This is a genomic window from Polaribacter gochangensis, assembly GCF_046224025.1.
Taxonomy (GTDB): domain Bacteria; phylum Bacteroidota; class Bacteroidia; order Flavobacteriales; family Flavobacteriaceae; genus Polaribacter; species Polaribacter gochangensis.
Map to the genome: position 1 here is coordinate 57,672 of NZ_JBJXRF010000003.1, position 115,343 is coordinate 173,014.

The following is a 115,343-nucleotide window of genomic DNA, read 5'->3' on the forward strand; positions in this document are numbered from 1 at the left end:
CATATACTTTAAACGAACGCACATTTAAGCGATCTGTTTTAATAATTCCTTTTGGTAAATAGTAATCTAAATTTTTCTGACTTACAGAAACCATTGCATAAATACGCATTTTTAAATCTCCTGTTTTTTGTAAACTATCCATTAAATCGATCGTAGATTTTCCAACTCCAGCATCATTTACGGTGGTTAACCCATAACTAAAAGTTACTTTCTGTGCATCTAATAATCCTTGAATAGATTCTTTTTTTGTTGTGTTCGGAGTTTTGATATATCCCATTGCAGCATCAATTAAAACACCAGTAAGTTTCCCGTTTTCTTGGATAAATTCTCCTCCAGATATTTTTTTAGGAAATTTTGTACTAGACAAACCTGAATATTTTAAAGCCGCTTCATTTACCAATAAAGCATGACCGTCAACTCTACGAATTGCAACTGGTGTATCAGGAAATAACTTGTCTAATTTTTCTTTTGTTGGGAATTCTTTTACTTCCCAATCGTTTTGATCCCAACCGCGACCCGTAATGTAATCTGCATTTTTTTCTTTTTTAAAGGCTGCTAATTTTTCTAAAATTTCATCATAACTACCAGTTCCTCTTAAATCTACTTTTTGTAGACTTAATCCTAATCCGAAGAAATGACAATGTGCATCAATTAATCCTGGAACAATAGTTTGGTTTTTGGCATCGATAGTTTTTAGAGTTGCAAAGTTTTTTTGGATTTCGTCATTGGTTCCAACTCCAATAAATTTTCCGTCTTTAACCGCAAAACTTTCTGCTTTGTCAAAATTGTTATTTACTGTGTATGCATTTGCATTGATGACAATAAAATCTGCTTTTTCTTGTTGTTTGCACGATGCTAAAAGCATCAAGAAACTAAGTGATAAGATTATTTTTTTCATTGTATTATTGTTTGATTGGTGTGTTGTTGTATAAATATTTATCCATTAAATAAATCATGCTTGCCATAGAAGCACTTCCTAATTCAAGTTCACGTTTGTTCACTTTATCAAAAGTATCTGTTGCAGCATGATGATAATCAAAGTAACGTTGTGGATCTGGACGATAACCAACCAAGGTGGTTCCTTCAGATTTTAGCGGACTAATATCTGCACCACTTCCACCTTTTTTAATGTCGTGTAATCCATACGGAGCTAATAACTTTTTCCAGCTTTTTAATAAATTGGTGTTTGCTGAATTAGCATCAATTGTAAAACCTCTTGGCGTATGTCCGCCAGCATCAGATTCTAATCCTCCGATATGAATTTCTTTGGTTGTTTTTACAGCATCTGCATACGCAGTTGCTCCGCCACCACCTTGCTCTTCATCCATAAAGAAAACCACACGAATGGTGTTTTTTGGTTTGATATTATTTTCTTTAAAAATATGTAAAACTTCTAAAGATTGTACAATCCCTGTTCCGTCATCATGAGCGCCATCACCTAAATCCCAAGAATCTAAATGTCCGCCAACAACAATAATTTTTTCAGGATTTTCTGATCCTCTTATTTCACCAATTACATTGAAAGATTTTTCTTTTGGTAAATTTTTAGAAGTTTGTCTTAAGTATACTTTTAATTTTGGATCTTTTTTTAATTGCTTGCTCAGCGTTTCAGCTGCTAATGTGCTAATTGCTGCACCAGGAATATATTCGTTTTCTGGAATATCACCATAACGCATTGTGCCAGTATGTGGATAATCGTCAATATTGTTTGTCATAGAACGAACAATAACCGCCAACGCACCAAACTTACCAACGGTTGCTGCTCCGCTTCCTCTTTGATCTACACAACCGCCATACGCACTAAATGTATTGATGATAGAATTATCAAAAGGTCTGTTGTAAAAGATTATTTTACCTTTCGCTTTTTCTCCTAATGCTTCAGCTTCTTTTAGACTAAACACTTCGATAACTTCAGCAAAAACACCTTTATTTGGTGTTCCGATTGAGCTACCTAAAGCACAAACAGCCATGTCTACTTTTTTACCGTTTGAAACAAAATAAGAAATTTCTTTTTCTCCTCTAACCCAGTGAGGAACTAGTGCAGGTTGTAGCCAAACGGTGTCTAAGCCAGCTTCTTTCATTACGCGTTCTCCCCATTTTACAGCTAATGTTGCTTCTGGAGAACCAGATAATCTTCCGCCAACATTTGATGTTAAATCTCGAAGCCATTCGTAAGATTTACCGTTTAATAACGCGGTATCAAATATTTTTTTGATGCTTGCTGCATCCACTTTTTCTTCAGCAGTTAATTCGTTTGAAGTTGTTTTTGTTTCTTTCTTTTCGGTACATGCAATTACTAAAATTGCAAAAAGAAAAAGAATGGATAGTTTTTTCATTGGTTGTAGTTTTATAAAAGTGTATAAATCTACATAAAATCAATGAATTATAAAGTCTAAAGATTAGAAATCAAACTTATAACTAATTCCTGCTAACACTTGAAAACCTTGCACGTCAAAATTACTGAACTGTTGATATTCTGAATTTAAGACATTATTCATTTTTAAGAAAGCGGTAAACTTGTCGTTAAAATGATATCCTCCGTTAATGTTTACATCAACAAAAGATTTTAAGGTTTGCACGCCGTTTATTGCCGATGGATATGTTCCGCTATATGTAACATCTTTTCTGTCTGAAACAAAGAAAATATTTACGTCTGTGTACCATTTTGTGGCTTTGAAATTTCCGAAAATTTGGGCATTCATCCTTGGTAAATTCCAAGCTTCAGTTTGATTTGTAATTGTGTACGAATTAAACTCTCCATTTGTTCCAATGACTAAATTTCTATTGACATCAACGGTAAATTCACCGAAGAAAGAAAGCGTTTTAACGTCATCATAAATTATCGAAAAAGAGTTTCCGTATTCATAACCCAACAACCCAGCAGTGTTTGTTCCGTCTGATTTAGAATTGTTTCTTAGAAACATTGCTTTGTCATCTTCATCGCTATAACTTGCTTTTAAATCATAGCTCATATTTGGAGATAATTTTCCGTTTAATCCACCGAAAAATTCATATTTTTTATTGGTTTGCGTAATAAATTGTGTCGGCGAAATATATGGATTTTCATCACTAAAACTTTTAAATGTATTGGTGTTTAAATTTCCGCCAGCACCAACATAAATAGTTACATAATTTGCTACTAAAGGATAATTGATGTTGATATCTGGATACACAAAAACTTGACTTATTTTATTTTCTAGATCAGATGTGAAATACAATTTTGTTCCGATTCTAAACGTAAAATCATTGTATTCAAAATTGTATTTCGGAGCAACACCAACTGTGAAAAAGCTGTGCTCTAATCTTGTTGCTGCGCTATACGATTGCGCAAATTCTCCGTTTACATAATCAAAAGTAGTGTCTAAAATTAAATCGTTTAATTTTCTGCCAATGTTTTTTAATGAGATTTTAAATTGTGGTTCAAAAGTAAATCGCAATTCTTTACTCAACAATTCATCAGAGAAAAAAGATAAACTTACTTTACTGGAATTGATAAAGAAATCTTCAAAAACTACTTCTGCTGCTGTTTCAAAATTTGTATAGGTTTGTTGCTCATCAATTGCAGAAATTGTTGCAGGTAAATAGGTAATTGAACTTGGTAAACCATACCAATTGTAGTTGTTTTGTTCGTAATTTGCTCCAATTTTCCAAGTAAAATAATGTTCTTCTTGTTTGTAAAATGCACCAAATTTCATGTTTGAAAAATTGCTGTTTAACGGAGTTGTATCAATACTATTATCTGATGAAATGTATTTTGCATACAAACCAAAATCATTTTTAAATCGTGTTGTATGATGCAAAAAAGCTTCTACAAATGGCGTTGAATTATTTCCAAAACCAGCAGCTAAATAATTGTTGTACAAACGTTCTTTAACGCCCATATTGATTCCTTTTGCAACACCACTTTTAGGAATAAAAGTGGATGCAACAGGTGCAGAAAAAATCTGATATTTTAATTGCTTCTTTTGGTTTTTTGCGCCCAACTGAATTTTCGGATTCCTCTTAATTTTAAAAGCATCAGAAATCGTTGGAGTATAAGAAGTAATTACATTGATTACCTCAGTTTTTATAGTGTCTTTTGCCTTTGTTTGAGCAATTACAAGTGTGCTTAAAGTACAAAAGCAAAGTGTTAATACAATTTTTCGCATTGTTTTAATCTCTTTTATTGTTGTTAGGGGTTACCGATTCGTTTGTTTTTGCTTCGTTGGTTTTTATAGTAGAAAGCTCTCTTTGAGCATCTAAAATAACATCATCAAACTGTGTAAAATTTTTAATAATGTTTTCTAAAATGTACGTTGCTTGATAGGCATCTTTTAGACCATAATAGTTTTTAGCCATTATAATATAACTTTTAACGCCCCAATATTTATAGGTAGAATAATCTGCAATTAAGGTTTGAACTACTTTATTAGATTCGGCATATTTTTTATTCTGATTCTTAAAATACGCATTAAAATACAATGCTTCTGCTTTTAATTCGCCACTTGCATTGCGCTCAACTTCGTTGTAAAATTCTTCGGCAGTTATTAAATCGTCTGTTTTAAAGGCGGCACGCGCAATAATTGTTTTGGCATCAAACTCAACATTTTCTTCTAATTTGTCTTTCTGCAATACTTTTTCTGCGTATTCTACTGCTTCTTTAAATTCATTCGCTTCGTAGTAACTTTTCATTAAATTACTTTGAGCAAATAAAATATTCTGCGGATAATTAGCTTCTTGTTCTAAACGAATTAAAAGCGGAGTTGCATGTACCCAATCTGCTTTTTCTAAATAAATTTGAGATAATTTATTTAAAGATTCTTCGCTAAATTCACTTTGATTTTGATCAACAACATATTGATAATACTGAGTAGCTTTTTCTGTTTGATTTGTTTTTGATAAAGATTGCGCCAAATAAAAATTAGCTTTTAAAGCGTGTAATCCGTTCGGAAAAGCTGCAATGTATTTTGTAAATCCTTCAATTGCTTTTTCAGCATTGTTTTCTAAAAATTTATTTTCTGCAGATTCATAGGTTGTATTGTCTAAATCGGCATCAGTAACATTTACAAAAGAAATATTTTTTACCCAAGTTGCATATACATCAACCTGGCCTAGATCTACATATACGTTTCTGGCATTTGTAACAGCTTCTCTTGCTTCGCTTGAGTTTGGATATTCGCTTACAATCTTTTTAAATCTATCTAAAGCTTGTGCATTGTCATTGTCATTATAATACAACAAACCTTGACGCAATAATGCTTTTGGAACATAAGAACTTTTGGTGTGTTGAGATAAGAGCCTGTTAAACGTTTCGTGTGCTTTTGCATTATTTTTTACAGTTACGTACGTGTTTGCTAGTTGAAACAAAGCATCATCTTGCAAACTTGTTAGTTCGTAATTAGTCACTAAATTATTTAGATTGTTAATTTTTTTAGTGTTATCTCCTAAAAATCCAAAACTAATTGCTTTTTGATAAGTTGCGTAATCAGATCCAACACCTAAATTATTTATTACTTTATCATAAGCAGAAATAGCATTCGAATATTTCTTAGTTACAAAATAACAATCAGCTAAACGGATATTTGCATCGTCTAATAATGGGTTGCCTTCTTTTGCTTTTCTGATAAAACTATTGAATGAACTTGCTGCTTTTGTATACTCTTTTAACTTAAAATGACTGTAAGCAATATTGTAGTCGATGGTTTTAAAAACATCAATTTGTGATGCGCCAGAAGTTTTTTTAAAGGTTGTAAATCCGTCTAAAGATTTTTTGAAATTTGACAACTGATAATCGGTTTCTGCTTTCCAATACAAAGCCGAAACTTTTATTTTAGTATCAGTAGAAGTTGTGGCAGCTATAAAATATGGATACGCTTCTTGTAATTTTTTAAGATTGAATAATTGAACGCCTCTGTAATAAGATACGTCTTTGGTAAATTCTTTATTCTCGTTGCTTTTCTTTTTTGCTAAATAATTTAACGCTCCTTCATAATCTTGTTGATACAAATAAGAAGTTACCACCAACTGATTTATTTCTTGATAAAAAGGCGATTTCGGATACGCAGTTAAAAAATCTTGCAATACATCTGCGACACTTTTGTACGGATTTCCTTGTTCGTAACTTAATTTGGCATAATTTAAAAAAGCGTCTTCTTTAATTTTTGCATCAAAATCCATTTCGCTAGCGCTTTTAAAAGCATTTAACGCTTCTGGTTTTCGCTCTAAATACAAATAACATTCTGCTAAATGATAATAGGCATTTTGAGAAACACTGTTTTTATCACCAATAATTTTATTAAAGTTTTTTACAGCATTTTCAAAATCGTTTTGTTTGTAATATGCATATCCTAATTGATAATAATCTGTATTATTCCATTTGCCACGTTTGCCTTTATAAGCACTTAAATATGGCAACGCTTCTTTGTATTTTTTTAAATTGAAATAACTTTCACCAACAATTTTAGAAATGTCAGAAATTTCTTTTTGCTTTGGATCTTTTAATAGTTTTTCTCCAATTTCAATACTTTTTTCAAAGCGACCATCTTTAAAACTGATGTCTAACAAATAATAGGTTACTTCACTTGTGTAAGAAGCTTGTTTTGCAATTTCTTGTAAATGGATTTCTGCCGTTTCGTAATCTGCTTGTTTATAGGCGATGAATCCGTAGTAATATCTAGAATCGTTTCCGTAGCGAGCATCATTAATTAAAGGGAAGAATTTTTTTCTTGCTAGCTTTAAGTTTCCTGTGGTTAGCATTGCATAACCCATTTTAAAATCGAGCTCTTTTTTATTTTCGGTTGATAAAACTTCTCTATTTACTTTAGAGTACCATTTTAAAGCATACGACGCTTTTTTATTAGCAAAATAGTAATTACCAACATTTAAAAAGGCTTTCTCTTTTTTGTTGCTGTTTGGGTTGTTTTCTACAAAAGCTAAAACCATCTTATCGGCTTCAACCTGATTTAGCTTTATAGCGCACATTGCAGTATAATATTCAGAATCTGACTTTAACGCAGCAGTACTTCTATTTTTTAAAGCAACTTCTTTGAATGTTTTTTGAGCAGCAGCATACGCTTTATTATTGTACAATTTAATGGCGTTGTTATAATCAGCCAAACTATTTGTTTCCATTTCTGTTTGCTGAGCAGAAATAACGCTAGAACTTACAGTGATTACAACTAAAAAAGCGAATGTTTTAAAAAAGCGAATGTTCATTTTTCTTAAAGGGTTTTTTGGCTATTTGAAAACTATAACGTAGTTTTTTTTATTTTGTTTGATAAACATCCAAAAAAACAAACGTTGGTTTAAAAAATCAAAGATAAAAATTGTTAAAGATTAATTCTCTTAATATTTCTTTAAACTGACAAGAAAATTATAAGTTTGTAGAAACTACTTTTTTATGGCTGATGCAATTTTACATTTAGAAGACGCAGATATTTACCAAAGAGATAATTTGGTGCTCTCTAAAGTCAATTTAAAAATTGAAAAAGGTGAATTTTATTACTTGATTGGGAAAACTGGAAGCGGTAAAAGTAGCCTGATGAAAACCTTGTATGGCGATTTAAATTTAAAACGCGGAAATGGAACCATTGTAGATTTTGATTTAAGAAAATTAAAAGAAAAAGACATTCCTTTTTTAAGAAGAAAAATCGGAATTGTATTTCAAGATTTTAAATTGTTAAATGACAGAACCGTTTTTGATAATTTATTATTCGTTTTAAGAGCAACTGGCTGGAAAGACAAAGAAAAAATGACCGTTAAAATTCATGAAGTTTTAGAAAAGGTGGATATGAAAACCAAATACTACAAAAAACCTTTCGAGCTTTCTGGCGGAGAACAACAACGCATTGCAATTGCAAGAGCTTTGTTAAACGATCCTGATTTAATTTTAGCCGATGAGCCAACAGGAAACTTAGACCCAAAAACTTCGTTAGAAGTAATGGAATTGCTAAACGGAATTCATCAAAGCGGAAAATCGATTTTAATGGCAACACATGATTATGCGTTGATTGTAAAGTTTAAACAAAAAACAATTAAATGCGAAGGGGGCGAATTGTTTGAGGTTGTGCAGCAAGCAATTATTTAAAGATAGTTTCTATTATTTTCTTTGCTGAATTATTTGGGTTGAAAACTTTTAGTTTTTCTTGACGTTTTATGAAATTCTCAGAAGAGAATTCTTGAGAAAATAAGAGCGCTGTTTTTTGTAGAATTTGTTCTTTTGTGTTTGCTAACTCACACAAATTTTCTAAACCAGTATCAGCAATCATATTAGAGTTTCCAATTATAAATTTACCTTGATAAAGAGCATTTAATAACTTTAGTTTTATTCCAGTTTTCTGAAATGTTATTAGTGTATTTATATGAGCTTTTTTAAACAAGACTTCTAATTCTTCTTGATTTTTTATAGATTCAAAAGCAATATTTTGATGTTTTTCTATTTCTTTATTAACAGAAGATTTATCGCTACTTGCAATTACCAATTTATATGAACTGTCTTTATAAACATCTATTAAAAACAGTGCAGCTTTAATATTATCTGAAATTCTTAAATCTCCATGATACAAAATAAAATTTCCTTTTGTAGAATGATTTTCTATACGTTTTGCTTCATGAAAAGCAGTAATATAAACACATTTTTCTCCATACTTTAATGAGAAATATTCTTGTTCAAAAGGAGAAATAGTGAAAATACCAGTTACTTTTTGTATGATTTTTTCGTACTTCTTAAGTTTATAAGATTCAAGTTTGTAGAACAATTTTTTTAAAATAGTAGCTTCGCTTTTCGCCAATCCTTTAAAATAAGTATGCTCAATATTGTGTGTTCTTATGTAGGTTTTTGAATTAAAATTTGTTTTGGTAAGTGGAAAAGTGGTGTGTAATCCTTCAAACAAAATAGGTGCATTTATTTCTTTTAAACGATTAATTAAGAAACTATTTTCTCTGTTTTTAGTGATAAACGGAATTGTTGAAAGTACACTTTTAATAGCAGGTGCTCTTTTGTAATAAAAAACATTTTTACAGTATTTTTCTAATTCTTTTTGCTGAGGTCTGTCATACTCAAAACAATGCAAATAAATTTCAATATTTAATTGATGTAGTTCTTTTATTTTATAAAAAACATCAATTACTCCTCCGTAATTTGGCGGATATGGAATATTAAACGAAACAATATGTAACTTTTTACTATTTGGCATTTTGATAGATTGAAATTATTTTTTGCTCCTCATTTTCCCAATTCAATATGTTTTTAGCATTAATAATTTCTTCTGAATGTTTTCTAAAATCAAACTCTTCAATTTGCTTTGCTAATAATTTAGGATTTCTATTCTGAATAATTTCTCCAAATTTATACGTGTCAATAATTTTTTTCATCTCTGGTAAATTAGAAACTAAAACAGGAACTTCTGCGTGTAAATAATCAAACAACTTATTAGGTAATGCGTATCTATAATTCAACCCTAAATCTTCTTCTAAAGAAATGCCAATATCAGCGAGTGGAGTTAGTGCGTTCATTTCTGGCGGAGTCAGTTTTCCTAAAAAATAAACCTTTTTATCAGCAATTAATTTTACAGCGCTTTTTTTTAAGTCATTTATAATATCACCAGAACCAATCACTACAAAAATATGATTTTCGAGATGCTTCATTGTATCAAGCATAAGTTCCAAACCTCTGCCTATATTTACTGCTCCTTGATATAAAATAATTGTTTTTCCATTTGTGTCAAAAGGAAAAACACCAATCGTGTTCTTTTTAGTTTTTGGTAAATTTCTTATGGTTTCAAAATGAGTTTTGTATTTGTTTTTATAATATTCGGCAATTGAGTCACTAACGGTGTAACAGTTTTTTAAATTTGGGATAATTCTCCTCTCAATGCTTTCCCAGATTTTTTTCACTCTTGGTCTATCAACAAGTTCAGGAATCTCTGTAAACAACTCATGACTATCATAAATAATTGTTTTTGATTGCAATTTACTCACCAAATAATTTGGTAAAAGTGTATCTAAATCATTTGCAACCAAGATGTCTTTTTTTAGAAATAGCAATTTAAAGAAAAGACGAATGTTGTACTCTGCATAAAATAAAAATCCGTTGTTAAAAAATAAACGCATCCTAATCGTTTTGTATTTTCTTGTAATCGGAATACTGTTTTTTAATTTTCTTCCAATAAGAGTGATATTGTAATTATTAGAAAACAGCGTATCACAAATTTTCGCAACTCTTTGGTCAGTTGTTAAATCGTTAGTAGTAGAAATTATAATATTTTTCAAGAAGAATACTTTTAACGCAAGATATAAAAAAACCCGCTCCAAATAAATGAAGCGGGAAAATTGCTATGAAAAAGAATGATAAGAAACTCTTATCAGTTACTTAGACTCTAATTTTGTTAAAAGTTTACAGGCAATTATTGCTTTTAACAAAATTTTAAGAATTTACTTTAATTTATCGGCGTGTAATCTTCTCAAGGTATTCAGTTTTGGAGTAATTACATAACTGCAATAACCTTGTTCTTTATTTTCTCTATAATAGTTTTGATGCTCAGAATCGGCTTCGTAAAAAATAGAAAACGGACTAATTTCTGTAACGATGTTGTTTTCGTAAACCTCAGATAATTGTGTTAAAACTTCGTATGCAACCTCTTTTTGAGTTTCATTCTGATAAAAAATTACAGAACGATATTGAGTTCCTCGATCTGCTCCTTGTTGATTTAAAGTTGTAGGATCGTGTGTTGTCATAAAAATGATGAGAATCTCTGCAAATGAAATGATAGTTGCATTAAAAGTAATTTCAATCACTTCTGCATGTCCAGTTAATCCAGAACAGATTTCTCTATAGGTTGGTTTTCCAGGAACTGTTCCGCCAGAATACCCAGAAACTACTTTTTCTACACCTTTTACTTCTTGAAAAACTGCTTCTGTACACCAAAAACAGCCGCCACCAAGAATGGCAGTTTCTAAATTATTTTTCATTTTTTTAATTGAATTGAAATAGAATTTACACAAAAACGCAATCTGCTTGGTGCTGGTCCATCAGGAAATACATGACCTAAATGTGCATCGCAAGTATTACACAAAACTTCAACACGAATCATTCCGTGTGTGGTGTCTTTAAAATATTTTATTGCATTTTCTTTGATTGGTTCTGTAAAACTTGGCCAACCACTGCTAGAATCAAACTTTATATTTGAATCAAATAATTCTGTATCGCAACAAGTACACGTATATTTTCCTGTTTCGTAGGTAGAACAATGTTCACCTGTATAAGCACGTTCAGTTCCTTTTAAACGTGTAATTTGATATTGTTCTGGAGTTAATTGTGCTTTCCATTCATCCTTTGTTTTGGTAACAATTTTGTCTGGTGTTGGATTTCCTTTTGTAGCATAATTGATTACATCTTTCCAAGTCATTCTTTAAATTTTAAATTCAATTATTGGTCGTAAAATATGGGTTTAAATTACAATAATTGTTGAACTAAAAACCCTGTAAATTATTACAGGGTTTTTTATTTCTGTGGAGACGCCGAGAATCGAACTCGGGTCCAAACAAGCGGCCAAAAGGCTTTCTACATACTTAGTTTTTAATTAATTTTCGTCTAGTAGCTGATTAAAAACAATCCACTAAAAGCTTATCTTCTTTAGTTTCAAAATGATGTCGAAGCTCCAACATTTCTATGTTTACATTTACGATGCCCAAAAGTGAAACGCCGCAAACCAAGGCTTTTCGTGGACATAAAGCTTGCACACCTAGTGTGCCGAGGCCAATCCTACTGTAATTCGGATTAAGCAGCTAAAGCGTAGTTATCTTCGCCGTTTAAAAAAGTTGAAATAAGTTTAACGAGTCTTGATTTCATTCCTCGGTATGCTTACATTCTAACGCGTCTTGCTGTCAAAACCAGTCGTCCCCGTTTATTCTGAACTTGTTTCAGAATCTCTTCAAAAGATATTCCAAAGAAGAGTTTGCAAATTTAATAATAAAAATGACAAAAATAGCGTTTGTACATCTTTATAAAATCAATATCTTCGAGCAAAATAAATACTTAATTAGATTATGAAGTTTGGAATTATAAAAGAGCGTAAAGATCCGCCAGATAGAAGAGTGGTTTTTTCTCCAGAAAAATTACAAGAGTTTCAAAAAACATATCCAAAAGCTACTATAAAAATTGAGCGTTCTGATATTAGAGTGTTTTCTGATGCAGATTATGAAAAAGCAGGGTTTGAAGTTGTAAAAGATATTTCTGATTGTGATGTGTTGTTGGGCGTGAAGGAAGTACCGATTGAATTTTTAATTCCGAATAAAAAGTATTTTTTCTTTTCTCATACCATAAAAAAACAACCGTATAATAGAGATTTATTACTCGCAATTTTAGAGAAAAATATCGAATTATACGATCATGAAACCATCGTAAAAGAAAACGGAGCTCGCTTAATTGGTTTCGGGCGTTATGCCGGAATTGTTGGTGCATATAATGGTTTTAGAGCATTTGGTTTAAAAAAAGAGACATTTAATTTACCAAAGGCAGAAGCTTTGGTTGATCAAAAAAATTTGATTGAAGAACTTAATAAAATTAAGTTACCAAATCTTAAAGTCTTATTAACAGGAAGCGGAAAAGTTGCACACGGAGCAAAAGAAATGTTAGATGCAATGCGCATTAAAAAAATTTCTGTTGAATCGTATTTAAACGACACTTTTAATGAGCCAGTTTATTGTCTAATTGATGTGTTAGATTATAATAAACGTAAAGACGGAAAAGTTTTAAATAGAAAAGATTTTTACAAACATCCAGAAAATTACGAATCTAATTTTATGCGTTTTGCAAAAGTGACGGATTATTTTATTGCTGGACACTTTTTTGGCGATGGTTCTCCGTATTTATTTACTAGAGAAGATGCAAAATCCAACGATTTTAATATCAAATTAGTAGCAGACATTTCTTGTGATATTGATGGCCCAGTTGCATCAACATTAAGAGCATCAACAATTGCAGATCCAATTTATGGTTACAATCCTCAAACAGAATCAGAAGTTGATTATAAAGATGAAAACGCTATTGTAGTAATGGCTGTTGATAATTTACCCTGCGAATTACCAAATGATGCAAGTGTTGGTTTTGGTGAATTATTTCTTAAGAATGTAATTCCGGCTTTTTATAATGATGATAAAAACGGAATTTTAGCAAGAGCAAAAATGACAGAAAACGGAAAGTTGACAGCACGTTTTTCGTATTTGCAAGATTATGTTGACGGTAATGAATAGTTTTATTAGAACTGTCTCCTTTTGCAGAGTCGAAAGGTTTATTTATCATTAAAATTAAATGGAACAAAATCAGCAATTTTTAATTGATACTTCAAAAATGAAAATGCCGTACGGAAAATACAAAGGTACTTTTCTAATCGATTTGCCAGAACATTATGTGGTTTGGTACAACAACAAAGGGTTTCCGAAAGGAAAACTTGGGCAAATGTTGGGTTTGGTGTATGAATTAAAACTAAATGGTTTAGAGGATATTATTCGAAAAATAAGACGTCAATATTAAAAAAGTTGATATAAATTTTATTATTTATTGTACAGCTTTTCTTGTAAAGAATCCATAAAATATATGAGCAACTCCAAGGCTCATTAAAAGGTGAAAGTTCATTCCGTTTGTATTCAAAGTGATAATTCCTAATAAAAAACAAAACATAGAGAAGTAATACAATACTATTGATTTACTGAAATTCAAAATCATTAAAATACATCCATAACCAATTAAAAAAGCAGGAATTAAAAATTGCTCTTCTCCAATTCTTAAGAAGTAAAACTCAATAAAGTAGAGTAGTGTAATTAGTATTATTAAGAATAAAATAGATGTTTTTGAATTCTGATTCCAGATTTTATTACCAATTTTCCGTTGTAATCTTCTGTTTCCAAAAAATAATGCAAGCATAGAAAATAATACAACCAATACCGTAATAATGACGATAAGCCCTTCTAAAAAATTAACGGTTAAGAATCCAAATGGAGAAGAATCGGTACTAAAACCTTCAATGGTTGTCTTTATCAATAAGGCACCGATTAGAATATAAATTCCAATAAAAATACTGGGTCTTCCTCTTAATGTAAAGTTGAAGCTTGTGTTCTTAATTAAATTCTTATTTTTAGCCATCATTGTAAAGCTAATATACGAAAAATGAAACCAGCTGAAGAATATATTCTTAGTAGACCAGAACCTTTTAAATCGATATTAGTACACTTGCAATTGTTGATTGAAGGAAGTTATTCTAATGTAGAATTGAGATATAAATGGAAAATTCCGGTGTATTATATTGATGATAATCCGTTTTGTTATTTAAACGCTTCTATTAAAAAAGGATATGTTGATGTTTGTTTTTGGGCTTCTGCTCATTTAAAATACAACGAACATTTAATTACTGAAGGAAGGAAAATAGTAAAGTCTTTACGTTATTTTAAGCTAGAAGACATCAATGAAAACGTATTGCTTTCGGTTTTAGAAGAAGCGTATCATTCTAAAGAAAAAGGCTTTTACAAGAAAAAATAATTATCGAATTTTATATTGCAATGCAATTTCATTATTGATAAAAATATACAATTCGGTTTTCCGTTTCTTTTCTAAATTGATGGTAAAACTTCCGTTGGAATTATCAAAAGTAACATTTGCTTTTTTACCGTAGCGTTGCCCTTTAAATAGATAGCCAACAACATCAGTAGAAGTTAAGTTTTTGATTTTAATTTCAATTACTTTTTTACCAGAAATAATACCGTTTTTTGGAGAGATTAATGTTAGGTTTTTATAAAAAAAACCTTGACCAATTATTGGTTGATTTGCATAGGTTTTTCCGTTCATTGGTTTTTGTACCAATTGCCAAGCATCACTTTCTGGTAAATGAGTTCTTAATAATTCAGCCGGATTTGGATAAAAATAATATTCTGTAAAATTCTTTTCCCATTGATTATTAACCGCGTAACCAGCAGCCCAAGTTGCGTCAATTAATTGCCATTTGTTATTTAGTTTTACGGCATTCCAAGCATGATTTGAAGTTGTTGGAATGACACCAATTTCATTTGAAGAGTTTCGAGCGTAACCTTTTATGATTACAGCTTCGATTTGTAATAAATCACACACTTTCTTAAACGACTGCGCATAACCTTCGCAAACAGATTTTCTTTTTTTAAAAGTTTCGTTTACAATATCGTCTTTTATCTGTTGTAATTTTGCTTGTTTTTCTGCTTCATTTTTATAACTAAATCCAACTTGTTTGGTTGTTGGATTGTAGAATTCCTCTAAATCATATTTAATATTTTCTGTCAGCCAGATAAATGTTGCTCTAATTTTATCGGCTTCAGACGTGAAATCTGCATCAATTTTTGCTGCTAATTTTTGAGCAGAATTAAATGTAGGGTAGCGTTTTACTTTCGCATCAACATCCGTATAATTTTGAGATTGAACGCCAATACTTATAAAAAGAAATAAAAGGAATAGTTGCTTCATAAAACAATAACAACTTATCAGATTATAAATTGTTTACCGTTTTTCTAATAGCAACTAAATTGCTGAGTAAATTTTCTAAATGATCTAAATGCAACATATTTGCACCATCACTTTTTGCATTTGCAGGATCAAAATGGGTTTCTAAAAACAAACCATCAACATTATTTACAACACCGGCTCTTGCAATTGTTTCTATCATATCTGGTCTTCCTCCAGTTACTCCAGAATCTTGATTAGGTTGTTGTAATGAATGTGTAATATCTAAAACGGTTGGCGCAAATTTACGCATTTCAGGAATTCCTCTAAAGTCAACAATCATGTCTTGATAACCAAACATGGTTCCTCTATCGGTAATCATTACTTGCGTATTTCCAGAATCAATTACTTTTTGAACTGCATGTTTCATGGCAGTCGGACTCATAAATTGTCCTTTTTTTAAGTTGACAACTTTACCTGTTTTTGCCGCAGCAACCACCAAATCCGTTTGACGAACTAAAAAAGCTGGAATTTGCAATACATCTACATATTGTGCAGCTCTTTCTGCATCTGACGCTTCATGAATATCAGTTACAGTTGGTACGTTAAAGGTTTCTGAAACTTTGCGTAAAATTTTCAATGCTTTTTCATCACCAATTCCAGTAAAACTATCCACTCTACTTCGGTTTGCTTTTTTAAAACTTCCTTTAAAAACAAACGGAATTTCTAGTTTGTCAGTTACTTGCAACACTTTTTCTGCAATTCGCATCGCCATATCTTCACCTTCAATAGAACAAGGTCCGGCAAGTAAAAAAAAGTTGTTAGAATTGGTGTGTTTGATGTTGGGAATTAATGTAAGATCCATTGAAAAATAATTTTAGCAAAAATACAAAATAATTATTGCTTTTGAATTCATATCTTTAGCACTTAAATTTATAACCATGAAAAAAATACTTACACTTCTTTTTGCTTTTGTATTGATGTATTCTTGCAAAACAAATAAAGAAAACACCAATCAAGAAATTACAGTAGAAAGTATCGATACAACTACAGTTAGAAAACATTTATATACGCTAGCCTCCGATAAAATGGAAGGTAGACGTACTGGAACACCAGGAATTGAAAAAGCGGCTCAATATATTGAGGGTGAGTTTAAAAGAATAGGCTTACAGACTTATGATACCTTAACAGATTTTAGACAAAGATTTAGTTTTGAGGACAGAAGAACTAAAAAGAAAATAGCAGCTTTTAATGTTATAGGGATTTTAGAAGGGAAAAGTAAAAAAGACGAATATGTAGTTGTTTCAGGACATTATGATCACCTAGGAATTAGAAAAAGAGAAGGCCAGTTAGACAGTATTTATAATGGAGCAGATGATGATGCTTCTGGTACAACTGCTGTTTTAGCGTTGGCAGAATATTTTAAGAAAAAAGGAAATAACGAGCGTACTATTGTGTTTGTTGCTTTTACAGGAGAAGAAATGGGCTTATTAGGTTCAAGGCATTTTGGAAAAGATGTTGAGGCAAGTAAATTTGTTGCAGGAATCAATATTGAAATGATTGGAAAAGATTCTGAATTTGGTCCAAAAACAGCTTGGTTAACAGGATTTGATCGTTCTGATTTCGGAAAAATAATTCAAAAGAACTTAGAAGGAACAGGATATGTTTTACATCCAGATCCGTATGATAAGCAAAATTTGTTTTTTAGATCAGACAATGCATCTTTAGCAAGATTAGGAATCCCTTCTCATACATTTTCAACAGTTCCTTTGCCAACAGATAAGCACTATCACAAAGCTTCAGATGAAGCAACTACACTAAAAGTATCTGTTGTAACTGAAACCATTAGAGCCATAGCTTTAGGAACAGAAAGTATTATCAACGGGAAAGATACTCCAACAAGAGTTCAGTTAACTGAAAAGGAAATGGGTGGAAGACGTTAGTAGAAGTTTTCTATATTATATAAAAAAAATCCTCTAAATTAATTTAGAGGATTTTTTTTATGTATTGTAAAAAAGTTTAGAACTGATATCTAATACTTAAAGCAATGTCAGAATTTAATCCTTCATAAACTGTAGTAAAACCAAACTCAGGTCTGTAATCTAAAGAGATTAAAATAGGCGCTTCAAAATTGTACTCAATTCCTAAATTCCCTGTTCCAAAGAAGAAAGTCTCTGAAATTCCTCCGGCTTTAATACTTCCAACTCCACCACCAACTCCAGCGAACCAATTAAATCTGTTTTCTAAATGCCAAACCCATTGATAAATTCCTGCTGCTTTAAAAGAATCTGAATCTTTCCCGTTACGAATTCCTAAATCGATTTCTAAACGGTTGTTTTCATTTAATTTACGTTGATAAGAAATCTCTCCACCTAAACCACTATTATCTCCAAAACGAATACCAATTGCATTCTCAGAAACCTCTTGCGCATTCATTGTAAAAAATGATGCAAATACTAAACCAATAATTAAAAATGTTTTCTTCATAATCGTATAAAAATTTTTAAAGTTATTATTATGCAAAGGTATGTAAAATAGCACAAACTTATTTCTTTTAAAGTAAAGAAAGATAACAATTGTATTCGTTTTATAGTTTTGTATTTTTGCAAAAATATATTTACAAGGTTTATGAAGGCTCATTTTATTTCTATTGGAGGAAGCGCAATGCACAATCTTGCAATTGCTTTATTGCAAAAAGGCTTTACAATTACTGGTAGCGATGATACCATTCATGAGCCATCAAAATCTAGATTAAAAAAACATCATTTGCTGCCAAAAGAATTTGGTTGGTTTCCAGAGAAAATCAATTCAAATTTAGAGATGGTTATTCTTGGAATGCATGCGAATAAAGACAACCCCGAATTGATAAAAGCACAAGAGTTAGGGTTGAAAATATATTCGTATCCAGAATTTCTGTTTGAGCAATCTAAGGATAAAACTAGAGTTGTCATTGGAGGTTCTCATGGGAAAACTACAATAACTTCTATGGTTCTGCATGTAATGCATTATCATGAAAAAGAAGTTGACTTTATGATTGGAGCACAATTAGATGGATTTGAAACCATGGTTCATCTAACAAAGGAAAATGATTTTATATTGTTGGAAGGTGATGAATATTTAAGTTCTCCTATCGATTTGAGGCCAAAATTTCATTTATACAGACCAAATATTGCATTGTTGAGCGGAATTGCCTGGGATCATATGAACGTTTTTCCAACGTTTGCAAATTATGTAGAACAGTTTAAAATATTTGTAAATTCTATTACAAATGGCGGAATATTAGTTTACAATGAAGAAGATGAGATTGTAAAACAATTAGTAGAAACATCTACATCAGCAATTAAAAAGTATCCATATAAAACTCCAGATTATTTTATTGAAAACGGAACTACCTATTTAAAAACTCAAGAAGGAGATTTGCCTTTAGAGATTTTTGGTAAACACAATTTGCAAAATTTAGCTGGTGCAAAATGGATTTGTCAACATATGGGAATTGATGAAGATGATTTTTATGAGGCTATTGCTTCTTTTAAAGGGGCAAGTAAACGTTTAGAAAAAATTGCAGAAAGTTCATCAACTGTAGTATTTAAAGATTTTGCGCATAGTCCGAGTAAAGTTGCTGCAACAACAAAAGCAGTGAAAGAGCAATATTCAGGAAAAAAAGTGTTGGTTTGTTTAGAACTGCATACATATTCTAGTTTGAATGCAAATTTTTTATCAGAATACAAAGGAGTGTTAGATGACGCAGATAAAGCAGTAGTATTTTATTCGCCTAATGCAGTTGCAATTAAAAAATTAGATGCAGTTTCTAAAGAACAAATAGCAGCCGCCTTTGAGCGAGAAGATTTGATTATTTTTACAAATCCAGCAGAGTTTAAAACATTTTTATGGAACCAAAACTTAGAAAATACCGCCTTATTATTGATGAGTTCTGGCAATTATGGCGGATTAGATTTTGAGGAGGTTAAGTATAATATTGAAAATTTGTAAATCAGATAATCCCTATAACTCTTTTTGTAGATTGACTTAAAAATTGTTATTGCTCTGTTTTTATTTTTCATTAAAAAATTAATAAATAGGATTTTTGTTTTTTGTAAGCTAGGGTGATTTAAAAAAAATATAATTGCTTTTTGGTGAATAGACACTGCTTTATTTTTTTCAAAAGATAATAAATTACTATTCAAAATAAACTTACTAATAGCAATGTATTTGTTAAAAGATTTAAAAAATAATTTATGAGGTTGAATAATCTCTAAAGTGTTTTCTTTTATTGATAAAAGGTGTAAATCATATGAGTTTCTTAAAGAAATTAAATTATAATATCGACCATTGTCTCCAAACTGTTTGTTTATGCAGTTGTGTAGTATTTGGGTTTTTACTGAAGGAATAGTAAAATTACCAAAAAGTCTGTTTTTTTTTATAAAGAAGGAGTAATTGTAGCTATTGTAATAGCGTGATAAAATTACTTTTGAATGGATTTCTATAGCGGTAAAACTATTTTTTTTTGTCATTTTAGGATAATGAATAGAAGGGAAAATTATGTGTTCTTCTTTTTCTTTTGTATTATACCCCTCTTTTTTTAAAATATTTATAGTTGTTTTATAACTTTCTTTTGTGACCAAAAAATCAATATCACCTACCATTCTTTCTGCAATATCTTCGAATAAACTTTCTATTAAAAAAGCGGTCCCTTTTAAGAAGATAGGAGTAATGTTATTCGCTAATAGTAACTCGTTAACTTCTTTTGCTTGTTCAATTATTTGTAAGTTACGTTTTCGGTTTAAATCGGTAATACGCTTCATATAATTCACCAGTTCTTCAGGTAAATAAGAAAGTAAATTTGCTCTTTTTAGATTGCAATACAACGCCGGGAAAACATAATGTGCAGTGCTTACTTTTACAATAGTATCCCAATCAACATTGCCTGATTTTATTTCTTGTTCAACAATTTTTCTATTGTGTTCTTCATGTGTTATTGTTAAACATTTTCCGACAAAAAAAAGTGTTTCTTTATAAGTCATCATTAAAGATATTTGCAACAGTTTCAATCATTTTTATATTGTTAGAATAGGTTAATTGATAACAAGGCAATTCTAAAAACCATTCTAAAAAAGTAGCTACATTTTTTTCTAAAGGAGAAATCCACGAATCTGGAATTAATTGTTGAAAAGCATCTACTTTTGAGATGGAGTTTATTTCTAATTCAATTTTAGGATTGTACTTGATAAACACCAAAGCTTTGCATTTTAATTTTAAATTGTAATTGATGTTCTTTGGTGGTAAATAACGAACTGTTTTATGTAGTTTTTTAAAATGATATTCAGCTGTAAATTCTAATTCAGGGTAAAACGGAAGCAATGTTTTTACGCTTTTCTTTTTTATGGATATTGCTGCCGGATATGTATAAATGTTTTTTTTATTATCTATTGGCACAAAATCATCTGCGATACAATCAAATCCGTTTGCATTTAACAATGCTAATGAAGTGCTTTTACCGTTTCCAGAATCACCTAAAAAAAGCATGGATTCTTTACCGTTACTAATTGCTGATGCATGAAAAACGCCCATCCAATCTGTTTCTGGTTTTTTATACATATCTATTAACAATTGCATGGATATTTGTCCTTCGAAAATATGCCCTTCATCCTTAGTCCACTTACCAATAAAAGTATCATTTTTTAAAAACACTATAGCATCTTCAGTGTCAAAAAGGGTGTATTTAAATTGATATTTTGTTGCCTCTATTATTTCTAAATGTGCAAATGTTGGATGAATTTTTGAGAGATGAAATTCTGTTTCAAATTGAATTTTAAAAATGCAATTATATATAGAGTAATATTTTTCTGAACAATATTTTGTTGGGCTTTTAAACGCTGAAGGAGTTGTTTTAATTCTATCATTTAAAGCATTATTTGAAGCATAAAGGGTGAACAAATCTTTAATAAATTTTTGAATGATATTTTTTGGAGCATCAATTTTTTCTAATGCCCAAGTTTCGATTTCTTTATTAGAAATATTTTTATTTATTTTTAATAAAATTTCGGCAGCCATTGGTTCTAAAACCAAATAAGAATTTGAGTTATTAAACCAAATGATTTCTTTGTTTTCAATTTTTTTTATGACTACTTCATGCATAAGAAACTAAAATACACTTTTAAAAAAATAAACCATAAAAAAAACCTCGAAATTTTCGAGGTTTTTTTACATGTATTCTGCGATTAGAATCCTCCGTCAGTTCCAGGAGCTGACGGACTCCTAGCTTGAGCCGTTTTAGGGTTTAATAAAAGGTATGTTCCCATTGCTGTTAATGCCGCATATTTTCCATAGCTACCAATTTTCTTAATAGCTTCTTTTCGAGTAATATTTTCTTCTGTTTTTTTTGCTTGTTTTTTCATCTCAAAAATGTGCTTTATATTAGTTTAAGAATATTTTCTTGTTAATATTTCCTTTTTTAGTTTCAAGTTTTACAATATAAATTCCTTGTTTTATATAATTTGATAAAGCAATATCCATAGTAGAGCTAGATTTTAAATTTTTATGAAATACTCTTTTACCTAAAATATTATAAATTGTAAGTGATGCGCTATCGCTTTTTAAACCTGTTACTCTTAACGTACGATCTGAACTCAAATACATACTTATCTTATCTAAATCAAAATCGTTAACAGCTAATGTTTTTCTTAAATCTGTAGTAGATGTTCTTAAAAAAAATCTTCCAACTCCATTACTATTAGCTTCTAAGATGATTTTATAATTACTGTTGTCTTCATCTAAACGAGTTATTGTTTTCTTTTCCGTATCTTCTAAAAAGACCATCAATCCAGTTGGTAAACGAACATGATTGATAGAGAATGTAATTTCTTTACCAGCATCTGCATTTAAACCTAAAGGAATAATTGTGTTTTCATAATCATTTTTTGGTAAAGATTGCAGCATAAAATCAATTCCTTCGCTATTTGATGCAAGATGAGAGTATAAACTAAAACTAGTAGATTGACCAGTAAATGTTCCTGCATCAAATCCAGGGTCTAACGCTTTTGTGGAATTGTCTTCATATTTGACTTCTGTAAATTTTTGATTATTATCTTGATCATTTACAAATACTATTATGGTTGGATTACTTACTCCTTTGTAAAAAGTAATTCCTGTTTGATGACTTTGTAATGATTCTGATATTGTAAAGTTATTCGCTGTTGAGTTGTCTGCATTTACAAAAAAACCTTGTCCAGGATGAATGTAATCTGTTCCTGCAAGAGTTTTATAGCCGCCAGCTCCTGAATTTAAAGAATTGTCCCAAACATAGACAAACTCATGACTGTCTGTTAGGTTTGCTGCATTAGCAGTAATTAACTCACTTACTTTGATGTATGAAGGAAAAGGATTTCCTACAAAATTCCATTTGTTTACTGCTCCAAAACCTTGTGAAATTGTAAGTAGAGAACCAGTATTAGGAAAAGTTCCAATAAAACCGTAACTACCTGCGCCTGTTCTTTTTAAAGAATACCCTTGTCCTTGATTAAAAGTTGTTGCAGCTCCTCCAGTTTGAAAATAATTCCAACTTCCACTTACTGAAGTTGTATTGTCATACGTACTTACTGCATCATTATTTCCAGCTCCAGAAACATTAATAGAGTTTGTAGTATTCCAGGCATCATCATATTGTTCTCCAACAACAGGAGATGAAATTAAATGCCAATCTGTATCATTAACATTTACATTATAAGTTAAATCACCCGTTGAAGTTCCATTGACAATTAATGAACCTCCTCCGTTTATGGTTAAGTCGCCTGTTATGGTTAACAGACCACTAACAGTTAGTGAGTTTGTAGAGTTAATGGTTAAAATTTCACTCGCATCAATTGTTAAGTTACCAGCTATAGCTGTTGTTCCTGAGCTAATTACAGGAGAAGTAATAAGATTTGGGATTGAAACTAGTGACGAACTAGTAGGGATGCCATTTGTCCAGTTTCCAACCAAATTCCAAGTAGTGCTTAATGCTCCTGTCCAGGTTGTAGTGTTTATTGTAAATGCTTCTTGGGAAAAAGGGAGTAGTGTTTCTCCATCTCCATTAACAATACTTGTCCAGTTATTAGCATCATCAGAAATCAATGAATAATAATTACTATAAACTAATTGGCTTGATCTTGATGCATTATAAACGGCTCCGTCTGGTGTAGCAGAATCATCAAAAATTATGATTGAAGCTCCTTTCACAAGCCCTGTACCGGTTAGGGTAATGCCATCGATATCATAATTACCTAGTTCTGAGGCATCAGTGCCTATTTGAATTGCTGCAATAAAAGTAGTTGGAGTATTCTCGTCTGTTCCAATATATGCGAAAATTCCATCTTTGACTGTTGATGATAATGAAAATGAACCAGATGATCTGCTTAAAGTACCAATTGAAACTCCAAAACCAGCATTAGCTTCATTATCTATATCGTTAAAATTTATGATTGTACCAGCTTTAATGGTATTTATACCTGTTGTCCAAGTTAAAACTCCTTCATTAGTATCAACAAATCCCCCAGTTCCATTAGTTTCATTGTCAGAAAAATAGATAGTTTTATTGGTGAGGTCTGATAATACAACAATAGAAAAATCATCATCTCCATCTGTATTAAAACCAATAAAGGCAATATCACCTGCAGATTGTGCATTAACTTTAAAAAATAAAAAAAGGGTAAAAATAAGACACCAGCATAGCTGATGTAGGTAATTCTTTTTCATAGCGTTGATTTTGAATTATTACAGGTTAAAGTTAAGGAATTATTTTCTAATATTCCAAATGAAATTTATCCATAAGTGTTTTTAGGTTAGTTTTTTCTCCAGAAAAAAGGAGAAAATAAGATAAGTACTGTAAATAATTCTAAACGTCCAATAAGCATTAAAAATGCACAAAACCATTTCGCTGCGTTAGACAAATGCGCAAAATTATCAACCGGACTTACAGAGCCAATTGCGGGTCCGATATTGCCTAAAGAAGAACCAGCGGCACCTAATGCAGAAGTAAAATCTAATCCTAAGAAAGTTAAGATGACAGAGGATACAACAAAAATAAGCATATAAATAATAAAGAAAGAAATAATATTAAACACAATCGTATGACTTACTGGTTTGTTGTCATATCTAACCGGAATAATTGCATTTGGGTGTAATGCTTTTTTAAATTCTAAGAAACTACTTTTTAGCATGATAATATGACGTACAATTTTTACACCACCACTTGTAGAACCTGCAGATCCGCCTACAAAAAACAACGCAAAGAAAATTCCAGTTGCAAAGAAACTCCACATGGTAAAATCTGCACTAACAAATCCGGTTGTTGTAATTACAGAAATTACTTGAAAGAGAGAATGCCTAATTGCACTTTCTACTTCACCAAAAATCTTTGGATGAGCTACAGTGGTTTTAAGTGTAGGATCTTGGTAAAAAATGATGATTACTGCTATTATAGTAGCAATGGTTAAAGTCCCAAAAAAGTAATATTTAAACTCCTCGCTTTGAAAGACTTTACGCACCTTTCCTTTTAAAGCAAAATACGTAAGTACAAAATTTGTTCCCGCAATAAACATAAAAAGAATTATGGTATATTGAACTAAAGGCATTGCGTTATAATGAGCAATGCTTGCATTTTTTGTAGAAAAACCTCCAGTACTCATGGTTGCCATTGAATGATTTATGGCATCAAACCAAGTCATTCCAGCAAATTTTAGTAGGAAAAATTCACTAAAAGTTAAAGCCACATAAATTAACCATAAACGCTTTGCTGTATCAGAAATTCTTGGATGTAATTTATCAGTTGATGGCCCTGGAGCTTCTGCCATAAAAAGCTGCATTCCTCCAATTCCTAATAAAGGTAAAATGGCAATTGTTAGCACAATAATTCCCATTCCTCCTATCCAATGAGTTGCACTTCGCCAGAATAATATACCTTTTGGCATACTTTCTATGTCTGATAAAATAGAAGAACCCGTAGTAGAATAACCAGACAATGTTTCGAAAAAAGCATTTGTAATTTCTGGAATCGCGCCACTGAAAAGATAGGGAAGCATTCCTGTAATAGATAAGGTTAACCAACCTAATGTTACAATTAAATACCCTTCTTTTTTTTGGATATTTGTTGAGATTGGTTTGTTGAAAAAGTACAATAATAAACCTAAAAAAACCGTAACGATTCCTGCGTTTAAAATACCGTACTTTGCATCCTCCTGATGATAAATGCTAAACGGAACAGCGATAAACATAAAAACCCCGTTTAAAATAGCTGTTAAGCCAAGAAAACGGTAAATAATTTTTAAGTTTAGCGATCTCATACTTTAAGATTTGAATAATTCTTCAACAATAGAAATTGCTTCAGGTAAACAAAAAACAATGGCTTTGTCACCAGTCTTTATTTGAAAATCGCCAAAAGACATCAATGCTTCTCCATCTCTTATAATTCCACCAAAAACTGCTTCTCGTGGAAATTTTAATTCTTTGATTGGTTTTTTAGTTACTTTAGAGTTTTGCTTAACTTCAAACTCAAAAATTTCTGCATCTATATTGTGTAAATTAGCAAGGGCAAGTACTTCGCCTTTTCTAATATGTTTAAAAATACTACTTGCTGCTAATAATTTTTTGTTGATTAACGTATCAATTCCAATAGTTTGAGATATGTTCATATAATCCATGTTCTCTACTAAGGCAATTGTTTTTTTAACACCTTTAGATTTTGCAACTAAACAAGACATTATGTTGGTTTCAGAATTGCCAGTTACAGCAATAAAGGCATCCATTTCTCTAATGTTTTCTTCTTCTAAGAGCTCAATATCTCTTCCATCACCATTAATTACTAAAGCATTCGATAATTTATCAGCAATATCAAAAGCTCTATCTTTATTTTTTTCAATTATTTTAACCTTGAAGTTTTCTTTACAAAGATTTCTTGCTGTTTTAAAGCCTATACTACTTCCGCCTAAAATCATAACATTTTTAATTGTCACTTGTTTTTGACCAATTATAGGATATAGCTTTTCAATACTGCTTTTTGGAACAGAAAAATACACTTGATCTTTAATATTGTAAACTGTATCTCCACGAGGAATTATTGTTTGAGCAACGCCCTCACGTTTAATAGCGATGGTGATAAAATCTACTAAAGGAAATTTTTCTTTTGCTTCTTTAACGGTTAAATCTAAAATAGGAGATTTGTACTCTAAGGTTGTCCCCATAATGTTAAATAGCCCTTTTTCAAACTCAACCGTGTCATTAAATGAAGATTGATATAACAACATTTTTATTTCGTTAGCAGCTAATTCTTGCGGAGAAATCATAATATCTACTCCAAATTTCCTAAAATCAACAACATCATTTTTTAAAAGCTCTGGATTGTCTATTCTAGCAATTGTTTTTTTTACACCAAGTGCTTTACCAATAACCGAAACTGTGAAATTGGTGTTCTGAGATTCTGTTACAGCCAATAACAAATCGGCAGAGTCTATTCCTATTTCTTTTAAAAGTTTAATAGAAGTAGCATCTCCTTTTTTGGTAATAACGTCTAAATGATTGTTTATGTATTCTAGTTTATCTCCATCAAAGTCAATAACATAAGTGTCTTGAGCCTCGTAAGATAATAATTTAGCTAAATGGAAACCAACATCTCCAGCACCAGCTATTATAATTTTCATAAAGTCTAAAAATGAAAGATAGTTTACAAAGGTATTGTTCTTTAATCGTATCCACAAAAAAAAGAATCTCTTATTCAATTTAAACCATTTAAATAAATCTTATATTTAGTCTTAAAAATTGTTGAAAATGAAAAAGTTAACCATTAAATCTTGGGCGATTGAAGATCGACCAAGAGAAAAATTAATACTTCAAGGAAAGGCTGTTTTAACAGATGCCGAGCTTATTGCAATTTTAATTGGTTCTGGAACAAAAAAAGAAAGTGCTGTAGAATTGAGTAAAAGAATTTTAAACTCTGTTAATAATAACATTAATAAATTGGCAGCTTTAACTTTTGAGCAATTAAAAGAGTTTAAAGGAATCGGAGAAGCAAGAGCTGTAAGCATTATTACTGCTTTAGAATTAGGAAAAAGAAGACATTTTGAGCAGGTTGAGCTAAAACCAATTATGAAAAGTAGTAAAGACGCTTTTCAAATAATGCAACCAATTATTGGAGAATTAGAGCACGAAGAATTTTGGGTGTTGTATTTAAATAATTCGAACAAAGTAATTGCAAAAAAGCAATTAAGTAAAGGCGGAATTACAGCCACAATGGTAGATGTTAGATTGTTGTTTAAAAAAGCTGTAGCATTAACAGCAGTTGGTGTTATTGTGTGTCACAATCATCCATCAGGAAAATTAACACCAAGTAAATCTGATGAATTGCTGACTCAGAAAATTAAGAAAGCCGGACAAACATTAGATATAAAACTCTTAGACCATTTAATTATCACGCAAAAAGATTATTTTAGCTTTGCAGACAACCAAAAGCTTTAAATTAATACTTATTTATATAATTTGATACTCGTATATACACATAAAATAACCCCAAGATTACGTTATATCTTTAAACATATTTTTACCAGAATTTTGCAAATTCCGGTAGATTTTACAACTACAATAGAAGAGTTTATCGCCTTTAATGGTTTAAAAATGACCTATTCAAAGGCGCCACTTGGAAGCGAGTTTTTTGTAAGAAATAACGATTTGTTATTTGAACAAGGAGTAAACGATTTAGACATTACTGTTTTTCATTGGGAAGAAACTCCGTGTTTTTTTAATGCAGGTTCTAAATCTGTGATTCCGTTTGATATTTTTGCTGCAAGTTTTTATTTATTAAGCAGGTACGAAGAATATTTACCACATGTAAGAGACGTGCATGGCCGTTTTACAGCAGAACAAAGTTTAGCCTTTAAATATCGATTTTTAGAAAAGCCCTTGGTAGATATTTGGGCGTATCAATTTTTAGAAAAACTCAAAGAAAAATTTCCAGATTATGCATATAAAAACAGAAGTTACAATTATATTTCTACCGTAGATATTGACAATGCTTATGCTTATAAGCACAAAAGCTTGGTGCGAACTTTTGGAGCATTTATTAAAGATTTTTTCACCTTAAAACTTCGAAATTTTTGGGATCGATTTGCTGTAATTACAAATATTAAAAAAGATCCATACAATACTTTTAGCGGAATTTTATCACTACAAAAAAAATATAAAGTACCTACTATCTTCTTTTTTTTAGTTGCAGATTATACCACTTTTGACACCAATGTTTCTCCTGCGAAAAACAAATTTAAATTACTGATAAAATCGATGGTAGATTATGCAAAAGTAGGTTTGCATCCTTCTTATTTTTCGATGAAAGACGAAACAATTCTAAAGAAAGAAAAAGAACGATTAGAAGCAATTACAAACATGCCGATGGAAAAATCTAGGCAGCATTTTTTGCGATTTAGTTTGCCAGAAACCTATCAACATTTAATCGATTTAGAAATAAAAGAAGATTATTCTATGGGCTATGCAAGTCATGTTGGATTTAGAGCAAGTACGTGTACTCCTTTTTATTTTTACGATTTAGATTTTGAAATTCAAACACCATTAAAAATTGTTCCTTTTGCATTGATGGATACAACTTTAAACGATTATATGGAATTGACACCACGACAATCATTAGGGAAAATTAGAGAATTAAAAAACGAAGTAAAAGCAGTAAACGGAACATTTGTTACGTTGTTTCATAACGAAAGTTTAAGTGATTATTTGCGATGGAAAGGTTGGAGTAAAGTATACGAATCGATGTTGAAAATTGCAACCGATTAAGATGATTCAATTTTTAAAAAGAAATCAAATTGATGAAGAAAAATACAATAATTGTATTGCTGTTTCTTTGCAAAGTAGAATGTACGCCTATTCTTGGTATTTAGATGTTGTTGCAGATAATTGGTGCGTTTTGGTTTTAGATGATTATGATGCAGTAATGCCTTTGCCTTTTCAGAAAAAATATTTAATTTCATCTATTTCACAACCTTTTTTCACACAGCAATTGGGTGTTTTTTCTAAGCGAGCAATCACTAAAAACAATCACGAAGAATTTTTAAAAAGCATTCCGAGAAAATTTTTAAAAATGGCATTGCAATTCAATTCAGAAAACAATCTTTCTAAAGAAACTATCATTAAAAAAAATAATTATATTTTATCTTTAAATGATGACTATAAAACGCTTTACAAATCTTTTTCTAAGGGACGCAAACATGCAATTCAACAAGGTTTGAAGGAGCAATTTGCCCTAGCGCAAGTTTCTTTCTCTGAAATACTAAAATTGTCTAAAAAACATTATTCTTTTAAAGAAGTTACAGCAAAAGAATTTCAAAAACTCACAAACTTAGTTGAGGTTCTGCAGCATAAAAATTCGGTAAAAATAATTGGAGTAAAGGTTGATGGTGAATTAATTGGCGGATCTGTTTTTGCTTTTGATTCGAAAAGAATTGTTTATTTGTTTTCTGCAGTTTCTGGAATTGGAAAAGAAAAACAAGTGGCAAGTTTGTTGTTGAATCATATCATTAAAGAACATTCAAATTCAGAATTAATTTTAGACTTTGAAGGTTCTCAAATCTCTGGAATTGCAAAATTCTTTAAAAGTTTTGGCGCAAAGCCCGAAACCTATTTTTTACTTAAAAAATGGTTGCTGTAAAGTTTCCAAAATAAAATAGCCGAAACAATTCCTGTACCCCACATTAAAGAAGCTGAAGTGATTGCTGCGCCTTTGATTCCGTATGTAGGAACCAAATAATAATTGCTAAAAACATTGACAACTAATGCAAAAGAAGTGATGTAAAAGTTTACATGTGCTTTGCCTATTGATGACAATAGATTGCCAAATAATCCTCTGAAGATTAAGATGCCGCAAACACCAACAATTAAAATTAAAAAGGAGGTTTTGTATTGTTTGAAACCTGTATCAAACAGGTTCAAAATAACATCTGCAAATAACCAAAAGAAAAGGCAAAAACCTAAACTTAAAATAGTAAACAACAACATGTAGCTTTTGATGTATTTTACAATGTGTTTTTTGTTGTATATGTGTTCTGTAAATGAAACAAAATCTGCATTGATAAACGCTCTTGGTAAAAACAATAAACTCAACGGAATTAGAGAAATGTATTTGTAATTGGTTACCATTTCTGCATCATTTAATAAAAAACCAATTAGCAAGATATCGATGATAAACAGCAATTGAGTTACCACATTAGATAAGCTTGCAAAAATGCCATATTTCCAAAATGTACGATTTATGATGGCTGGTTTTTCTTTGAAAATCAAATTGGATTTAAACGTATTTATAAAAAACAGCACAGAAAGAGTTGGTGTTAAAACCAACGCAATTGCATAGCCTTTTTCTTTAAAATAATAACTTAAAATCAATACAGAAACCGTTAATACAGTTGTAAAAATAATTTCTGTAAATGCAAATAATTTGTTTTTGTGTTGTAATCTAAATTGAATTTTCATCAATTCAAATAAATAAGTTGGAATGATGGTTATTGATAAAAAAGCGAGATAATAGTTGGTGTTTTTAAATTTAAAATCGATAAAAAAACTAGCCAAAATAATTATGAAAATTAAGATAAAAGTGACCCAAATTCCTTTAAAAAAAGTATAGCGAAACAAGCTTTTTTTCTCTTCATCGGTTTTTAATAACGCACCATATCTTAATAAACTTTGGTGCAACCCAAAGCCTCCAATTGGTATGATGAATAGAATAATATTATAAGCAAAAAGTACAACTCCGAGTTCTTTATTCGGAATTAATTGAAGTGCAATCCAAGAGGCAACAAAAGATAAAAGTCGAGAAATTATAGCTGCTGATAAAATATAAGCACCAGCTCTAGAAACAAAATTTTGTATGTAATTTTTTAATAAATTCAAGAGTTTTTAATTGAATGTTTTAAAATACAATTTAGAAAATGTATCAGCAATAACTTCTTTGCTAAATTTAGTTTGTATTAAAGAATGCATTTTTTCTGTATTTAATTTTGTCGGATTTTTGTACTGTTTTACTATTTCTGTTGTCAAAGCATTTTTATCTTTTACAGGAACAATTGAAAAGAAATCTTGCGGTTCTAATTCGTTTAAAATTCCCGTATTTGTAGAAATGACAAACGTTCCACATGCAATTGCTTCTGGCATTACAATTCCAAAAGTTTCGTAATTACTAAAAGAAACACAAAGATTTGCTTCTTGTAAATGTGTGACTACTTCTTTTTGTGAAACATGATTGATAAACTCTACTTTTGCTGTTTTAAAGTTTAAATCAGTAATTAATTTTTCATAATTTTTTGATGTTCCGCCAATAAATTTCCAAGAAAAACTGTCAATTTTGTTTTCTAAAAGTTTGGCAACTTTTAGCATGTCAGTACAATTTTTTTGAGCATCATTCAACCCCGAAACATGAACAATTGTAAATGGGTTGTTTTTTTTATCCGAAGGAATAAAAGTGGCTGTGTCAACAACATTTCCAACTGTAAAATAGTTTCCTTTTAAACCATAACCTTCCATTCCTTTTTTTAGTTCATTACTAACTGGACATACAAAAGTTGCTTTTTGAGTAATCAATGTAGAACACATTTTTTGAAAAAAGGAAATGTTGTTTTTTCTAGACTTTAAATAACCAGTCCAATGTTCAGAAATGATAAAAGGAGTTTTTTGAGTCCATTTTAAATGCAGCGCAAAAATTCCAAACGGATATAAAGTATTAACGTGAATTAAATCAAAACGACCAATCAATTTTAACATATGAATGTACGTTTTGTAAAACCGAATAGCTTTTAAAATTGGATTCTTACTGTGCTTAACATAACCAATATAGGTTGTTAAATTTCCATCAGTATGTTTGTCAATAATTGTTTTTGTAATTTTTTTACTAGAAACAATATGTAAAACAGATACAGTGTGTTTTGTGCAAACAGCTTTTGCATGTCTTTCAATAAAATCTCCATTTGTTGGGAATTCTTTCGAAGGAAACCAGCTGCATAAAAATAGAATATGTAATTTTTTAGTCAAAAAACAGAAACTTTAGTTACAAATATAAAGACTTAAAAGAGTTTTAAGGTTTGGTTTATATTTATATTTTAGCCAAATGGAAATAAAACACATTTTTTTTGATTTAGACCATACGTTGTGGGATTTTGAAAGAAACTCTAATCTCACATTCGAGCAGCTTTTTAAGGCACATGATATTCAATTAGAATTGCAAGATTTTCTAAACGTATACTCTCCGATCAATTTTGAATATTGGAAACTATATAGAGAAGAAAAAGTGAGCAAAGAAACGTTAAGGTACGGTAGATTAAAAAACACTTTTGATCAATTAAATTATACTGCATCTGATGATTTAATTCATTTATTATCAGAAAAATACATCGATTTTTTGCCGTTAAATAATCATTTGTTTGATGGTGCAATAGAATTATTAGACTATTTGCAACCAAAATACGAACTACATATTATTACCAACGGCTTTGAAGAAGTACAGGGATTAAAGCTAGAAAAATCAGGTATTAGAAGCTATTTTAAAGAAATAATTACGTCAGAATCGGTTGGAGTAAAAAAGCCAAACCCCAAAGTATTTGAATACGCTTTAGAAAAAGCAAATGCAATTGCAGACAATAGTGTTATGATTGGAGATAATTTAGAGGCTGATATTATCGGTGCTTTAAATTGCGGAATTTCGAGCATTCACTTTACCGAAGAGAAGCATACATTTGAGAATAAAAAATACACTTCTGTTTCTCAACTTTTACAAATAAAACAATATCTTTAAGCCCCATTCGTTGTTGATAATGAATATTTAAGTAAAATGAAGAATTTTATAAAAACCCCTACATTTTTAATCTTTATTTTTTTGTTTTCTTCATGTATTAAACATGTTGATTTTGAACAGATAGAAGATTTAACTGCCGAACCAGTTTATACTACCTCGTTAGTCCACTTTACATTAAATCAGGTTACTTTTTTTGATAGAATTAATTCTTTAGAAATTGTAGCACCAATAAGCAAGACATCAAAATTTTTATCACTAAACAGCACTTATATAAGAGAAAACTTATCACTATTAAGTTTAGATTTTGAAATTATAAATGAATTTGATAGAGATTTTACAGTAGATTTTCAATTTTTAGATGATAATGATAAAGTAACACATAGTTTTAAAACATTTGTTATTGAGTCAAATAATTTAAATTTTTCTACCACAGAGTCTATTGTTGTCTCAGGAAATCAAAAGTTTCTTTCTTCAACTAAAATTAGAGTCTCTATACAATTATCACCTAGTGCTAATGGAGGCGTTATTAATCCAAATGTAGATAAAAAATTAGTATTTAAAACTGCTGGAACTTTTTTCCTTAAACTATAAATATGAGTTATAAGAAAGTATGTATCGTTTTCGCTGTTTTTATAAGTTGTATAGGTTACAGTCAAAATAAACAATTATTGTTTGGTTTTGCAGAGATGCCAAACACATTAATAGTAAATCCTGGAGCAGAAACTAATTTTAGATATCATGCAGGCATACCCGTTTTATCAGGATTGTCTTTTAATATAGGTTCGTCAGAAGCAAAATTATCAGATTTGTTTTTAGAAGATAAAACAAATTTTACAACAAAATTTAAAAGATTAATAGGAAAACTAACTGAAAGAGATTTTTTAGATTTTAATACAACTGTAGAGATTTTAAACGGCGGTTATCGTTTAAATGAAAAAATGTATTTAAGTTTTGGATTGTATCAAGAAGTTGATTTTGTTGGGTATTTTCCTAACGATATTGTAAATTCATTGTATTACGGAAATGGATTAAATATAGATAAAACGGTCCATTTATCTGAGCTAAAATTTAGAGGAGATGTGTTAGGCGTTATCCATGCAGGACTATCCTACAAAGTAAATAAAAAACTAAATATTGGAGGTAGATTAAAAGTTTATTCTGGAAGCGTTCATATGTCGTCAAATAATAATACAGGAACTTTTAGTACAGTAGAAGGTGAAAATAATGTTTACAGACATTATTTAACCAATATAAATATTGATATAAATACTTCTGGTATTGTTAATGAAGACAATAAAGTTAATATTGGTTTAAAAGATGTAATAGATAACACTTTTTTAAGTAAAAATATTGGTGTTGGTGTAGACCTTGGTTTTACCTATCATTATACGCCACAAATAGAATTTACAGGAAGTATTTTAGATGTAGGTTTTGTAAATTATTCAAAAAATGTAAAAACCTTATCTGTTGAAGGAAGTCATCAATTTGACGGTGTAGAGTTAATGTTCGATGAAACCAATAAAGACTATTGGGAGCCAATTAGTAAAGATTATTTAGCTGAATTATATAGCGAGTTTAAGACTAATGTTTCTAGAGAAATACATGAAAATTCTTTTATTTCTTGGAGACCAATAAAATTAAATGGGGCAGTAAGATATAGTTTTGGTAGAGCAAGATCAAACAAAGAATGTTATGATGAAACCTATAAAGAATATTATAACAATTCTGTAGGGTTGCAGTTGTTTGCAATTACCAGACCTTTAAGTACACAAGTTGCAGCAACTATGTTTTTTGAAAAAAGTATTGGAGAAAAATTTCATGCAAAATTTACGTATACGGCTGATGATTACTCGTTTACAAATGTTGGAGTAGGAGTTTCTACTCAAATAGGAAAATTTCATTTATATGGTTTGTTAAACAATGTATTAAAATTGTCAGATTTGGCAGAAACCAGTAACGCTTCTTTGCAATTTGGATTTAATTTAATATTTGATTAAAATGAAGAAAATATTTTTTTTAGGACTTTTTATTTGCAGTATTTCGTTTTTTGGACAACAAAAATTAAGCAATTACAAATATGTTGTGGTAGCAAATAAGTTTGATTTTTTTAAAAAAGCAGATCAATATCAAACGAGCTCTTTAACCAAATTTCTTTTTAATAAATACGGATATACATCATTCTTAAATACAGAAGATTTGCCGGAAGATATAAAAAGTAATAGGTGCTCTTCTATGTTTGCTTCGGTAAATGATTCTTCTACAATGTTAACAACTAAAGTAAACATCGTATTGAAAGATTGTAACGATAAGATACTTTATTCAAGTATAATTGGAAAAAGTAAAGAGAAAGTATATAAAAAATCGTTTCACGAAGCAATTCGAAATGCGTTTAAAGACCCAATGCTTAAAAACTATTCTTACAAACCACAAAACAGTACTACTAAGACAGTGCTTAAAACCCCAAAAGTAAATAAAAAGGTAATTGTAAAAGCTGCTATCCCAAAAACAGAAATTCCTAATAAAGCTACAAAGCCTAAAAAGATAAAACAAGCTGTGTTGTATGCACAAGTTACCAGCAACGGATTTCAATTGGTAGATACAACGCCTAAAGTAATCTTCAAAGTTTTAAAAACACTGCAGGAGACCGTTTTTATCATTGAAAATAAAAACGGAATTTTATACAAAAACAAAACTATTTGGATTGCAGAGTATTATGAGAACAATGTACTTATTCAAAAAGAATATCAAATAAAATTCTAATACTTATACTTATCTTTCCATCTGTTTTTTAAAACTTCTCTAAATGCGTTTTCTCTTGGGTTATTCCCAGGTTCATACAATTTTGTTGTGCTAATTTCTTCTGGTAAAAACTCTTGATTGGCAAAGTTACTTTCGTAATTGTGCGCATATTTATAGTTTTTTCCGTAATCTAAATCTTTCATCAATTTTGTTGGTGCATTTCTTAGTGCTAAGGGCACAGACAAATCGCCTGTTTTTCTAACCAATTCTTGTGCGTTCCCAATAGCCTCATACGAAGCATTGCTTTTTGCTGAATTTGCTAAATAGATAGCACATTGACTTAAAATAATCCTCGATTCTGGATGTCCGATTACAGAAACAGCTTGAAAAGTGTTATTTGCTAAAATTAAAGCCGTCGGATTTGCATTTCCAATATCTTCTGATGCTAAAATCAATAATCGTCTAGCAATAAACTTTACATCTTCACCACCTTCAATCATTCTTGCCAACCAATACACCGCAGCATTTGGGTCACTTCCTCGAATAGACTTTATAAATGCTGAAATAATATCGTAATGCTGTTCTCCAGTTTTATCGTAATGAACTGTGTTTTTTTGAACTTTCTCTAAAACAAACTTGTCCGTTATTTTTACAGGGTCTTCAGAGGAATTCACTAGCAATTCAAAAACATTTAAAAGTTTTCTTGCATCACCGCCAGAAACACGGATTAATGCATCCGTTTCTAAGAGTTCTATTTTTCGCTTAGAAATAAACTCATCTTTTTTTATAGCTCGATCTATTAAAGCGATTAAATCTTCTTTATCAAACGAATTTAAAATATACACCTGACAACGAGAAAGTAATGCAGGAATCACTTCGAAACTCGGATTTTCTGTAGTTGCTCCAATTAATGTTACCCAGCCCTTTTCTACTGCGCCTAATAAAGAATCTTGTTGAGATTTACTAAAACGATGAATTTCATCAATAAATAAAATAGGGTTTTTACTGGTAAATAAGCCACCGCTATTTTTTGCTTTTTCAATTATTTCTCTAACATCTTTTACGCCAGAACTAATGGCACTTAACGTATAAAAAGGTCTGTCAGATTCTTGAGCAATAATATTTGCGAGTGTTGTTTTTCCAATTCCTGGAGGTCCCCATAAAATTAAAGAAGGGATTATTCCTTGTTTGATATGGTTGGTAAGTATGCCGTTTTTGCCTACTAAGTGTTGCTGACTAATATAATCATCTAAATTTTTTGGTCTTATACGTTCTGCTAATGGCTCGTTCATACTGTAAAAATAAGGAAGTTTTATGACAGATTTTCAGTAAATTTTAAATGGCTGAATTTTTGCTAATTTTATATGGATGAAAACAAGCAATCAATTTAAATTTACAAAAGAAGTTTTAGGAGTTCCACTTACTTTTATTTTTGTAATCTGGTTTGTTTATTGGATTGAAATACATTTTTCATTTAATTTTACGAAAGCAGGAATTTACCCAAGGAGTTTAAGTGGCTTAAAAGGTGTTCTTTTTTCTCCTTTTATTCATAGCGATACAAACCACCTTTTTAATAATTCAATTCCTCTGTTCGTCTTATTATCGTTTTTAATTTACTTTTATAGGTCTGTTTATTTAAAAGTTATTTTTTTAGGCGGACTTTTATCTGGATTACTAACTTGGTTGATTGCTCGCGAAGCATATCACATTGGAGCTAGCGGAATTGTATATTTGCTTTTTAGTTTTGTTTTTTTCTCTGGAATTATAAAAAAGCAATTTCAATTAGTAGCAGTTTCTTTAATAGTCATTTTTTTGTACGGAAGTATGGTTTGGTACGTTTTTCCAATTAAAGAGGGTGTTTCTTGGGAAGGGCATCTGTCAGGTTTTTTAGTAGGATTTATTTTTTCTTTTATCTTTAAACAAAAAGGTATAGTAAAAGAACAATACGAATTTAAAGAAACAGATTTTGATTTACTTTTTGACGATGATGGTAATTTTAATCCTCCACAACAAGAAGTAGAAGCGGAGTCCAACAAAGAAGAAAAGTAACCTAACTACTAATTAACCTCTGTCTAACTGTTTCATATAAAAAAGCACCGCAAGCAACAGAAACATTTAAAGATTCAATCTCTCCTAGAATAGGAAGCTTTGCTTTATAATCTACCATTTTTAAAATAGAAGGATTTACTCCTCTATGTTCAGATCCCATAATAATTGCGATAGGTTGCTTAAAATTGATATCAAAAACAGAAGCGTCGGTTTTTTCTGTAGCAGCAACAGTTTTAATATCAGATGCTTGCAAGATAAACATCGCATCTTTAATATGATCTACTTTGCAAATAGGTACTTTAAAAGCAGCACCGGCAGATGTTTTTATGGTTTCTGCATTTACTGGTGCGCTTCCATTTTTCTGGATGATAATTCCGTTTACACCTGTGCATTCTGCAGTCCTTATAATAGCTCCGAAATTTCTAACATCAGATATTTGGTCTAATAATATAAATAATGGAGTTTTGTTTTTTTCTAGTGTAGTTTGAATCAATTCGTCTAAATCATAAAAATCAATTGGAGAAATTTGTGCGACTGCTCCTTGATGATTGTTGTATTTTGATAAACGATCTAATTTTTCTACAGGAACATTACTTGTAGAGATTCCATTTGCTTTTATCAAACTATTTAATTCAGAAAATAAACTTCCTTTTAATTCTTTTTGTAAATACACTTTACTAATTGTATTCCCACTGTTTATAGCTTCTATAATAGCTCTAATTCCAAAAATTATTTCTGTTTTTATTTCCATACTGCAAATGTAATTATAAAAAAAAAAACCACCTCAATTGAGGTGGTTTCTTTTATAATTCTAATAATTAATTAGTATCCAGTATTTTGAACCATATTTGAATTGGCATCAATTTCCCCTTGAGGAATTGGCCATGCAAATGCGTTATTTGGATACGTAAATGTTGCAGCAAAATTTTGTTGCACTGAAGTTTTAACTAATCCAGCTCCTGTTCTCATTAAATCATCAAAACGGAAACCTTCAAACATTAATTCTTTTCTTCTTTCATTTAAAATATCTGCTTTAGATATAGTTGTATATGCAGCAGCTCCTCTTTTGCTAGTAATAGCATTTAATTGAGCAATAGCAGCAGGATATGAAGCTACACCTTCTTCAAATAATGCTTCTGCATAATTTAAAATCACCTCTTCATATCTGATTACAACAACGTTGTCATATCCTTGATTTTCTGGCCATTTTCCAATATTTCTAAGCATCGTTCCTTCCATACCTAAAATACCTTTTCTTACATCACCAGCATCATAAATACCATCAACACCATCAATAACTTGAACATCACCGTAGCTTCCACCACCAGTTGTTCTATAGATGTATGCTAAACCATTACCACCTAAGTTATCAGTTGGACTAAAAGCTAATTCGAAAATAGAATTTCCATTTCCTTTACCAGCCCATGAAGTTACATAGTTAGCAGCAGACATTACAGAGTATAATTGAGAATCTATTACAACCTTTGCAGCACTCTTAGCTCTAGGGTAATCCCCAAAATAAATTGCAGCTCTAGACTCTAAAGCTTTAGCAGTCATTTTAGACATGTATTCTTTAGAACCATCAAAATAAGCATTGCTCATTTTAGTATAAGCCATTTCTAAATCTGCATAAATATCAGCTTTATTAGCTGCTACAGTTTCACGAGCAGGGAATAAATCAGATCCTTTAAATTCCTTAACATAAGGAACACCTAAAGTACCACCAGCGTGTTGTTGACCATACGTCTTTACTAAATCAAAATGAGCTAATGCTCTCATTGCATATGCTTGTCCTTGAAGGTGAGAACCATAAGCTGCATCTCCTTCTAAAGTAGATAAATCAGTTGCAATAACAATATTTGCAATTGCAATAGCACGATACGCATCATCAAACATAAAACCTGAGTTTGCGTTATAAGCTAAAGAAGCTTGTGTTGTGAAACGTCCAGAGTTACCGTTAGAAAAACAGTTGTCAGAACGAACTTCACCATTTATGATAAAATCTCTACCATAATATCCTGAGCCAGTAATTGCATTATAGGCTCCTTTCATAATACCTTCTACATCCGATACAGTTTTTATACTTCCTTCAACTGATTTACTTTGCTCTAAACTAGGGTCTAGATCAGCAGTATTACATGAAGAAAATATTAACGTAAAGATGAAAAGTGTTGTAAATAATTTATTTATTTTTTTCATGATCTCTAAAATTTAATGTTAATACCAAAAATGATAGACTTAACTGGAGGTGTTGTTAATCCAGCTGTTCCACCAGCATCTACCTCAGGGTCATATTTTAAGTTGTCATCTTTAACCCAAGTAAACAAGTTTGTTCCTCTTACGAAAAATCTTGCAGATGATACACCAATAGATTCTAATACATCAGCATCCATGTTATAACCAAAAGTTAAGTTTTTCAATCTAAAGTAATCTCCGTCATATAAGAACTTAGAGTTACTTTGCCATGGAATAGTTGTAGCTTGCATTCTACCAAATCTTGTTCCTGTGTCTCCAGGTTTTTGCCATCTATCTAAAATAGCATCTACACCAGAGTAGTATAAAGTAGAAAAGAAATCTGTACCATTAGTATATCTGTGCCAGTCTTCATATACTTTATGACCACCTGCATAATATCCATTAAGGTCTAAGAAGAATCCTTTGAAATCTACATGTACATTTAATCCACCTGTTAAAGTAGGAATTGCACTACCACCTTGAAATGCTCTTTCAGCAAGGTTAAAGTTGTTTGTAGTTGCACCGTCTTTACCATTTAGATAGTAAAGCTCATCACCATTAGCAGGATCTACTCCAGCCCATTTTTGCATGTGCCAAGCCCAAACTGGTTGTCCAACTTCTGTTCTAGATCTAGAACCACCACTAATATTGATAACTTCTCCGTTACCATCAACAGCTAATTCTAATACTTCGTTTTGAGTTGTAGCAAAGTTACCACCTACAGAAACGTTGAAGTCTTCAGATCTAATGATATCACCATTAAATTCAACCTCAAATCCTTTATTCTCCATTCTACCAATGTTTCTTGTTTGAGATGAAAAACCAGTAGTTAAAGAAAGAGGAACGTTTAATAATAAGTCTTTAGACTCTCTTCTATAGTACCCAATAGAAGCACTAATTCTATTTTGGAATAATCCAACATCTAAACCTAAATCAAATGTATGAGAAGTTTCCCAAGATAAATCGTTATTTCCAAAAGATGCCGGGTTAATAGCACCACCACCACCATAAGTTCCACCAAAACCAAACAACGCTTGGTAAGAGTTTAACCCAATGTTAGCATTACCAGTTACACCGTAAGAAGTTCTAATTTTTAAATTATTAATATAATCTAAATCTTCCATAAAGCTTTCTTTGTGGATGTTCCACGCTGTACCAACAGACCAGAAGTTACCCCATCTTTTTGCAGGTGCAAATCTTGAGTTCCCTTCACGAGTGTATGTTGCATCAAAAACATAACGTCCTTGAAAACCAGAATAGTGCATTAAACCTAAGTAACGAGCAACTGCCCAGTCAGAGAATGAAGAAGTTGCAGAAGTAGGATTACCAGCCGAAGCTAAGTTTGTCAATCCATCCGTCGCAAAGTTATCTCCATCACCATCTAAGTATAAGCTTCTATTTTTTTGAAACTCTTGTACTAAAGTAAAATCTAATTGATGATCTTCATTAACATTATAAGTATAATCTAAAGTATTTGCAAATACATATGTTACATTGTTTCTGTGTGCAGCCCAAGCATATCCGTTAGAACCTGCTCCGTCACCACTAATTCTGTTTCTATATCTTTTATAATTGTATACTTGATAATCGATATTGATTCTAGAACCTAAACGTAAGTTTTCGATTGGAGTTTCCCACTCAAATAAGTTGTTTGTAATAATTCTTGTAAATTTAGAATCATCAATATCATTTTGAGCAATCCATAATGGATTTGGTAACGTTGTATTTAAGTTAATAGTTCCATCAGGATTATATGGTTGATCAATTCCAGGCATAAAGAACTTAACCGAACGAGGTGAAGAAAAATAAGCACTAGCCTCTAACAAACCATCTTGATAAGTATGTGATGCACTATTTTTTGTAGAAAACTTTAATTTATCACTTAAGTTTTTCGAAAAATTAATAGATCCAGAAACTCTATCAAAAGAAGAACCAATTACAGTAGCTTCTTGATTGTAATATCCTAATGATGCATAAAAAGTATGATTTTCATCACCACCTTGAGCACTTAAGTTATATTCTTGAAATAAAGCATCTTTATTTTTAATAGCATCATTCCAGTTTGCTTCTGGTCTCCCAGCTGCATTCCATTTTTTGTAATCATCTCCGAAAAAACCAGTTACGTTATACCAGTTCTTTGCGTCAGCAACATTATTTAAACCAAACCCAGCACCATAAGTGTTGTATAAAGCTTCGTAAAATAACATTTCTCTTTCTGCACCTGTTAAAGGTGTAGGGCCATCAGTTGCATCATTTGAAAAACCAACAGAAGAGCTAAAGCTAAATGTTGTTTTACCAGACTTACCAGCTTTAGTTGTAATTAAAATTACACCATTTGATCCTCTTGCACCATATGCAGCAGTAGCAGAAGCATCTTTAAGTACGGTAATACTTGCAATGTTGTTACTGTTGATAGATGATAATGCAGATAAAGAAGAACCAGAACCTGTAGCAGAAACATTGCTATTATTCATTGGTACTCCATCAATTACATATAAAGGCTCATTACCAGCAGTAATTGAACTCACACCTCTAATTCTAATATCTGTTGTAGAACCTGGTGTACCAGAATCTCCATTAAATACTAGACCAGCTACTTTTCCTTGTAGAACTTGATCTACAGTAGAAACAGGAACTAATTCTATCTCTTCAGAGTTAACCTGAACAGTAGAACCTGTAAGTTCTGTTTTTTTCTGAGAACCATAACCTAAAATCACCACTTCATCAAGAACATTAGCATCTTCTGCTAAAGTTACATTGATTACTGCAGCACTTCCAACAGTTCTTTCAATTGTTTTGTAACCAAGGTAGCTATAAACTAATACATTACCAGACCTAGCTCTAATGGTATACTTACCATCAAAGTCTGTTTCAGTACCAGTTGTTGTTCCCTTAATTAAAATACTTACTCCAGGCAATGCACCAGATGCATCTGTAACAGTTCCTGAAATAGTCTTGTCCTGTGCAAAACTCATTTGCACAACAAACGCTAATAATAGCGTCAAGATTCCATTAAACTTTGTCTTCATTTTATAATTATTTGAATTAATTGTCACAAAAATCATAATTATTTCTTAATAAACCCAATTTTTTAACATTTATTATTCATAATTTTTACTGATTATACACATTTATCATATAAAATATAAATTTCAACATTTACACTTAATTTTGTGCATAAAAAAAAGCTGTAAAGAGAAATCTTTACAGCTTTTAATTTTTTTAAATTAAATTATACTTGTTTAATTTAATTTACATCCCACCATAATTTAGTGTGTAAAGTATCTGGTCCTTGCGAAGCAATAACATCAGCATAATTATCTGGGTTGTTATCTCCAACAGACCCATCGTAAGCGTGTCTTACAGGGATCTTTTGTACAAGTGCATAAGTAGAAGGAGTCAATGCAGGTGAATCCAATCTTCTCCACTCAGCCCAAGCCTCTGGTCCGTTTAAGAATAAAGACATGTACTTTTCGTAAGCAATTTCTGCCATAGTTGGATCAACAAGAGCGCTTGTGTTTGCTCCAGTATAAATATTCATATCTGCAGTAGCAACACCCCAGTCCATCATAGACGCTTCAATACCCATTTTAAAATGTGCACGAGCACTACCACCACCAACATTCCATCCTTTCAAAGCAGCTTCAGCTAAAGAAAAGTGAGTTTGTGCTGCTGTATAGATTGCTACTTTGTATGTAGGATCTCCAATTACTGTATCTGTAATAAATGCATAATCCTTAGTATTACCATTCACTTTACCGTTTGGAGCTCCAGCGTATGGATCAGCAACAGCAGTATTTTGAGCTGGTTTTGTATACTTGAATTTTCTAGGGTCAGTTTTAGCATTCATAAAGCCCATAATTGTTTCAGACATCAAATAATCTTCACGACTAAAGAATCTATCTTCCCATGGGTTATCACTACCTTCATCAGAACCATAATTAAATCTTATGTTTTGAGAATTGCTAGTAATTAATTTACCAGAAGCAACAGCTTGTTCAAATTTAGTCTTTGCAGTTCCTGCATCAATGTCTGAAATTCTTAAAGCCATAATCATTTTTAATGTGTTACCAAAAGTAGCCCATCTTCCCATGTCTCCATCGAAAAGCATATCTCCTTGAGGTCCTGCATTTGCATTGATTTTTCCTAAAGCATCATCTACTTCTGCAAACATATAAGTGTACAGCTCTTGTTGGCTATCAAACTTAGGTTGAGTTCCTTGGATTCCTTTAAAGGCTTCTGACCAAGGTAAAGCTCCCCAAGTATCTGTCATATAGTGTAAAAAGTATGCTCTTAATAATTTAGCAACAGCAATTTGATTGTTGTTGTCACCAAAAGAAGCTACTACAGGTGCAGTATCTGGATCTTCATTTACTTCAATAATCTTGTTTAAGTTTTGAATTGGTCCAGTGTACCAACCGTTATAGCTAAACGTTAAACCTGCATATCTAGAAGGTCCAGGATACTGTCCTTCCGTAATGTGTTGTACATAATTTATACCGCTTACAGTTGTAATAACTGAAGACACCGATATTTGAGCTGATGGCAACAGTTGAGATGTAACGGCAGCTGTAGGTCCATTTGGATTATTATTTATGTCTCCAAAATCAACAGTATCACATGAACTGATAATTGTAGCGGCAAACATAAAGACAGCTATTTTTTTAATTGTTTTTTTCATTTTATATATTTTTAAAATGTTAATTTTAAGTTCAATCCCAATGATCTTGTGCTTGGTAAAGTACCAGCTTCAGCCCAGTTCACTCCAGATCTTTTTTCAATTTCTGAAGGATCAATCCAAGGAACGTCAGAGTAAATTAACCAAACGTTATTTGCAAAAGCTCCAATAGAAGCAGACTTGATATTAAATTTACTTACAAAATCTTTGTCTAAGTTGTAGTTAAATCTAATCGTTCTAAGTTTTGCATAAGTTGCATCGTGTAAGTTGTTTTCATAAACGTTACCTAGGTTACCTAAGTAAAAATGATTTACAGCCTCTACGTATCTATCTACAACAGTACCGTCAGAAGTTGGGTTACCATCAGCATCTGTACCAGTTTGTAATACACCTACGATATGAACACCACCACCATTAGCTACAGGATCTCTTTTAGGATTTCCTTTGTCGTTTAATCCAGCAGTTTTCATTGATAAACCTGAGTGGTCCATATATCTTTCTGTTCTTGAGTAGTATCTACCACCAACTTGGAAATCAAAACCTAAGCTTAAGCTCATGTTTTTATAATCGAAGTTTGTTGTAACACCTCCTGTGAAATCAGGTAATAAAGAACCTAAGAATTTGTTAGGCTGTAAAGCAAAGTTACCACTTGCTTTGTACATGATTTCTCCGTTAGCTCCAGTTGCAAATCCTCTTCCGTAGAAAAGACCCCACTCTTCACCAACTCTTTCTTGTAATCTCATGTTAGATGTATAAGTACTTATATCTCTCGATAAAACACCATCATAGATAAAATCTACAACTTTAGATAATGTTGCAAAGTTTAATGCCAAACCAAAAGTAAAGTCTTCAGTTCTAATAACATCTCCAGATAAACCTAATTCAATACCAGAAGAAGTTGTTTTACCAGCATTTACTGTTACACCTGTATATCCAGTTGCTCCATCTAAAGGAACACGTACAGGAATACCTTCATCTTTTCTGTTAAAGTATGTAATATCTAAACCAAGTTTATTGTTAAAGAAAAACATTTCTGTTCCTATTTCTAATTCTTTTCTAATACCACCTTCTAAGATAGGATTTGCTTGCGTATTTGATACAGATAAAGTACCGTATCCATTATACAAGTTTCCAGGATTAAAAACACTAGAAATTTGATAAGCACCAGGGAAGAAAGGAGAGGTAGAATAACCAGCTCTAACTTTAGCAAAGTTTAAAACATCATTTTTAGGTAATACTTTATGAGCTAAGAAACTTCCTGAAAATCCGTAAGTTTCAACTCTATTTGCTGTTGGGTTAGCTGTTGATCTCCAGTCAAATCTGTATGAAGCATCAAGATAAACCATACTTTTGTATCCGATAGAAGTTTTAGAAAATAAACCTCTAGATTCTGTTTGAGTAAGACCAGCACTTGTGTTTACTGCATCTTTAGAACCTGCTAAGTTATAGAATAATGGAATAGTTAAACCTCCAGCAGAACTTGCGCTTAAAGATTTGTTTTCAAATTCACTTATTTCAGTACCGATAGAAAAATCAACATCTAACACGTCATCCATAAACTTATTAGTGTAGTTAGCCATTGCAAAAAATTCTTTTGTAGTAGCTCTAGACTGAGACTCTGAATAGAAAGATTGATCTAATAAACTTTTAGTTGTTCCTCTATCATCATTATGGTATGAGTTAAAAGTTCTTCTAACTTCTGCAGTAAATGAAATGTTGTCATTAAAAGTATAATTAGCACCTATTTTACCATATACAGCATTTTTATTGTTATGCTTTAAGTTCTCATAAGAATGTAAGTAAGGAGAATCCCAATATAATGGCTTAGTACTACGTGGACTATTAATATTCCAAGAAACAAGGTTACCTTGTTGCTCATAGTTTCTTAATCTTTTAAAGTCTAATTGTCTTTGCCACCATTGGTTAAAGTTAGACCCTAAGTTTCCATATCCTTGATCAGGATTGTTTAGTAATTGTCTGCTATCATAATTCATGTTAACAAAAAATTCTAAATTATCTGAAACGTTGTATTTAGCATTTAAAGCAATTCTAGTCTGCTCTCTTTTAGAATTAGGAATCACCCCATTTTGTTGTAAATAAGAAACTGAAGTTCTGAAAGAATAATCTTCGTCAGCCTTACTAAATGATACAGTTGCATTTTGAGTTAAAGAAACATCGTAGAATGTGTCAATATCATTTTCTGTAGGAGACCAAGGTCTTAATTCTCCAAAAGTTGGAGCTCCTTGGATCCATGAATCCCAGTGACGAACCATTGTTCCATCTAATTTAGGACCCCAAGACTCATCTGCGTAAAACTCAGGTATTTTTTGACCATCAAAAGACGCCCAAGAAGCAGGGTCAATTGCAGGGTTGTATGTAAAAGTACTCCAAGATTGGCTATACCCACCACCATACTCATTTTGCATTTCTGGTAAGTTTGTTACAGAGTTTACAGTAGTTGCATAATCTACATTTATAGATGCAGCACCTTTTTCTGCTTGTTTTGTAGTAATAACAATAACTCCGTTTCTACCATCAGGACCATAAATAGCTGTTGCAGAACCACCTTTAAGTACAGAGATGTCTGCAATGTTGTCTGTGTTAATGTCAGAAGAAGCATATACTTTAATACCATCTACAACATAAAGAACATTCGTTTCACCCCTTAATTTAATTTGAGAAGATCCGAAAGTAGAACTGTTGTTACCAACAATTTGTACCCCAGAAATTTTACCAGCTAAAGAGTTAGAAATATCAACTTCTTTTCCTTTAGTTAAAGCCTCACCCTTTACGGATTGTTGAGAGAAACCTAAGGCTTTCTTGTCTCTTTTAATTCCTAGACCAGTAACTACTACTTCGTCTAAAACATTTGCATCTTCTTTCATACTTACATTTATAGTATTAGAAGAGCCTACTTTTCTTTCAACTGTTGTGTACCCTAAGTAACTAAAACTAAGAACATCTCCTGTTTTAGCTCTGATAGAATATTTTCCATCGAAATCAGTTTCTGTACCTGTAGTTGTTCCTTTGATTAGGACACTAACTCCTGGTAAAGCACCTGAATTGTCAGAAACTGTACCCGAAACAGTTTTTTCCTGTGCAAAAGAAATTTGCACGACCAACGCTAGTAATAGCGTTAAAATTCCATTAAACTTTGTTTTCATTGTGTAATTATTTGAATTAATTAGAGCCAAAAATCATAAATAAAAGTTAAATACACAACTAAAATACTAAAAAATGTTAAATTAATTATAAATCAAAGTCAAGTTTTACCTAGCAATATTAAAATAATGTTATTAATTTGATAGATAAAATAGAAGCGTTTATTGCAGTTGTTCTTGTTGTTGATTTGCCATATGTATAAGAAATATCGATTGCATTCTTGTTTTTAATAAAGTTGTATCCAAAACCTAATGAGTATAAAACACTATTGTTTTCGTTTAAATTAAAAACCCCAACATCATGAATGCTATACAGGTAAGAATTATTTTTAGTGATAAGTCGAAGTTCGCTATTTAGATATGAAAACTTTGAAGCAAATATTGATTGTTCATTAAAACCTCTAATGCTATTTGTTCCTCCTTCTCTAAAAAGCTCATTGTTTAAATAAAAGTCAGAAAACAAGAAACCGCTTATGCTTCTTAAAAATAGAGCTGTTTTGTTTGAAGTTTTTATGACGCCAGAACTTGTGAGATGTAATAAAAGTTGCTTATTTTTTGTGTTTGTGTGTCTTGATCCGTAAGAAATGTTAAAATTAATAGTAATCTCATTTTTTTTTTGTGAATCGTAAAACATTCCAAGACCAACCATTTTTTTATCAAAACTAGAAATGTTGTTTGCAATTGAGTTTACTGTGGAACTCTCTGTGGAAAATATAAAAGATGCATCTATAAATTGGTTTAAAGGATAACTCAATAAAATTTTTGAGCTTGTGTTGGTGTAAGTAGAATCGTTTCTAAATATATTAAAAGAAGCTTGTGTACTAATTTTACTATTAAAAAGGTACGGTACTTTTGTGCTTAGGGTCACATCTTGTTTGTTATGGCTGTTATTTTTCCAATTGATTTTTATTTCTTCTCCTTTATTAAAAATATTCACCAAGTTCAAATCTAAATAGCCTCTAAAATTCAGTTTTTTGTTTTCGGTAGAAAAATTAATCAATCCATCAAAGCTGTTAGCGTTTTTCTTTTTTAAATATACATACAGAATTGTTGAGTCTTTACTGAATAAAATTTCTGGGTTTTTAATTTCTGAAGCAAAATGTAATCGATTTATTTTTTTAGAGATTTCTTCAATTCTACTTTCAGTGATTGCAACCTTCTTATTTAATTTTAAATAATGACTGATAAAAGCTGGTGGAAAATCTGTATATCCGTTTAAAATTGTTTTGTTGATGCTTCTTTTTTTAGAATAGCTAATTTGAAGTTCTGTATAAAGAGATTGATTTTTGAGGTTTGTGTTTATCAATTTAACTTTAGAAAAAAGTTGACCGTTTTCAGTTAGGTATTTGTTGATAGAGCTTAATAAAGGTTTTAGTTTCTTATTTTCAAGAATCAAAAACTTATTTTTGGTTTTTAAATTTAATGCTAGAAGAACTTTTGCGTCTTTTGGGTTTACCTTTATATATACGTCATTTATTTTTGTTCCTAATCTTACATAATATATGTGTTTCTTTTTTCGTTGATGGATGCTATCAACTAATAAGGTGTAATATCCTTTTTCTTTTAAAATGTTTAGAACACTGTCTTTTGTGTAGTTAAGTGCTGCTTTCTTATTAAATGCACTTTTATAAACAATGTTTTTGATAGTGTTGTTTTCGATACTGTCTTTACTTTTTATATTTAAAGTATAATTACTGTTTTCCTGACCGTAAGTTGTGCCAACAAAAAAACTAAAAAAAAGTATATATATAAAAGGTGTAAATTTTTTATTCAAAATCAATAAATCTATAGCCATTAAAAGTAAGTTGAAAATTATAATTAGCAATAAAAAAATATTGTTTTAAAAAATAACTTGCTGACATTTGAATAATTAGAAATTAATTGTACATTTGCAAACTCTTAAAAAGAGACAAATTATAAATAAAAACGTAATTATTAACAATTTAGTATGCCAACGATACAACAATTAGTACGTAAAGGAAGAACCAAAATAACTAAGAAGAGTAAATCGGCTGCTTTGAAATCATGTCCTCAAAGAAGAGGAGTATGTACACGTGTTTATACTACAACACCTAAGAAACCTAACTCTGCGATGCGTAAAGTAGCCAGAGTAAGATTAACGAACGGTAATGAGATAAATGCATACATTCCTGGAGAAGGACATAATTTGCAAGAGCACTCGATAGTATTAGTTAGAGGAGGAAGGGTAAAAGATTTGCCAGGAGTAAAGTATCACGTAGTCCGTGGAGCTTTAGATACAGCGGGAGTTGAGGGAAGAACTCAGCGTAGATCAAAGTATGGTGCAAAACGCCCAAAGAAGTAATTTTATTAACTTTTTTAATGTAAAGACATGAGAAAAAGAAGAGCGAAAAAAAGAATTCTTTTACCAGATCCAAAATTTAACGATCAATTAGTTACACGTTTTGTAAACAACTTAATGTGGGATGGTAAAAAATCAGTAGCCTTTAAAGTATTTTACGACGCGTTAGACCTCGTAGAAGAAAGAAAAGGTGAAGAAGAAAAATCAGCATTAGAAATTTGGAAAGAAGCATTATCAAATGTAATGCCTCACGTAGAAGTTAGATCTAAACGTGTAGGTGGAGCAACATTCCAAATCCCAATGCAAATTAGACCAGATAGAAAAGTTTCTTTAGCTATCAAGTGGTTAATCTTACACACACGTAAGAGAAATGAAAAGACAATGGCTCAACGTTTAGCTGCAGAAGTATTAGCTGCATCTAAAGAAGAAGGAGCTGCTGTTAAGAAAAGAGTTGATGTTCACAAAATGGCAGAAGCTAATAAAGCATTCTCTCACTTTAGATTTTAAGAAATGGCTAGAGATTTAAAATATACAAGAAATATTGGTATTGCAGCACATATTGATGCTGGAAAAACAACTACAACAGAACGTGTTTTGTATTATACAGGGGTTTCTCACAAAATTGGGGAAGTTCATGATGGTGCAGCGACAATGGACTGGATGGAACAAGAGCAAGAAAGAGGTATTACTATTACTTCTGCAGCGACTACTTGTACTTGGCAATTTCCATTAGAAAATGCACAGCCGACTTCAGATACTAAAGGGTATCACTTTAATATTATTGATACTCCAGGCCACGTTGATTTTACAGTAGAAGTAAATCGTTCATTAAGAGTTCTTGATGGATTGGTTTTCTTATTTAGTGCTGTTGATGGTGTTGAGCCTCAATCAGAAACTAACTGGAGATTAGCTGATAACTATAAAGTGCCTAGAATTGGTTTCGTTAATAAAATGGATCGTCAAGGATCTGATTTCATGATGGTTTGTCAGCAAGTAAAAGATATGTTAAAGTCTAATGCGGTGCCAATCGTTTTAAACATTGGTGACGAAGAAGATTTTAGAGGTATTGTTGATTTAGTGAAAAATCGTGCTATTGTATGGCATGATGAAACTCAAGGAGCAACTTTCGATGTGATTGAAATTCCTGAGGATATGAAGGAAGAAGCTCGTAAATATCGTGCACTTTTAATTGAAGAAGTAGCAAGTTATGATGAGGATCTTTTAGAGAAATTTATGGAGGATGAAGATTCAATTACAGAAGAAGAGGTGCATAGAGCATTGAGAGCCGCTGTAATGGATATGGCTATCATCCCTATGATTTGTGGATCAGCATTTAAAAATAAAGGTGTGCAGTTCTTATTAGATGCTGTATGTCGTTATTTACCTTCTCCTATGGATAAAGAAGGTATTGTTGGTATAAATCCAGATACAGATAAAGAAGAAATTCGTAGACCAGATGTAAAGGAGCCTTTTGCTGCTTTAGCATTTAAAATTGCTACCGATCCTTTCGTAGGACGTTTAGCATTCTTTAGATCTTATTCTGGTAGATTAGATGCAGGTTCTTACGTTTTAAATAATCGTTCAGGTAAAAAAGAACGTATTTCTCGTATCTATCAAATGCACGCAAATAAACAAAATGCAATCGATTATATCGAAGCAGGAGATATTGGTGCAGCTGTAGGATTTAAATCTATCAAGACAGGAGATACTTTATCAGACGAAAAACATCCAATTGTTTTAGAATCTATGGATTTTCCAGATCCAGTAATTGGTATTGCAGTTGAGCCGAAAACAAAAGCAGATGTAGATAAATTAGGTCTGTCTTTAGCAAAATTAGCTGAAGAAGATCCAACGTTTCAGGTAAGAACTGACGAAGCTTCAGGACAGACTATTATTTCTGGAATGGGTGAGTTACATTTAGATATTATTGTTGATCGTTTAAAACGTGAATTCAAAGTAGAAGTAAACGAAGGTCAGCCACAAGTTGAGTATAAAGAAGCTATTACTGCTTCTGCAGATCATAGAGAGGTTTATAAAAAACAATCTGGTGGACGTGGAAAATTTGCAGACATTGTATTTACGATGGAACCTGCAGATGAAGGTGTTCATGGATTGGTATTCGAATCTGTTATTAAAGGTGGTAATGTGCCAAAAGAATTTGTTCCTTCTATTGAGAAAGGATTCCAGATGGCAATGAAAAACGGACCTTTAGCAGGATACGAAATGGATTCTTTAAAAGTAACATTGAAAGATGGTTCTTTCCATGCTGTAGATTCTGATCAGTTATCTTTTGAGATTGCTGCTAAATTAGGATTCAAAGCTGCTGCAAAAGCTGCAAAAGCGAAGATCATGGAACCTATTATGAAGTTAGAAGTACTTACTCCTGAAGAAAACATGGGGGATATAGTTGGAGACTTAAATAGAAGAAGAGGACAAGTATCTGACATGAGTGATAGAGCTGGAGCAAAAGTGGTAAAAGCTACCGTTCCATTATCAGAAATGTTTGGATATGTTACTGCGTTAAGAACAATGTCATCAGGTAGAGCAACATCAACAATGGAATTTTCTCACTATGCAGAAACTCCATCTAATGTTTCTGAAGATGTAATTGCAAAAGCAAAAGGATAATTTACTAAATAGATAAAAAATGAGTCAAAAAATTAGAATCAAATTAAAGTCTTATGATTACAATTTAGTAGATAAATCTGCTGAGAAAATCGTAAAGACAGTAAAGAGTACGGGAGCATTAGTAAATGGTCCAATTCCTTTACCAACACATAAAAAGATTTTTACAGTATTGCGTTCACCACACGTAAACAAAAAATCTAGAGAGCAATTTCAATTATCTGCTTACAAAAGATTATTAGACATTTATAGTTCTTCTTCGAAAACTATTGATGCTTTAATGAAACTTGAGTTACCAAGCGGTGTAGAAGTTGAGATCAAAGTATAAGTAAATAAAACGAGGCTTTCAGTTTATTTATAAGCTGAAAGCATTTAGAGCATTTACACTCCGATGAAAATCGGAATCTCGTAAAAGAGATAAAAATAAAAATTCTGAAGGTATTCAGAATATACATGTCCGGAGGGTTTCGCGAAGGAAAAACGGTAAAAACATATTCAGCGTTGAACATGTTTAACGCTGTTTTTTTTGAACGAATTTCTAGAAAGACAAAAGAAACGGAAGTTTCAAAAAATTAATTATTAATATAGACGCGATGGATATAAATCTAACGTCTTAAATCTAAACAGAATGTCTGGGTTAATAGGAAGAAAAATAGGAATGACCAGCTTATTCGACGAAAACGGGAAGAATATTCCTTGTACAGTAATCGAAGCAGGTCCTTGCGTTGTTACCCAAGTCAGAACCGAAGAGGTTGACGGCTACAACGCCTTACAACTTGGTTTCGATGACAAAAAAGCAAAAAGCTCTAATAAAGCTTTAGATGGACACTTTAAAAAAGCTGGTACATCTGCTAAAAGAAAAGTCATGGAATTCCAAGGATTTGAAGAAGAGTATAAATTAGGAGATTCAATTACAGTTGAGCACTTTGAAGAAGGTGAATTCGTAGATGTATCAGGAACTTCTAAAGGGAAAGGTTTCCAAGGGGTTGTTAAACGTCATGGATTTGCTGGAGTTGGTCAAGCAACTCACGGGCAACATAACCGTTTAAGAGCGCCAGGATCTATTGGAGCGGCATCTTATCCAGCTAGAGTATTCAAAGGAATGCGAATGGCAGGAAGAATGGGTGGAGATACAATTAAAGTACAGAATCTAAAAGTATTAAAAGTGGTTGCAGATAAGAACCTACTTGTTGTTAAAGGAGCAGTTCCTGGACACAAAAATGCTTACGTAACTATTCAGAAATAATGAAAGTAGCAGTTTTAGATATTACAGGAAAAGATACAGGTAGAAAAGTTGAACTTTCTAACGATGTATTCGGAATTGAGCCAAATAACCATGCAATTTACTTAGATGTAAAACAGCATTTGGCTAATAAAAGACAAGGAACTCACAAATCGAAAGAAAGAGCTGAGATTTCTGGAAGTACAAGAAAGATTAAAAAACAAAAAGGAACTGGTACTGCAAGAGCAGGTTCTATCAAGTCTGGTGTTTTTAGAGGTGGTGGACGTATGTTCGGACCAAGACCAAGAAACTACTCTTTCAAACTAAACAAAAATTTAAAGCGTTTAGCTCGTAAATCTGCGTTAAGTACACAAGCAAAAGATAAAAACTTAGTAGTTGTTGAGAACTTTGATTTTGAAACTCCAAAAACTAAGAATTTTGTTAATGTATTGAAAGCATTAGGGTTAGAAAACAAAAAATCGTTGTTTGTGTTGGCTGAGTCAAATAATAATGTATATTTGTCATCACGAAATTTAAAAAGAACTAAAGTTGTAAGTGGTTCAGACTTAAGCACTTACGGAGTATTAAACGCAAATAAAGTTGTGTTTACCGAAGGTTCTTTAGAAGGAGTTGAATCAAATTTTAGCAAATAATAGCAATGAATATTTTAATTAAACCTATTATTACCGAAAAAGCAACAACCGATAGCGAGTTAAATAACCGTTATGCATTTGTTGTAGATAAAAGAGCTAACAAATTGGAAATCAAAGGAGCTATTGAAGCTGCTTATGGAGTTGCAATTTCAGCTGTAAGAACAATGAATTATCCTGTTCAAAGAAATACCAAATTTACTAAAAAAGGTATGGTTACAGGAATGAAAGGTGCTTACAAGAAAGCAATAGTGCAGTTAGCAGAAGGAGAAACTATAGATTTTTATAACAATCTTTAAGTAAAAAGACAAGAATGTCAGTTAGAAAATTAAAACCAGTAACACCAGGTCAGCGTTTTAGAGTAGTAAATGGGTTCGACACCATTACTACTGACAAGCCGGAAAAAAGTTTATTAGTTCCGAAAAAAAGATCTGGAGGTCGAAACAATCAGGGTAGAATGACAACTCGTAATATTGGAGGAGGTCATAAACAAAAATACCGTATTATCGATTTCAAAAGAGATAAAACAGGTATCCCAGCAACAGTAAAAACTATCGAATACGATCCAAATCGTACAGCATTTATTGCTTTGGTTAGTTATACTGATGGAGAAAAACGTTATGTGATTGCACAAAACGGTTTACAAGTAGGTCAAACAATTGTATCAGGAGCAGGAGCAGGTCCAGAAATAGGAAATGCAATGTTATTAAGTGAGATACCATTAGGAACTACAATTTCTTGTATTGAATTACGTCCAGGACAAGGAGCTGTTATGGCTCGTTCTGCAGGATCTTTTGCACAGTTAATGGCAAGAGAAGGAAAATATGCAACAGTAAAGTTACCTTCAGGTGAAACAAGATTAATCTTGTTAACATGTATGGCAACTATTGGAGTTGTTTCTAACTCTGATCATCAATTATTAGTATCTGGTAAAGCAGGTAGAAGTAGATGGTTAGGAAGACGTCCAAGAACTAGACCAGTAGTAATGAACCCAGTTGATCACCCAATGGGAGGTGGTGAAGGGAAATCTTCTGGAGGACATCCAAGATCAAGAAACGGAATTCCTGCTAAAGGATTCAAAACTAGATCTAAAACGAAAGCTAGTAATAAGTATATTTTAGAACGTAGAAAGAAATAATAAGTTATGGCAAGATCATTAAAAAAAGGACCTTACGTTCACTACAAGTTAGAAAAGAAAGTTTTAGCGAATGTAGCATCAGATAGCAAATCAGTAATTAAAACTTGGTCAAGAGCAACTATGATTACTCCTGATTTTGTTGGACAAACTATTGCTGTTCATAATGGAAAGCAATTTGTTCCAGTATATGTAACTGAAAACATGGTAGGGCATAAATTAGGAGAGTTTTCACCAACACGTTCTTTTAGAGGACACGCAGGTGCAAAAAATAAAGGTAAAAAATAGTAGGAAATGGGAGTTCGTAAACATAACATGGCAGAACAGTTAAAAGAAGCAAGAAAGCAAAAAGCTTTCGCTAAGCTTACTAACTGTCCTACATCACCAAGAAAAATGCGTTTAGTAGCGGATTTAGTAAGAGGTGTAGAAGTAGAAAAAGCACTACAAATTTTAAAATTCAGTTCAAAAGAAGCATCTATTAATTTAGAGAAATTGTTATTGTCTGCTATCGCAAACTGGCAAGCTAAAAATGAAGATGCATCTATTGAAGAAGCTGGATTATACGTGAAGTCTATTTGTGTAGACAGCGCGGGGATGTTAAAAAGATTAAGACCTGCTCCGCAAGGACGTGCTCATAGAATTCGTAAGCGTTCTAATCACGTTACTTTAGAGTTAGGTAGTAAAAATATTGAAAGCAAATAATTAAAGTAGACATGGGACAAAAAACAAATCCAATAGGACTTCGTTTAGGAATCATCAGAGGTTGGGAATCTAACTGGTACGGTGGAAATGACTACGGAGATAAAATTGCAGAAGATGACAAAATAAGAAAGTATGTAAATGCTAGATTATTTAAAGCAAGTGTATCTAGAGTTATTATTGAGCGTACGCTTAAACTTGTAACCGTTACTATCACTACTGCTAGACCTGGTATTATTATTGGAAAAGGTGGGCAAGAGGTAGACAAGTTAAAAGAAGAGCTTAAGAAAATTACTGGTAAGGAAGTACAGATTAATATTTTTGAAATTAAACGGCCAGAATTAGATGCAAAATTAGTTGCTTCTAGTGTTGCTCGTCAAATAGAAAATAGAATTTCGTACAAACGTGCAATCAAAATGGCTATTGCTGCTGCAATGAGAATGAATTCTGAAGGGATTAAAATCCAAATTTCAGGTCGTTTAAATGGAGCTGAAATGGCGCGTTCTGAACACTATAAAGAAGGTAGAATTCCTCTTTCTACTTTTAGAGCAGATATAGATTATGCACTTGTAGAATCTCATACAACTTACGGTAGAATCGGAGTTAAAGTATGGATTATGAAGGGCGAGGTTTATGGAAAAAGAGAATTATCTCCATTAGTTGGTTTGTCAAAAAAGCAAGGTGGAGCTAATAAGAAACAACAATCTCGTAGAAGAAAATAATTTTTAAAATTAGAAATTAAAAATGTTACAGCCTAAAAGAGTAAAATACCGTAAGGTACAGAAAGCGAAGGGGAACATGACAGGAAACTCTGGTAGAGGGACTCAACTTTCAAACGGAATGTTTGGAATTAAATCTTTAGATCAGAATTTACTAACATCTCGTCAAATAGAAGCAGCTCGTATTGCGGCAACTCGTCATATGAAAAGAGAAGGTCAGTTATGGATTAAAATTTTTCCAGACAAGCCTATTACCAAAAAACCATTAGAAGTACGTATGGGTAAAGGTAAAGGAGCTCCAGAATATTTCGTTGCTGTTATAAAGCCAGGAAGAGTTTTATTTGAAGTTGGTGGTGTGCCAATCGAAGTTGCAAAAGAAGCATTACGTTTAGCCGCACAAAAACTTCCAGTAAAAACTAAGTTTATAGTCGCTCGCGACTTTGATAACGCTTAATTCGATAAGAAAATGAAACAGTCAGAAATTAAAGAATTATCAACTGCAGATTTACAAGAAAATCTTGGCACGTTGAAAAAAAACTATACTGATTTAAAAATGGCTCACGCGATTTCTCCGTTGGAAAATCCAATACAGTTAAGAGCCTTAAGAAAATCTGTTGCAAGAATTGCTACAGAGTTAACAAAAAGAGATTTACAATAATTGTAGTCAGTTTTAAAGATGGAAAAAAGAAATCTTAGAAAAGAGAGAATTGGTGTAGTATCTAGTAACAAAATGGAGAAATCTATTGTTGTTGCTGAGGTAAAAAGAACAAAGCACCCAATGTATGGTAAGTTCGTTTTAAAAACGAAAAAGTACGTTGCACACGATGAGACAAACGATTGTAATGTTGGAGATACTGTAAAGATCATGGAAACAAGACCTTTAAGTAAATCTAAACGTTGGAGATTAGTAGAAATCCTAGAAAGAGCTAAATAATATGTTACAGACAGAATCAAGATTAAAAGTAGCAGATAATACTGGAGCTAAAGAAGTTTTAGTAATCCGCGTTTTAGGAGGAACAAGAAAGCGTTACGCTAGAGTTGGAGATAAAATTGTTGTTACAGTTAAGGCAGCAACTCCAAACGGAACTGTAAAGAAAGGTCAAGTTTCTAGAGCAGTTGTTGTTCGTACAAAGAAAGAAGTTAGACGTAAAGATGGGTCTTATATCAGATTTGATGACAATGCTTGTGTACTTTTAAATCCTACAGAGGAAATGAGAGGAACACGTGTATTTGGTCCTGTTGCTCGTGAACTTCGTGAGAAACAATTCATGAAAATAGTATCATTAGCACCTGAAGTGCTTTAAAAGAGAAAAGACGATGACAAAGTTTAAAATCAAATCAGGAGATACTGTTACAGTAATCGCAGGAGATCATAAAGGATCTGAAGGAAAGGTTTTACAAATCCTTAGAGATAAAAACAGAGCCATAGTAGAAGGTGTGAATATGATTTCAAAACACACAAAACCTAGCGCTCAAAGTCCACAAGGAGGAATAGTAAAGAAAGAAGCTTCAATTCATATCTCTAACTTATCGTTAGTAGAAGATGGAAAAGCTGTAAGAGTTGGATATACGGTAGAAGGAGATACTAAAACTAGAATCTCTAAGAAAACTAAAAAAGCAATATAATCATGAGTTACGTACCAAGATTAAAAGCAGAATATAAGAGCAGAATAGTAAATGCTCTTACAGAAGAATTTGGTTATAGTAATGTAATGCAAGTGCCTAAATTACAGAAAATTGTAGTTAGTAAAGGTGTTGGTGCAGCTATAGCGGATAAGAAATTGATAGATTATGCTCTTGAAGAGTTAACTACAATTACAGGACAAAAAGCAATTGCTACTTTATCTAAAAAAGATGTTGCAAACTTTAAATTACGTAAGGGAATGCCAATTGGTGTGATGGTTACGTTAAGAGGAGAAAAAATGTACGAGTTTTTAGATAGATTGGTTACCGCATCTTTACCACGTGTTAGAGATTTTAACGGTATCAAAGCAAATGGTTTTGACGGAAGAGGTAATTATAATTTAGGAATTACTGAACAAATTATCTATCCAGAAATTAATATTGATAAAGTAAATAAAATCGGAGGAATGGATATTGCTTTTGTAACATCAGCAGATACCGATAAAGAAGCAAAATCATTATTAGCAGAATTAGGTTTACCATTTAAAAAAAATTAAGACATGGCTAAAGAATCAATGAAAGCCCGTGAGGTAAAAAGAGCAAAAACAGTAGCTAAGTACGCTGAGAAAAGAAAAGCTTTAAAAGAAGCTGGAGATTACGAAGCATTACAAAAGTTACCTAAAAACGCTTCTCCAATTAGAATGCACAATAGATGTAAGCTAACTGGAAGACCAAAAGGGTATATGCGTCAATTCGGATTATCACGTGTGACATTCCGTGAAATGGCAAACCAAGGATTAATACCAGGTGTTAGAAAAGCAAGTTGGTAAAACCCCAAATAATAAAATAGAATGTGTATCTTTGCACGCTCTATTTTTTTTGAGTAATAAACATTAACTGATTTTAGGTTTAATTATCACAGAGTATTCTGTAGCATAAATAGAGATAGTTAAAAACCGAAATCGCAATTTTAAATAAATATGTATACAGATCCAATCGCGGATTTTTTAACGAGAGTTAGAAATGCAATCGCAGCAGGACACAGAGTTGTGGAAATTCCAGCTTCAAACTTGAAGAAGGAAATGACAAAAATTTTGTTTGATCAAGGGTATATTTTAAGCTACCAGTTCAATGACGAATCAGTTCAAGGAACTATCAAAATAGCTTTAAAATACGATAGAGAAACAAAAGAATCAGTAATTAGAAAACTAGAACGAATCAGTACACCAGGTTTACGTAAATACGTTAGCGCATTAGAAATGCCTAGAGTATTAAACGGTCTTGGTATTGCAATCGTTTCAACATCTAAAGGTGTGATGACTAACAAGAAGGCACGTCAAGAGAATGTTGGAGGGGAAGTAATTTGTTACGTTTATTAATACGATAGTAAGATGTCAAGAATAGGAAAAAACCCAATAAGCATTCCAACCGGAGTTGAATTAAACATCGATGGAAATGTAGTAACGGTAAAAGGAAAGTTAGGAGAATTATCTCAAGAGATTTCTGACGATATTACTGTAAGGATAGAAGGTGAAACTGTTATTTTAAACAGACCATCAGAAAGTAAACCTCATAAATCTGCTCACGGATTATATAGATCATTAGTATTTAATATGATTGAAGGAGTTAGTAAAGGTTGGACTAAAGAATTAGAATTAGTTGGTGTAGGTTATAGAGCTTCAAACCAAGGACAGAAACTAGATTTAGCATTAGGTTTTTCTCATAATATAGTTTTAGATGTAGCTCCAGAAGTTACTGTTGAAACTGTATCAGAAAAAGGAAAAAACCCAATCGTTAAGTTAACTTCTTATGATAAACAATTAGTTGGTCAAGTTGCCGCAAAGATTCGTTCTTTCCGTGCACCTGAACCATACAAAGGTAAAGGAGTTAAGTTTGTAGGAGAACAATTAAGAAGAAAAGCAGGTAAATCTGCATAATATATAGCATTATGGCATTATCAAAGCTTGAAAGAAGACAAAGAATTAAAAACAGAATCAGAAAGATTGTTTCTGGAACTGCGGCTCAGCCAAGGTTATCTGTTTTTAGAAGTAATAAAGAAATATATGCTCAATTAGTCGATGACGTTACTGGTGTTACATTAGTAGCTGCTTCTTCTAGAGATAAAGATGTTGCAACAGGATCAAAAGTAGAAACTGCTGCATCAGTTGGAAAAGCAATAGCAGAAAAAGCTGCTAAAGCTGGTATAGAAAAAATTTCTTTTGATAGAAATGGGTATTTATACCATGGTAGAATAAAAGTATTAGCAGAAGCTGCTAGAGAAGCTGGTTTAAAATTTTAAGAAGTTTATTATGTATCAAAATTATAAAAACGTAGAAAGAGTAAAACCTAGCGGATTAGAACTTGTAGATCATTTAGTTGGTGTACAACGTGTTACTAAAGTAACTAAAGGAGGTAGAGCTTTTGGATTTTCTGCAATTGTTGTTGTAGGAGATGGTAACGGAGTAGTTGGTCATGGGTTAGGTAAATCTAAAGATGTAGCATCTGCAATTGCAAAAGCAATTGAAGACGCTAAGAAAAATTTAGTTAGAATTCCAATTTTAAATGGAACTTTACCTCATGAACAAAAAGGGAAATTTGGTGGAGCAAAAGTATTTTTAAAGCCTGCTTCACATGGTACCGGAGTTATTGCTGGTGGTGCTGTACGTGCGGTATTAGAATCTGTAGGAGTACACGATGTATTATCTAAATCTCAAGGTTCTTCTAACCCTCACAATGTAGTAAAAGCAACATTAGATGCTTTATTACAATTGCGTAGTGCAGTTACAATTGCAAAACAAAGAGGAATTTCTTTAGAAAAAGTATTTAACGGATAAACCTAAGAACGATGGCAAAAATTAGAGTTAAGCAAGTAAAAAGCAAAATCGGACGCCTTCAAAGTCAAAAAAGAACTTTAGAAGCATTAGGTTTACGTAAAATGAACCAAGTAGTAGAACACGAGGCAACTCCGTCTATTATTGGTATGGTAAATACAGTTAAACACTTAGTTTCTTTCGAAGAAATTAAATAAAAGACATATATAGAAATGAGTTTACATAACTTACAACCGGCAGAGGGATCTGTAAAAAAGGAAAAAAGGATCGCAAGAGGTGAAGGTTCTGGTAAAGGTGGTACTGCTACTAGAGGTCACAACGGGCAAAAATCTCGTTCAGGATATTCAAAGAAAATAGGATTCGAAGGAGGGCAAATGCCTCTTCAAAGACGTGTTCCTAAATTTGGATTCACAAACATTAACCGTAAGGAATATGTTGGAGTTAATTTAGATAAATTACAAACATTAGTAGACGAAGGTAAAATTACAGATACTGTAACTTTAGATATCTTAATCGCTAATAGAGTAGTAAGTAAAACAGAACTAGTTAAAATACTAGGTCGTGGAGAGCTTAAAGCTAAATTAAACATTACTGTTCACAAATTTACTGCTACTGCAAAAGCTGCTATTGAGGCTGCTGGAGGTGAGGCAGTTACATTATAAGATTAGGTACATATGAAGTTGATAAATACTTTAAGAGACATCTGGAAAATTGAGGAGCTTAAACAAAAGCTTATTTTAACCTTAGGTTTAATTGCTGTGTATCGTTTTATGGCTCAAGTTCCTTTACCTGGAATTGATCCATTACAATTAACAGCTTTAAAACAAGGAACAGACAGCGGTCTTTTAGGATTATTAAATGCATTTACCGGAGGAGCATTTTCTAGAGCGTCTATTATGGCACTTGGAATTATGCCTTATATTTCTGCTTCTATTGTAGTTCAATTAATGGGAATCGCGGTTCCTTATTTACAAAAACTACAAAAAGATGGAGAAAGTGGAAGAAAGAAAATTACACAGATTACACGTTGGTTAACAATTGGTATTACTTTGGTGCAAGCACCAACCTATATTACAGCCATTAAGACTCAATTTGGATTGCCAGAACAAGCATTTTTAGTTTCTGGTGGGGCATTTTGGTTTTCATCAATTATATTGTTAACAGCAGGAACAATCTTTGCAATGTGGTTGGGAGAGCGTATTACAGACAAAGGAGTTGGTAATGGTATATCATTATTAATTACGGTTGGTATTATCGCAAACTTCCCAGGTGCATTTATGCAAGAATTAGTTGCTAAAACAACGAATGCAGGTGCTGGAGGAATTATGATGATTCTTTTAGAAATCTTTGTTTGGTTTGTTGTGATTTTATTATCAGTTTTATTGGTAACAGCCGTTCGAAAAATAGCTGTACAATATGCTAGAAGAACTGTGGTTGGAGATATTAAAGATGTAGCTGGAGCAAGACAATACATTCCGTTAAAGTTAAACGCAGCGGGAGTTATGCCAATCATTTTTGCGCAAGCAATTATGTTTTTACCAGTAGCATTGGCAAGAAAGTTTCCAATGTTAAGTGAGTTGCAAGATATGAATGGATTGTGGTACAATGTATTATTTGCAGTATTAATTATCATATTTAGTTATTTTTATACAGCAATTACAATCCCTACAAATAAAATGGCCGACGATTTAAAAAGAAGCGGTGGTTTTATACCAGGAATTAAACCAGGAAGTGATACCGCTGAAAGATTAGATTCTGTATTGTCTAGAATTACGTTCCCAGGATCGTTATTCTTAGCAGCATTATCAATCTTACCAGCAATTATTGTTCAATTCGGAGTACAACAAAGTTGGGCAATGTTTTATGGTGGAACTTCATTAATTATTATGGTTGGAGTTGCAATTGATACCATTCAGCAAATTAACTCGTATTTATTAAATAGTCATTACGATGGTTTAATGAAAACAGGAACTAGTAGAAAAACATTAAAATAATAATATGGCTAAGCAACCAGCAATACAACAAGACGGAACCATTACAGAAGCATTATCAAATGCAATGTTTCGTGTAGAGTTAGAAAATGGACATATTGTTACAGCACATATTTCTGGTAAAATGCGTATGCATTATATTAAGTTATTACCAGGAGATAAAGTGAAATTAGAAATGAGTCCTTATGATTTAACTAAGGCCAGAATTACTTATAGATATTAAAACAAATACAGATGAAAGTTAGAGCATCAGTTAAGAAAAGAAGTGCCGACTGCAAAATAGTGCGCAGAAAAGGTAGATTATATGTGATTAATAAACAAAATCCTAGATTTAAACAAAGACAAGGGTAATGGCAAGAATAGCAGGTATTGATATTCCAAAGAATAAAAGAGGAGTTATCGCTTTAACTTACATCTTTGGTATAGGAGCAAGTAGAGCTAAAGAAATTTTAGCAAACGCAAAGGTTGACGAAAGTATTAAAGTTCAAGATTGGACCGATGATCAAATCGCAGCAATTAGAGAACAAGTTGGAGCTTTCACTATTGAAGGAGAATTACGTTCTGAAGTTCAAATAAACATCAAACGTTTGATGGATATTGGATGTTACAGAGGTATCCGTCATAGAACTGGTCTTCCTTTAAGAGGACAAAGAACTAAGAACAACTCTAGAACAAGAAAAGGTAAAAGAAAAACAGTAGCAAACAAAAAGAAAGCTACTAAATAATAACTAGATATTATGGCTAAAGCAAGTACAAAAAAGCGTAAAGTTATTGTTGAATCTGTTGGTGAAGCACACATTACAGCTTCGTTTAACAACATCATTATTTCTTTAACAAACAAAAAAGGTGACGTAATTTCATGGTCATCTGCAGGTAAGCAAGGATTTAGAGGTTCTAAAAAGAATACTCCTTACGCTGCCCAAACTGCAGCAGAAGATTGTGCAAGAGTTGCTCATGAAGCTGGACTTAGAAAAGTGAAAGTTTTTGTTAAAGGACCAGGTAATGGTAGAGAAAGCGCAATAAGAACATTACACAATAACGGAATTGAAGTTACAGAAATTATTGATGTAACTCCAATGCCACACAATGGATGTAGACCTCCAAAAAGAAGAAGAGTATAATTTAATTTTAACTAAGTTGGATTTTTAGATTATCGAAGGAGTTTCGCCTTAATTCATAATCCCAACTTTAACAACTAAGAAATGGCAAGATATACAGGACCAAAAACTAAAATTGCCCGTAAATTCGGAGAAGCAATTTTCGGAGATGATAAAAACTTTGAAAAAAGAAATTATCCTCCAGGGCAACATGGTAACGCAAAAAGAAGAGGTAAAAAATCTGAATACGCTACCCAATTGCAAGAAAAACAAAAAGCAAAATACTCTTATGGTATTTTAGAGCGTCAATTTTCTAACTTATTTAAAAAAGCTCAAAGAGCCGGTGGTATTACTGGTGAGGTTTTATTACAGTTATGTGAATCTCGTTTAGACAATGTAGTGTACCGTTTAGGTATTGCAAACTCTCGTAGTGCAGCGCGTCAATTAGTTTCTCACCGTCACATTACTGTGAATGGAGAAATTTTAAACATTCCTTCATATACTTTAAAAGAAGGAGATGTTGTAGCCGTTAGAGAAAAATCTAAATCTTTGGTAGCAATTGAAAGCGCTTTAGCTTCTAATAGCAATGTATACGAATGGTTGACTTGGAACTCTGATTTATTATCAGGTACGTTTGTAAAAGCACCTGAAAGAGTACAAATTCCAGAGAACATCAAAGAGCAATTAATAGTAGAGTTATACTCTAAATAATAAATTAATCATATTGCAATTCGGCCAAAGGATTTATTTGAACATCTTCACTCTTATAAATCGCGCAACTGAATAACAATTAAAACGAAGAAAACATATGGCAATTTTAAATTTTCAAAAGCCTGATAAAGTAATAATGATTGAATCTACAGATTTTTCTGGTAGATTTGAGTTTAGACCTTTAGAACCAGGTTTTGGGTTAACAGTAGGTAATGCATTAAGAAGAGTATTGTTATCTTCATTAGAAGGTTTTGCAATTACATCTTTAAGAATTGATGGTGTTGAGCATGAATTTTCTGCAATTAATGGAGTTGTAGAAGATGTAACAGAAATGATTTTGAACTTAAAACAAGTACGTTTTAAAAAACAAATTGAAGAAACAGATAGAGAATCAGTTTCAATCAATATTTCTGGTCAAGAGCAATTAACTGCTGGAGATTTACAACGTTTTATTTCTGGTTTTCAAGTACTAAATCCTGATTTAGTGATCTGTAATATGGATAAATCTGTGAAATTAAACATGGAAATCTCTATAGAAAAAGGTAGAGGATTTGTACCTGCAGAAGAAAATAAAAAATCGACTGCACCCTTAGGAACAATTTTTACAGATTCTATTTACACTCCAATAAAGAATGTAAAATATGCTGTTGAAAATTTCCGTGTAGAGCAAAAAACTGACTACGAAAAATTAATTTTCGATATAGACACAGACGGCTCTATAAATCCTAAAGACGCATTAACGGAAGCTGCAAAAATATTAATTCACCACTTTATGTTATTCTCTGATGAGCGTATCACTTTAGAGGCAGATGAAATTGCACAAACTGAAACATATGATGAGGAATCATTACACATGCGTCAGTTATTAAAGACCAAATTGGTAGATATGGATTTATCAGTAAGAGCTTTAAACTGTTTAAAAGCAGCAGAAGTAGATACTTTAGGAGACTTAGTATCATTCAACAAAAACGATTTAATGAAGTTCCGTAACTTCGGTAAAAAATCATTAACAGAATTAGAAGAGTTAGTGATTAACAAAAACCTAAACTTCGGAATGGATTTAAGCAAATACAAATTAGATAGAGATTAACCTTTCATATTTTGCGCCCCAAACTGGGTTGATGCAAGATGAGAGTAAAAAGAAAATGTCATGAGACACGGTAAGAAATTTAATCATTTAGGAAGAAAAACAGCGCACAGAAAAGCGATGTTAGCTAATATGGCTTGTTCATTAATTGAACACAAACGTATTAACACAACAGAAGCAAAAGCAAAAGCATTACGTAGATTCGTAGAGCCTTTACTTACAAAATCTAAGAACGATACTACTCACAACCGTCGTGTTGTATTTAGTTACCTTAGAGATAAATATGCTGTTACAGAATTATTCAAAGAAATATCTGTGAAGATTGCAGATAGACCTGGAGGATATGTACGTATTATCAAATTAGGAAATCGTCAAGGAGATAATGCTCCTATGGCAATGGTAGAATTAGTTGATTACAACGAACTTTACAATCCTAACGGTAAGAAAGCTAAGAAAACTACTCGTAGAGGTAGAAAAAAAGCTGATACGACTGTTGATGTTGCACAAACTGAAACACCAGAATCTTCTGAGGAATAATAAGATGTTTCTAAAGAAATCATATAAAAGGGATAAACGTTTACGTTTATCCCTTTTTTTATACAATTTTATAAACAACAAAAGTTTACTAATTTAGATATTATTACTTTTGTAAGCGAAACGATTGAAATAACAATTACTTAAAGTACACACAACTAATAATGAAATACCAACAACAAAAAAAAGCTTTAGTTTTATTAGCTGACGGAACTATTTTTTATGGAAAATCTATCGGTATTGAAGGAACTGCAACCGGAGAGATTTGTTTTAATACAGGGATGACAGGTTATCAAGAAATTTTTACAGATCCTTCTTATTTTGGTCAATTAATGGTTGCAACTAATGCACATATTGGAAACTATGGTGTTAATGATGACGAAGTTGAATCTGACGGAATCAAAATTGCAGGATTAATTTGTAGAAATTTTAGCTTTACACACTCAAGAGTAGATTCTGATGGAAATCTAAAAGACTGGTTTATCAAACACCATACAGTAGCGATTTCTGATGTTGATACAAGAGCCTTAGTAGCATATATTAGAGATCATGGAGCAATGAATGCAATTATTTCTACAGAAGTGGATGATATTGATGCATTAAAAAAGCAATTGCTAGCGGTACCAGACATGAATGGTTTAGAATTGGCATCAAAAGTGTCAACAAAAGAACCTTATTTTGTAGGTGATGAAAATGCAACCTATAAAATTTCTGCCTTAGATATTGGAATTAAAAAGAACATTTTAAGAAATTTTGTAAAAAGAGATGCCTATATTAAAGTGTTTCCTTACAATGCAAGTTTTGAAGAAATGAGTGCTTTTAAACCTGACGGATACTTTATTTCTAACGGACCTGGAGACCCAGAACCATTAGTTGATGCGCAAAATACAGCAAAAGAAATTATCAAAAGAGATTTGCCTTTGTTTGGTATTTGCTTAGGCCATCAGGTGATTGCGTTGGCAAACGGAATATCAACCTATAAAATGCATAACGGACATAGAGGAATTAATCATCCTGTAAAAAATTTAATCACTGGAAAAGGAGAAATTACTTCTCAAAATCATGGATTTGCAATCAACAGAGAAGAAACAGAAGCAAACGAAAATGTAGAAATTACACATGTACATTTAAATGATCATACTGTAGCAGGGATTAGAATGAAAAATAAGAATGTGTTTTCTGTGCAATATCACCCAGAAGCTAGTCCAGGACCACACGATGCAGAATATTTGTTCGATCAATTTATAGAAAATATTAAAAAATAAATGAGGTTATTTCTGTCTGACTCAAAGAAACCTTAACTTAAAAAGAAAACTATGAGTATTATAATAAACATACATGCACGTCAAATTTTTGATTCTAGAGGAAACCCTACAGTAGAAGTTGATGTGATTACAGAAAATGGAGTTTTAGGAAGAGCTGCTGTTCCTTCAGGGGCATCAACCGGAGAACATGAAGCAGTTGAATTACGTGATGGAGGAAAGGCATACATGGGAAAAGGTGTTTTAAAAGCAGTTGCCAATGTAAATCAAATTATAGCGCAAGAATTGTTAGGAACTTCTGTTTTTGAACAAAACAAAATCGATCAAATGATGATTGATTTAGACGGAACAGCAAATAAATCGGTCTTAGGCGCAAATGCAATTTTAGGAGTTTCGTTAGCAGCAGCAAAAGCAGCAGCAAATGAATTAGGAATGCCATTATATCGTTATGTTGGTGGAGTTTCGGCAAATACATTACCTGTTCCGATGATGAATATTATTAATGGTGGATCGCATTCTGATGCGCCAATTGCGTTTCAAGAATTTATGGTAATGCCCGTAAAAGCAACAAATTTTACACAAGCAATGCAAATGGGTTCTGAAATTTTTCATCATTTAAAAAATGTTCTTCATGGTAGAAATTTAAGCACAGCTGTTGGTGATGAAGGTGGTTTTGCACCTGCTTTAGATGGAACAGAAGATGCAATTGAAACGATTGCATTGGCAGTTAAAAACGCCGGGTATTCTTTTGGTGATGAAATTATGATTGCATTAGATTGTGCAGCAGCAGAATTTTATGTTGATGGACAATACGATTATTCTAAGTTTGAAGGCACATCAGGAAAAGTAAGAACTAGTCAAGAACAAGCAGATTATTTAGCCAAATTGGTAGAAAAATATCCAATTATTTCTATTGAAGACGGTATGGATGAAAACGATTGGGATGGATGGAAATACTTAACAGATAAAGTTGGAAATAAAGTACAACTAGTTGGAGATGATTTATTTGTAACCAATGTAGAACGTTTGTCTAAAGGAATTGAAAACGGAATTGCAAATTCAATCTTAATTAAAGTGAACCAAATTGGAACCTTAACCGAAACTATTTCTGCCGTAAATATGGCGCATAATGCAGGTTATACATCTGTTATGTCTCACAGATCTGGAGAAACAGAAGACAATACCATTGCAGATTTAGCAGTGGCTTTAAATTGTGGTCAAATTAAAACGGGTTCAGCTTCTCGTTCTGATAGAATGGCAAAGTACAATCAGTTATTAAGAATAGAAGAAGAGTTGGCAAACACAGCTTATTTTCCTAAAGAAAAAGCATTTAAAATAAAGTAAACTACCATTTGCAAAAAGTAAAAACCTTATAATTTATTTTATAAGGTTTTTTTTATGCTTAAAAATAAGTTAAATCTATATTTTTATGTTAAAATTCTATCTAACATGACTTTTAAAATCTTCGAAAATTTGGTATCTTCGCAATTCACTTCATAATAAATACAAGATAGAAATAATGTCAGATAAAGCTACCATAAAAATTGACGGACAAGAGTTTGAATTCCCATTGATTACAGGAACAGAAAACGAAAAGGCAATTGATATTAAAAATTTAAGGACTGCAACTGGAGGAGTTGTAACAATTGATCCAGGGTATAAAAACACAGGTTCTTGTGAAAGTGCAATAACTTTTTTAGATGGTGAAAAAGGGATTTTAAGATACAGAGGATATTCTATTGAAGAATTAGCGGAAAAAGCAGATTTTCTTGAAGTAGCTTATTTGTTAATTTTTGGAGAATTACCTACTACAGCGCAATTAGAAAAGTTTAAACAAGATATTTGTGCACAATCTATAGTAGATGAAGATATTAGAAAAATAGTAGATTCATTTCCAAAATCTGCACACCCTATGGGTGTAATTTCTTCATTAACTTCAGCTTTAACAGCATTTAACCCTTCTTCTGTAAATGTAGATTCTGAAGAAGATATGTATAAAGCAATTGTTAAAATTTTAGGGAAATTCCCTGTTTTAGTAGCATGGACAATGCGTAAAAAACAAGGACTTCCTTTAGATTATGGTGATTGTAGTTTAGGATATGTAGAAAACACCTATAAAATGATGTTTAAGCAACCAAATAGCGTTTATATTACTAATAATATTGTGGTAAATGCTTTAAATAAATTGTTAATCTTACACGCAGATCACGAACAAAACTGCTCTACTTCTACGGTTAGAATAGTTGGATCTTCTCACGCAGGATTATTTGCTTCTCTTTCAGCAGGAATTTCTGCTCTTTGGGGACCACTTCATGGTGGAGCAAACCAAGCAGTGTTAGAAATGTTAGAAGCAATTAAAGAAGACGGCGGAGACACAAAAAAATACATGGCTAAAGCCAAAGACAAAGATGATCCTTTCCGTTTAATGGGATTCGGACATAGAGTTTATAAAAACTTTGACCCTAGAGCTAAAATTATTAAAGTAGCAGCAGATGAAGTATTAAACGATTTAGGGATTGATGATCCTATTTTAGATATAGCAAAAGGTTTGGAACAAGAAGCTTTAAATGATCCATATTTTGTTGATAGAAAATTGTATCCAAATGTAGATTTCTATTCAGGAATTATTTATCGAGCGATGGGAATTCCAGTAGAAATGTTCACAGTAATGTTTGCCTTAGGAAGACTGCCAGGTTGGATTGCACAATGGAGAGAAATGCGTCTTGGAAAAGAACCAATTGGAAGACCTAGACAAATTTATACTGGTGAAAATTTAAGAAAATTTACAACTATTGATAAAAGATAGTATATATTTATAATATGTTAAATTCAATCAAAATAATTAAAAATAGATCTGATATTGGAGCCGGAACACGTGGTTCTGATTTGGGAATTGATGCAATAGAAATTGCAGCAATAAATAGAAATAACAATTATTTTGACCAGTTTGAATTTACCGATGTATCTACAGCTAACGAATCTATTTACAATAAAGTAAAGAATTCTTTTGCGAAAAGAATAGATAGTGTTTTGTTACAATGTACGCGGTTAAGCAATCATGTAAAAGTTACCTTGCAAGAAAAATCATTTCCTATTGTATTGTCTGGAGATCATTCTTCTGCATTAGGAACAATTAGCGGAGTAAAAGCGGCTTTTCCAAAAGAAACTGTTGGAGTAGTTTGGATTGATGCACATGCTGATATTCATTCGCCCTATACATCTCCGTCTGGTAATATTCATGGAATGCCTCTGGCAGCTGCTCTATCAGAAGACAATCTTGATTTCAAAATAAATGAAGTTACAAGACAAACATCTGATTTGTGGGAGCGAATGAAAAATATTGGAATTCTTGGACCTAAAGTTACTGCAGAAAATGTGGTGTATTTTGGAGTTAGGGACACTGAAGATCCAGAGGAAAAGCAAATTAGAAACCTTAGAATAAAAAATTATACTGTTTCTGAAATTCGATTTAGAGGTTTAGAAAAATGTGTAAATGAAGCTCTAGAAAAACTGTCTAATTGCGATGTGATTTATATCTCTTTTGATGTAGATTCTATGGATTGTGATATGATTTCTTACGGAACAGGAACTCCGGTTTCAAAAGGCTTTGATCAGCAAGAAGTTACACAAATCATGAATCGAATTATTGAAACTAAAAAGGTAGTTTGTGTAGAGTTTGTTGAAGTTAATCCGTTGTTAGATTTAAAAGGGAATGTAATGGCAGAAACCGCATTCGAAATTTTGGATGACATTACCAAAACGATTAAAAAGTCACTTTAGAAAATTATAAAATAACTAAAAAGCGAGCTGAAAAGTTCGCTTTTTTTATTTGAGTTAGTATTAAAAATCAATAAAAAATACTTTAATTTCACCTTTTGATAAATTTAAGTAATGCAACAAACAACAAATACAATTTTAATGGTTCGCCCAGTTGGTTTTCGAATGAACGAACAAACGGCGGTAAATAATTATTATCAACAAGAATTAACAGATACTTTACCAGCTACAATAAATGCAAAAGCGCAAAAAGAATTTGATGACTTTGTAATTAAATTACAGGAAAACGGAGTAGAAGTTGTTGTCATACATGATACAGAAACTCCAAGTACACCAGATTCAATTTTTCCAAATAACTGGATTTCTTTTCACGAAAATGGAGATGTTGGCTTGTATCCAATGTTTGCAGAAAACAGAAGATTAGAACGTAGAGAAGATGTTTTAGAAATGTTAGAATCTAAAGGGTTTGTAATAAAAAACATTGTTGATTATACCGAAGCCGAAGAAGAAACTGTTTTTTTAGAAGGAACTGGAAGTATGATTTTAGACAGAGAAAACCAAAAAGCATATTGCGCATTATCGCCAAGAGCAGACGAAGAATTGTTTATCGAATTTTGTGAAGACTTTGAATTTACTCCAGTTGTTTTTACCTCAAATCAAACAGTAAATAATCAAAGAGAAGCCATTTATCATACCAATGTTATGATGTGTGTTGCAGAACAATTTGCAATTATTTGTTTGGCTTCTATCGATGATAAAAAAGAGCGCAAAAATGTCATCAAACATTTAAAAGAAAACGGAAAAGAAATCATTGATATTACCGAGCAACAAGTAAATGCTTTTGCAGGTAATATGTTACAAGTTAAAGGTACAAATGAGCAACGTTTTTTAGTAATGAGCTCGTCGGCTTATCACTCGTTAAGAAAAGAACAATTGCAGAAAATAGAGAAATTCAACTCGGTTATTCATAGTTCTTTAGAAACTATAGAAACTTGTGGTGGAGGAAGTGCACGTTGTATGATGGCAGAGGTTTTTTTACCAAAAGAGTAAGTTTATGACTTTATTAGCATTGGCGTTAGCGCCAGCCATTGTAATTATGATGTATATTTATATTAAAGATAAATATGAAAGAGAACCGATAAAATTTGTGCTTAAAAATTTTGGTTTAGGAGCATCAGCAAGCATCATTATCACATTAATTATTGGATTAATTCTTAAAATGATTTTTCCAACTGCAGATCCGTTAAGTGTTGGTCAGCAATTCTTAAAAGCATTTGTTGTAGTAGCGTTGGTAGAAGAATTTTCTAAATATATTATTGTTAGATATTATGCACAACGCAATAAAGAATTCGATGAGCCTTTTGACGGAATTGTCTATGCAGTAATGGTTTCTATGGGTTTTGCGGCCTTAGAAAACATTATGTATGTATTTCAATTTGGAATGGCAAACGGAATTGTACGCGCTTTTACAGCAGTTCCTGCGCATGCAACATTCGGAATTTTAATGGGGTATTTTATGGGGAAAGCAAAATTTGCTGCAACCAAAAAAGATACAATTAGATTGAACTTAACAGGGTTATGCACAGCAACAATCTTTCACGGAGCGTATGATTTCTTTTTGTTTATCAACTTTATTCCTGGTATTTCTATTGGTGCTTTTGTTTCTTTGGTAATCGGAATTCTATTATCTAGAAAAGCAATTAAAAAACACCAAGCGAGATCTCAGTTTAAGCATTAAATAATTATGAAAAAACTGATATTTATTTTCGCAATAGTATTGATTACTTCTTGTGATAAACAAGACAGAGTAAAATTCACAGTTACAGATTTTTCTAAAAAGAGAATTGATACTTTAAAACCAATTGAAGGAAAATCTTATTTTGGGTCATTTTTTAAAATCAATGGGTTTGTTAATGATACAATTAGAATACAACCTTATTTTGGAAATGGATTAGTTGGCGAAATTGACACAATTGTTAGAGTCGATTATTACGGAGGCTTAAATGTTATTATTGAATTTGACCCATATAAAGCAACTGAAGGTAAATTAGAAATTGAATATAATCTTTAGAATCAATAAATAAAAACCTCACAATTTATGCTGAATTTGTTTCAGTATTGTGAGGTTTTTCTATTTGATTAATTTTTTTACTTCAATGCACCTTCAACAATCTCTCCGGTAGTCCCATTCGGAAATTCTATTTGTAATAAGTTGGCAAAAGTTGGAGCAATATCTGTAACAGTATGTGCTTTTTTAGAAACGCCTTGTTTAATTCCGTTTCCGTAAAAAATAATTGGTACGTGCGTATCGTAGCTGTATCCAGAACCATGTGAAGTTCCGGTTTTAGAAGCTCCAATTAACGTTGATGGCAACGGAATTAAAAGCACATCACCAGAAAATTTTTGATTGTATCCCTTTTGTAATTTCTGCAAAATACCGTCTGTAAAATGCGTTGTTTGCATTGTTCTTGCAGTTACAGCTTTGTATATGTTATCAAAATTGATAATTTCATCAGCAATTTTTTGAGCAACGGTATGTACATCTAATTTTAATGCTGCTATCTTTTCTTTATTTAAAAATAGTTGAAAGTTTGAGATGTTTTCTACCAGTTTATCAGATTTAAAATGTTTTAAAGTAATTCCGTTTATATATTCTCTTAGTTTTTTAGAACTGATATAATGTGCCGGAATTTTTTCTGATTGTAAATACGAAGGCACTTGCACAGCAGCATGATCTGCAGTTAAAAATAAGGTATAATTTCCTTTACCTACCTCAGTGTCTAGATAAGTAAATAAGCTTGCTAAATCTCTATCTAATCGTAAATAAGTGTCTTGTACTTCTTTTGAAGCAACACCAAATTGATGACCAACATAATCTGGAGTAGAATAACTAATCGCTAAAAAATCTGTATAATTAGATTTTCCTAATTTTTCTCCAACAATTGCAGCTTTTACAAAATCGGTAGTAAATGAGTTTCCAGCAGGAATTGCTTTTATCATGCTGTAATTTCCATTTTTCTCTTTTAAAGCAGGAATATCATATGGAAAAACGGGTTTTTCTTTTCCTTTAAACTTCCCCTCAAACGGATTGTCATCTGCTAAACTTTCTGTGTATGTGTTAATGTCATATAAGGTATTCCAAGGTTTAGACATGTAAGCTTCAATTTTACCAGAGTTATTGAACTCTTTTACCCATTTGGGTAATTCTTTCATATAATAAGAACTGGTAATCCATTTCCCTTCCTTGTTTCCTTCTAACCAGTACGCACCGTTTGCAGTATGTCCGCCAGGCAACACCGCAGATCTATCTTTAATAGCAATGCTAATTGTTTTTCCTTGCATATTTTGCGCCAATCGTAATTGGTCTGTTATTGTTGTAGTTTGCATTCTATACGGAGATTTTTTTCCGCCACTAGAGGCAACTCCAACAGTAGAATAATTACTGTCGTTTACACAGTAAATATATTTTTTCTCGTATTTATCGTACCAGTTATTTCCAATAATTCCGTGATTTTCTGGAGTTGTTCCGGTATAAACAGATGCATGTCCAACTGCAGTATAGGTCGGAATATAATTGTAATGTGCATTCTCTAAAGAAAAGCCATTATTTATGATTCTTTTAAACCCATCTTCACCATATTTATCTGCAAATCGCGTTAAATAATCGTAACGCATTTGGTCAATAACAATTCCAATGACTAATTTTGGTTTTTTTGTGGGTGTGTTTTCTGTTTTAGAACTTGTAAAAGTCAATAATGATAAAAAAATGAATGCGATTAAATTTTTCATTGAAATAGATTTTGAAATCAAAAATAAATATTTTAATTAAGAATAGGACAATTTTAAGGACTGTTAATGATAATTTAATACTTTAGCAGAAAGAAACTGAATACATGAATTATCTAGAACATATTGGTAAGTATTTTATGATGCTTAAACAGGTTTTTAGAAAACCTCAAAGAACTCGTGTTTTTAGAGAAGCATTATCAAGAGAAATAGAAGAACTTGGCACAAAATCTATAGGAATTATTGCATTTATCTCTTTTTTTATTGGTGGAGTTATCGCTTTGCAGACGGCATTAAACTTAAACAATCCATTAATCCCAAAATCTTTAATAGGATTTGCTGCAAAAAGATCTATCATTTTAGAATTTGCACCTACATTTTGTTCTATTATTTTGGCAGGTAAAGTAGGTTCTTATATTACGTCAAGTATTGGTACAATGAGAGTTACAGAGCAAATTGATGCTTTGGAGGTTATGGGAATTAATTCTTTAAATTATTTGGTGTTGCCAAAAATTATAGCAACCGTTTTCTTTTATCCTTTTTTAATTATTCTTGGAATGATTTTAGGAATTTTTGGAGGTTGGCTTGCTGGTACATTAACAGGGTTGTTTTCTGGAGTTGATTATATTGAGGGGTTGCAAACAGATTTTGATCCGTATTTAATACAGTATTCAATTATAAAAACTTTAATTTTTGCATTTATCATTGCTACAGTTCCTTCTTATCAAGGATATTATGTAAAAGGAGGTTCTTTAGAAGTAGGAAAAGCAAGTACTAGATCTGTAGTTTGGACAACCGTTTTAATAGTTATCTGTAATTATTTATTAACTCAAATGCTATTAACATAAATGATAGAAGTAAATAATTTACATAAAGGATTTAATGGTGTAGAGATTTTAAAAGGAATCTCAACCACTTTTGAACCAGGAAAAACCAATTTGATTATTGGTCAAAGTGGTTCGGGAAAAACAGTTTTTTTAAAATCGTTAATAGGTTTACATACTCCAGAAAAAGGAACTATTGTTTTTGATGGACGTGTAAATACTGAAATGGATTCTGATGAAAGACGGCAATTACGTCAAGAAATTGGAATGGTTTTTCAAGGAAGTGCATTGTTCGATTCTCAAACGGTAGAAGAAAACGTCATGTTTCCTTTAAAAATGTTTACCAAAAAATCAGACAAAGAAATGTTAGAACGTGCAAATTTTGTCTTAAAAAGAGTCGATTTAGTTGGTTCTAATAAAAAATATATTGCAGAACTTTCTGGCGGAATGCAAAAAAGAGTTGCCATTGCTAGAGCAATCGTTATGAATCCTAAATATTTATTTTGTGATGAACCCAATTCAGGATTAGATCCGCAAACAGCAACTATTATTGATAATTTAATCAAAGAAATTACAGAAGAATATCAAATTACAACCGTAATTAATACACATGACATGAATTCTGTGATGGAAATTGGAGAAAAAATACTCTTTCTTAAAAACGGAAAAAAAGCATGGGAAGGGAGCAATAATGAAATCTTTAAAACTGACAATGAAGCAGTTGTAAATTTTGTGTATAGTTCCAATTTATTCAAGAAAGTACGTCAGGCATATTTAAATGAAACAAATTAAAAAAAACATTTGTTTATTTAGATATTGCTACTATATTTGCACCCGCTAAGACAAAAGAAAAATGACCTGGTAGCTCAGTTGGTAGAGCATCTCCCTTTTAAGGAGAGGGTCCTGGGTTCGAGCCCCAGCCCGGTCACAAAAAGCTTCTCATTTCGAGAAGCTTTTTATTTGAAAATTTTGGTGAGATACTCAAGCGGCCAACGAGGGCGGACTGTAAATCCGCTGACTACGTCTTCGCAGGTTCGAATCCTGCTCTCACCACAACCTTAAAAAGCAGTTTACTTTTTGTAAACTGCTTTTTTTATGTCAACTATTTAATGTATTTTTGTTTAACAAAAAAAGAATAAAATTAAACAAAATGAAAAAAGCAGTTTTATTTGCGCTATTGATAGTCTCTTCATTCCAGTTATTTTCTCAAGGGACCATCAAAGGGAAAGTTATTGATGGTAAAACAAGAGAGGAATTGCCTTTTGTTTCTATTCTAATATTAAATACACAAAAAGGGGAAATTACTGACGAAAGCGGAAATTTTACGATTACTAATACAGCTTTAGGATATTTTAAATTACAAGCTTCTTATATCGGATATGAAACTGTTATAACAGAAGATTATTTGGTTACAAAAGATAAGGTTCCGTTTGTAACTATTGAACTTTTTGAAAAAGCATCCACATTAGATGAGGTTGTTATTAGAAGCAAATTGTTTAAAAAATCTCTTATAAGTCCGCTGTCTCTACAAACGCTTGGTGTTGTAGAAATGGAAAAAAATCCTGGAGGAAATAGAGATGTGTTAAAAGTAATACAATCTTTGCCTGGAGTGGCATCTAACCCTGGTTTTAGAAACGATATTATTATTAGAGGTGGAGCAACATCAGAAAATAAATTTTATGTAGACGGAATCGAAATTCCAGTAATCAATCATTTTCAAACACAAGGTGCTTCTGGCGGACCAGTTGGAATTATCAATGCAGATTTAATTAGAAAAGTAGATTTTTATTCAAGCGCTTTTCCAGCAAATAGAGGAAATGCATTGAGTTCTGTAATAGAATTCACTCAAAAAACGGGAAATCCAAACTCTTTAAATACCAGAGCAACTTTAGGAACTTCTGATGCAGGAATTACTTTAGACGGCCCAATTGGAAAAAACACAACATTTATTGCTTCAGTTAGACAATCGTATTTGCAATATTTATTCAAATTGATAAAACTACCTTTTTTGCCAACGTATAACGACTTTCAAATTAACCTAAAAACGAAATTAGAGAATAATGATGAAATATCTTTTATTGGTTTAGGAGCAATAGATAATTTTGAATTGAATGAAAGTGTAAATGACGGCGTTACAGACGAAGAAACGATTAAAAGGAATAGATATATTTTAAGCAATATTCCGGTTCAAGAACAATGGAATTATACCGTTGGAACAAGATATAAGCACTTTGGAGAAAATTCTAATCAACAATACGTTTTAAGTAGAAGTGTTTGGAATAATAATTCTACCAAGTACTTTAATAATACTGGAAATGTAAACGATTTATTGTTAGATTATACATCAAAAGAAATTGAAAATAAATTTAGATTTGAAAATAACACCAACTTAAATAATTTTAGTATTAATTATGGAGTTGGTTTAGAACAGGCAAAGTATTCGAATACAACGTTTCAAAAAGATGCAAATTCGCAAGGAACAGCTACACAAAATTTTTCATCAGAATTAGACCTATTTAAATATGGTATTTTTGGTCAAGTATCAAAAAATTACTTGAATTCTAAATTAGGGATTTCTTTAGGTTTTAGATTAGACGGTAACAATTACAACACTTCAATGAAGAATGTTTTGAATCAGTTTTCTCCAAGAATTTCAGCAACATTTGCCTTAAATGATAAATGGTCAATCAACTCTTCTGTTGGTAGGTATTATCAATTGCCAACATATACTTCATTAGGTTTTAGAAATAATGCAAACGTGTTGGTAAATCAACAACATTTAAAATACATTCAATCAGATCACTTTGTTTCTGGGTTAGAATTTAAACCAGATGCTAGCTCAAAAATTACCTTAGAAGGTTTTTATAAGGCGTATTCTAATTACCCCTTTTCAGTGAAAAATCAAATTAGTTTGGCAAATTTAGGAGCAGATTTTGGTGTTGTTGGTAGCGAAGAAGTTACTTCTACATCAAAAGGAAAAGCTTATGGTTTTGAGATTTTTGCTCAAAAGAAATCGTATGAAGGTTTGTATGGAATTTTATCATACACGTTTATAAGAAGTGAATTTCAGAATCAATTAAATCAATACATTCCGTCTTCTTGGGACAACAAGCATTTATTAACTGTTACAGCGGGAAAGAAGCTAAATAATAATTGGGAAATCGGATCAAAATTTAGATTAGTCGGCGGAAAACCTTATACGCCTTATGATTTAAACGCTTCGTCCATCATTGCAAATTATGATGTTGAAAATAGAGGGATTTTAAATTATACTTCATTAAATTCTGAACGTTTTGGAACCTATTCTCAGCTTGATTTACGAATTGATAAAACGTGGTTTTGGAGCAAATTTTCATTGAATTTTTATGTGGATGTACAGAATGTGTTGGCAAGTAAATCTAACGGACAATCATTTTTATTGCCAACTTTAGATGCAAACGGAAATAAAGTAATTAACGCAAACGATTCTTCTAGATATGTTTTAGAAGAAGTAGATAGTACAAGCGGAAATGTGTTGCCTGGATTCGGATTTATAGTAGATTTTTAATTTATAAGAATGTTATATCAAATTCATATTTTAATAGTTACGATAATGATTACAAATGAATTAATTTTTGATTTCAACCAGCAAAGTAACAGTTCTGAATGGGTAATTTTAGATGATGTGGTTATGGGAGGAAGTTCGTACGGAGATTTTCAAGTAAATAAAAATGGTCACGGACAGTTTTTTGGAGCTATTTCGACAGAAAATAATGGTGGTTTTTCTTCGGTTAGATATCGTCTAAATAAAGAAAATATAGAAAAATATTCAAAATTTATAATTACTGTAAAAGGCGATGAAAAAGCCTATCAGTTTAGAGTAAAAAATAGTAGAAATGATTCTCACTCATACATTTCAATTTTTCAAACAACTTCGAGTTGGCAAACGATTGAAATTCCATTTTCTGAAATGTATCCTGTGTTTAGAGGGCGAAAGTTAGGAGAGGAAACGTACCAAGGAAAACAACTTCAAGAAATAGCATTTTTAATTGGAAATAAAAAAGCAGAAAACTTTCGATTAGAAATTGATAAGATCGAAATAAGTAAATAATTGATTAAAGATTTTCTTTTTGTATATTTCCAATGTTTTTAAAACAATATTATAGATGGAAGAAAATACGAATCAAGACGAAGCTGTAGAGCAAGCAAAACAAGACATTCAAAAAGATGCAAAAGGTTTGTTTAAAGGTGTCAAAAAATTTCTAATAGAATTATTAGATTTTCGCCAAGATACAGATCATCAAGCCACAATTGAAGCAATAAAAATTGATATTCCGTTTAAAGGCGCAACTGCTTGGATTTTAATCTTTGCAGTCTTTGTAGCATCCATCGGATTAAATGCAAATTCCACTGCTGTTGTAATTGGAGCCATGTTAATTTCTCCATTGATGGGACCAATTTTAGGTATTGGAATGTCAATTGCCATCAACGATATTGATACTTTAAAAAAATCACTAATCAACTTGGCAACCATGATTGTGCTGAGTTTAATTACGGCTTTTTTATTCTTTTATATTTTTCCATTGAGTGAAGATAATTCAGAACTATTAGGACGTGTTCGTCCAGATATTAGAGATGTGTTAATTGCCTTTTTTGGTGGATTAGCATTAATGGTTGCCAGAACAAAAAAAGGAACTGTAGCATCAGTAATTTTTGGAGTTGCAATTGCAACGGCCTTGATGCCGCCTTTGTGTACTGCTGGTTATGGATTGGCGCAAGGAAATTGGAGTTACTTTTTTGGCGCAATGTATTTGTTCACCATCAATACAATTTTTATTGCATTGGCAACATTTTTAGTTTTAAAACTGTTGAGCTTTCCAATGCTTAAATATGTGAATTCCGCAAAAAGAAAACGTACTGCGCAATTGGCTTCTGTGTTAGCGATTGTTGTAATGATTCCTGCAGTTTTTACTTTTGTTACAGTATATGAAGAAAGTAAAATGAATAATGAAATATCAGCATTTATTAAAAATGAAGTGAAATCAAATCAATATTTACAGCTGATCGAATATGAAAGAGATTTAGATAAAAAAGAAATAAAATTAAATTTCTTTAATGAGGTTGATGATGCAACAAAAAATGCCTTAACAAATCAATTGTTGAGCAATAATAATTATAGAAATTTAAAAGAATTTCAGCTAAGTATTAAAGGAAGTGATACGAAAAGTTTTGAGTTGATTACGACTGCGTATAAAGAGAAAAGACAAGAATTAGAAGATAGTAAGAAAATTATTGATGGACTTAGAGTAGAGATTGAAGGTTTAAAAAGCACTATTTCTATTTTAAATCAAAATATAGAACAAAAAGCAGCATTAAATAATGAAAAAGCAATTGCATTTAGTAGAATTGCCAAAGAAGCTAAAATACGTTATTTAGATATCGAAAAAATAGGTTTTTCTAAAGTGCTTTCTTCTAGTGATTTTATCAAAATTGATACAATTCCGTTGGCAATTGTTAAATGGAATACAAGTATAAAAGATAGTATTATAAATCTAAAAGAATTGGAGTTAAGAAAGTGGATGCAAACCGAAATGAAACTCGATACCTTATTTATAAAACGAGAAAAGTAAATTTTTTAAAAAAAGTAATGCTAAGATATCATACCGAGCGGAGCGGAGATGTAATTAAAAGTTAGTTAATGATTAGTTCTCGACTCCTCTCGAACAGACAACCGAGTTCTTTTATATGTAATCTTTTCCAAAGGTGTTTTTTACTTCGGAGGTGATTTCTTTAATATCTTGTTCTGCACTTTTTGGACAAATAAGTAAAACTTCGTCTTTTTCTACCACAATAAAATCGTGCAAACCTTGTATTACAACACGTTTTCCAGATTGTGTTTTCACCATATTTCCGTTGGCATCTCTAAAAATTGTTTCTGCACCAACAACGGCATTTTCTTGTGAGTCTTTTTCTAACTTCTGATACAAAGAACCCCAAGTTCCGAGATCGTTCCAGCCAAATTCCACAGGTAAAATCTGCACATTATTTGCGCGTTCCATAATACCGAAATCTATAGAAATGTTTTCTGCTTTTTCGTAGTTTTTGTTGATAAAGTTTGCTTCTAAACCCGTATTCCAAATTTGAGAATCTTGATTAAATAAGTGCATCATTTCTGGTAAATATTTTTCAAAAGCTGCAATAATACTTTTAGCAGACCACACAAAAATTCCGGCATTCCACAAATAATCACCGCTATTTAAAAATTTTGTTGCAGTTTCTAAATCAGGCTTTTCTGTAAACTGTTTTACTTTTTTAATTTCAGCATTATTTTTTTCAAACTGAATATATCCATAACCTGTATTTGGCGAATTTGGTTGAATTCCCAATGTCATTAAAATATCATTCTCAGCACACGCTTTAAAGGATGTTTCTATATTTCTAAGAAATTCGGTTTCATTTTCTATCCAATGATCAGAAGGAGCAATTAACAGCACTGCATCTGGATTTTGATGGTAAATTTTTAACGCCGACCACAAAATGCAAGGCGCAGTATTTCGCATTGCTGGTTCTAATAAAATCTGCTGTTGCTTCACGTTTGGCAACTGCTCTAAAACCAATTCATTATAACGAGCGTTAGTTGCAATTAAAATGTTTTTAGAAGGAACTAAATGTTGAATTCTATCAAAAGTTTGTTGCAACAAAGACTTTCCCGTTCCTAACATGTCATGAAACTGTTTCGGGAATTCTTGTGTGCTAATTGGCCAGAATCTAGATCCAACGCCACCAGCCATAATTACTGCATAATAGTTATTCTTCATAAATCTCAACTTCTACATTTTGATTGAATAAATACACTTTTCCGTTTTTGGTTTGTACGCATTCAAATCGTGTTCTTCTTTTATTTCCTCGTTTATAAATCGCATTTTTAAAACGAAATAAACTTCCGTAAGGTACTTCAAAGATATAATTCTTTCCGGTTTCTTTGCTAAATTCTTTAAATGCTAACGATAATTTAACGTCTGCATCTGTACTTGCTTTCGGGTTTTTTAAATAATTGGCTAAAATGGGTAAAATGTGTTTGGGAAAAATTTCTGGTTGTAAAAACGGCAACATTAAATGTTGAAAAATAGTTTTCCACTCTTTTCCGTGTGGCTGTACTCTTCCAAATTTTTGATAGGTTACATGATGTGCAATTTCGTGAATCAACGTTAATAAAAATTGATATTGATTTAAGCTGTTATTAATAGTGATTTGAAATCTTCCGTTTGGCATTTTTCTAAAATCGCCATGTTTTGTTAGTCGTTGATTTACAATTTTTAACGTAAAATGATGCTGCTCAATTAAATATTGAACAATCGGAATTGCCTTTTCTGGAATGTATGTTTGGTAACTATTTTTCAAATGTCTTATCTGTCAGTTCGAGTGAAAATTTGTAAAATTTTTGTATCGAGAACTCATTATTAAAAGCTTCTCGATACAATTTTCTTTCAGAAAATCACTCGAAGTGAGACTCTGGTTTTTTATGGATTTGTACTAGAAACTTGCAATACTTTTCCGTTGTAAAACTGATTTCCAGTTAAAGAGAAATTACAAATATAACTCGCCATTTCTTTTGCAGTTGTTGGTGCTTTGTAACCTGGGAAAGCTTCTTCTAACATTTCTGTTTGTACTGCTCCAAGTGCCAACACATTAAAAGAAATTCCTTGTTCTTTGTATTCTTCGGCTAACAATTCTGACAATGTAATTACGGCTCCTTTTGATGAACTGTATGCGGCTAAGCCAGGGAATTTTAAACTCCCTTGAATTCCGCCAATACTACTAATAGTAACAACATGACTTCCTTTTTGTAAAAATGGAATCATGTTTTTTGTCAATTCTGCAACACCAAAAACATTAACTTTATAGACTTCTAAAAAATCGTTAGAAGTAATTTCTACAAATGGTTTGTTGACTAACATTCCTGCATTATGAATAATAATGTCAACATTTTTCCAAGTTGATGAAACAAAATCAACAACCTTATGAAGGTCTTTTTCATCAGAAATATCAACCGGTAAGGCAGTAATTTTTGGATGATTTAATTTTAAGACCGATTCAGTATTTCTAGAAATAGCTAATACATTATGATTTTCGTTTGCAAAAAGTTGTGCCAATTCCAATCCAATTCCTCTGCTAGTTCCAGTAATTATAACGTTTTTCATTTTTTTTGGTATTCTTTTTGAAAGCTAAGATTTAAAGCAGGCAATCTACTCATTTTTTAATACATTTATAAAATCTAAAAACAAGAATCATGAAAAAATTAGTGCTATCTATCATTCTATTATTATCGGTAACTTTTGTGTCTGCGCAAAAAACATATATTTTATGCGGAAAATTAGTGGATACAAAATCAGGTAAAATAGAAAGCAGAAAAACAATTGTTGTAGAAGGAAATAAAATCATCAACATCCACAATGGATATATTCACCCAAAAGACAGAACATCAAAAATAATAGATCTAAAAAACAAAATAGTAATGCCCGGTTTAATAGATATGCATGTTCATCTTGAAATGGAATTTGATGCAAATACACGTTTGAATAAATATATTTTAAACGACGCAGACATTGCCCTTAATGCTACGGTCTTTGCAAAAAAAACCTTGTATGCTGGTTTTACAACGGTTAGAGATTTAGGTGGTTCGGGCGTTAATGTTTCTGTTAAAAATGCTATCAATGCTGGTAAAATAGAAGGCCCAAGAGTTCTTACTTCAGAAAAATCGTTAGCAACTACTGGTGGACATGCAGATCCTACAAATGGAAATAGCAGAAAATTAATTGGAGATCCAGGGCCAAAAGAAGGAGTTGTAAATAGTGTTTCTGATGCAAGAAAAGCAGTAAGACAACGTTATAAAAATGGTGCAGATGTAATTAAAATTACTGCAACTGGTGGTGTTTTAAGTGTTGCTAAAAGTGGAGATAATCCGCAATTTACAATTGAAGAAATTAAAGCAATTTGCGATACAGCTAAGGATTACGGAATGCACGTAGCAGCGCATGCGCACGGAGATGAAGGAATGCGTAGAGCAATTATTGGCGGTGTAAAAACAATTGAGCACGGAACATATATGAGTGATAAAACAATGGAATTAATGATACAACACGATGCTTTTTTAGTCCCGACAATTACAGCAGGTAAAGAAGTTGAGGAAAAAGCAAAAATTAAAGGTTTTTACCCAGCAATTGTCGTTCCTAAAGCATTAGCTGTTGGCCCACAAATTCAAGGAACATTTGCTAAAGCATATAAGAAAGGAGTTGGAATCGCATTCGGAACAGATGCTGGAGTTTTTAACCATGGAAATAATGGGAAAGAGTTTGGTTATATGGTAGAAGCTGGGATGCCAGCAATGGAAACAATTCAGTCTGCAACGATAACAAATGCAAAGATTTTAAACATGGAAACTGAAATAGGGCAAATTAAAAAAGGTTTTTTTGCCGATATTATTGCTGTAAATGACGATCCAACAAAAAATATTAAAACCATGGAAAATGTGGTTTTTGTAATGAAAGATGGAAAAGTTTATAAAAACTAATCTATGAAAAAATACGTGAGTTTAATTCTAGCAATAATTATTATAATTGATGTTATTGTAAGTTTTGTAAAAGACAAAGGTGTAGAAAATGTTTTTGGAATTGAAATGCATATTTGGGTGTATAGATTTCTTTGGTCTCTTTTAGCTTTTCTATTAATCAAAGGTTTTTTGAAAGAATTAAAAAATAAAAAAACTACTAGAAATTAATAAATTTTACCAGTTGGTAAAGAGTTTTGCTAAAAGAAAAAACCATCTATTTTAAACAGATGGCTTTTTTTAGGGGGTAATAGGGTTACTTTATCAATGCGCTTTTTTCTAAAATGACATTTTCTATTAAATCTAAATCTTCATCATATTCTGCTCCTGAACGGATAACACCTTTTACTTTTACAAAAGATCCGATGCTAATTTCTGCAACTTGCGAATTACTTTCTAACGTAAACGTGCAAGAAACACCCATTTTATCGTCATCTCTTTTAAGTAATAAAACATATTGACCTAATTGGTCTTTAGAAATTTTAGAAACGGTTCCAGTGACAATCAATACTTTAGATTCACCTTCTTCGCTATCTAAATATAGTGCGTTGGCTTTTTCTTTGTCAGTTAAAAACTCATTCACCAATTCAGTAGCATCAACTGTTTTAAAAGCATCAATTGATTGTACGTTTCTGTGTGGCATAAACCATAAATAGGCAGCATAAGCAATCGCAATTATGAAGATGGCTAAAACAATTTTAATAATTTTAGATTTCATCTTAATTTATTTTGTGTAATTTAAATTGGCTGTAATTTTTACACTTTTTGCAATGTTTTTTGATGGTTTTCCTTTGGTAAAAACAACATCATAATCTGCAAGTGTAATATCAAAAGAAGTGGTTCCTGTAACGGTGCCATTTTTGATAGTAAACATCATTTTTTCTGATACTTTATTGGTGACTCCATGAATAGTTAAATCACCAGAAACATCAGCAGTATACGTTCCGTCTTTAGAGAAATTAATCGCTGATAAATTAGTAATGCTTCCTTTAAATTTTGCTTTTGGAAATTTCTTTGTGTTTAAAAATTTCTTTGAATTGTAGTGTTTCTGCATCAAAGATTTTTCAAACTCAAAACTTTGCATTGGAATTGAAAAAACAAGATCACCAGTTGATGGCGTTAAATTGCTAATTGCTTTATAATTGTTAGCTTCAATATTTTCTGCTGGAGTTGTAGAGAAAAATTTAATATGACCACTTGTCGTTTTTAATTTTTCTTGACCAAAAGAAGTTGTTGAAATGCTGATTAATAGAATTGCTAAAAATAATTTTTTCATGTTTAAGGTTTTAAATTCGTTCTGCCTATTTTGACGAAGAAGAATGCTGACCTTACAAAACAATTAGATAGTTGTTAAAATATTATTGAAAAGTAATATGCTGATATGCACCAATATCAGGAGAAGTTGTTCTGTTAGTTCCTAAAATATCTAACGGAATTAATTGTGAAGCACTGTTTAATGCTTTGTTGATACCGCTATTGTTTTGACCAATATTAAATTGATTGGTAAACGCATCTTTAAAATGTGCTGTTCCGTTTATGATGTTGTTTAGGTAATGAGTAGTGTCATTGAAATCTAATTCTGGATTTGTTGCAAAAACATTGTCAATATCGTTAAACTGAATCATGTTATTTTGCACAGAATAATTAAATAAACTTCCAGCAACCTTATCTAACAAAAACTCAATATTGTTGTTTCCGGCAATAATACAATTGGTAAAATTAGCAGCGTGTAAATCTCTTGTTTCTGTAATTTCTTGGTTATTTGCATCTACATAAGTAAAAAAATTATTTACTAAAACAGCTGGTAATTGTCGCGTTCCGTTGTCCCAATAATTTGCAAAAGTTGAATGTGTAAAGTTGTATGTTCCTCCAATTGTACAGGCTAATGCAGATTGACCTGTGTTTCCAATCACTAAATTTTCTCCTTTAATATTGGTTTCTCTTCCTAAGATTCCGAAATTAGAATTGTTGTAAATCTGAGAATTTTTTATGGATAAAGTTGGTGTGTTTGAGCCTAAAGAATCAACTAAAACACCGATAATTCCGTTTTTAATAATGGCGTAATTAATTTCGTTTTCTTTGCTTCCGGCGCGCATCCATATGGTTCCCCATTGACCAGGAACATCATTAAAACGATGTTCTAATCTGTCGCCTTCAAAAACAACTTCATTATTGATGGTTCCGTTTACTTTTAAGCTCCCCTTTGTATCTACAATAATTCCTGAATTGCTATGAAAATACAACTTTGCGCCAGCTTCTATGGTTGCTGTTTTATTTGCAGGAACTGCTGCATACCCATAAATTACATACGGTTTTGTATTGGTGAAAGTTAATTCAACATCGGTTAAAAATCGTCCTTTAATTGTAGTTGGTTTTCCATCCAAAGACAAAGAATCAATTTTCATAGAAATAGGATCTTTTCCAGGGTATATAAAAATAGCATCTTGAACTAAAGTAACTAAATCAACATCTTGCTGATTGTTTCCTGTATCAAAAATAATTTTATCGGTATATAAAGGATTCGAAACCGAAGTATAATCTATCGTAGTTTCAACAAAAATAAAGAGACTGTCTTTTGCTAAAATATCGATGTTTTGAAAGCTTTTGGCAGCAATTCCATCAACACTAATTCTGTAATTAGATGCATTGCCGTTTTCTAAACTAATAGACGGGATTGTAATTGCGTTGTTACTCTTGTTATATATTTTAAGATTATACGTGCTAGAACCTATATTTGTAAAAACCGTGTCTAAAAAAACGGTGTCTTTAGAGAAAGTAAGTTTGCCAAAACTAGGAATTGTGCCGAAATCCTTTCTGCAAGAACTCACAGAAATTAAAAGAATACCAATTAAAAAGATGAAAATTTTTCTCATAAAGTTACAACTGTCTCCTTAAGCGGAGTCAAAAGTTTTTTGTTGGTTTCGATTAAGCTTGACCAAACATTTTAGACTATTAAAATATAACTTTTAATTGATTTAGATATTGTTATTGCTTTACTAATTCTATTTCAAAAAGTTTTCCCCAATGTTTTCCAGTAACAAAAATTCTTCCAGTTTCTTTGTCGAAAGCAATTCCGTTTAACACTTCGTCTTGATTGGCTAAGGTTTGTATTTTTTCAATTTCTTTTTTCAATCCAGATAAATTGGCTACACCTTCTACAATTCCGGTTTTAGCATCAATAATTACAATGGAGTTTTGTTGCCATTTATTTGCATAAATTTTTCCGTTGATGTATTCAATTTCGTTCAGTTCTTTTAACGAGTATTTATTTGTGTACACCTGAATCGATTTCATTTCTTTTTGTGTTGCAGGATCTAAAAACCAAATTTTATGTGTCCCGTCAGATTTTATCAAATGTGTTCCGTCATTTGTTAATCCCCAACCTTCATTGCTCCAAGTATAACTAAATTCGCTTTTCTGATTAAACGTTTCTAAATCGTACACAAAACCTTTTCTAGCTTTCCATGTTAGCCAAAATATTTCATCATTAAAAATCGTCATTCCTTCGCCAAAATATTTAGCATCTAAGCTCACTTCTTGTAAAACTTTTCCTGTTTTTAGTTCTACTTTACGTAACACCGATTTTCCGTGTTTTCCGGTGGTTTCATATAAAAAGCCATTGTGAAATTCTAAACCTTGTGTATATGCAGTTTTATCATGTGGATACGTATTAATGAGCTTGTAACTGTAAATTGAAGGCTCTACATTGGATAGAACCTCAATAGAATTGTTTATTTTTTTTGTTTTCTCAGGATAAAAAGCCAAAGCTGTTACCGCAAATTTCCCAACACCCAATTCTTTTGTGCTAAATGTAATTGTGTTTCCTTCTGAAGCAACTCTTTTTCCGTTTACAAAAAACTGAATAGAATCGATAGGTTTGTTATTTGCTTCTGTTAAAGTTGCTGTAGCTTCTTGGTTGATTACTAGCTTTTTAGTTGTGGTTAGCTTAAATTTATAAGCAGTATTACAAGAAGATAGTAAGATGAAAGAGAATGCTATTAAAGAGATGTATTTTGGGAAACGCATAGTTTAAATAATTTTACACAAATTAAATAAATTATTTCTTTGTATTATTAAAAATATAGTTAAATTTGCATCCTCAAATAACTTATGTTTGTTATTTAGATCTAAGAGTAAGAATTTACCAGCTTAACTCTTTTATAAACAAAATATTAAAAAGATTATAAAAGTAAAAGTAAGATGAAAAAAGGTATACACCCAGAGAATTATAGAATGGTAGCTTTTAAAGACATGTCTAACGGAGATGTTTTTTTAACAAAATCTACTGCTGATACAAAAGAAAATTTAGAAGTTGATGGTGTAGAATATCCACTAATTAAATTAGAGATTTCTAGAACATCTCACCCGTTTTACACTGGTAAGTCTAAATTAATAGATGCTGCAGGACGTATTGATAAATTCAAAAACAAATACGCAAAATTCAAGAAATAAATTTCTTAGAACTTTAAACATATTTTTAAAAAGCCTCGACACTGTCGAGGCTTTTTTTATATTTAATAAATATATATTTTTATTTACTAGCTTGCCTTTTTTAACTTTAATGAATTAAATCCTTTGAAAAGTAACCATATAGGAAGAATTAGTTGAATCAATCCTATTGGTAAAAGCATGTCCATACTAATGCTATTTCCGTAAATTGAAAACAGTTCTTGCACAAACATAATAAGAACTGCTACTATTCCGAAAACAGAAAAGAACCTTGGAACCAGCTTAGAAATAAACAAAGTATAATACAACACAAAAACAGGAAAGCAAGAAATTAGTAAATATAAATAATGCGTCCACCAATGTTTTTCGTAAAGAAGAGTTTTCATCACTTTTAAAGAACTAGATTCTTCTCCATGATTCAAATATGCTTTGCTAAACTCCAACATCGATAAAACACTACTGTTGTCTAACATTATCGCGATAAAATTTAAAATGCAAAAAACAACATATAAATATGCTAATCTATAGTTGTGTTTTTTAAAAAGAGGTAATAAAATTACAGCAATTACAATTGATATTGCTCCACTAAAAATTCCAAGAACTACAGAACTAATTAATTTGGTTGCATTTTCAAAAGCAGCAGTTATATAATTATCTGAAAAAAGTACAGCTCCTTGTAAAAATTGAAAAATACTAACACCTGAAATAAAAACAAATAGCAATAACGCTCCAGTGATTCTTCCAATTTTTTTATTTGAATTCATAATGTTTTTTTGAATGATTATTAATTTAACTCTATATAAAGACGTAAGTACTTTATAAATAGTTGCCTAGGTTAATTTTTTATAACAAAAAACCGTTTCAAATAAATGAAACGGTTTTAAAATACTTATTTGCAGACATTGTATGCTACATATAATCTTCAATTGGGTTACAAGAACAAATTAAGTTTCTATCACCAAAAGCGTCATCAACTCTACGAACTGAAGGCCAAAATTTATTTTCAGCAATATAGTCTAAAGGAAAAGCAGCCTGTTTTCTAGTATAAGGCAACGTCCAATCATCCGAAGTCAACATTTCTTGTGTATGCGGCGCATTTTTCAACGGATTGTTAGCATCGTCTTTAGAAGCTTCAGAAATTTCTTTTCTAATAGAAATCATTGCATCACAAAAACGATCTAATTCAGCTTTGCTTTCAGATTCTGTTGGCTCAACCATAATTGTTCCAGCTACCGGGAAAGAAACCGTCGGAGCGTGGAAACCATAATCCATTAAACGTTTTGCGATATCAACAACTTCAATTCCGTTGTTTTTAAAATCTCTACAATCTAAAATCATTTCATGAGCTGCTCTGTTCATTTCTCCGGTATACAATGTTTCGTAATGTCCGTGTAAACGGTCTTTCATGTAATTGGCATTTAAGATGGCGTTCTTAGTAGAATCTGTCAATCCATCAACACCTAACATGGTAATATACCCGTAAGAAATTAAACAAACCAAAGCAGAACCCCAAGGCGCCGAAGAAATAGCTGTAATTGCATTGTCTCCACCTGTTTCTATAATCGGATTTGTTGGTAAAAACGGAACTAATTGTGGAGCAACACAAATTGGTCCAACTCCTGGTCCACCACCACCATGTGGAATAGCAAATGTTTTATGTAAATTTAAGTGACAAACATCTGCGCCAATAGTTGCCGGATTTGTCAACCCAACTTGCGCATTCATATTTGCACCGTCCATATAAACTTGTCCGCCATTATCATGAATAATTTGCGTAATTTCTCTAATTTCTTTTTCGTAAACTCCATGTGTTGAAGGATACGTTACCATTAAAGCGGCTAAATTATCTTTGTGTAATAGTGCTTTTTCACGTAAATCTTCCACATCAATATTTCCGTTTTCTGCAGTTTTAGTAACCACAACTTTCATTCCGGCCATCACTGCTGATGCAGGATTTGTACCGTGAGCAGAAGCAGGAATTAAACAAATGTTTCTATGTGATTCTCCATTTGACTGATGAAAAGCTCTAATGGTCATTAGTCCAGCAAATTCTCCTTGTGCACCAGAATTTGGTTGTAAAGAAGTTCCTGCAAAACCAGTAATAATATTTAATTGATGTTCTAAGTTTTTCAGTACCGTTTGGTAACCTTCAGCTTGATTTAAAGGCACAAATGGATGAATGTTTCCCCATTGTGGATTGCTTAAAGGCAACATTTCTGAAGCAGCGTTCAATTTCATTGTACAAGATCCTAAAGAAATCATAGAATGATTTAAGGCTAAATCTTTACGTTCTAATTTTTTAATATAACGCATCATGTCAGTTTCTGAACGATACGTGTTAAATACTTCGTGGTCTAGAAAAGAAGTGTTTCTTAGTACATCTTCTGAGATAGTTGTAGAAGAAGAAAGTTCTGTAACTGGAGTGTTATCAACATTAAAAGCTAATTTAAAGCAATCAACAATTGCATTTATTTCTTTTAAAGAAACAGTTTCGTTTACAGAAATTGAAACCGAATTATCATTAATATAATTAAAGTTGATGCTATTTGCTTCTGCAACTGTTTTTAGTTTTTTTGCATCGACTTCTACAGTAATTGTATCGAAGAAAGAGGAGTTTGTTTGTTTAAAACCTAAATCAGATAAAGCATTTGCTAAAGTAACCGTAGAAGCGTGAACTCTATCTGCAATATATTGAATTCCGTCTTTTCCATGATAAACAGCATACATTCCTGCCATAACAGCTAATAAAACTTGTGCAGTACAAATGTTTGAAGTTGCTTTTTCTCTTTTAATATGCTGCTCACGAGTTTGCAATGCCATACGCAAAGCACGTCCGCCATCAACATCTTTAGTAACTCCAATAACTCTACCAGGAATACTTCTTTTATATGCTTCTTTTGTAGCAAAATATCCTGCATGTGGACCACCATAACCTAACGGAATTCCGAAACGTTGTGTTGTTCCAACAACTACATCAGCTCCAAATTCTGCTGGTGCTTTTAACTTTGCTAATGATAAAATATCTGCAGCAACTGCAACTTTAATATTGTTTTCGTTTGCTTTTGCAACAAAACCAGAATAGTCGTAAACTTGTCCGTGTTTTCCAGGATATTGTAAAATTGCTCCGAAAAAGGCATCAGAAAAATCAAATTCTTCATGATTCCCAACCACTAACTCTATTCCGATTGGAGTAGAACGCGTTTGTAAAATTGATAATGTTTGTGGTAAGATTTCTTCAGAAACAAAAAACTTATTTACAGCTGCTTTTTTCTGAGCTCTTTCTCTAACATCAAACAACAAAGCCATTGCTTCTGCAGCAGCGGTCCCTTCATCCAATAAAGAAGCATTTGCCAATTCCATTCCGGTTAAATCACAAATCATTGTTTGAAAATTCAACAATGCTTCTAATCTACCTTGTGCTATTTCTGCTTGATAAGGTGTATACGCTGTGTACCAACTTGGGTTTTCTAAAATATTACGTTGTATTACACTTGGTACAATTGCTTCATGATATCCTAAACCAATATAACTTTTAAAAACTTTATTTTTTGCTCCTAACTCTTGAATATGACTTAAGTATTCATATTCGCTCATTGCAGGATCTAAATCTAATTTATCTTTTAAACGAATATCATTTGGAATTGTTTCAGAAATTAATTGATCTAAACTATCAGCTTTAATAGTAGCTAGCATCTCTTTTTGTTCTGCTGTGTCTGGACCAATATGTCGTATTTGAAATGAATTTGTGTTCATTATTTAGTTGTTTTATGTTGTACGAATGCAAGTTTTAATTTTGCGTATCAAAAGTAATTAAAATTAGAGAATATTTTGTGGTACAAAATTAATTAAAAGAAATATTTTATGAACCAATTCATAGGGTTGTTAACATAAATGCTATTTTTGTATGATGTCTTATCTGAAAAAACTTTTTGATTTTTATTTAAACTCAAGTATTCATGTTGCTTTAGCAGTATTTTCTTTTGTTAAAGTTACAGAAATCTATTACGAACTAGCGGGTCATGAAAATTTAAGTTATTTCATTTTTTTTGCAACAATTACAGGGTATAATTTTGTAAAGTATTTTGGAATTGCCAAATTTCATCATAGAAGTTTAACGAAAGATTTAAAAGTAATTCAGGTTTTTTCGTTGCTGTGCTTCTTATTGCTATGCTTTTTTGCCTATCAATTGCCTGTAGAAACCCTTGTTTTATTCATTCCGTTTGGTTTTTTAACCGTTTTATATGCGGTTCCTTTTTTAAGCGGATTGCAAAAAAATTTACGAACAATCAGTTATTTAAAAATAATAATTGTTGCCTTGGTTTGGGCTGGTACAACAGTGCTTTTACCATTATTAAATGCTGATAAGGTGTTGGATGAAAAAGTTATTTTATATATAATTCAACGTTTTTTAATTGTGGCGGTTTTAATTTTACCTTTTGATATTAGAGACATACAATACGATGCCATTTCTTTACAAACAATTCCAAAAAAAATCGGAATTAAAAACACCAAAAAACTCGGATTTGTATTGTTGCTTTTTGCATTAGTTATCGAGTTTTTAATTGCTACACAAACCACTTCAAAAAATATATTCTTAGGATTTTCTTTAGTAACATTATTATTTTTAATGCGTGCAAAAGAAAATCAATCTAACTATTACAGTTCTTTTTTTGTAGAATCGTTGCCAATAATCTGGTGGATATTTTTAGCCTATATAATTTAAATTTGAATGAACAGAAATTACGTTTTCGATTTTGATAGCACACTTACGAGTGTAGAAGCATTAGATGTTTTAGCAGAAATCACCTTGGCGAAAAATCCAGATAAAGAAGCAATTATTCAAGAAATTATAGACATTACCAATTTGGGAATTGATGGCGAAATTTCGTTTACAGAATCTTTAGAGAAACGAATTAAACTATTACAAGCAACAAAATCTGATTTACCAAAATTGATTAAAGAATTACACAAGAAAGTTTCTCCATCAATAGAAAGAAATACAGCATTTTTTGAAAAATATGCCAACTCTATTTATGTAATTTCAGCCGGATTTAAAGAGTTTATTATTCCGATTGTTGCCAAATATAATATTGCTGCTGAAAGAGTTTATGCCAATACGTTTGAGTTTGATAGCCAAGAAAATATTGTTGGTTTCGATAGAGAAAATCCGTTGTCTGTGCACAACGGAAAAATACAATGTTTACGCGATTTAAACTTAAAAGGAGAAATTCAGGTTATTGGCGATGGTTATAGCGATTATGTAACAAGAGAAGCCGGAATTGCACATAAATTCTTCGCCTACACAGAAAATGTTTCGAGAGATAAAACTACTGAAAATGCTGATTTTATTGCTCCAAATTTAGATGAGTTTTTATTTGTAAATAAATTACCAAGAAGTGTTTCGTATCCTAAAAACAGAATTCAAATTTTATTGTTTGATGATATAGAAACTGAAGTAAAAAAAATGTTTTCTGAAGAAGGGTTTTCTGTAGAAAGGATTTCAAAAGACAGTTCAGAAGAAATCATTTTAGAAAAACTTAAGAACGTTCATGTAGTCGGAATTCAATCAACAGAAATTACAAACCAAATGATTCAATTCGCAGAAAAACTATTAGCAATTGCTGATTTTAGTGTTGAGAAAAACAATATCGATTTAACTGTTTGTAAAGAAAAAGGAATTGTTGTTTTTAAAGTGAAAAAATCTATAAGTAAGGATACAAAAAGAGTTCTAAATTTTATTAATTCTGGAGACACAATTGGAGCAATTGATTTTCCGAATATTAAATTACCAGCAACTAAAAACACACATCGTTTTTTGCATATTCATCAAAATATTCCGGGTGTAATGGCAGAGGTCAATAAGATTTTAGCAAAATCAAAAAGCAATATTACAGCTCAATATTTATCAACTGATGAAACTATTGGTTATTTAATGACAGATGTTGATAAAGCATACAATCCTACCTTAATTAAGAAATTAAAAAACGTAGATGGAACCATAAAGTTTCGAGTTTTGTATTAAGCGATTGAATGGTAATTAAATAGGTGTTTATACCTGTTTTAAGTGGTAAAGGTCTGATAATTATTGAGTTATTTTTTTATTTCATTTTTTTTCTCTAATTTAGTTCAAGCAAAGAATGCTATGCTTTGCTAAAAATTGCAATACTAATTTAAAAGTAAAAAAAATGAAAAAGATTAAACACGTCCTAGCGCTAGCTATGATATTAACTGTAACAATGCTATTGTCTAATTGTCAAAACACTGATTTCGAAGAAATAGTACAAGAAGAACAATTATTAGGAAAGAAAAAACCTGATAAGTTTATCTATTATCGAGGGTTAAAAGTAAAAAAACGATTTAAAGCATCAGAAAAAGAGTTAAAAGTAAAGAAAGACAAGAAAAGTTTGAAAGCTCTTTATAATAGATTGAGAAAAGAAGCTAGGAAAGGTGTTAAAACTCAGAGTAAAAAATCTAAAATTAGTTATGAAATAGACGATGGGCCATTAGAAGACGTTGAGTTACCAACACCTGAAATGTTAGTAGAAGCAGCAAAGGCGGTTATAAATCAATTTCCATATGAAGAGATTGAAGGATATGCAACAACTTTTAACCCAAATCCTAATTCTACAAATCATGAAATGATTCAAGGTGATTTTGTAGGTTTATCGAATGCAGAAATAGAAGCAAATGAAAATATTATTGATGATTATTATTCAGATAATTTAGATTATATGACATTGAATGAAATAGCTACAAATCCACAATTATATAATCATCTTGGAACTAACAAGTCTAAGTTTGGAAAAAGTAATGATGAAGCTTCTATAGCTTTATGCACTTTAAATAGAGCTTTTTTTCTTGGTTATGGCTTAGTTAGGCCTTCAATTTCATATGGTTTCGCTACACCGACATCTTACTATGACGCAGGTAATAAATATCCTAATCTTGATGAAGGAAATACTAGACGAGATGCATATAGACACATGCTTTGGAACGCTCTTTTAGCACATTACTATTTTACAATATCTTCTAAGTCGAAACGACTAGGTTTTGCTACATTAGTTACAAACCTTAGAGAGAGTTCTCCTTGTGGAAATGCTAACGCAATTGATTCAAGAGCGATGGATTACCATAACAATGCTATTGGTAGAAAAGTATGGGATGATGGCACTGAATATCTGAAAATATTTGGTTTTACTGTTGGTTTAATGCAATCTTCAACATCACAATACAAAATGCGTATATTTAACATGATTGAGAGGGAAAGTTGTTATATTGTAAAAACTGAAGCAGAAGGAATTTTAAATGATTATGATGATAATGAAGTTAAGGTTGAAATATTAAATACTAATATTAATACACCAGTTTATTTTATTGGGCCAATAGCACCTGTAAGCTATGTCGGAAGCATTGAATTAGAGTATTATGAGTGTGATGATAACGATGGTGATTTTATACCAAAACGGGGAGAAAAAAGCACAAATGCATCTGGTATTGTGCCCGATGAAAACGGTGATTGTTTTCGAGAAATAATGGTGTATACACCTGTGTATCCTTGCTATGTATCTAAAGATGTTAATTTTAATCCATATTAACTATGAAAATAAAAAAAATAATTATTGTATTAAATTTTCTATTATTAATTTCATGTGTAAAAGATGAAGACCGAAGCTTTGAGGGATTTACTTTTGTAATTTCTAATGAGACAAATTTAATATATGATGCCGAAATATTTATTGGTGCCATAAAGAATGGAGTTTTTTCACCAACAGATTCAATTGTAATCCCTAAAATTAAGGTAGGCAAAGGTCACCCACACTATTTTATTGATGAGCATAGGTGGAGACCAAATTTAGAATCTATAAGAAATATTCCAGCAAATGAGTGTTATTTTTTATTAAAACTTTCTAATTCTAGAGAAGAAATTCTAAAAAGATATGATACATCAACACTTTTTGGCCTTGAAATTTCTAATAATAAAAAGATTGTAGATGAAGAAGGAAGAATATATATATATATATATGATAATGAAATTTTTGGTGAAAATCAGTAATAAAAACTATGAAAAAAATTATAATATTAGTAGTGCTATTTTCTTTTATTAGTTGCTCTAGCTCAAATGAAGACTTAATAGATCCGGTAGTTGGTTTATGGAAACTAAAATCGCTTACAATAGCAGGTCAAGAGACTATAAATGATTGTAAGTTAAAAGATCAAGTAGAAATACGCTCAGATAAAACATTTACTATTATTTTACATAGTGAAAGTGGCTGTGTAGAGCAATCTAGTTCTGGGAGTTGGGTAAGTGATTCAGGTAATAAATATAAATTTACTGCTGCTGGAGACACACAGATTTTTACATTGGTTTCTGATGAAAACCTCTCATTTAGTTTTGATCTCAACACTCAAATAGTTTTGTATACTTATAAAAAGCAATAATAACTAAAAAGCCTCCAGATATTGGAGGCTTTTTTTATGGTTTAACAATCAAAGATTCTTTCAAATCAATAATTTTATCATCTTTAACGCCTAAATAACGTCGGCTTCCTAAATATCTATTGGTGTTAAATTTATCGTAGTGTTTTTCGTTTTCATTTACAGAACTTAAATGTACATTACTCGCAGAATGAATAAACTCTCCTTTTCCGTTTCCAAGCCAAATTCCAACATGTGTTACACGCATTTTTTTACCATCTTTTGCAGGAGTTCCAAAAAACATTAAATCTCCTTTTTCCAACCCTTCAAATTTCAACTCTTCGTCTACAACTTTACCTGCATCAATCTGTTGAGAAGCATCACGCGGAATTACAAATCCGTTCATTAAATACACTGTTTTTGTAAAACCACTACAATCATTTCCTTTAGGTGAAGTTCCGCCCCACAAATAAGGAACACCTAACATTGTTTTTGCGGATGTTTCTATAAATTCAGCATTTGCAGGATTCTTTTTTAACCAAGAATTGTACAACACAGCTTCCGATTTATCTAAAAAACCAGTTCTTCCATCAGGATATTCCACTTCGTAAAAAGAATCGTGTTCTTTTTTAATAGCTAAAATTCCGCCAAAAGCAATATCAGAAACTCTGGTAGATTTTACGTTTTTTTGTTCATATACATATCCTGAGTTTTTTGTGTAAATCAGTTTGTCTTTTTTGTTCCAATTTTGCAAATCTTTGGCAGTCATTCTTTCAATTCCGCCACCATCAACCCAAGAAATATAATTATCTGGAGTTTGCACTCTGTACCAACTTCCTCTTTTGTCTAATACTTTTAATTCCATTCCTAACAAACCTTGCGTTCCTAATTCAGACGAATGTCTTGGATGCGTTCTAATGTTAATCACAGAGTTATTTCCTAAAGCATATTTTCTGTTTCCAACAGCAGAATCTGGTAGAATTCTCACTTCATTTTTAAAGGAGATGTTTTTCATTTTTAAACTATCAAGCAAAAGGTTAAACGCTTTTTTTGTGGTAGTTTCTCCTTTTAAAACTAATGTGTTATTTTTAATTTCAAATTTAATGTCAAACAGCTCAACACGTTTATCTGGAGCAAGTTGTTGCTTTATGTTTGCGTGAATTGTTTCTAAATTTGAAACAGAATTAGAGGTGTCGTTACAAGAAATAAATGCTGTAAAAAGTAGTAAGAAAATTATTTTTAGAGATTTCATCTGAATGATTTTTTTGCTAATGTACAAAATCGTTAAATTATTCAAATTGATTTCTCGAATAATCTTATATTTGGGGATAACCATTTTTTTTAATGACATACCAAAACACTTTAGCGTACGCAAAACAACAAGATGTAGAAGATCAATTGTCGCATTTGCGAGGACAATTTCACATTCCGAAAGATAAAAACGGCAATGATTGGCTCTATTTTACTGGAAATTCTTTAGGATTACAACCAAAAAATACACAAAAATACATTCAGCAAGAATTAGACGATTGGGCAAATTACGGAGTAGAAGGTCATTTTGAAGCGAAAAACCCTTGGATAAAATATCATGAGTTCTTAACAGAATCAATGGCAGAAATCGTTGGCGCAAAACCAATAGAGGTAGTTGTGATGAATACCTTAACAACAAATTTGCATTTGTTAATGGTGTCTTTTTATCAACCAACAAAAAACAAATATAAAATTGTCATTGAAAGCGATGCTTTTCCTTCGGATAGATATGCCGTACAATCGCAATTGCAATTTCATGGATTTGATACTGCTGAAGGTTTGATAGAATGGAAACCGAGAAAAGGAGAAGATTTATTAAATCTTGACGATTTAGAAACCATCATTTCTGAACAAGGAGATGAAATTGCATTATTGTTAATTGGCGGTGTTAATTATTATACGGGGCAATCATTAGATTTAAAACGAATTGCAGAAATCGGTCATTCAAAAAACTGTTTTGTCGGAATTGATTTAGCACACGGAGCAGGAAATATTTCTCCAGATTTACATAATTCTGGAGTTGATTTTGCAGCCTGGTGTACGTATAAATATTTAAATGCTGGTCCAGGAAGTTTAGGTGGATTATTCGTACATGAAAAGCACGCTCATAATAAAGAATTACCACGTTTTTCTGGTTGGTGGAATCATAACAAAGAAACACGTTTTAATATGCGTCAACCATTTGATGTGATGCCAGGCGCAGAAGGTTGGCAATTGTCCAATCCGCCAATATTATCAATGGCAGCTATTCGTTCATCACTTGATTTATTTGATAAAGTGGGAATGGACGCTCTGCGTCAAAAATCAGAAAAACTAACAGGTTATTTTGAATTTTTAATTATTGAAATCAATTCTGATGATATCAAAATTATCACGCCAAAAAATCCAAAAGAACGCGGTTGCCAATTATCAATTCAAGTAAAAAATGCAGATAAAAGTTTGCATAAAAAACTAACCGAAAACAATATCATTACAGATTGGCGAGAACCCGATGTGATTCGTTGTGCACCAGTTCCGATGTATAATTCATTTGAAGATGTGTATAGAATGGTGATAATTTTAAAAGATCTATTAAAGTAAAATGTCTCCTCGATCGCAGTCGAGAGGTATTTATTAGTTTTCGACTGCGATCGAACTGACACTAGAATAAATGAGTAAAAAAGAAAACATATTAATAATCGGAGCTGGTTTATGTGGTTCATTATTAGCACTTCGTTTAGCACAAAGAGGTTTTAAAGTGGAAGTGTACGAAAGTAGACCAGATTTACGGATTACAGATATTTCTGCTGGAAGAAGTATCAACTTAGCGTTGTCAGATCGTGGATTTAAAGCTTTGCGTTTGGCTGGAGTAGAAGAGCACGCAAAAGCAATTTGTATTCCGATGTACGGACGTTTAATGCACGACACAGAAGGAAATACTTTTGCGTCAAATTACTCGGGTAGAAAAGGAGAATATATCAATTCGATTTCTCGTGGCGATTTAAACGGAATTTTATTAACCGAAGCAGAAAAGCACGAAAATGTAACCATTCATTTCAATTCAAAATGTGTTTCTGTAGATATTGAAAACACAAAAGCTACTTTTGAAAACTATAATACTAAAGTAGAATTTTCTGTAAATGCTGATGTCATTTTCGGAACAGACGGCGCTGGTTCTATTTTGCGCAAAAGTTATTATTTGGAGCGTAAGTTTTTGTTTAGTTATTCGCAAGAATACTTAACCCACGGATATAAAGAATTAGAAATTCCTGCTGATAAAAACGGAAATCATCAAATAAGTAAAGATCATTTGCATATTTGGCCGCGGGGCGATTACATGTTAATTGCATTGCCAAATATGGACGGAAGTTTTACTGTCACACTTTTTTTAAGTTATGATGAAGGCGAGTATAATTTCAATAATTTAACTTCCGAAGAAAAAATTACAGCGTTTTTTGAAAATGAATTTCCGGATGCCTTGACGTTAATTCCAAGTATAAAAGACGAGTTTTTAAACAATCCGGTTGGCGCTTTAGGAACTGTAAAATGTTCGCCTTGGTCTTATCAAAATAATACTATTTTAATGGGTGATGCCGCACACGCAATTGTTCCGTTTTATGGTCAAGGAATGAATGCCTCTTTTGAAGATGTAACTGTTTTTGATGAAATTTTAAATGATTTCGAGCGCAGACAAGAAGTAGGAAGTTGGGAAGCTATTTTTAAAGCGTATGAGAAAGCAAGAAAACAAGATACAGACGCTATTGCAGATTTAGCAATTGATAATTTTCATGAGATGAAAAATCATGTTGCAAATCCGTTATTTAAGCAAAAGCGAAAAATAGAAATGGATTTGGAGAAAAATTTTCCAACCGAATATTTTTCAAAATATTCTATGGTTACTTTTAATGAAGATATCAGTTATGATGAAGCCATGAAAAAAGGACGTGCACAAGACAAAGCATTGTTAAATATGATTGCTGATGATGATATTTCGACTTCACTTGATATGACAAAAGAAGAATTACAAATTGTATTCGAAAAAGTGAAGCAAGAAACAAACGAAATTTTAGAAGAAGATAGAATCGCAGAATTATAAAAATAGATTCCGTATTAAGTGCGGAATGATAGAATAAAAATGAAAACATACATCATATTACTAAGAGGAATCAACGTATCAGGGAAAAATAAACTTCCGATGGCAGAATTGCGAGAACTCTTAAATGATTTACAATTTCAAAATGTAACAACCTATATTCAAAGTGGAAATATGATTTTAACTTCTGATGAAAGTAAGATGGTCATTTGTCAAAAAATAAAAGAAGGAATTTTTATTAAATTTGGGTATGATGTTCCGGTTTTAGCAAAAACAATTTCTGAATGGGAAAAGGCAATAAAAAACTACCCTTTTTCATTAGAAAATGAAAAAATAGTAGCATTTACTTTTTTAGAGAAACCTGTTGATGTAGAAACAATTGAAGTAAACGGAATAAAAGAAGATCAATATCAAATTCATAAAGACGTTGTGTATTTGTATTGTCCGTCAACATTTGCCGCTACAAAATTAAGTAATAACCTATTTGAAAGAAAGTTAAAAGTAACAGCCACAACACGGAATTTAAGAACAACTTTAAAGTTGTTAGAATTAGCGAAAGACAACTAATTGCCCCCTCGAGCGCAGTCGAGAGGTTTTTAGAAGTAAGAAATAATAAATAGGTCTCGACTGCGCTCGACCAGACAAAAGAATGGAAGAAAAAAAAGTAACACCAAGAGGCGCATATCCACACGTAAAAGTTGTGGGAGATTTTATTTTTGTGTCAGGAACAAGTTCTCGAAGAGCAGATAATACAATTGCTGGAGTTGATGTTATTGACGAAATGGGAACCAAATATTTGAATGTAGAAACTCAGACAAGAGAAGTATTAAACAATATTGATAAGAATTTACAAAAAGTAGGAGCATCTTTAAAAGACGTTGTAGATGTTTCTACTTTTTTGGTAAACATGAATGATTTTGCAGGATACAACAAGGCCTATGCAGAATTTTTTAATGCAGAAACGGGTCCGGCAAGAACAACTGTTGCTGTGCATCAATTGCCACATCCAGATTTGGTAGTGGAAATTAAAGTGACTGCCTATAAGCCTAAAGCTTAAAGCCTTATGCAAAAGATAAAAAACTACATCAACGGCGAATTTGTAAATCCAATTAATAATAATTGGTTGGATAATTACAATCCTTCAAACGGAGAAGTATATGGTCAAATTCCGAATTCAACTTCTGAAGATGTTAATCAAGCCTATCAAGCAGCAAAAAAAGCTTTTCCTGCTTGGTCAAATTCAACTTTAGAAGAACGAAGTAGGATTTTGATTAGAATTTCTGAATTGCTAGAAGAAAATTTAGAACATTTTGCAAAAGCAGAAAGTGTAGATAATGGAAAACCACTCAGTTTAGCCAAAGAAATTGATATTCCGAGAGCAGCAAGTAATTTTCGTTTCTTCGGAAATGCTATTACACAGTTTGCCTCAGAATCTCATGAAAGTGTTGGCTTGGATGCTGTGAATTTTACGTTGCGTCAACCCATCGGAGTGGTAGGTTGTATTTCTCCTTGGAATTTACCCTTGTATTTATTTACATGGAAAATTGCTCCGGCAATTGCCGCAGGAAATTGTGTGATTGCAAAACCTAGCGAAGTAACTCCGATGACTGCATATTTATTGGGAGAGATACTTAATGAGGCTGGCCTCCCAAAAGGCGTTTTAAATATTGTTCACGGTTTGGGAACAACAACGGGTCAAGCAATTGTTGAGCATCCAAATATAAAAGCGATTTCGTTTACTGGAGGAACACAAACGGGAGCACATATTGCACGCATTGCAGCACCGATGTTTAAAAAATTATCCCTAGAATTAGGAGGTAAAAATCCGAATATTATTTTTGCAGATTGCGATTATGACACGATGTTAGAAACTACAGTTCGGTCTTCATTCGCCAATCAAGGGCAGATTTGTTTGTGCGGAAGTAGAATTTTTGTGGAAGAAAGTATCTATGAGAAATTCAAGAAAGAGTTTGTTCAGAAAGTAAAACAATTACAAGTTGGTCATCCATCAGATGAAGCTACAAATATTGGAGCCTTGGTTTCAAAATCACATTTAGAAAAAGTAGAAAACTACATCAAAATTGCAGAAGATGAAGGAGGAAAAGTGTTGTGTGGAGGTTTGGAAGTAACGGTTCCTGGATTTGAAAATGGGTATTATTTACAACCCACTGTTATTGAAATAGAAGACAATTCGTGTCGCATCAATCAAGAAGAAGTATTTGGTCCAGTTGTTACCATGATGTCTTTTAAAACAGACCAAGAAGCGTTACATTTAGCAAATGATGTAAAATACGGTTTGTCAGCAACCTTATGGACCAATAATTTGAATAGAACGATGCAGTTTTCGAAACAATTACAAACGGGAATTGTTTGGGTAAACACGTGGATGTTACGTGATTTACGAACGCCTTTCGGCGGGGTAAAAACATCAGGAGTTGGACGAGAAGGAGGTTTTGAAGCCTTACGTTTTTTTACCGAACCAAAAAATATATGTATAAAATACGAATAGTAATTTGTCCTCTCGAGCGCAGTCGAGAGGTTATTGTTTTATTGTGACATTAATTAGGTCTCGACTGCGCTCGACCAGACAGAAAAAATGAATTTAGAAATACAACATAAAAATGCCTTAGTTTGCGGAAGTACACAAGGAATCGGAAAAGCATCAGCAATGGCATTAGCTGCAGAAGGCGTAAATGTAACATTGGTGGCAAGAAATGAAGAAAAGTTAAAAATGGTTTTAGCAGAATTGCCAAACAACAATCAATGTCATAGTTATTTGGTGGCTGATTTTTCGAACCCACAAGCATTGAAAGAAAAATTAGAAGCTTCTACGTTGCAATTTCATATTTTGGTAAACAATACTGGTGGTCCAGCTGGCGGTCCAATTTTTAACGCTAAGTTAGAAGAATTTGAAAGTGCTTTTACGCAACATTTAAAATGCAATCACGTATTGGTACAAGCGGTTGTTCCGTTTATGAAATCAAAATGTTTTGGTAGAATTATCAATATCATTTCAACTTCGGTAAAGCAGCCTTTAGACGGATTGGGAGTTTCAAATACCATCAGAGGAGCTGTGGCAAGTTGGTCAAAAACATTGGCAAATGAATTGGGTGAATTCGGAATTACAGTAAACAATGTTTTGCCAGGAGCAACAGGAACAGAGCGTTTGAACGAAATTATTAAAAATAAGACAGCCAAAACAGGAAAATCTTTTGAAGAAGTTGCTGCTGCAATGAAAAATGCTTCACCAGCTAAACGTTTTGCAAAACCAGAAGAAATTGCAAATGCGGTGGTGTTTTTAGCAAGTGAAAAAGCAAGTTTTATCAACGGAATTAATGTTCCGGTTGATGGAGGAAGAACAAAAAGTTTGTAAATTGAATGAAATCTTGCGTTAGGGATTGAAGCGGCATCCTTTTTATGTCAGTTCGAGTGAATTTGAGAAGTATGAACAAATTTATATCGAGAACAAATAAAAAGATATAGCAAAAAGCCCGACCTTTAGGGAACGCCCAGAAAAAAGAATAAAGTATAGAGAAAAATGAGTTGAGGTAGTTTTAACTGAAATCTTATCTTTTCATTCTAACAATTTAAATATCCAATAATCTAAAAATCTATAAAATGAATTTAGTACAACCTTTAAACTTTAAAAAGTGGATTGATGAACATCGTCATTTATTAAAACCACCTGTTGGCAACAAATGTGTTTGGGACAACGGAGAATATATTGTGATGGTTGTTGGTGGTCCAAATGCTAGAAAAGATTATCATTATAACGAAACGCCAGAATTCTTTTATCAAGTTGAAGGAGATATGGTGTTAAAAATTATGGTGGATGGAAAATCGCAAGATGTAGCAATCAACGAAGGTGATATTTATTTATTACCAGCAAAAGTGCCGCATTCTCCACAACGCAAAGCAAATACTGTTGGATTGGTTATCGAATATCCACGTTCTAAAGGAATGTTAGATGCGTTGGAATGGTATTGTGAAAATTGTGGAAATCAATTATATAGAGAGAAATTTGCGTTGGATAATATTGAAACTGACATGCCACTAATTTTTGATACTTATTATTCTGATAAAGAGAAATGTACCTGTTCTAATTGTGGAACGGTAATGGAAGCACCCAGAAAAATTAAATAAATTTGTTTGTCATTACGAGGAAGTAATGACGAAGTAATCTCATTATAAAATAAAAAGATTGCCACGGCTAAAGCCTCGCAATGACAGAAAGAATGGAAAAAAGAAAATTACGTATCAACGGACATTCACATTTATTACCCTACCCAGAAGAGATTCCGCAGTTTATGAAAGACAAAGGAATTTTTTGGGTGGATAAAGACCGTAAATTTATGCTTCAAAAAGATTGGAGCAGACCCGTTACAGATTCTAGTTTTTTCTTAGATGAAAAATTAGAATGGATGGAGCGTTTTAAGATTGACCACGCAGTTGTATTGAATTTATCTCAATTGTACGGAAATGGTTTGCGTGTAGAGGAAATGAAACAAGCCTTGCGCTTTCAAAATGATTTTAATGCGAGAATACAGCAAGAAAATCCATCTAAATTTACCTGTGGATTTGTGGTTCATCCAGGATTTGTTCAAGGAGCTTGTTGGGAAATTGAGCGTTGTGTAGAACAATTAGGGATGCGTTTGTTGTGTTTGCCAACACATTATATGGATACAATCGGAACATGGCGTTGTATCTTTGATGAAGAAAATGAACCAATTTTTGAATTGGCAAGCAAGTATAATTTAGCGGTAGAAATTCATCCGTATGACGGAGAAAAATTCATAAAACTAGAAAACACATCTTGGCGTTTTCATTTAATTTGGATGTTGGCACAATGTGCAGATGCCTATCATTTTTTAACCTTAAATGGATATCAAGATAAATATCCAGGAATGCGCGTTTGTTTTGCGCATGGTGGACAATTAGCGCAAATAAATTTAGGGCGTAGAATTCAAGGTTTTGATGGAAGACCAGATTTATTTGAAGGAAAAACACATCCGAGAAAAGCAGTTGGACATAAAAATATTTTCTTTGATACCTTGGTGCACGATACTGGCGGATTGCAATTATTGATTAAAAATCAAGGTTCAAAACAAGTGTTAATGGGCTTAGATGATCCGTATCCGTTAGGAGAAATGGAAAGTGAAATACAATCTTCGTATCCAGGAAAAATTTTAGATTTGGCGATTGAAGAAGGGATTATCAACGAGACAGAAAGAGATGAAATTTGGGACGATAATGTGCTACAATGGATTTTTGGTGATGATGAAAAAGGAAAACAAGAATTGGTTAAAAAGATATTATCATAAAAAAAACCTCGCATTTGCGAGGTTTTTTTATGTAGTTATTTTTATTTAAATGTAGAAGTAATATTGATGTCAACTTCACTCCAAGTTTTAGAAATTCCGTCTGCAGCTTTATGTAGATCTTTACAGATTTCATTCAACGATTTTACAGCATTTTGAGCATTCCAATGGTCTAAATTCATGGTTGCGTTTAAATTGAATACTTTTCCTTCTAATGTATACGTAAAAGGTAAATCAGCAGTAACGCCATTCATTGTAATTGACGCAACCCCCTTTGTTTCATCTTTTAGCATTAATTTTCCTGATACTAAACTTGTATTGTCCATTACTCCGAAGAAGAACTTACGAAGTTTATAATCTCTATCGTCTAGATTTGAAAAAATACTACTAACAGGAATTGAAAATTCAGCATTATTTATAGCATCTTTTGCAGTATTTCCATTTCCGTTTTTAGTAATGTTTACTTTTTTAAATTCGCCTTTAACAGCAATTTTATCTGTTGTTTTATAAGCAACCCAATTAATTGAATTGTTTGCTTTATCTAATGAAAAAGCTGCTGTTGCAACTTCTTTTTTTACGGTTATCTTTTTCTCTTCAGTTTTACAAGATGAAAATTGAAAAGTAAGTGTTAATATAAGTAATGTAGTAACTATTTTTTTCATGATATTGTTTTTTATAACTCTTTAACAATGTTGATGTATTCTTTTTTAGCTTTTTCTATCGACATTCCTCTTAACTGAATCCAAGCATTTAATTTAAAACCATTTCTTAAGTCTAAATCACTTTCATCATCAATATATGCAGGGTTGTTATCGCCATAAGTTGCTTGTTTGTAAAAGGCATATAGCTTTAACATAATGTCTGGAGCAAATTGATCTTGAGACAAACTAGAAACTGTTTTATAAGCTTCTTGGAATTGTATGTCTATTGATTTACCCATTTTTTATTTATGTGCAACTATTTGTTCTCCGCCTTTAACTTTGTCCCCAATTTTTACATCAATTTTAGTATCTAAAGGTAAAAATAAATCTACTCTTGATCCAAATTTGATAAAACCAGCATCGGTTCCCTGTACAACTTCTTGCCCTTCTTTAGCGTAGTTTACAATTCTTTTAGCTAATGCACCTGCAATTTGCCTGTATAAAACCTGACCAAAAGTATTATTCTCTAAAACAATTGTAGTTCTCTCGTTTTCTGTTGAAGCTTTTGGATGCCAGGCAACTAAATATTTCCCTGGATGATATTTACTGTATTTTACGGTTCCGCTTAACGCATAACGAGTAACATGAACATTTATAGGAGACATAAAAATTGAAACTTGTATTCTTTTGTCTTTAAAGAATTCTGGTTCAAATACTTCTTCAATTACAACAACTTTTCCGTCTACTGGAGCAATAATTTGACCATTGTTTATGAGAGTGTTTCTTTTCGGATTTCTGAAAAATTGTAGCACAATAATAAATAAGAAAATCAATCCTACCTGAATTGTCTTTTGCAACCAAGCAATCTCAATAAATTTGTCTGCTAATAAAATTCCGCCAACAATAATTAAAGAGGTTATTGTAATAATTTTAAATCCTTCTTTATGAAACATAAAAGTTTAGTTTTTAAATGATGAAGTATAAATACAAATATACGAATGGAGCTGCAAAAAACAAACTATCTAATCTGTCTAATAATCCACCATGACCAGGCATAATGTTTCCGCTATCTTTAATATTTGCTTGTCTTTTAAATTTTGATTCTATTAAATCACCAATGGTACCAAAGATTGATAAAATAGCTGCAATAACCATCCAGTCTATCAATTTAATTTCTAGGTGATTATGTTGTTGTGTGATAAAAAATGCTGCAATTAATGAAAAAACTAACCCGCCAAAAAAGCCTTCTATAGTTTTTTTTGGTGAAACACTTTCAAATAATTTCGTTTTCCCAAAGTTTTTTCCAACTAAATAAGCAAAACTATCATTCACCCAAATAAGAATTAAAATACAAATTAAAATCTTTGGCTGATAATCACCAAAAATAAACGGAATCGAAATTAAAAAATAGAAAGGTAAAACAAGGTAAACTAGTTGTAAAAATAATCGTTGAAAAATGGTTTCGGTTTTAATCTTTTTTTTGCAAAAAAGGAAATAAATTAAAACAGCGGAACCAACAATTGTAAAACCTAAACTTGTAACAGAAGAATATCCTTCAATCGGATTTATGAAAAAATAAAGCATTCCTACTAAAAAAAGATAAGGAATACTGTTTTTAGATTGTACTAATTTAGAAAATTCCCAAATACAAATCACGGCAAAAATACTCGTTAAAGCAATATAGCTTTTTGCGTCGTATAAAATTGCAAATAAAAAAAGAGTTACATAAACGAGTCCAGAAATAGATCTTGTTAGTAAATTGCGCATATTAAAAATCTTCAAACAGCAGCAAATATAAGTTTTTTGAATTACTGTTGCCGTAATTTAAGAAATTATCATCTTTTTTTTGCAAAGTATAACTTTTAACAGCACTAATATTTGTTGGAATATTGCCTTTAAAATTAGTTTTAATGCCGGTTAAACCTTCTCCTGTGTTTTTAACAAGTTGACTTGTAGTTGCGTATACAATGAAGTGTTCAGAGAGTGAAGCAAGTTTTTTACTTCGGATTTGGTTTGAAGAAAAAAGCACATCTCCATTATCTGCAATTAAATGCTCACAAGTTGTAAAAAAAGGAGCAGAGTAATTGATGTCTGATTTTACAGCAGCACCTGTTTTTTTAAGCCATTTAGATAGTTTTGTGTCTAAACAAACCAACTCGTTCCAACTATTTTCTTTGATGATATTTTGCAAATGAAATTCAATTTCTTCTTTCTTAGTGCAATACAAGAATTTACCACCTTTTTCTAAGAAATAGTGTACAAAAGAATCATCTAAAGATAAATTGACTTCTTGTTGTTTTGCCAACTTATCTTCAGATGTTTCTGATGATAATTTAAATACCTTTTTAAAAAAACTCATTTTGCGAAAATAAGATTATTCTTCTGTTTTATCCGATTCTTTTACTTCAATAACAATTTCTTTTTCTTTTGTTTCTTCTTCTTCAAAAGGTCTTTTTCCGAATATCTTCATTAAATCATCTTTAAAGATAACTTCTTTTTCTAATAACAACTCTGCTAAAGTAGTTAGTTTTTCTCTGTTGTTTTTTAATAATTCGATAGCTCTAATATACTGAGCTTCTATCATTTTAGAAATCTCTTTATCAATTTTCTTAGCAGTTTCTTCGCTATAAGGTTTTACAAAAGCATCGTTCCCGGAAGAATCGTAATAGGTAATGTTTCCTACTTCTTCATTTAAACCATAAACAGTGACCATTGCTCTTGCTTGTTTTGTTACCTTTTCTAAATCGCTTAAAGCTCCGGTAGAAATCTTATCAAAAATGATTTTCTCTGCGGCTCTTCCTCCTAAAGTAGCACACATTTCATCAAGCATTTGTTCTGTTTGTACAATCATTCTTTCTGCTGGTAAATACCAAGCTGCACCTAAAGATTGTCCTCTTGGCACAATGGTTACTTTTACCAATGGAGCAGCGTGTTCTAGCATCCAACTAACAGTTGCATGACCAGCTTCGTGATAGGCAATTGTTTTCTTTTCTTTTGGTGTGATTACTTTATTCTTCTTTTCTAATCCACCAACAATTCTATCTACAGCATCTAAGAAGTCTTGATGTTCAATAGCTTTTTTGTTTGTTCTAGCAGCAATTAAAGCGGCTTCGTTACACATATTTGCTATGTCTGCACCAGAAAAACCAGGTGTTTGTTGTGCTAAAAATTCAATATTTACACTTTCGGCAAGTTTTAAAGGTTTAATATGTACTTCAAAAATTGCTTGACGCTCATTAATATCTGGTAAATCAACATAAATTTGTCTGTCAAATCGACCAGCTCGTAATAATGCTTTGTCTAGTACATCAGCTCTATTTGTTGCGGCAAGAACAATAACATTTACATCAGTTCCAAAACCATCCATTTCTGTTAAAAGTTGATTTAAGGTGTTTTCACGTTCATCATTTCCACCAGTCATGCTGTTTTTTCCACGAGCTCTACCAATTGCATCAATTTCATCAATAAAAATAATTGAAGGAGATTTTTGAGCAGCTTGTTTAAATAAATCTCGAACACGGGAAGCTCCAACTCCAACAAACATTTCTACAAAATCTGAACCAGATAAAGAGAAAAACGGAACGCCAGCTTCACCTGCAACAGCTTTTGCTAATAATGTTTTTCCGGTTCCAGGCAATCCAACTAATAATGCTCCTTTCGGAATTTTACCTCCTAAAGCAGTGTATTTATCTGGGTTTTTCAAGAAATCTACAATTTCTTGTACTTCTTCTTTTGCGCCTTCTAAACCAGCAACATCTTTAAAAGTAGTCTTTACTTTGGTGTCTTTGTCAAAAAGTTTTGCTTTCGATTTTCCAATGTTAAAAATTTGACCACCGCCACCGCCACCAGCACCTCCGCCAGACATTCTTTTCATAAAAAATAACCAGATTGCGATTAATATGATGAACGGTAAGAATGCAAATATTTGATCCATAAAACTTGTTTGTTCTATGTGTTTTTGATCAAAATCTAAATCATTTGTTTTTTTAGCTTCAGAAAGTTGATTTTCAAAATTTTGTAAATCACCAAAATCATAAGAAAAGGCAGGTGATTTCTGATTGAAAACAGTAGTTTTTTTGTATTTTCTGTATGCATCTTTATTAAGTGCTTTTTCTGTAAGATAGATTTGTGCACTCCTTCTGTTAACAATTACAATTTCTTTAATATCGTTACTGTTTAATATTTCAGAAAATTTATTTGTTGAAATATTTTTAGAAGCTGTATCGCCAGAATTTAAAAACTGAAATGCAATTAGGAGAACAAATATTGCCCCGTATATCCAGTAAAAGTTAAACTTGGGCATGTTTTTTTTATTATTATTTTTAGAATCACTCATGTGTTAATTTTCTGTACTGTTGATTAATTGCTAGGGCTAATTGTTGTTATTTTAGCGTCTCCCCAAAGACTTTCGATGTCGTAAAACGCTCTAATCTGTTTTTGAAAAACATGAACTACAACATTTACATAATCCATTAAAATCCATTCAGAGTTTATTTCGCCCTCTATGTGCCAAGGTTTGTCTTTTAAACTTTTGCTAACAACTTTTTGAATTGAACTAGAAATAGCTTTTACTTGTGTATTAGAACTCCCAGAACAAATAATAAAATAATCGCAAACCGTATTTTCAATTTCTCTTAAATCTAGTAGTTGAACATCTTCTCCTTTTACATCATCAATTCCTTTAATAATTTCGGCAATTAATTCGTCTGTGTTTATTTTTTTTATCGTCATTAAAATTCTTTAATATTTAAAACAAAGTTATTGTTTTTTTATGATTATTTTGCGCTATATTATACATGTTTGTAGAATATTTAACAAATGAGGATAATCAAACTTAATGCCATCGACTCTACCAATTCCTTTTTAAAGGAAATGGCACATTCTTCCGCGTTAGAAAGTTTTACAATTATCGTTGCTAAAAAACAAACAAAAGGTAGAGGACAAATGGGAACTAGTTGGCTTTCTGAAGCTGATAAAAACTTATTGTGTAGCGTGTTTGTTCGTTTTGATTCGTTTCCTACATCCCACAAAGTTTTGGTTAATTATGCAGTTTCTATTGCTATAGTTAATGTGTTAAATAGTTATAAAATTCCTAAAGTAACAATTAAATGGCCTAACGACATTTTGTCATCAAATAAAAAAATATGTGGAGTTCTGGTAGAAAATGTCATGCAAAAAGATGAAATTAAATCTTCTATAATTGGAGTTGGGTTAAATGTAAATCAAATAGATTTTCCAACTAATTTTAACGCAACTTCTATGTTAAAGGAATTGCAAACAGAAGTAAATATAGGCGCCCTTTTAAATAGATTAATATCAGAATTAAAAATTCAAATATCTTATATAACAGATTCTTCTACAAATGTTTTAAAGAAAAATTATTTAAAAGATTTGTATAAAAAAAATACCCCAGCAATGTTTAAAAATAGCGAAGGTGTTTTGTTTATGGGGAAAATTATGGGCGTTTCTCCTGAAGGAAAGCTTCAAGTTGAGTTAGAAAACGATTCCATTAAAGAATTCGGAATTAAAGAGATTTCTTTCGCCTAAATTTTAGAAATATTTTCAGCTAAAACTTCAATAAACTTCGTCAGGGGTTTTTTTACCATCATTGCCATCATTGGGTTGAAATCTCCATTAAAAGATAATTGAACTTCGCATTTGTCGTCAGCTAATTCAGAAATATTTGCAGACAATGTAAAAGGTAATTTGCTACTTGCAGCTCCTAAAGTAATGTTAGAAAATGCTGTTTTTTCTTTTAAAACCAATCTAATTTCTGGCATACCTTTCAATCCAAATAAAAACGAATCTCCTTCAACTTCAAATTTTTGA

General features: G+C 31.8%; 121 protein-coding genes, 2 tRNA genes and 1 other RNA gene (2 of these 124 cut by a window edge). 77 read left to right on the forward strand and 47 right to left on the reverse strand.

What is annotated here, in order from left to right; all coding sequences use genetic code 11:
- The 4 genes from ACEWL1_RS09545 to ACEWL1_RS09560 form a co-directional block, all read right to left on the reverse strand.
- Positions 1-898: the 5' portion of an amidohydrolase gene (locus ACEWL1_RS09545; protein WP_409233089.1), read on the reverse strand. It extends 725 nt beyond the left edge of the window; only the first 898 of its 1,623 coding nucleotides appear in the window; the start codon lies at positions 896-898; the stop codon falls past the left edge of the window.
- A 4-nt stretch (positions 899-902) separates the two neighbouring features.
- Positions 903-2,336 carry a M20/M25/M40 family metallo-hydrolase gene (locus tag ACEWL1_RS09550; RefSeq protein WP_409233090.1) on the reverse strand — a complete coding sequence of 478 codons (1,434 nt, stop codon included), beginning with the start codon at positions 2,334-2,336 and terminating at the stop codon, positions 903-905.
- Between the two features lie 63 nt (positions 2,337-2,399).
- Entirely contained in the window at positions 2,400-4,148 is a 1,749-nt protein-coding gene (locus tag ACEWL1_RS09555; protein WP_409233091.1) for a hypothetical protein, read from the reverse strand.
- Positions 4,149-4,152: 4 nt separating this feature from the next.
- The gene (locus ACEWL1_RS09560) at positions 4,153-7,194 is read right to left on the reverse strand and encodes a tetratricopeptide repeat protein (RefSeq protein WP_409233092.1); all 3,042 of its coding nucleotides are present in this window, start codon (positions 7,192-7,194) and stop codon (positions 4,153-4,155) included.
- Between the two features lie 184 nt (positions 7,195-7,378).
- Here ACEWL1_RS09560 and ACEWL1_RS09565 point away from each other — a divergent pair, with 184 nt between their 5' ends.
- The gene (locus ACEWL1_RS09565) at positions 7,379-8,065 is read left to right on the forward strand and encodes a cell division ATP-binding protein FtsE (RefSeq protein ID WP_409233093.1); all 687 of its coding nucleotides are present in this window, start codon (positions 7,379-7,381) and stop codon (positions 8,063-8,065) included.
- Here the strand turns inward: ACEWL1_RS09565 and ACEWL1_RS09570 are convergent.
- The 5 genes from ACEWL1_RS09570 to ssrA all read right to left on the reverse strand — a co-directional run bounded on the left by ACEWL1_RS09570 (position 8,058) and on the right by ssrA (position 11,880).
- On the reverse strand, positions 8,058-9,173 hold the full coding sequence (locus ACEWL1_RS09570) for a hypothetical protein (RefSeq protein WP_409233094.1): 1,116 nt from the start codon (positions 9,171-9,173) through the stop codon (positions 8,058-8,060). The two genes, ACEWL1_RS09565 and ACEWL1_RS09570, sit on opposite strands and share 8 nt — an antisense overlap.
- A complete protein-coding gene (locus ACEWL1_RS09575) occupies positions 9,163-10,248 on the reverse strand; it encodes a glycosyltransferase (RefSeq protein ID WP_409233095.1) in 1,086 nt (361 codons plus the stop codon). Before ACEWL1_RS09575 ends, ACEWL1_RS09570 begins: the two co-directional genes overlap by 11 nt.
- A 162-nt stretch (positions 10,249-10,410) precedes the next feature.
- Positions 10,411-10,947 carry a peptide-methionine (S)-S-oxide reductase MsrA gene (gene msrA, locus ACEWL1_RS09580; protein ID WP_409233096.1) on the reverse strand — a complete coding sequence of 179 codons (537 nt, stop codon included), beginning with the start codon at positions 10,945-10,947 and terminating at the stop codon, positions 10,411-10,413.
- Positions 10,944-11,384 (reverse strand): peptide-methionine (R)-S-oxide reductase MsrB, encoded by a 441-nt coding sequence (gene msrB, locus ACEWL1_RS09585; protein WP_409233097.1) that lies wholly within the window; start codon positions 11,382-11,384, stop codon positions 10,944-10,946. The genes msrA and msrB overlap by 4 nt, the downstream gene beginning before the upstream one ends.
- 101 nt (positions 11,385-11,485) lie before the next feature.
- Positions 11,486-11,880, reverse strand: a transfer-messenger RNA (tmRNA) gene (gene ssrA, locus ACEWL1_RS09590).
- Positions 11,881-12,024: 144 nt separating this feature from the next.
- On the opposite strand from ssrA, the gene ACEWL1_RS09595 reads away from it, so the two are divergent.
- Both ACEWL1_RS09595 and ACEWL1_RS09600 read left to right on the forward strand, forming a co-directional pair.
- Positions 12,025-13,230, forward strand: coding sequence for an NAD(P)-dependent oxidoreductase (locus ACEWL1_RS09595; protein ID WP_409233098.1), 1,206 nt, complete (start codon positions 12,025-12,027; stop codon positions 13,228-13,230).
- A 58-nt stretch (positions 13,231-13,288) separates the two neighbouring features.
- Positions 13,289-13,510 carry a DUF3820 family protein gene (locus ACEWL1_RS09600; RefSeq protein ID WP_409233099.1) on the forward strand — a complete coding sequence of 74 codons (222 nt, stop codon included), beginning with the start codon at positions 13,289-13,291 and terminating at the stop codon, positions 13,508-13,510.
- Between the two features lie 24 nt (positions 13,511-13,534).
- On the opposite strand, the gene ACEWL1_RS09605 is transcribed toward ACEWL1_RS09600, so the two are convergent.
- Complete coding sequence (locus ACEWL1_RS09605) at positions 13,535-14,122, reverse strand: hypothetical protein (protein ID WP_409233100.1); 588 nt, start codon at positions 14,120-14,122, stop codon at positions 13,535-13,537.
- Positions 14,123-14,143: 21 nt separating this feature from the next.
- Here ACEWL1_RS09605 and ACEWL1_RS09610 point away from each other — a divergent pair, with 21 nt between their 5' ends.
- Entirely contained in the window at positions 14,144-14,512 is a 369-nt protein-coding gene (locus ACEWL1_RS09610; RefSeq protein ID WP_409233101.1) for a DUF5655 domain-containing protein, read from the forward strand.
- On the opposite strand, the gene ACEWL1_RS09615 is transcribed toward ACEWL1_RS09610, so the two are convergent.
- Both ACEWL1_RS09615 and kdsA read right to left on the reverse strand, forming a co-directional pair.
- A complete protein-coding gene (locus ACEWL1_RS09615) occupies positions 14,513-15,463 on the reverse strand; it encodes a transglutaminase domain-containing protein (RefSeq protein WP_409233102.1) in 951 nt (316 codons plus the stop codon).
- Between the two features lie 22 nt (positions 15,464-15,485).
- The gene (gene kdsA, locus ACEWL1_RS09620) at positions 15,486-16,304 is read right to left on the reverse strand and encodes a 3-deoxy-8-phosphooctulonate synthase (protein ID WP_409233103.1); all 819 of its coding nucleotides are present in this window, start codon (positions 16,302-16,304) and stop codon (positions 15,486-15,488) included.
- Between the two features lie 76 nt (positions 16,305-16,380).
- On the opposite strand from kdsA, the gene ACEWL1_RS09625 reads away from it, so the two are divergent.
- Positions 16,381-17,382: a M20/M25/M40 family metallo-hydrolase gene (locus tag ACEWL1_RS09625; RefSeq protein ID WP_409233104.1), complete on the forward strand. Its 1,002-nt coding sequence runs from the start codon at positions 16,381-16,383 to the stop codon at positions 17,380-17,382.
- A gap of 76 nt (positions 17,383-17,458) precedes the next feature.
- Here ACEWL1_RS09625 and ACEWL1_RS09630 read toward each other — a convergent pair whose 3' ends face one another.
- Complete coding sequence (locus ACEWL1_RS09630; RefSeq protein WP_409233105.1) at positions 17,459-17,926, reverse strand: hypothetical protein; 468 nt, start codon at positions 17,924-17,926, stop codon at positions 17,459-17,461.
- A 141-nt stretch (positions 17,927-18,067) separates the two neighbouring features.
- Here ACEWL1_RS09630 and ACEWL1_RS09635 point away from each other — a divergent pair, with 141 nt between their 5' ends.
- A complete protein-coding gene (locus tag ACEWL1_RS09635; protein WP_409233106.1) occupies positions 18,068-19,429 on the forward strand; it encodes a UDP-N-acetylmuramate--L-alanine ligase in 1,362 nt (453 codons plus the stop codon).
- Here ACEWL1_RS09635 and ACEWL1_RS09640 read toward each other — a convergent pair.
- The 6 genes from ACEWL1_RS09640 to trkA form a co-directional block, all read right to left on the reverse strand.
- A complete protein-coding gene (locus tag ACEWL1_RS09640; RefSeq protein ID WP_409233107.1) occupies positions 19,378-20,463 on the reverse strand; it encodes a nucleotidyltransferase domain-containing protein in 1,086 nt (361 codons plus the stop codon). The two genes, ACEWL1_RS09635 and ACEWL1_RS09640, sit on opposite strands and share 52 nt — an antisense overlap.
- Positions 20,450-21,574 carry a phosphoenolpyruvate carboxykinase (ATP) gene (locus ACEWL1_RS09645; protein WP_409233108.1) on the reverse strand — a complete coding sequence of 375 codons (1,125 nt, stop codon included), beginning with the start codon at positions 21,572-21,574 and terminating at the stop codon, positions 20,450-20,452. The genes ACEWL1_RS09640 and ACEWL1_RS09645 overlap by 14 nt, the downstream gene beginning before the upstream one ends.
- 83 nt (positions 21,575-21,657) lie before the next feature.
- Positions 21,658-21,834 carry a hypothetical protein gene (locus ACEWL1_RS09650; RefSeq protein WP_409233109.1) on the reverse strand — a complete coding sequence of 59 codons (177 nt, stop codon included), beginning with the start codon at positions 21,832-21,834 and terminating at the stop codon, positions 21,658-21,660.
- A 19-nt stretch (positions 21,835-21,853) separates the two neighbouring features.
- Positions 21,854-24,169 carry a T9SS type A sorting domain-containing protein gene (locus ACEWL1_RS09655; protein ID WP_409233110.1) on the reverse strand — a complete coding sequence of 772 codons (2,316 nt, stop codon included), beginning with the start codon at positions 24,167-24,169 and terminating at the stop codon, positions 21,854-21,856.
- An 86-nt stretch (positions 24,170-24,255) separates the two neighbouring features.
- Positions 24,256-25,755 (reverse strand): TrkH family potassium uptake protein, encoded by a 1,500-nt coding sequence (locus ACEWL1_RS09660; RefSeq protein WP_409233111.1) that lies wholly within the window; start codon positions 25,753-25,755, stop codon positions 24,256-24,258.
- A 3-nt stretch (positions 25,756-25,758) separates the two neighbouring features.
- A complete protein-coding gene (trkA, locus tag ACEWL1_RS09665) occupies positions 25,759-27,108 on the reverse strand; it encodes a Trk system potassium transporter TrkA (protein WP_409233112.1) in 1,350 nt (449 codons plus the stop codon).
- A 127-nt stretch (positions 27,109-27,235) separates the two neighbouring features.
- Between trkA and radC the strand changes: the two genes are divergently transcribed.
- The 3 genes from radC (at position 27,236) to ACEWL1_RS09680 (ending at position 30,119) form a co-directional block, all read left to right on the forward strand.
- Positions 27,236-27,922: a RadC family protein gene (gene radC, locus ACEWL1_RS09670; protein ID WP_409233113.1), complete on the forward strand. Its 687-nt coding sequence runs from the start codon at positions 27,236-27,238 to the stop codon at positions 27,920-27,922.
- A 93-nt stretch (positions 27,923-28,015) separates the two neighbouring features.
- Positions 28,016-29,248 carry a polysaccharide deacetylase family protein gene (locus ACEWL1_RS09675; RefSeq protein ID WP_409233114.1) on the forward strand — a complete coding sequence of 411 codons (1,233 nt, stop codon included), beginning with the start codon at positions 28,016-28,018 and terminating at the stop codon, positions 29,246-29,248.
- A gap of 1 nt (position 29,249) precedes the next feature.
- Positions 29,250-30,119, forward strand: a complete 870-nt coding sequence (locus ACEWL1_RS09680; RefSeq protein ID WP_409233115.1) for a hypothetical protein — start codon at positions 29,250-29,252, stop codon at positions 30,117-30,119.
- On the opposite strand, the gene ACEWL1_RS09685 is transcribed toward ACEWL1_RS09680, so the two are convergent.
- Positions 30,089-31,354, reverse strand: a complete 1,266-nt coding sequence (locus tag ACEWL1_RS09685; protein WP_409233116.1) for an MATE family efflux transporter — start codon at positions 31,352-31,354, stop codon at positions 30,089-30,091. The genes ACEWL1_RS09680 and ACEWL1_RS09685 overlap by 31 nt on opposite strands.
- Positions 31,355-31,360: 6 nt before the next feature.
- Positions 31,361-32,488, reverse strand: a complete 1,128-nt coding sequence (locus ACEWL1_RS09690; RefSeq protein ID WP_409233117.1) for a glycosyltransferase family 4 protein — start codon at positions 32,486-32,488, stop codon at positions 31,361-31,363.
- 76 nt (positions 32,489-32,564) lie between these two features.
- On the opposite strand from ACEWL1_RS09690, the gene ACEWL1_RS09695 reads away from it, so the two are divergent.
- The 4 genes from ACEWL1_RS09695 to ACEWL1_RS09710 are packed head-to-tail and all read left to right on the forward strand — an operon-like array spanning position 32,565 to position 36,008.
- Positions 32,565-33,248, forward strand: coding sequence for a YjjG family noncanonical pyrimidine nucleotidase (locus tag ACEWL1_RS09695; protein ID WP_409233118.1), 684 nt, complete (start codon positions 32,565-32,567; stop codon positions 33,246-33,248).
- A gap of 36 nt (positions 33,249-33,284) precedes the next feature.
- Complete coding sequence (locus ACEWL1_RS09700; protein WP_409233119.1) at positions 33,285-33,839, forward strand: hypothetical protein; 555 nt, start codon at positions 33,285-33,287, stop codon at positions 33,837-33,839.
- 2 nt (positions 33,840-33,841) lie between these two features.
- Complete coding sequence (locus tag ACEWL1_RS09705; RefSeq protein WP_409233120.1) at positions 33,842-35,245, forward strand: DUF5723 family protein; 1,404 nt, start codon at positions 33,842-33,844, stop codon at positions 35,243-35,245.
- 1 nt (position 35,246) lies between these two features.
- Positions 35,247-36,008, forward strand: a complete 762-nt coding sequence (locus ACEWL1_RS09710; protein WP_409233121.1) for a hypothetical protein — start codon at positions 35,247-35,249, stop codon at positions 36,006-36,008.
- Here the strand turns inward: ACEWL1_RS09710 and ACEWL1_RS09715 are convergent.
- The gene (locus ACEWL1_RS09715) at positions 36,005-37,279 is read right to left on the reverse strand and encodes a replication-associated recombination protein A (RefSeq protein ID WP_409233122.1); all 1,275 of its coding nucleotides are present in this window, start codon (positions 37,277-37,279) and stop codon (positions 36,005-36,007) included. The genes ACEWL1_RS09710 and ACEWL1_RS09715 overlap by 4 nt on opposite strands.
- A 76-nt stretch (positions 37,280-37,355) precedes the next feature.
- On the opposite strand from ACEWL1_RS09715, the gene ACEWL1_RS09720 reads away from it, so the two are divergent.
- On the forward strand, positions 37,356-38,036 hold the full coding sequence (locus ACEWL1_RS09720) for a rhomboid family intramembrane serine protease (protein WP_409233123.1): 681 nt from the start codon (positions 37,356-37,358) through the stop codon (positions 38,034-38,036).
- 1 nt (position 38,037) lies between these two features.
- Here the strand turns inward: ACEWL1_RS09720 and rlmB are convergent, their stop codons facing one another.
- The 6 genes from rlmB to ACEWL1_RS09750 all read right to left on the reverse strand — a co-directional run bounded on the left by rlmB (position 38,038) and on the right by ACEWL1_RS09750 (position 49,905).
- A complete protein-coding gene (gene rlmB / locus ACEWL1_RS09725; RefSeq protein ID WP_409233124.1) occupies positions 38,038-38,787 on the reverse strand; it encodes a 23S rRNA (guanosine(2251)-2'-O)-methyltransferase RlmB in 750 nt (249 codons plus the stop codon).
- A gap of 71 nt (positions 38,788-38,858) precedes the next feature.
- Positions 38,859-40,235 (reverse strand): RagB/SusD family nutrient uptake outer membrane protein, encoded by a 1,377-nt coding sequence (locus ACEWL1_RS09730; protein WP_409233125.1) that lies wholly within the window; start codon positions 40,233-40,235, stop codon positions 38,859-38,861.
- Between the two features lie 5 nt (positions 40,236-40,240).
- Positions 40,241-43,300, reverse strand: a complete 3,060-nt coding sequence (locus ACEWL1_RS09735; RefSeq protein ID WP_409233126.1) for a SusC/RagA family TonB-linked outer membrane protein — start codon at positions 43,298-43,300, stop codon at positions 40,241-40,243.
- A 218-nt stretch (positions 43,301-43,518) separates the two neighbouring features.
- Positions 43,519-44,952 (reverse strand): SusD/RagB family nutrient-binding outer membrane lipoprotein, encoded by a 1,434-nt coding sequence (locus ACEWL1_RS09740; protein WP_409233127.1) that lies wholly within the window; start codon positions 44,950-44,952, stop codon positions 43,519-43,521.
- Between the two features lie 11 nt (positions 44,953-44,963).
- Positions 44,964-48,113, reverse strand: a complete 3,150-nt coding sequence (locus ACEWL1_RS09745) for a SusC/RagA family TonB-linked outer membrane protein (protein WP_409233128.1) — start codon at positions 48,111-48,113, stop codon at positions 44,964-44,966.
- 118 nt (positions 48,114-48,231) lie between these two features.
- Positions 48,232-49,905 carry a BamA/TamA family outer membrane protein gene (locus ACEWL1_RS09750; protein ID WP_409233129.1) on the reverse strand — a complete coding sequence of 558 codons (1,674 nt, stop codon included), beginning with the start codon at positions 49,903-49,905 and terminating at the stop codon, positions 48,232-48,234.
- A 153-nt stretch (positions 49,906-50,058) separates the two neighbouring features.
- Here ACEWL1_RS09750 and rpsL point away from each other — a divergent pair, with 153 nt between their 5' ends.
- From rpsL to ACEWL1_RS09945, 39 genes are all read left to right on the forward strand, one after another.
- The gene (gene rpsL, locus ACEWL1_RS09755; RefSeq protein WP_188597492.1) at positions 50,059-50,433 is read left to right on the forward strand and encodes a 30S ribosomal protein S12; all 375 of its coding nucleotides are present in this window, start codon (positions 50,059-50,061) and stop codon (positions 50,431-50,433) included.
- 27 nt (positions 50,434-50,460) lie between these two features.
- Positions 50,461-50,937 (forward strand): 30S ribosomal protein S7, encoded by a 477-nt coding sequence (gene rpsG / locus ACEWL1_RS09760; protein ID WP_301401481.1) that lies wholly within the window; start codon positions 50,461-50,463, stop codon positions 50,935-50,937.
- Between the two features lie 3 nt (positions 50,938-50,940).
- Positions 50,941-53,058: an elongation factor G gene (gene fusA, locus ACEWL1_RS09765; RefSeq protein ID WP_409233130.1), complete on the forward strand. Its 2,118-nt coding sequence runs from the start codon at positions 50,941-50,943 to the stop codon at positions 53,056-53,058.
- 19 nt (positions 53,059-53,077) lie between these two features.
- Positions 53,078-53,383 carry a 30S ribosomal protein S10 gene (rpsJ, locus tag ACEWL1_RS09770; protein ID WP_347174126.1) on the forward strand — a complete coding sequence of 102 codons (306 nt, stop codon included), beginning with the start codon at positions 53,078-53,080 and terminating at the stop codon, positions 53,381-53,383.
- 300 nt (positions 53,384-53,683) lie between these two features.
- Positions 53,684-54,301 carry a 50S ribosomal protein L3 gene (gene rplC / locus ACEWL1_RS09775; protein WP_409233131.1) on the forward strand — a complete coding sequence of 206 codons (618 nt, stop codon included), beginning with the start codon at positions 53,684-53,686 and terminating at the stop codon, positions 54,299-54,301.
- Positions 54,301-54,930 carry a 50S ribosomal protein L4 gene (gene rplD / locus ACEWL1_RS09780; protein ID WP_409233132.1) on the forward strand — a complete coding sequence of 210 codons (630 nt, stop codon included), beginning with the start codon at positions 54,301-54,303 and terminating at the stop codon, positions 54,928-54,930. The genes rplC and rplD overlap by 1 nt, the downstream gene beginning before the upstream one ends.
- 5 nt (positions 54,931-54,935) lie before the next feature.
- Complete coding sequence (rplW, locus tag ACEWL1_RS09785) at positions 54,936-55,226, forward strand: 50S ribosomal protein L23 (RefSeq protein ID WP_301401472.1); 291 nt, start codon at positions 54,936-54,938, stop codon at positions 55,224-55,226.
- A gap of 14 nt (positions 55,227-55,240) precedes the next feature.
- The gene (gene rplB, locus ACEWL1_RS09790; protein WP_409233133.1) at positions 55,241-56,065 is read left to right on the forward strand and encodes a 50S ribosomal protein L2; all 825 of its coding nucleotides are present in this window, start codon (positions 55,241-55,243) and stop codon (positions 56,063-56,065) included.
- 6 nt (positions 56,066-56,071) lie between these two features.
- A complete protein-coding gene (gene rpsS / locus ACEWL1_RS09795; RefSeq protein ID WP_409233134.1) occupies positions 56,072-56,350 on the forward strand; it encodes a 30S ribosomal protein S19 in 279 nt (92 codons plus the stop codon).
- Positions 56,351-56,356: 6 nt separating this feature from the next.
- Positions 56,357-56,764 carry a 50S ribosomal protein L22 gene (gene rplV / locus ACEWL1_RS09800; protein WP_409233135.1) on the forward strand — a complete coding sequence of 136 codons (408 nt, stop codon included), beginning with the start codon at positions 56,357-56,359 and terminating at the stop codon, positions 56,762-56,764.
- Between the two features lie 11 nt (positions 56,765-56,775).
- Positions 56,776-57,483: a 30S ribosomal protein S3 gene (gene rpsC, locus ACEWL1_RS09805; protein ID WP_347174120.1), complete on the forward strand. Its 708-nt coding sequence runs from the start codon at positions 56,776-56,778 to the stop codon at positions 57,481-57,483.
- Positions 57,484-57,505: 22 nt separating this feature from the next.
- Complete coding sequence (rplP, locus tag ACEWL1_RS09810; RefSeq protein WP_347174119.1) at positions 57,506-57,934, forward strand: 50S ribosomal protein L16; 429 nt, start codon at positions 57,506-57,508, stop codon at positions 57,932-57,934.
- A gap of 12 nt (positions 57,935-57,946) precedes the next feature.
- Positions 57,947-58,138, forward strand: coding sequence for a 50S ribosomal protein L29 (gene rpmC / locus ACEWL1_RS09815; protein WP_301401462.1), 192 nt, complete (start codon positions 57,947-57,949; stop codon positions 58,136-58,138).
- A gap of 18 nt (positions 58,139-58,156) precedes the next feature.
- Positions 58,157-58,414 carry a 30S ribosomal protein S17 gene (gene rpsQ, locus ACEWL1_RS09820; protein ID WP_301401460.1) on the forward strand — a complete coding sequence of 86 codons (258 nt, stop codon included), beginning with the start codon at positions 58,157-58,159 and terminating at the stop codon, positions 58,412-58,414.
- Position 58,415: 1 nt separating this feature from the next.
- Complete coding sequence (gene rplN, locus ACEWL1_RS09825; protein WP_301401459.1) at positions 58,416-58,784, forward strand: 50S ribosomal protein L14; 369 nt, start codon at positions 58,416-58,418, stop codon at positions 58,782-58,784.
- 13 nt (positions 58,785-58,797) lie between these two features.
- Entirely contained in the window at positions 58,798-59,106 is a 309-nt protein-coding gene (gene rplX, locus ACEWL1_RS09830) for a 50S ribosomal protein L24 (RefSeq protein WP_409233136.1), read from the forward strand.
- A 2-nt stretch (positions 59,107-59,108) separates the two neighbouring features.
- Positions 59,109-59,660 carry a 50S ribosomal protein L5 gene (gene rplE / locus ACEWL1_RS09835; protein WP_409233137.1) on the forward strand — a complete coding sequence of 184 codons (552 nt, stop codon included), beginning with the start codon at positions 59,109-59,111 and terminating at the stop codon, positions 59,658-59,660.
- Positions 59,661-59,663: 3 nt separating this feature from the next.
- On the forward strand, positions 59,664-59,933 hold the full coding sequence (gene rpsN / locus ACEWL1_RS09840) for a 30S ribosomal protein S14 (protein ID WP_409233138.1): 270 nt from the start codon (positions 59,664-59,666) through the stop codon (positions 59,931-59,933).
- A 150-nt stretch (positions 59,934-60,083) separates the two neighbouring features.
- Positions 60,084-60,482 (forward strand): 30S ribosomal protein S8, encoded by a 399-nt coding sequence (rpsH, locus tag ACEWL1_RS09845; RefSeq protein WP_347174114.1) that lies wholly within the window; start codon positions 60,084-60,086, stop codon positions 60,480-60,482.
- Between the two features lie 12 nt (positions 60,483-60,494).
- Complete coding sequence (gene rplF, locus ACEWL1_RS09850) at positions 60,495-61,040, forward strand: 50S ribosomal protein L6 (RefSeq protein WP_409233139.1); 546 nt, start codon at positions 60,495-60,497, stop codon at positions 61,038-61,040.
- A gap of 11 nt (positions 61,041-61,051) precedes the next feature.
- Positions 61,052-61,402 (forward strand): 50S ribosomal protein L18, encoded by a 351-nt coding sequence (gene rplR, locus ACEWL1_RS09855; RefSeq protein ID WP_409233140.1) that lies wholly within the window; start codon positions 61,052-61,054, stop codon positions 61,400-61,402.
- 10 nt (positions 61,403-61,412) lie between these two features.
- Positions 61,413-61,937, forward strand: coding sequence for a 30S ribosomal protein S5 (rpsE, locus tag ACEWL1_RS09860; RefSeq protein ID WP_409233141.1), 525 nt, complete (start codon positions 61,413-61,415; stop codon positions 61,935-61,937).
- Positions 61,938-61,948: 11 nt separating this feature from the next.
- Positions 61,949-62,131, forward strand: coding sequence for a 50S ribosomal protein L30 (gene rpmD, locus ACEWL1_RS09865; protein WP_301401447.1), 183 nt, complete (start codon positions 61,949-61,951; stop codon positions 62,129-62,131).
- Positions 62,132-62,146: 15 nt separating this feature from the next.
- On the forward strand, positions 62,147-62,596 hold the full coding sequence (rplO, locus tag ACEWL1_RS09870; RefSeq protein WP_409233142.1) for a 50S ribosomal protein L15: 450 nt from the start codon (positions 62,147-62,149) through the stop codon (positions 62,594-62,596).
- A gap of 12 nt (positions 62,597-62,608) precedes the next feature.
- Positions 62,609-63,928 carry a preprotein translocase subunit SecY gene (secY, locus tag ACEWL1_RS09875; protein ID WP_409233143.1) on the forward strand — a complete coding sequence of 440 codons (1,320 nt, stop codon included), beginning with the start codon at positions 62,609-62,611 and terminating at the stop codon, positions 63,926-63,928.
- A gap of 4 nt (positions 63,929-63,932) precedes the next feature.
- Positions 63,933-64,148 carry a translation initiation factor IF-1 gene (gene infA, locus ACEWL1_RS09880; protein WP_068206835.1) on the forward strand — a complete coding sequence of 72 codons (216 nt, stop codon included), beginning with the start codon at positions 63,933-63,935 and terminating at the stop codon, positions 64,146-64,148.
- A gap of 11 nt (positions 64,149-64,159) precedes the next feature.
- The gene (gene ykgO / locus ACEWL1_RS09885; protein WP_004568720.1) at positions 64,160-64,276 is read left to right on the forward strand and encodes a type B 50S ribosomal protein L36; all 117 of its coding nucleotides are present in this window, start codon (positions 64,160-64,162) and stop codon (positions 64,274-64,276) included.
- Positions 64,276-64,650, forward strand: coding sequence for a 30S ribosomal protein S13 (gene rpsM / locus ACEWL1_RS09890; RefSeq protein ID WP_409233144.1), 375 nt, complete (start codon positions 64,276-64,278; stop codon positions 64,648-64,650). Before ykgO ends, rpsM begins: the two co-directional genes overlap by 1 nt.
- Before the next feature lie 12 nt (positions 64,651-64,662).
- The gene (rpsK, locus tag ACEWL1_RS09895) at positions 64,663-65,046 is read left to right on the forward strand and encodes a 30S ribosomal protein S11 (RefSeq protein ID WP_409233145.1); all 384 of its coding nucleotides are present in this window, start codon (positions 64,663-64,665) and stop codon (positions 65,044-65,046) included.
- Between the two features lie 81 nt (positions 65,047-65,127).
- The gene (rpsD, locus tag ACEWL1_RS09900; protein WP_409233146.1) at positions 65,128-65,733 is read left to right on the forward strand and encodes a 30S ribosomal protein S4; all 606 of its coding nucleotides are present in this window, start codon (positions 65,128-65,130) and stop codon (positions 65,731-65,733) included.
- A 97-nt stretch (positions 65,734-65,830) separates the two neighbouring features.
- Positions 65,831-66,823 (forward strand): DNA-directed RNA polymerase subunit alpha, encoded by a 993-nt coding sequence (locus ACEWL1_RS09905; RefSeq protein WP_409233147.1) that lies wholly within the window; start codon positions 65,831-65,833, stop codon positions 66,821-66,823.
- 60 nt (positions 66,824-66,883) lie between these two features.
- Complete coding sequence (gene rplQ, locus ACEWL1_RS09910) at positions 66,884-67,357, forward strand: 50S ribosomal protein L17 (RefSeq protein WP_409233148.1); 474 nt, start codon at positions 66,884-66,886, stop codon at positions 67,355-67,357.
- Between the two features lie 161 nt (positions 67,358-67,518).
- Positions 67,519-68,619 carry a glutamine-hydrolyzing carbamoyl-phosphate synthase small subunit gene (gene carA, locus ACEWL1_RS09915; protein ID WP_409233149.1) on the forward strand — a complete coding sequence of 367 codons (1,101 nt, stop codon included), beginning with the start codon at positions 67,519-67,521 and terminating at the stop codon, positions 68,617-68,619.
- 51 nt (positions 68,620-68,670) lie between these two features.
- Positions 68,671-69,960 carry a phosphopyruvate hydratase gene (eno, locus tag ACEWL1_RS09920; RefSeq protein ID WP_409233150.1) on the forward strand — a complete coding sequence of 430 codons (1,290 nt, stop codon included), beginning with the start codon at positions 68,671-68,673 and terminating at the stop codon, positions 69,958-69,960.
- Positions 69,961-70,135: 175 nt separating this feature from the next.
- A complete protein-coding gene (locus tag ACEWL1_RS09925) occupies positions 70,136-71,422 on the forward strand; it encodes a citrate synthase (protein ID WP_409233151.1) in 1,287 nt (428 codons plus the stop codon).
- A gap of 14 nt (positions 71,423-71,436) precedes the next feature.
- Positions 71,437-72,396, forward strand: a complete 960-nt coding sequence (rocF, locus tag ACEWL1_RS09930) for an arginase (RefSeq protein WP_409233152.1) — start codon at positions 71,437-71,439, stop codon at positions 72,394-72,396.
- Between the two features lie 111 nt (positions 72,397-72,507).
- A complete protein-coding gene (gene ctlX / locus ACEWL1_RS09935) occupies positions 72,508-73,443 on the forward strand; it encodes a citrulline utilization hydrolase CtlX (protein ID WP_409233153.1) in 936 nt (311 codons plus the stop codon).
- 4 nt (positions 73,444-73,447) lie between these two features.
- A complete protein-coding gene (locus tag ACEWL1_RS09940) occupies positions 73,448-74,131 on the forward strand; it encodes a PrsW family intramembrane metalloprotease (RefSeq protein WP_409233154.1) in 684 nt (227 codons plus the stop codon).
- Positions 74,132-74,137: 6 nt separating this feature from the next.
- Positions 74,138-74,464: a hypothetical protein gene (locus ACEWL1_RS09945; protein WP_409233155.1), complete on the forward strand. Its 327-nt coding sequence runs from the start codon at positions 74,138-74,140 to the stop codon at positions 74,462-74,464.
- Positions 74,465-74,541: 77 nt separating this feature from the next.
- Here ACEWL1_RS09945 and pafA read toward each other — a convergent pair whose 3' ends face one another.
- A complete protein-coding gene (gene pafA, locus ACEWL1_RS09950) occupies positions 74,542-76,182 on the reverse strand; it encodes an alkaline phosphatase PafA (protein ID WP_409233156.1) in 1,641 nt (546 codons plus the stop codon).
- A gap of 104 nt (positions 76,183-76,286) precedes the next feature.
- Here pafA and ACEWL1_RS09955 point away from each other — a divergent pair, with 104 nt between their 5' ends.
- From ACEWL1_RS09955 to ACEWL1_RS09985, 7 genes are all read left to right on the forward strand, one after another.
- Positions 76,287-77,027 carry an MlaE family ABC transporter permease gene (locus ACEWL1_RS09955; RefSeq protein ID WP_409233157.1) on the forward strand — a complete coding sequence of 247 codons (741 nt, stop codon included), beginning with the start codon at positions 76,287-76,289 and terminating at the stop codon, positions 77,025-77,027.
- Positions 77,028-77,795 (forward strand): ABC transporter ATP-binding protein, encoded by a 768-nt coding sequence (locus ACEWL1_RS09960; RefSeq protein ID WP_409233158.1) that lies wholly within the window; start codon positions 77,028-77,030, stop codon positions 77,793-77,795.
- 63 nt (positions 77,796-77,858) lie between these two features.
- Positions 77,859-77,931: transfer RNA gene (locus ACEWL1_RS09965), tRNA-Lys, on the forward strand.
- 43 nt (positions 77,932-77,974) lie between these two features.
- Positions 77,975-78,056: transfer RNA gene (locus tag ACEWL1_RS09970), tRNA-Tyr, on the forward strand.
- Between the two features lie 97 nt (positions 78,057-78,153).
- Entirely contained in the window at positions 78,154-80,550 is a 2,397-nt protein-coding gene (locus tag ACEWL1_RS09975; RefSeq protein WP_409233159.1) for a TonB-dependent receptor, read from the forward strand.
- A gap of 9 nt (positions 80,551-80,559) precedes the next feature.
- A complete protein-coding gene (locus ACEWL1_RS09980) occupies positions 80,560-81,093 on the forward strand; it encodes a CIA30 family protein (RefSeq protein ID WP_409233160.1) in 534 nt (177 codons plus the stop codon).
- Between the two features lie 55 nt (positions 81,094-81,148).
- Positions 81,149-82,612 carry a DUF389 domain-containing protein gene (locus tag ACEWL1_RS09985; RefSeq protein ID WP_409233161.1) on the forward strand — a complete coding sequence of 488 codons (1,464 nt, stop codon included), beginning with the start codon at positions 81,149-81,151 and terminating at the stop codon, positions 82,610-82,612.
- A gap of 111 nt (positions 82,613-82,723) precedes the next feature.
- Here ACEWL1_RS09985 and ACEWL1_RS09990 read toward each other — a convergent pair whose 3' ends face one another.
- The 3 genes from ACEWL1_RS09990 to ACEWL1_RS10000 all read right to left on the reverse strand — a co-directional run bounded on the left by ACEWL1_RS09990 (position 82,724) and on the right by ACEWL1_RS10000 (position 85,183).
- Positions 82,724-83,800: a mannose-1-phosphate guanylyltransferase gene (locus ACEWL1_RS09990; RefSeq protein ID WP_409233162.1), complete on the reverse strand. Its 1,077-nt coding sequence runs from the start codon at positions 83,798-83,800 to the stop codon at positions 82,724-82,726.
- Complete coding sequence (locus tag ACEWL1_RS09995) at positions 83,790-84,383, reverse strand: SprT-like domain-containing protein (RefSeq protein ID WP_409233163.1); 594 nt, start codon at positions 84,381-84,383, stop codon at positions 83,790-83,792. The genes ACEWL1_RS09990 and ACEWL1_RS09995 overlap by 11 nt, the downstream gene beginning before the upstream one ends.
- A 119-nt stretch (positions 84,384-84,502) precedes the next feature.
- Positions 84,503-85,183, reverse strand: coding sequence for an SDR family NAD(P)-dependent oxidoreductase (locus ACEWL1_RS10000; RefSeq protein WP_409233164.1), 681 nt, complete (start codon positions 85,181-85,183; stop codon positions 84,503-84,505).
- Positions 85,184-85,272: 89 nt separating this feature from the next.
- Between ACEWL1_RS10000 and ACEWL1_RS10005 the strand changes: the two genes are divergently transcribed.
- The gene (locus tag ACEWL1_RS10005; protein ID WP_409233165.1) at positions 85,273-86,553 is read left to right on the forward strand and encodes a metal-dependent hydrolase family protein; all 1,281 of its coding nucleotides are present in this window, start codon (positions 85,273-85,275) and stop codon (positions 86,551-86,553) included.
- A 3-nt stretch (positions 86,554-86,556) separates the two neighbouring features.
- Positions 86,557-86,760, forward strand: coding sequence for a hypothetical protein (locus ACEWL1_RS10010; protein WP_409233166.1), 204 nt, complete (start codon positions 86,557-86,559; stop codon positions 86,758-86,760).
- 85 nt (positions 86,761-86,845) lie between these two features.
- On the opposite strand, the gene ACEWL1_RS10015 is transcribed toward ACEWL1_RS10010, so the two are convergent.
- The 4 genes from ACEWL1_RS10015 to ACEWL1_RS10030 all read right to left on the reverse strand — a co-directional run bounded on the left by ACEWL1_RS10015 (position 86,846) and on the right by ACEWL1_RS10030 (position 90,615).
- A complete protein-coding gene (locus tag ACEWL1_RS10015; protein WP_409233167.1) occupies positions 86,846-87,307 on the reverse strand; it encodes an OB-fold protein in 462 nt (153 codons plus the stop codon).
- Between the two features lie 6 nt (positions 87,308-87,313).
- Positions 87,314-87,865 (reverse strand): YceI family protein, encoded by a 552-nt coding sequence (locus ACEWL1_RS10020; protein WP_409233168.1) that lies wholly within the window; start codon positions 87,863-87,865, stop codon positions 87,314-87,316.
- A gap of 82 nt (positions 87,866-87,947) precedes the next feature.
- Positions 87,948-89,462: a hypothetical protein gene (locus ACEWL1_RS10025; protein ID WP_409233169.1), complete on the reverse strand. Its 1,515-nt coding sequence runs from the start codon at positions 89,460-89,462 to the stop codon at positions 87,948-87,950.
- A 112-nt stretch (positions 89,463-89,574) separates the two neighbouring features.
- A complete protein-coding gene (locus tag ACEWL1_RS10030) occupies positions 89,575-90,615 on the reverse strand; it encodes a glutaminyl-peptide cyclotransferase (protein WP_409233170.1) in 1,041 nt (346 codons plus the stop codon).
- Positions 90,616-90,789: 174 nt separating this feature from the next.
- Between ACEWL1_RS10030 and ACEWL1_RS10035 the strand changes: the two genes are divergently transcribed.
- Positions 90,790-91,041, forward strand: a complete 252-nt coding sequence (locus ACEWL1_RS10035) for a type B 50S ribosomal protein L31 (RefSeq protein WP_409233171.1) — start codon at positions 90,790-90,792, stop codon at positions 91,039-91,041.
- Between the two features lie 86 nt (positions 91,042-91,127).
- Here the strand turns inward: ACEWL1_RS10035 and ACEWL1_RS10040 are convergent, their stop codons facing one another.
- Together ACEWL1_RS10040 and gcvP are read right to left on the reverse strand one after the other, a co-directional pair.
- Positions 91,128-91,802, reverse strand: coding sequence for a DUF4386 domain-containing protein (locus ACEWL1_RS10040; RefSeq protein ID WP_409233172.1), 675 nt, complete (start codon positions 91,800-91,802; stop codon positions 91,128-91,130).
- A 145-nt stretch (positions 91,803-91,947) separates the two neighbouring features.
- Positions 91,948-94,791 (reverse strand): aminomethyl-transferring glycine dehydrogenase, encoded by a 2,844-nt coding sequence (gene gcvP, locus ACEWL1_RS10045; protein ID WP_409233173.1) that lies wholly within the window; start codon positions 94,789-94,791, stop codon positions 91,948-91,950.
- A gap of 154 nt (positions 94,792-94,945) precedes the next feature.
- Between gcvP and ACEWL1_RS10050 the strand changes: the two genes are divergently transcribed.
- The 5 genes from ACEWL1_RS10050 (at position 94,946) to ACEWL1_RS10070 (ending at position 99,477) form a co-directional block, all read left to right on the forward strand.
- Positions 94,946-95,761 (forward strand): UbiA prenyltransferase family protein, encoded by an 816-nt coding sequence (locus ACEWL1_RS10050; protein ID WP_409233174.1) that lies wholly within the window; start codon positions 94,946-94,948, stop codon positions 95,759-95,761.
- A gap of 6 nt (positions 95,762-95,767) precedes the next feature.
- Positions 95,768-97,060 (forward strand): haloacid dehalogenase-like hydrolase, encoded by a 1,293-nt coding sequence (locus ACEWL1_RS10055; RefSeq protein ID WP_409233175.1) that lies wholly within the window; start codon positions 95,768-95,770, stop codon positions 97,058-97,060.
- A gap of 163 nt (positions 97,061-97,223) precedes the next feature.
- Complete coding sequence (locus ACEWL1_RS10060; RefSeq protein ID WP_409233176.1) at positions 97,224-98,633, forward strand: DUF6973 domain-containing protein; 1,410 nt, start codon at positions 97,224-97,226, stop codon at positions 98,631-98,633.
- Between the two features lie 2 nt (positions 98,634-98,635).
- Entirely contained in the window at positions 98,636-99,091 is a 456-nt protein-coding gene (locus ACEWL1_RS10065) for a hypothetical protein (protein ID WP_409233177.1), read from the forward strand.
- Between the two features lie 8 nt (positions 99,092-99,099).
- Positions 99,100-99,477 carry a lipocalin family protein gene (locus ACEWL1_RS10070; protein WP_409233178.1) on the forward strand — a complete coding sequence of 126 codons (378 nt, stop codon included), beginning with the start codon at positions 99,100-99,102 and terminating at the stop codon, positions 99,475-99,477.
- Positions 99,478-99,511: 34 nt separating this feature from the next.
- Here ACEWL1_RS10070 and ACEWL1_RS10075 read toward each other — a convergent pair whose 3' ends face one another.
- Positions 99,512-100,705 (reverse strand): C40 family peptidase, encoded by a 1,194-nt coding sequence (locus tag ACEWL1_RS10075; RefSeq protein WP_409233179.1) that lies wholly within the window; start codon positions 100,703-100,705, stop codon positions 99,512-99,514.
- A 92-nt stretch (positions 100,706-100,797) separates the two neighbouring features.
- Here ACEWL1_RS10075 and kynU point away from each other — a divergent pair, with 92 nt between their 5' ends.
- The 8 genes from kynU to ACEWL1_RS10115 all read left to right on the forward strand — a co-directional run bounded on the left by kynU (position 100,798) and on the right by ACEWL1_RS10115 (position 108,876).
- A complete protein-coding gene (gene kynU / locus ACEWL1_RS10080; RefSeq protein WP_409233180.1) occupies positions 100,798-102,063 on the forward strand; it encodes a kynureninase in 1,266 nt (421 codons plus the stop codon).
- 70 nt (positions 102,064-102,133) lie between these two features.
- Entirely contained in the window at positions 102,134-103,558 is a 1,425-nt protein-coding gene (locus tag ACEWL1_RS10085; RefSeq protein ID WP_409233181.1) for an FAD-dependent oxidoreductase, read from the forward strand.
- Between the two features lie 39 nt (positions 103,559-103,597).
- Positions 103,598-104,122 (forward strand): DUF1697 domain-containing protein, encoded by a 525-nt coding sequence (locus ACEWL1_RS10090; RefSeq protein ID WP_409233182.1) that lies wholly within the window; start codon positions 103,598-103,600, stop codon positions 104,120-104,122.
- 82 nt (positions 104,123-104,204) lie between these two features.
- Positions 104,205-104,612 (forward strand): RidA family protein, encoded by a 408-nt coding sequence (locus ACEWL1_RS10095; protein WP_409233183.1) that lies wholly within the window; start codon positions 104,205-104,207, stop codon positions 104,610-104,612.
- Between the two features lie 6 nt (positions 104,613-104,618).
- Positions 104,619-106,064: an aldehyde dehydrogenase gene (locus ACEWL1_RS10100; RefSeq protein ID WP_409233184.1), complete on the forward strand. Its 1,446-nt coding sequence runs from the start codon at positions 104,619-104,621 to the stop codon at positions 106,062-106,064.
- Between the two features lie 87 nt (positions 106,065-106,151).
- Positions 106,152-106,928, forward strand: coding sequence for an SDR family oxidoreductase (locus tag ACEWL1_RS10105; RefSeq protein WP_409233185.1), 777 nt, complete (start codon positions 106,152-106,154; stop codon positions 106,926-106,928).
- A 245-nt stretch (positions 106,929-107,173) separates the two neighbouring features.
- Entirely contained in the window at positions 107,174-107,698 is a 525-nt protein-coding gene (locus tag ACEWL1_RS10110) for a 3-hydroxyanthranilate 3,4-dioxygenase (RefSeq protein WP_409233186.1), read from the forward strand.
- 92 nt (positions 107,699-107,790) lie between these two features.
- Positions 107,791-108,876 carry an amidohydrolase family protein gene (locus ACEWL1_RS10115; protein WP_347174061.1) on the forward strand — a complete coding sequence of 362 codons (1,086 nt, stop codon included), beginning with the start codon at positions 107,791-107,793 and terminating at the stop codon, positions 108,874-108,876.
- 41 nt (positions 108,877-108,917) lie between these two features.
- Here the strand turns inward: ACEWL1_RS10115 and ACEWL1_RS10120 are convergent, their stop codons facing one another.
- From ACEWL1_RS10120 to rsfS, 7 genes are read right to left on the reverse strand one after another with little or no spacing between them, the layout of a single operon-like run.
- Positions 108,918-109,535, reverse strand: coding sequence for a YceI family protein (locus ACEWL1_RS10120; protein WP_409233187.1), 618 nt, complete (start codon positions 109,533-109,535; stop codon positions 108,918-108,920).
- An 11-nt stretch (positions 109,536-109,546) separates the two neighbouring features.
- Entirely contained in the window at positions 109,547-109,813 is a 267-nt protein-coding gene (locus ACEWL1_RS10125) for an acyl-CoA-binding protein (RefSeq protein WP_409233188.1), read from the reverse strand.
- Between the two features lie 3 nt (positions 109,814-109,816).
- The gene (locus ACEWL1_RS10130) at positions 109,817-110,467 is read right to left on the reverse strand and encodes a phosphatidylserine decarboxylase family protein (protein ID WP_409233189.1); all 651 of its coding nucleotides are present in this window, start codon (positions 110,465-110,467) and stop codon (positions 109,817-109,819) included.
- A gap of 13 nt (positions 110,468-110,480) precedes the next feature.
- Entirely contained in the window at positions 110,481-111,281 is an 801-nt protein-coding gene (locus tag ACEWL1_RS10135) for a phosphatidate cytidylyltransferase (RefSeq protein ID WP_409233190.1), read from the reverse strand.
- Position 111,282: 1 nt separating this feature from the next.
- Positions 111,283-111,873: an LUD domain-containing protein gene (locus tag ACEWL1_RS10140; RefSeq protein ID WP_409233191.1), complete on the reverse strand. Its 591-nt coding sequence runs from the start codon at positions 111,871-111,873 to the stop codon at positions 111,283-111,285.
- 15 nt (positions 111,874-111,888) lie between these two features.
- Positions 111,889-113,850, reverse strand: a complete 1,962-nt coding sequence (gene ftsH, locus ACEWL1_RS10145) for an ATP-dependent zinc metalloprotease FtsH (RefSeq protein ID WP_409233192.1) — start codon at positions 113,848-113,850, stop codon at positions 111,889-111,891.
- Positions 113,851-113,873: 23 nt separating this feature from the next.
- Positions 113,874-114,245 carry a ribosome silencing factor gene (gene rsfS / locus ACEWL1_RS10150; protein ID WP_409233193.1) on the reverse strand — a complete coding sequence of 124 codons (372 nt, stop codon included), beginning with the start codon at positions 114,243-114,245 and terminating at the stop codon, positions 113,874-113,876.
- A gap of 87 nt (positions 114,246-114,332) precedes the next feature.
- Between rsfS and ACEWL1_RS10155 the strand changes: the two genes are divergently transcribed.
- On the forward strand, positions 114,333-115,061 hold the full coding sequence (locus ACEWL1_RS10155; protein ID WP_409233194.1) for a biotin--[acetyl-CoA-carboxylase] ligase: 729 nt from the start codon (positions 114,333-114,335) through the stop codon (positions 115,059-115,061).
- Here the strand turns inward: ACEWL1_RS10155 and ACEWL1_RS10160 are convergent.
- Positions 115,058-115,343: the 3' portion of an SRPBCC family protein gene (locus ACEWL1_RS10160; RefSeq protein WP_409233195.1), read on the reverse strand. 104 nt of this gene lie beyond the right edge of the window; only the last 286 of its 390 coding nucleotides appear in the window; its start codon lies off the right edge, out of view; the stop codon is at positions 115,058-115,060. The genes ACEWL1_RS10155 and ACEWL1_RS10160 overlap by 4 nt on opposite strands.

Coding starts and splice junctions, on each gene's coding strand:
- ctlX (WP_409233153.1), top strand. CDS start 72,508: ATGCAACAAACAACAAATACAATTTTAATGGTTCGCCCAGTTGGTTTT.
- ACEWL1_RS10005 (WP_409233165.1), top strand. CDS start 85,273: ATGAAAAAATTAGTGCTATCTATCATTCTATTATTATCGGTAACTTTT.
- ACEWL1_RS09655 (WP_409233110.1), bottom strand. CDS start 24,169: ATGAAAAAGAATTACCTACATCAGCTATGCTGGTGTCTTATTTTTACC.
- ykgO (WP_004568720.1), top strand. CDS start 64,160: ATGAAAGTTAGAGCATCAGTTAAGAAAAGAAGTGCCGACTGCAAAATA.
- rplD (WP_409233132.1), top strand. CDS start 54,301: ATGAAAGTAGCAGTTTTAGATATTACAGGAAAAGATACAGGTAGAAAA.
- ACEWL1_RS09615 (WP_409233102.1), bottom strand. CDS start 15,463: ATGAAGCAACTATTCCTTTTATTTCTTTTTATAAGTATTGGCGTTCAA.
- rpmD (WP_301401447.1), top strand. CDS start 61,949: ATGGCAAAAATTAGAGTTAAGCAAGTAAAAAGCAAAATCGGACGCCTT.
- rplF (WP_409233139.1), top strand. CDS start 60,495: ATGTCAAGAATAGGAAAAAACCCAATAAGCATTCCAACCGGAGTTGAA.
- ACEWL1_RS10155 (WP_409233194.1), top strand. CDS start 114,333: ATGAGGATAATCAAACTTAATGCCATCGACTCTACCAATTCCTTTTTA.
- ACEWL1_RS09975 (WP_409233159.1), top strand. CDS start 78,154: ATGAAAAAAGCAGTTTTATTTGCGCTATTGATAGTCTCTTCATTCCAG.
- ACEWL1_RS10055 (WP_409233175.1), top strand. CDS start 95,768: ATGAACAGAAATTACGTTTTCGATTTTGATAGCACACTTACGAGTGTA.
- ACEWL1_RS09650 (WP_409233109.1), bottom strand. CDS start 21,834: ATGAAAAAACAAGCAAAAAAAACAGAAGAAAATATTACTCGAAAAGAA.
- rplO (WP_409233142.1), top strand. CDS start 62,147: ATGAGTTTACATAACTTACAACCGGCAGAGGGATCTGTAAAAAAGGAA.
- ACEWL1_RS09905 (WP_409233147.1), top strand. CDS start 65,831: ATGGCAATTTTAAATTTTCAAAAGCCTGATAAAGTAATAATGATTGAA.
- ACEWL1_RS09925 (WP_409233151.1), top strand. CDS start 70,136: ATGTCAGATAAAGCTACCATAAAAATTGACGGACAAGAGTTTGAATTC.
- ACEWL1_RS10110 (WP_409233186.1), top strand. CDS start 107,174: ATGAATTTAGTACAACCTTTAAACTTTAAAAAGTGGATTGATGAACAT.
- ACEWL1_RS09705 (WP_409233120.1), top strand. CDS start 33,842: ATGAGTTATAAGAAAGTATGTATCGTTTTCGCTGTTTTTATAAGTTGT.
- ACEWL1_RS10130 (WP_409233189.1), bottom strand. CDS start 110,467: ATGTTTCATAAAGAAGGATTTAAAATTATTACAATAACCTCTTTAATT.
- ACEWL1_RS10070 (WP_409233178.1), top strand. CDS start 99,100: ATGAAAAAAATTATAATATTAGTAGTGCTATTTTCTTTTATTAGTTGC.
- ACEWL1_RS09710 (WP_409233121.1), top strand. CDS start 35,247: ATGAAGAAAATATTTTTTTTAGGACTTTTTATTTGCAGTATTTCGTTT.
- ACEWL1_RS09990 (WP_409233162.1), bottom strand. CDS start 83,800: ATGAAGAATAACTATTATGCAGTAATTATGGCTGGTGGCGTTGGATCT.
- ACEWL1_RS10040 (WP_409233172.1), bottom strand. CDS start 91,802: ATGAATTCAAATAAAAAAATTGGAAGAATCACTGGAGCGTTATTGCTA.
- rpsQ (WP_301401460.1), top strand. CDS start 58,157: ATGGAAAAAAGAAATCTTAGAAAAGAGAGAATTGGTGTAGTATCTAGT.
- msrB (WP_409233097.1), bottom strand. CDS start 11,384: ATGACTTGGAAAGATGTAATCAATTATGCTACAAAAGGAAATCCAACA.
- ACEWL1_RS10030 (WP_409233170.1), bottom strand. CDS start 90,615: ATGCGTTTCCCAAAATACATCTCTTTAATAGCATTCTCTTTCATCTTA.
- rpsN (WP_409233138.1), top strand. CDS start 59,664: ATGGCTAAAGAATCAATGAAAGCCCGTGAGGTAAAAAGAGCAAAAACA.
- ACEWL1_RS10085 (WP_409233181.1), top strand. CDS start 102,134: ATGAGTAAAAAAGAAAACATATTAATAATCGGAGCTGGTTTATGTGGT.
- rpsJ (WP_347174126.1), top strand. CDS start 53,078: ATGAGTCAAAAAATTAGAATCAAATTAAAGTCTTATGATTACAATTTA.
- rsfS (WP_409233193.1), bottom strand. CDS start 114,245: ATGACGATAAAAAAAATAAACACAGACGAATTAATTGCCGAAATTATT.
- rpsD (WP_409233146.1), top strand. CDS start 65,128: ATGGCAAGATATACAGGACCAAAAACTAAAATTGCCCGTAAATTCGGA.
- rpmC (WP_301401462.1), top strand. CDS start 57,947: ATGAAACAGTCAGAAATTAAAGAATTATCAACTGCAGATTTACAAGAA.
- ACEWL1_RS09735 (WP_409233126.1), bottom strand. CDS start 43,300: ATGAAGACAAAGTTTAATGGAATCTTGACGCTATTATTAGCGTTTGTT.
- rplR (WP_409233140.1), top strand. CDS start 61,052: ATGGCATTATCAAAGCTTGAAAGAAGACAAAGAATTAAAAACAGAATC.
- ACEWL1_RS09750 (WP_409233129.1), bottom strand. CDS start 49,905: ATGGCTATAGATTTATTGATTTTGAATAAAAAATTTACACCTTTTATA.
- radC (WP_409233113.1), top strand. CDS start 27,236: ATGAAAAAGTTAACCATTAAATCTTGGGCGATTGAAGATCGACCAAGA.
- ACEWL1_RS09630 (WP_409233105.1), bottom strand. CDS start 17,926: ATGAAGAAAACATTTTTAATTATTGGTTTAGTATTTGCATCATTTTTT.
- ACEWL1_RS09570 (WP_409233094.1), bottom strand. CDS start 9,173: ATGCCAAATAGTAAAAAGTTACATATTGTTTCGTTTAATATTCCATAT.
- ACEWL1_RS10000 (WP_409233164.1), bottom strand. CDS start 85,183: ATGAAAAACGTTATAATTACTGGAACTAGCAGAGGAATTGGATTGGAA.
- ACEWL1_RS10035 (WP_409233171.1), top strand. CDS start 90,790: ATGAAAAAAGGTATACACCCAGAGAATTATAGAATGGTAGCTTTTAAA.
- ACEWL1_RS09555 (WP_409233091.1), bottom strand. CDS start 4,148: ATGCGAAAAATTGTATTAACACTTTGCTTTTGTACTTTAAGCACACTT.
- ACEWL1_RS10015 (WP_409233167.1), bottom strand. CDS start 87,307: ATGAAATCTAAAATTATTAAAATTGTTTTAGCCATCTTCATAATTGCG.
- ftsH (WP_409233192.1), bottom strand. CDS start 113,850: ATGAGTGATTCTAAAAATAATAATAAAAAAAACATGCCCAAGTTTAAC.
- rocF (WP_409233152.1), top strand. CDS start 71,437: ATGTTAAATTCAATCAAAATAATTAAAAATAGATCTGATATTGGAGCC.
- rpsS (WP_409233134.1), top strand. CDS start 56,072: ATGGCAAGATCATTAAAAAAAGGACCTTACGTTCACTACAAGTTAGAA.
- ACEWL1_RS09680 (WP_409233115.1), top strand. CDS start 29,250: ATGATTCAATTTTTAAAAAGAAATCAAATTGATGAAGAAAAATACAAT.
- rplQ (WP_409233148.1), top strand. CDS start 66,884: ATGAGACACGGTAAGAAATTTAATCATTTAGGAAGAAAAACAGCGCAC.
- kdsA (WP_409233103.1), bottom strand. CDS start 16,304: ATGGATCTTACATTAATTCCCAACATCAAACACACCAATTCTAACAAC.
- ACEWL1_RS10105 (WP_409233185.1), top strand. CDS start 106,152: ATGAATTTAGAAATACAACATAAAAATGCCTTAGTTTGCGGAAGTACA.
- rplC (WP_409233131.1), top strand. CDS start 53,684: ATGTCTGGGTTAATAGGAAGAAAAATAGGAATGACCAGCTTATTCGAC.
- ACEWL1_RS09605 (WP_409233100.1), bottom strand. CDS start 14,122: ATGATGGCTAAAAATAAGAATTTAATTAAGAACACAAGCTTCAACTTT.
- rpsC (WP_347174120.1), top strand. CDS start 56,776: ATGGGACAAAAAACAAATCCAATAGGACTTCGTTTAGGAATCATCAGA.
- ACEWL1_RS09600 (WP_409233099.1), top strand. CDS start 13,289: ATGGAACAAAATCAGCAATTTTTAATTGATACTTCAAAAATGAAAATG.
- ACEWL1_RS09700 (WP_409233119.1), top strand. CDS start 33,285: ATGAAGAATTTTATAAAAACCCCTACATTTTTAATCTTTATTTTTTTG.
- ACEWL1_RS09550 (WP_409233090.1), bottom strand. CDS start 2,336: ATGAAAAAACTATCCATTCTTTTTCTTTTTGCAATTTTAGTAATTGCA.
- rplE (WP_409233137.1), top strand. CDS start 59,109: ATGAGTTACGTACCAAGATTAAAAGCAGAATATAAGAGCAGAATAGTA.
- gcvP (WP_409233173.1), bottom strand. CDS start 94,791: ATGAACACAAATTCATTTCAAATACGACATATTGGTCCAGACACAGCA.
- rplX (WP_409233136.1), top strand. CDS start 58,798: ATGACAAAGTTTAAAATCAAATCAGGAGATACTGTTACAGTAATCGCA.
- ACEWL1_RS09625 (WP_409233104.1), top strand. CDS start 16,381: ATGAAAAAAATACTTACACTTCTTTTTGCTTTTGTATTGATGTATTCT.
- rlmB (WP_409233124.1), bottom strand. CDS start 38,787: ATGGAAATAAAAACAGAAATAATTTTTGGAATTAGAGCTATTATAGAA.
- rpsL (WP_188597492.1), top strand. CDS start 50,059: ATGCCAACGATACAACAATTAGTACGTAAAGGAAGAACCAAAATAACT.
- ACEWL1_RS10115 (WP_347174061.1), top strand. CDS start 107,791: ATGGAAAAAAGAAAATTACGTATCAACGGACATTCACATTTATTACCC.
- ACEWL1_RS10060 (WP_409233176.1), top strand. CDS start 97,224: ATGAAAAAGATTAAACACGTCCTAGCGCTAGCTATGATATTAACTGTA.
- ACEWL1_RS09645 (WP_409233108.1), bottom strand. CDS start 21,574: ATGCATGAAGTAGTCATAAAAAAAATTGAAAACAAAGAAATCATTTGG.
- ACEWL1_RS10025 (WP_409233169.1), bottom strand. CDS start 89,462: ATGAGAAAAATTTTCATCTTTTTAATTGGTATTCTTTTAATTTCTGTG.
- ACEWL1_RS09960 (WP_409233158.1), top strand. CDS start 77,028: ATGATAGAAGTAAATAATTTACATAAAGGATTTAATGGTGTAGAGATT.
- ACEWL1_RS09635 (WP_409233106.1), top strand. CDS start 18,068: ATGAAGGCTCATTTTATTTCTATTGGAGGAAGCGCAATGCACAATCTT.
- rpsK (WP_409233145.1), top strand. CDS start 64,663: ATGGCTAAAGCAAGTACAAAAAAGCGTAAAGTTATTGTTGAATCTGTT.
- ACEWL1_RS10100 (WP_409233184.1), top strand. CDS start 104,619: ATGCAAAAGATAAAAAACTACATCAACGGCGAATTTGTAAATCCAATT.
- ACEWL1_RS09565 (WP_409233093.1), top strand. CDS start 7,379: ATGGCTGATGCAATTTTACATTTAGAAGACGCAGATATTTACCAAAGA.
- ACEWL1_RS09595 (WP_409233098.1), top strand. CDS start 12,025: ATGAAGTTTGGAATTATAAAAGAGCGTAAAGATCCGCCAGATAGAAGA.
- ACEWL1_RS09985 (WP_409233161.1), top strand. CDS start 81,149: ATGGAAGAAAATACGAATCAAGACGAAGCTGTAGAGCAAGCAAAACAA.
- ACEWL1_RS09945 (WP_409233155.1), top strand. CDS start 74,138: ATGAAAAAACTGATATTTATTTTCGCAATAGTATTGATTACTTCTTGT.
- ACEWL1_RS09720 (WP_409233123.1), top strand. CDS start 37,356: ATGAAAACAAGCAATCAATTTAAATTTACAAAAGAAGTTTTAGGAGTT.
- rpsE (WP_409233141.1), top strand. CDS start 61,413: ATGTATCAAAATTATAAAAACGTAGAAAGAGTAAAACCTAGCGGATTA.
- ACEWL1_RS10010 (WP_409233166.1), top strand. CDS start 86,557: ATGAAAAAATACGTGAGTTTAATTCTAGCAATAATTATTATAATTGAT.
- ACEWL1_RS09730 (WP_409233125.1), bottom strand. CDS start 40,235: ATGAAAAAAATAAATAAATTATTTACAACACTTTTCATCTTTACGTTA.
- ACEWL1_RS10050 (WP_409233174.1), top strand. CDS start 94,946: ATGTCTTATCTGAAAAAACTTTTTGATTTTTATTTAAACTCAAGTATT.
- fusA (WP_409233130.1), top strand. CDS start 50,941: ATGGCTAGAGATTTAAAATATACAAGAAATATTGGTATTGCAGCACAT.
- rplW (WP_301401472.1), top strand. CDS start 54,936: ATGAATATTTTAATTAAACCTATTATTACCGAAAAAGCAACAACCGAT.
- ACEWL1_RS10095 (WP_409233183.1), top strand. CDS start 104,205: ATGGAAGAAAAAAAAGTAACACCAAGAGGCGCATATCCACACGTAAAA.
- kynU (WP_409233180.1), top strand. CDS start 100,798: ATGACATACCAAAACACTTTAGCGTACGCAAAACAACAAGATGTAGAA.
- rplV (WP_409233135.1), top strand. CDS start 56,357: ATGGGAGTTCGTAAACATAACATGGCAGAACAGTTAAAAGAAGCAAGA.
- ACEWL1_RS09940 (WP_409233154.1), top strand. CDS start 73,448: ATGACTTTATTAGCATTGGCGTTAGCGCCAGCCATTGTAATTATGATG.
- secY (WP_409233143.1), top strand. CDS start 62,609: ATGAAGTTGATAAATACTTTAAGAGACATCTGGAAAATTGAGGAGCTT.
- pafA (WP_409233156.1), bottom strand. CDS start 76,182: ATGAAAAATTTAATCGCATTCATTTTTTTATCATTATTGACTTTTACA.
- ACEWL1_RS09745 (WP_409233128.1), bottom strand. CDS start 48,113: ATGAAAACAAAGTTTAATGGAATTTTAACGCTATTACTAGCGTTGGTC.
- carA (WP_409233149.1), top strand. CDS start 67,519: ATGAAATACCAACAACAAAAAAAAGCTTTAGTTTTATTAGCTGACGGA.
- rpsG (WP_301401481.1), top strand. CDS start 50,461: ATGAGAAAAAGAAGAGCGAAAAAAAGAATTCTTTTACCAGATCCAAAA.
- ACEWL1_RS09640 (WP_409233107.1), bottom strand. CDS start 20,463: ATGATGACTTATAAAGAAACACTTTTTTTTGTCGGAAAATGTTTAACA.
- eno (WP_409233150.1), top strand. CDS start 68,671: ATGAGTATTATAATAAACATACATGCACGTCAAATTTTTGATTCTAGA.
- infA (WP_068206835.1), top strand. CDS start 63,933: ATGGCTAAGCAACCAGCAATACAACAAGACGGAACCATTACAGAAGCA.
- ACEWL1_RS09740 (WP_409233127.1), bottom strand. CDS start 44,952: ATGAAAAAAACAATTAAAAAAATAGCTGTCTTTATGTTTGCCGCTACA.
- ACEWL1_RS10135 (WP_409233190.1), bottom strand. CDS start 111,281: ATGCGCAATTTACTAACAAGATCTATTTCTGGACTCGTTTATGTAACT.
- ACEWL1_RS09980 (WP_409233160.1), top strand. CDS start 80,560: ATGTTATATCAAATTCATATTTTAATAGTTACGATAATGATTACAAAT.
- ACEWL1_RS09955 (WP_409233157.1), top strand. CDS start 76,287: ATGAATTATCTAGAACATATTGGTAAGTATTTTATGATGCTTAAACAG.
- rplB (WP_409233133.1), top strand. CDS start 55,241: ATGTCAGTTAGAAAATTAAAACCAGTAACACCAGGTCAGCGTTTTAGA.
- rpsM (WP_409233144.1), top strand. CDS start 64,276: ATGGCAAGAATAGCAGGTATTGATATTCCAAAGAATAAAAGAGGAGTT.
- ACEWL1_RS10090 (WP_409233182.1), top strand. CDS start 103,598: ATGAAAACATACATCATATTACTAAGAGGAATCAACGTATCAGGGAAA.
- trkA (WP_409233112.1), bottom strand. CDS start 27,108: ATGAAAATTATAATAGCTGGTGCTGGAGATGTTGGTTTCCATTTAGCT.
- ACEWL1_RS09695 (WP_409233118.1), top strand. CDS start 32,565: ATGGAAATAAAACACATTTTTTTTGATTTAGACCATACGTTGTGGGAT.
- rpsH (WP_347174114.1), top strand. CDS start 60,084: ATGTATACAGATCCAATCGCGGATTTTTTAACGAGAGTTAGAAATGCA.
- rplP (WP_347174119.1), top strand. CDS start 57,506: ATGTTACAGCCTAAAAGAGTAAAATACCGTAAGGTACAGAAAGCGAAG.
- ACEWL1_RS09660 (WP_409233111.1), bottom strand. CDS start 25,755: ATGAGATCGCTAAACTTAAAAATTATTTACCGTTTTCTTGGCTTAACA.
- ACEWL1_RS09715 (WP_409233122.1), bottom strand. CDS start 37,279: ATGAACGAGCCATTAGCAGAACGTATAAGACCAAAAAATTTAGATGAT.
- ACEWL1_RS10140 (WP_409233191.1), bottom strand. CDS start 111,873: ATGAGTTTTTTTAAAAAGGTATTTAAATTATCATCAGAAACATCTGAA.
- ACEWL1_RS10020 (WP_409233168.1), bottom strand. CDS start 87,865: ATGAAAAAATTATTTTTAGCAATTCTATTAATCAGCATTTCAACAACT.
- ACEWL1_RS10120 (WP_409233187.1), bottom strand. CDS start 109,535: ATGAAAAAAATAGTTACTACATTACTTATATTAACACTTACTTTTCAA.
- ACEWL1_RS10075 (WP_409233179.1), bottom strand. CDS start 100,705: ATGAAATCTCTAAAAATAATTTTCTTACTACTTTTTACAGCATTTATT.
- ACEWL1_RS10125 (WP_409233188.1), bottom strand. CDS start 109,813: ATGGGTAAATCAATAGACATACAATTCCAAGAAGCTTATAAAACAGTT.
- ACEWL1_RS10065 (WP_409233177.1), top strand. CDS start 98,636: ATGAAAATAAAAAAAATAATTATTGTATTAAATTTTCTATTATTAATT.
- ACEWL1_RS09610 (WP_409233101.1), top strand. CDS start 14,144: ATGAAACCAGCTGAAGAATATATTCTTAGTAGACCAGAACCTTTTAAA.
- ACEWL1_RS09560 (WP_409233092.1), bottom strand. CDS start 7,194: ATGAACATTCGCTTTTTTAAAACATTCGCTTTTTTAGTTGTAATCACT.
- msrA (WP_409233096.1), bottom strand. CDS start 10,947: ATGAAAAATAATTTAGAAACTGCCATTCTTGGTGGCGGCTGTTTTTGG.
- rplN (WP_301401459.1), top strand. CDS start 58,416: ATGTTACAGACAGAATCAAGATTAAAAGTAGCAGATAATACTGGAGCT.